This is a genomic window from Ruegeria sp. C8, assembly GCF_056537565.1.
The window spans coordinates 1-112,106 of sequence record NZ_JBQFRV010000001.1; the positions used below are offsets into that span (position 1 = coordinate 1).

Here is a 112,106-nt window from a genome sequence, read left to right on the forward strand (position 1 = left end):
GTCATGACAAAACGTGCCGTCCAAGACTGCGCATAAACACAAAAACAACAAACCCTAAAGCCCCGGGCAAAACCTCGGGGCTTTTGCTATGGTTTTCTAATCTTCGGTAGCTTTGCAGGTTGCCAATAGGCCCCGGTGTCTTCGCGTGTTTTCTCATAGGCTTCCACGCGGCGCAGGGCGTTTTCTCCGCCAACTGCGAATAGGTGGCTGAGCAGGCATTCCAGAACGGCCATCGCTCCGGAGAAGCTAGAGAAGTGGTGCATCGACCGCGTGCTGATCTGCAGGCTCAGGTCCGGGCGAATACCGGGTGCGATCATGTCGCTGTCCGAGATAAGGATGATCTTCAAACCTCGGTCCGCGGCGAAGCGCATGGTTCGGATCGTCTCGGACGAATAGGGTCGAACGGTTATGGCCAGCAGACAATCATTCGGCCCCGCATCCAGCAGATCGTCGGTTGCGGACCCCATGTGACGCGGGATCAGTTGTAAACCCGGATGGGCCATGCGGCCTGCATAGTGGAAGTAATGAGCGAGCGCATAACTTGCGCGCGTTGCTGTTATGAAGCAGCGGTTAGCGTTTAAGATAAGCTGGATCACGGCGCTTGTTTTCTCCGGATCCATCAAACGTAGGGATCTTGCCACGACGTTCATTTCATTGCGCGCAAACCCTGCCTGAGCGGTGTCGTACGAAGCATCTGTTCGATCCTCGCTCAACCAATCCTGATCCAAGCGGGTCTCGCCATCCGTGACCAGGGCTCGCCGAAAGGGGCTGCGAAAGCCGTTGTAGCTATCAAAGCCCATCCGCTGGGCGAGGCGGACAAGAACGTTTGAGCTGACACCGATCTTTGTCGCGGTCGTTCGGATCGGGTCGAGGCCAAAGTCGCCCGGATGGTCTATCACATATTTAGCTGCCGCCTGTAGTTGCGGAGGCATTTGGTCGATTGTTTGCCGGAGGGCAGAGATCAGAGGGCTGAGCGCATCGGTCATAAAACAGAAGAAAACATATGTTTTTAGAATTGCCAATTGAAAACGATCTGGATGAGCGTAGATCGAACCCACACAGAACGGAGAGTTTAATGACGTCCACCGCCCCAAAACCATATGTCCTTGTTGCTCCCAATGGGGCGCGGCGCGGGCATGCGGATCATCCTCTGCTACCGGTGAGCTTGCGGGAAACCCTTCAAACCGCGCATGACTGCCACGCAGCCGGAGCGGACGGGCTGCATCTGCATGTCCGGGATTCGGAGGGGCGGCACTCTTTGGATGCGGGGCTGTATCGTGAAGCCCTGGGTGAGTTGCGTCAGCAGTTGCCGGGTCTGGAGGTGCAGATCACGACCGAAGCGGCAGGGGTCTATGACGTAGAGGCTCAATTCGAGTGCTTGCGGCAAGTGCGCCCCACTTGGGCCTCGATCTCTGTGCGCGAAGTCGCGGAGATGGCGGATCGGGTCTACGGCCTGTGCCATGATCAGGGGACGCGCGTTCAACATATCCTCTATGATGCTGAGGACGCGGCTTTGTTGGCGCGACTACAGGCTGAAGGCGTTGTGAGGGCCGGGCAGGTGGATCGCCTGTTTGTTTTGGGCCGGTATGCGACAGGGCAGGAATCTGTGCCTGACGATCTGGATCAGTTTCCGCTAGAGGGTGGTCCGTGGATGCTCTGCGCGTTTGGGGCAAAGGAACATGCGTGTTTGCTGAAGGCCGCGCGGCAGGGCGGAGATGTGCGCGTCGGGTTTGAGAACAGCCTGACGGATTCCTCGGGTCAAACCTGGGCGAACAACGCAGCGTCAGTTGCAGCACTCGTGTCGTTGATCAAAGGAGAACAAGAATGAGCCATGTATTTCCGCGCCACACCAAGGCCGAGTTGCCCATCGCGGCAGGCGGTGACGGGTGTTACCTGATTGATGCCGACGGCAAACGCTATCTGGATTGTGGCGATGCGGCCGTGTCTTGTTTGGGGCATTCCAACCACGCGGTGATCGAGGCTGTTCAGCAGCAGGTTGAACAGATCGCCTTTGCCCATAGTGGCTTCATGACCTCGGAACCGGCGGAAGAGCTGGCCGATCTGTTGATCCAACATGCTCCGGGCGATCTGGACCGGGTGTATTTCGTGTCCGGCGGCTCCGAGGCGACCGAGGCGGCGATCAAACTGGCGCGCCAGTATTTCCTTGAGATCGGTCAACCTGAACGTCGCCATGTGATCGCGCGTCGCCAAAGCTATCACGGCAATACGCTCGGTGCCTTGTCTGCAGGAGGTAATGCTTGGCGGCGGGCGCAATTCGCGCCGATGTTGATCGAGATGACCCATATCGCGGCGTGTTATGAGTACGCAGAAAAGCCCGCGGATGAGAGCAGCTTTGACTACGGTCAACGCGTCGCGAATGAGTTGGAGCAGGAGATCCTGCGTCTTGGACCGGAAACGGTCATGGCTTTCATGGCGGAACCGGTTGTCGGGGCGACCCTTGGTGCTGTTCCGGCGGTCGAGGGGTATTTCAAGCGTATTCGCGAGATTTGTGACCAATACGGGGTTCTGCTGGTCCTCGATGAAGTGATGTGCGGGATGGGCCGAACCGGGCATCTGTTTGCTTGCGATCACGATGGTATCGCGCCGGATATTCTGTGCATCGCCAAAGGGTTGGGGGCCGGGTATCAACCGATTGGAGCGATGCTCTGCACGGATAAAATCTATCATGCGATCCAACAGGGCTCGGGCTTTTTCCAGCATGGCCATACCTATATTGGCCATCCGGTGGCGACGGCTGCGGCCTTGGCGGTGGTTCGTGAGTTGACCAGCCGAGACCTGCCCGCCCGGGCCGGTGTGATGGGGGGTAAACTTCAGTCAACGCTGGAAACAGCTTTTGGGCAGCACGCCCATGTGGGCGATATCCGAGGCCGGGGCCTGTTTCGCGGGATTGAGCTGGTCGCGGATCGCGAAAGCAAAACTCCGTTCGATCCGGCGCTGGGGGTGGCTGCAAAGATCAAAAAGGCCGCAATGGCCGAGGGGTTGATCTGCTATCCGATGTCGGGAACGCGCGACGGCAAGGCCGGAGATCACATCCTTCTGGCTCCGCCTTTCATCATTGAAGAGGAGCAGATTGACGAGCTTGTCGCCAAGCTTGGCCGGGCGATCGCCGCTGTGATCTGACAATCCCGTGACAGCCCTTTTTGCCCCAACCAAATTCAGTAGGTTTGACGCGAAATGAAAAGAGGGCGCGGCCATGGCGCAGGATATTTGGCATAGTTTCCGAGGGTTACCCCTTTGGGTGCAAATCTGGTTGGCCGTGATTTTGGTTCCGGTCAACCTGATGCCGCTGTTCTTTCTGGACCAGCCGCAGGGGGTTTTGATTGCCGCTCTTGCGATCACGGGGATGGCGTTGAACCTGCCGATCATGATCGCCGCGCGCGGGATGAGCGGGGCGATGGCCCTGCCACATATCCTGTGCTGGGTACCTCTGGTCATTGTGGTTTTGGGGATGCTGAGCGCAGCAGACTCGCTCAACCCCAACTATGTTCGGTTCCTGTGGCTGCTGCTGATTGTCGATGTCATCTCGTTGGTATTCGACTTGCGGGATGCAGCCCTTTGGATGCGCACCCGGAAGGCAGGATGAAAAAAGCCCCTTCGGAGATCGAAGGGGCTTGGGAATTTGCGGTGACGGAGCGAGTTATTTTTGCGGCAGCGGGCCGATCATCATAATCATCTGCCGACCTTCCATCTTGGGCATATTCTCAACCTTGCCCAGTTCCTTGATGTCTTCAGCAACGCGCTCCAGCAGTTCGCGACCCAGGTTTTGGTGCGCCATCTCACGGCCCCGGAAGCGAAGGGTGACTTTGACCTTGTCGCCTTTTTCCAGAAACTTATAGACGTTCTTCATCTTGACTTCATAGTCATGCGTGTCGGTGTTGGGCCGGAATTTGACCTCTTTCACCTCGATGATCTTTTGTTTCTTGCGGGCTTCGCTTTCGCGTTTCTGCTGTTCGTACTTGAACTTGCCAAAGTCCATGATCTTGCAGACCGGCGGGTTCGCATTGGGCGAGATCTCGACCAGGTCAAGGCCGGCATCGGCGGCAAGTTGCATGGCTTTGGCAGGATGAACCACCCCGACATTTTCACCTTCGGCACCAATCAGGCGGATTTCGGGGGCACGTATCTTTTCATTGACGCGCGGGCCAGTGTCTCTCTGCGGCGGCGCGTTGTGGGGTCTGCGAGCTATGGGTTCATTCCTTTGATGATTGCAGAATTTCGAGGTGGGAATTTAGACGGGTGCGCGCAGTGTTTCAAGCAGCATAAAGGCTTAAAGACTGGAAATTCCCACGATTGAACAAAGGAATCAGCTGGCCGGGACCCGATGGACTCGGCCAAACAGGCTGATCAGCCGACAAATGCTTTTTCGATCACGAACTCTTTGGGCTCCGAGTTTGCGCCTTCGCGCAGGCCGAATTCCTCGAGGATTTCCTTGATGTCCAGGTTGAATGCCAGTGAGCCGCAGACCATCGCTCGGTCGGTTTCCGGCTTGATACCGCCTTCGATCCCCAGATCGGCAAATACAGTGCCGTCTTTCAGGAGGGTGGTGATGCGGCCCATCTTCGGGCTCTCTTCCCGAGTCGTTGTGGGGTAGTAGCGAATCTTGTTGGCAAAGCCTTCGCCCATCAGCTCGGCCAGCATTTCATCCTGACGGATGTTCTCGATCAGTTGGCGGCCATATTCCAGCTCGGCCACTTCGCGGCAGGTGTGGGTGATGATCACCTCGTCATAGTCCTCATAGGTCTGAGGCTCGCGCAGCAGCGAGGCGAAGGGGGCAAAGCCGGTGCCGGTGGCGAAGAACCACAGGCGTTTGCCGGGAAGCAGGGCGTCATGCACCAGTGTGCCCACGGGCTTGGGCCGCAGGATGATCTGATCTCCAGGCTGAATGTGCTGAAGCTTCGAGGTCAGCGGGCCATCCTGTACCTTGATCGAGTAGAACTCCAGCTCTTCGTCCCAGGACGGAGACGCAATCGAATAGGCGCGCAGCAGCGGTTTCTGTCGACCGGTTTTGGGATCAGGATCGCCCATCAGGCCGATCATCACGAACTCACCCGATCGGAAGCGCAGCGTCGCAGGGCGCGACACCCGGAATGAGAACAGGCTGTCGGTCCAGTGTTTAACCTCGGTCACGGTCTGGGCGTCCGGCAGAACGGGGGCCTTTACGGCGGTTGCTTCACTCACGGGCTTCATCTCTGTCATCGTTTCGCTATCGGTCTGCTAAACCGACATCTCCGTTTAATCTTTGATCCAAGTCAGGAAAAGGGGCGAAATGCCCCTTAAGCGTCACAAGCTGGCGATGTGGGGTCAGCCCCGCAGGCGAGCCTGATAGTTGTTTTCTTCCCAGTTGGCGCGGGCCAACCACTGATCTTCGGGCTGGCGCGAGGCGAGGGCGTCGTCGATCTCGACCTCGTCAAAGCCGCTGCGGCGGGCCATGGCGTATTGATCGGCCAGAACGTGCCCTTTGGCGCGCAAACGGCCCGTATAGCCCTTCAAACGCAGCACGCGGGCAATGGTGAAACCGCGACCATCCGCCGAGGACGGGAAGTCCACCCGCACCATCTGTGCGTTGCCAAGGCGCTCGACCAGCTCATCGGGGTCGGTGTCCGAGGCCACATCAAGTGCCACAACATCATTGGCCGCGTCCTCAAGCGTGACAAAGCCGTCGGTCCAGTCATCGGGGGCGAACCCCTCATCCGATACAATTACGTTCATGTTTTCTCTCCGGGGCGGACCATCTTGCCATCGACGAAATGGATGCCGCATTCTTCTTTGTTCTGATCGCGCCAACGTCCGGCGCGGGGGTCTTCGCCTTCCTTGACCGGCGAGGTGCAGGGCGCACAGCCGATCGAGGGATAGCCTTTGGCCACCAGCGGATGGCGGGGCAGGTTGTTTTCGACCATATAGGCGCGCACATCCTCGGGCGCCCAATGGGCCAGCGGGTTGACCTTGATCCGGCCGGTGCCGTCTTCGACCTCGAAGAAGTCGAGCGCGGCGCGGGTGCCGGCCTGAAACCGCTTGCGACCGGTGATCCAGCCGCAATAGCCGGTCAGGGCCTGTTGCAGCGGGAAGGTCTTGCGCAGGTTGCAGCACGCGTCGGTGTCCCGTAGCCGCAGCGCGCCATAGGGGTCCTCGCGTTGAATATCTGCGTCCTCGGCGCGGATGATCTTGATGTTCTTCAGGCCGAGGCGCTCACTGACGTCTTGTTGATATTCAAGCGTCTCCGCAAACAACATCATGGTGTCAACAAACAGAACCGGCGTCATCTGGTCGACAACGGCAGCCATGTGCAGCAGAACAACCGACTCGGCCCCAAAGCTTGAGACCAGAGCCAGATCGTCAATTTCCTCAATCGCTCCGTGCATGACATCATGCGCCGAGTGATGGCGGAACCGGGCGTTCAGCGCATTGACCGTTTCGGTCAGTTCAGCGCGGTCCTTCCCCAGTTCCGTCTGGATCAGGTCAAGCGGCATTGGCCTGTGCCTCGGGGTAGAGTGCAGCCTTGAAGGGCGCCATACCGACGCGGCGGTAGGTTTCCAGGAAGGTTTCTTCAGCGCTCTCCCGCTGATTCAGATAGGTGTCGACGATGCGCTCGACGGCCGGAACGATCTCATCATAGGCAAAGCCCGGACCTGTACGGTCGCCAATGGCCGCGGTCTCGGTGCCGTCGCCGCCCAGAGTGATCTGGTAGTTTTCGACGCCCGCGCGATCCAGACCCAAGATGCCGATATGGCCCACATGGTGGTGACCACAGGCGTTGATGCAGCCCGAGATTTTGATCTTCAGGTGGCCGATATCATGCTCCAGCTTCAACTCGTCAAAGCGGGTCGCGATCTGTTCCGCAACCGGGATCGAGCGAGCCGTGGCCAGCGCGCAATAATCCATGCCGGGGCAGGCGATGATGTCGCTGATCAGGCCGATATTGGCGGTGGCCAGCTCGTGCTCTTTCAGCTTGGCGTGGATCGCAGGCAGGTCCGATTTGTGGACATGCGGCAGGATCACGTTCTGCTCATGGCTGATGCGCAGCTCGTCATAGGCGAACTCTTCCGCCAGATCGGCCATCACACGCATCTGCTCGGCAGTTGCATCGCCCGGCGTTTTACCGTGCTTCTTGATCGAGATCGTGACGATCGCGTGGTCCGCGTTCTTGTGCGGCGCGATGTTGGTGTCGACCCACGACCGGAAGACCGGATCGTTGGTATAGGCGCTTTCAAAGGACGCAACCGAAGCTTCGCGGAAGGCAGGAGCCGCAAAATGGTCCTTGATCTCTTCCAGCAGAGCCATGTCGGCGCCTTTGAACTGCGGGCGCACTTGCAGGAAGCGTTCGTTGACCTTGGCGCGGATGGCGTCGATGCCATGCTCGTGTACGGTGATCTTGATACGCGCTTTGTATTTGTTGTCGCGGCGACCGATCTGGTTCCAGACGGACACAGTGGCTTCCAGATAGGCCAGCAGGTCGTCAAAGGCGACGAAGTCCGACAGTTCTTTGCCGATCATGGGCGTCCGACCCAGACCACCGCCGACAATGACGCGGGCACCCAGAACGCCGTCACGCTCGACCAGTTGCAGGCCGATGTCATGCGCCTTGATCACGGCGCGGTCGTTTTCGCTGCCGGTGATCGCGATCTTGAACTTACGCGGCATGAACTGGAATTCCGGGTGGTCGGTCGACCACTGGCGCAGCAGTTCGGCATAGGGGCGCGGGTCGGCGACCTCATCTGCGGCGGCGCCAGCGAAATGGTCGGCGGTCACGTTCCTGATGGTATTGCCCGACGTCTGGATGGCGTGCATGCCAACCTCAGCCAGCGCGTCCAGCATATCCGGCACGTCGTTCAGTTTCGGCCAGTTGTACTGGATGTTCTGACGGGTGGTGAAATGGCCATAGCCCTTGTCCCACTTCTCGGCCAGCAGCGCCAACTGGCGCATCTGCGAGCTGTTCAGCGTGCCATAGGGAATAGCAACCCGCAGCATGTACGCGTGCAGCTGCAGGTACAGGCCATTCATCAGGCGCAGAGGCTTGAATTCGTCTTCGGTCAGCGAGCCGTCGATGCGGCGTTCGACCTGTGCGCGGAACTGACGGTTGCGCTCGGCCAGGAAGGCTGTGTCAAACTCGGAGTAGCGATACATATCTAGCTGTCCTTAACTGCAGCCCCGAAACCTTGGGGCCTTAATGGGGAGATAGGGGCCAGAGGTCAGGCCCGGGGCTGCGACTGTGTTTCCTGCTTGCCATGGGCATAGTTCGAAGGTCCGGTGCGGCGGAACTCCTCTCGGAAATGGGTGGGTTCGGGGCCGTTGTCACCAGCCACGGCATCGGCCAGATATGCGCCGACGATCTTGTTCGCCTGACGCGCCGCGTCCAGCAAACGGACCTGAGCATGTGCCTCATCGGTGATCAGCTCGGCCTCGGACAGTTCACGCGACCAGCGGTCATCTTCGGTCTGATAGATCACGTCGCCTTCGAGCAGATCGTTGGCAGTGACGACTTTGGGGGTAAAAGCGCGGGCCATCAGGCGTGCTCCTTCTTGAATTCGGTCAGGGCCAGGGCCGCTTGGCGCGGAGCGAGGCCATAAAACATGAGGGCTGGGCCGTCCATCTCGGCAGCAGCCAGATCCTTGGGCAAACGGTCCAGATTGGTTTCCAGAATACGTTGATCAGGGCGCGAGGCGTTCTCGATCAGCGTCACGGGCGTCTGGCGGTCGGCGCCGTGCATGATCAGGCGCCCCTGAATGAAGCGCGCTGATTTCTTGCCCATATAGACCGCCGCAACCGATCCCTCGCGCGCAAGGGCCGCCCAGTCATGATCCGCAAACCCTTTCATGTCGTGACCGGTCAGAAACCGAACCGAGGAGTTGCGACCGCGACGCGTAAGGCTTTGACCGATCCCAGCCACGGCGGCAGAGGCTGCAGTGATACCCGGAACGATCTGCCACGAGATACCTGCGGCCGCGACGGCCTCAGTCTCTTCGTCCAGACGCCCGAAGACGGTCGGGTCGCCCGATTTCAAACGTACAACACGCTGGCCTTTGAGCGCGTGCGAGACAAGCAGCGCGTTGATGTCTTCCTGTTTCCACGAAGGGCCGAAACCGGACTTGCCCACATCGACCAGAACGGCGGACTGACCAGCCAGTTTCAGAACCTCTGCGCTGATCAGGCGATCATGCAGCACGACATCCGCCCGCTCAAAGGCTTTGAGCGCCTTGAGCGTGAGCAAATCCGGATCACCGGGTCCTGCGCCGACAAAATCGACGTGGCCTAGGATATGTTTTGACTCCGACTGCGTCATCTTCTGTTCCAGTTGGTTTGACTTGTCCTGATATATAGGAAATATTCCCGGTATAGCGCCATATGTCGCGCCAAATAAGAACATGCGTTCTGTTGTATTTGAAATTTGGAACGCTGGTTTCGAAACGTAAGGAAAATTGGAATGTCGGTGCGAATAGACGACACAGATCGGAAAATTCTGGCTGAGCTGCAGCGCGATGCCAGCCAATCTCTGGACGAAATAGCGGCGCAGGTCGGCAGTTCCAAGACGCCTGTGTGGAATCGAATCCGCAAGTTGAAAGGGGCCGGTATCATCGGTCAACAGACCGTTTTGCTTGATGCCGAAGCGCTTGGTTTCGAGGCCACGTTCTTTGTCTTAATCCGAACGTCCGAGCATGAGGCCGAATGGCAGCGCAAGTTCCTGAAGGCCCTGCGTGATCAACCCGAAGTCCAAGAGGCCCATCGGCTGGCAGGGGACATCGACTACATCCTGAAAGTGAGAGTCAAGAATGCCCGTGCCTATGATCAGTTCTACCAACAACTGATCTCAGAAGTGCGCGTGCATAATGTGACTGCGCTTTTGTCGATGGAAGAGATCAAGTCGACCACGATGCTGCCTCTCAACGCTTTGGTCGATGGCTAACACGAGTTTGGGGCGCTGCCCTCGCCGCCCCTGAAGGGGCGACTCCCCCGAGATATTTTTAGCCAGATGAATAAAGGATCCCATGCTTCATCTGGCCCTAAATATCCCCGCCGGAGGCATCGCGCGCTAGCGCGGTTTTTCTAAGTCTTTCGGCCGCCCGGAGGCTGATTTATGTCGTCTTTGCCGCGTTATGCAGTCTGGCACGAAGCTTTTTGGAACTTGTGCAGACTTGCTATAAGGCGCCGCCAATGCGAAATCGTAGGACATGCAGCGCATTTGGGTTATCGCCGGATTTCTACTGATGGTCGGAGTTTTGTCTTCGGCCGTATGGTCTTATGGCTACCGGCAGGCTGTGTTTCAACTCAGCGAGAAGGCCGAGGCGGATCTGGATCTGGCGGCGGATCGCTTGACCACGCAATTGCAGGTCTATCAGGAACTGGCGGTGCTAATGGCCAACCACCCGGTGCTAGAAGATCTGAATACGCTATCCGGACGCGCCACCGCGCAGGCTTTGCTATTGGAGGTCGCGGATAAAACGGCGGCGGTCGATGTTCTTTATGCCGACCGGTCAGGGACGGTTCTGGCCTCTGCGCATGAAGGCGTCGCAGGCTCGGTCCAAGACAATCCGGCCTTCACACGCGCCATGCAAGGCGCATTGGGAAGCGCACATGGTATCCTGCCGGGGCCCGACAATCGGATATTCACCTATGCTGCACCCGATTTTGATCAGAGCGGTGCGGTGATCGGGGCTTTGATCGTGATTGCCGACGTTGAGGACATTGAGCAAACTTGGCGCGGCAGCACCGAAGCGGTGTTCTTTGTTGATCACTCCGGTCTGGTCTTCATTTCAAACCGATTGGAATTGTTGATGTGGCAACGTGTGGGCGCAGAGATTGGCTTGTCCCCACCTGATGGCCAGACGGTGTCTTTTCAGGCGCGGCGCTTGGGGCCTTACGAACTCTGGACGCTGGATTGGAGTCCATATCTGCCGCGCCGGGCTTTGCATCTTGTCAAGGAATTGCCAGTGATCGGCATGACCGGTGAGGTTTTGATGGATGTCGCTCCGGCCCGGCGATTGGCCGGCTTGCAGGCCGCGACAGTTGCAGCCCTCTGTTTGGCTTTCGGCGCATTGCTGTTTCTGGCGACCGAACGAAGGCGTACGCTGACAGAGGCAAACGCAGTGCTGGAAACCCGTGTGGCAAAACGCACCAAAGATCTGACGAAAGCAAACGCCGCACTGCGTCGCGAGATCTCAGAGCGGCAGGAAGCCGAAGCCGCCCTTAAACGCGCGCAGGCGGATCTTGTGCAGGCCGGAAAGCTGAGCGCTCTGGGGCAGATGTCCGCTGGGATCAGCCATGAATTGAACCAGCCTTTGATGGCGATCCAGCAGTATGCCGAAAACGGCTCCGCCTTCATGGAGAGAGGGAAATCTGAGAAAGCCGCGGAAAATCTAGGCCGCATTTCCCAAATGGCGGCGCGTATGGCGCGGATTATCAAGAACTTACGCGCATTTGCCCGCAATGAAAGCGAACCGATGGGGCGCGTGGATCTGGTGCAGGTTCTGAACGCTGCTGTCGAGTTGACCGAGGCTCGGCTGCGTTCCGAAAATGTCTCTCTGGATTGGACCGCGCCCGAACATCCTGTCCTTGCTTGGGGCGGCGAGGTCCGTTTGGTGCAGGTTTTTGTGAACCTAATCAACAACGCGGCCGACGCGATGAGCCAGCAGGAAGACCGCCGCATTCAGATCGAGGTTCATTGCGACGAAAGGCTTTCGGTCACAGTGCGGGATATCGGGCCGGGCATCGAGAACACGGAAAAGCTGTTCGAGCCGTTTTATTCGACCAAGGCCGTTGGCTCTTCCGAAGGGATGGGGCTTGGGCTCTCGATCTCCTACGGTCTGGTCCAGAGCTTCGGGGGCAATATCCGTGGGATCAACACGGAAGAAGGGGCAGAATTCACGGTCGAGTTGGAGCCTTGTGAGAAGGAAAAGGCGGCATGACTCGGGTCGTTTTGCTGGTGGACGACGACGCTGCTGTGCGTGAGGCATTGGCCCAGACCCTCGAACTGGCGGAGTATCAACCGATTGCGGCGGGATCTTTTGTGGCGGCCAAAGACCACATTCGATCTGATTTCCCGGGTGTAATCCTGTCAGATATCCGGATGCCCGGGCGGGATGGCTTTCATCTGCTTAGTTACGCACAAGAGATCGACCCGGAGTTGCCGGTGGTTTTGCTGACGGGTGAGGGTGACATTCCGATGGCGGTTCAGGCCATGGGGCAGGGGGCGTTCGACTTTTTGGAGAAACCCTGTGCTGCGGCGGACCTTCTGGCGGTGCTGGACCGGGCGTTTGATGCCCGAACGCATATCATCCAACAACGCGCGCTGAAATCAGAGCTGGAACGCGGAGACCCTGCGGCGCGGCTTTTGTTCGGCCTCTCCCCTCAGGCCGAGACCTTGCGTGAGCGGGTGCGCAGTGTTGCTCCGACGGGCGCCGAGGTGCTGGTCACCGGCCCGGCGGGCAGCGGGATTTCCAAAGTCGCCGAGGTCGTGCATCTGATGTCGCCCGTTGGGCAGGGACCTTTCGTCAAACGCGCGGCGGCTGGGTTGAGTGTTCAGGACTTCACCCAAGCATGCGAAGATGCAAAGGGCGGGTCCCTGTTTCTGGACGAGATATCGGCCATGCCGCAATCGACTCAGTATGAAGCGCTGGACGTGATTGAGCGCGGTGCAGGGGCGCGGATTATTGCGGGCACGACCTCGGACCTGTCTGCGATCTCTGCCGAGGGCCGATTCAACGCCGATCTCTACTACCGTTTGGATGTAATGCGGGTGCGCATACCGTCTCTGGCGGAGCGCCCCGAGGATATCCCGACCCTCTTTCGTCACTATGTTGCCCAGGCCGCCGAGCAGGCGGGGATCGCTGAGCCGGACGTGTCACCTGAGCATCTTGCAGCGTTGATGGCCAGCGATTGGCCGGGCAATGCGCGCTCTTTGATGTCGTCGGCCATGCGGTTTGTTTTAGGGATGCCCGAGGAGGTTACCGAGACGACGGATCTGGGCTTGAACGAGCAGATGGCACGGGTAGAGCGTTCGTTGCTGATCGCTGCGTTGGGGCGGCACAACGGCAAGGCCTCGGACGCGGCAAAGGTGTTGAAGCTGCCGCGCAAGACGTTCTACGACAAACTGGCGCGCTATCAGATTCGACCCGAAGACTACCGTCGATAAGTAGGCCTCCCACCAGCTTTGCCCTCATTTGCATGCGGTTAGAGCTGTCGGGCCAAGCAGTCCGCATTGGCGGACTGCGGGTGGTGTCGAAGCGATTCGGGGGTGATTCGAAAAAACTGTGCGGAATTCCGCACGGCGTCGTCGAGAGATGTGCGAGATTTCGCACATGTGCGATCATAGTCAAAATTCATGTTTTAAACTTAGGTTTTAATGCGCTGTTTTAAAGAGATAAATCCTGACATCCCAAAGTCTGTTACAAATTGTTGTTTCACCGTGAAGCAGTCTGTTCACTGCCGTCTATACGGTGCCGAGATGGGGCCGATGAGACAATTCGAGGAAGTCTGGGAGGAAAACAGATGAAATTCCTAACAACAGCAGCCACAGCGCTGGCTTTGACAGTAACGGCGACGGCGGGCATGGCTGCCTGTGACGACGGTGAGATCGTTGTGAAGTTCGCGCATGTGACGAACACCGACAAGCACCCGAAGGGCATCGCTGCGTCGCTGCTGGAACAGCGCGTCAATGACGAGATGCAGGGCGTTATGTGCGTTGAAGTTTATCCGAACTCGACGCTTTACAATGATGACAAGGTTCTTGAGGCGATGCTTCAGGGCGACGTTCAGCTGGCCGCACCCTCGCTGTCCAAATTCGAAAAGTTCACCAAGCAGTTCCGCCTGTTCGACCTGCCTTTCATGTTCAAGAACATTGACGCAGTGGATGCCTTCCAGGCCTCGGATGCCGGTCAGGCAATGAAGGACAGCATGCAGCGCCGCGGTCTGCAGGGGCTGGCATTCTGGCACAATGGCATGAAGCAGATGTCGGCGAACAAGCCGCTGGAAACACCGGCTGATGCAGATGGTCTGAAGTTCCGCGTGCAGTCCTCGGACGTGCTGGTTGCGCAAATGGAAGCTATCGGTGGAAGCCCGCAAAAGATGGCGTTCTCGGAAGTCTACGGCGCTCTGCAACAGGGCGTTGTCGATGGGCAGGAGAACACCTGGTCCAACATCTACGGCAAGAAGTTCTTCGAGGTGCAGGACGGTATCACCGAGACCAACCACGGTATCATCGACTATCTGGTCGTGACCTCGGTGGACTGGCTGGACAGCCTCGACCCCGAAGTGCGTGATCAATTCCTGAACATTCTGGCTGAGGTCACCGAGACCCGTAACAAAGAGGCCTTTGCCGTGAACGAAGCTGCCAAAGCCTCGATCACCGAAGCGGGTGGTATCATTCGTCAGCTGACGCCCGAACAGCGTCAGGCCTGGGTCGACACAATGAAGCCGGTTTGGGACCAGTTCGCGGATGACGTAGGTCAGGACAAGATCGACGCCGCTCAGGCCATTAACGCTGGGTTCTGATCCCGGTTCAGGCCGCGCGCTGGGGACTGGGGAGTAATCTGCGCGCAGGCCGGGCGGGCCAAACAAAGGCCCGCCCCAACACTCTCATCATCACAAAAAATGTGGGGACAGATAGATGTCTGGTGCGAAATCCGGCCCGGCTGGGCTGGTCGACCATATCGAAGAAACCCTGATCGCGGTGCTACTTGGCCTGATGACGGCCGTGACCTTTGCCAACGTGATCGCGCGGTTCTTCTTCAACTCGAATATCCTGTGGGCGCTTGAGCTGACGGTCTTCCTGTTTGGATGGCTGGTGCTTTTGGGGGCGTCCTACGCCGTCAAGAAACACGCCCATCTGGGTGTGGATGCGATCCTGAACATGCTGGCCCCTGCGCCGCGCCGGATTCTGGCGCTGATCTCGGTGGCCTGTTGCCTGGCGTTTTCGCTGCTGTTGCTGAAGGGGTCTTATGACTATTGGGCTGTCTTCGCTGATCTGCCGCCAACCTCGGGGCGCTGGTTTCCCACGGGTCTGAACTTCGACGCGCGCAGTCAGAGCTTTTACGAGGTTGACGATATCCCGATGATCGCGCCGTTCCGCTTTCTGGAGGACTTGATCAACTACGGCGAATACTACGAAAAGCTGCCCAAAGTTGTTCCTTATTTCATCCTGCCACTGTCGATGTTGCTGCTCGTGATCCGCTTTGCGCAGGTCGCTGTGCAGATCTGGCGGGGTGAGGCGGACCGTCTGGTCGCCAGCCACGAGGTTGAGGACGAGATCGAAGAGGTTCGTGCGCAGCAAGGAGAGCATGACTAATGGACGTTGTACTTCTATTTTCCATGGTCATCGGCCTGCTGCTGATCGGGGTTCCGATTGCGGTGGCACTTGGCCTCAGCTCGACCCTGTTCCTGCTGATCTATTCCGACAGCTCACTGGCTTCGGTTGCAGGCACGCTGTTTGAGGCGTTCGAGGGGCACTTTACACTCCTGGCGATCCCGTTCTTCATCCTCGCGTCGTCCTTCATGACGACCGGAGGTGTCGCGCGGCGGATCATTCGTTTCTCGATTGCCTGTGTGGGGCACCTTCCGGGCGGTCTGGCGATTGCGGGCGTGTTTGCCTGTATGTTGTTCGCAGCGCTTTCGGGGTCGTCCCCTGCGACTGTTGTGGCCATCGGCTCAATCGTCATCGCGGGAATGCGTCAGGTTGGCTATTCCAAGGAATTCGCCGCTGGTGTGATCTGTAATGCCGGTACGCTGGGTATCCTGATCCCGCCGTCGATTGTAATGGTTGTCTACGCGGCCGCCGTTGAGGTCTCGGTCGGGCGTATGTTCCTTGCGGGGGTCATCCCTGGCCTGATGGCGGGTTTGATGCTGATGATCACCATCTACGTCATGGCGAAGGTCAAGAACCTGCCCAAAGGCGATTGGAAAGGCTGGGGTGAGATCTTTGTTTCCGCCCGCGAGGCCGGTTGGGGCCTGTTCCTGATCGTCATCATCCTCGGCGGTATCTACGGGGGCATCTTTACCCCAACCGAGGCTGCTGCGGTGGCTGCTGTCTATGCCTTCTTCATCGCGAGTTTTGTCTACAAGGATATGGGCCCGCTTAGCACCGAAGAAGGTACGCAGAACCTGTCGCTGCTGAAAAAACCCTATGCGTTGCTCACGGCTTTTTTCCACCCTGATACCAAGCACACGCTGTTCGAGGCCGGCAAGCTGACCGTCACGCTGTTGTTCGTGATCGCCAACGCGCTGATCCTCAAGCATGTGCTGACGGATGAGCAAGTGCCGCAGCATATCGCCAGCGCCATGCTGTCGGCCGGGCTGGGTCCGGTGACCTTCCTGATCGTGGTGAACGTGATCCTGCTGATCGGCGGTCAGTTCATGGAGCCTTCGGGTCTGCTGGTGATCGTGGCGCCTTTGGTGTTCCCAATTGCGATCGAGCTGGGCATCGATCCGATCCATCTGGGCATTATCATGGTCGTCAACATGGAGATCGGGATGATCACACCTCCGGTCGGGCTGAACCTGTTCGTGACCTCGGGCGTTGCCGGTATGCCGATGATGGGCGTCGTGAAGGCCGCGCTTCCGTTCCTGGCTGTTCTGTTCGTCTTCCTGATTATGGTGACGTATATCCCGTGGATATCGACCTTCCTGCCCAACACCTTCATGGGACCGGAAATCATAACGAACTAGAAATGGCTATCGAGTGCGAACCGGGCGAGTTTTCTCGCCCGGTTTTTTCGCGCCTTGAAGAAGGGTGCAGAGTACCTAACTAGAGCGTCAGAGGACGACCTCCCCACAAAGGGTGATCATTCGGGACGACTCGAAATCCAAAAGGGGTCCTCGATGTCCTGGATTTTTCTTTTACTTGCCGGCCTGTTGGAAATTGTCTGGGCCGTTGCCATGAAGCAATCGGCCGGTTTCACACGGATTTGGCCCACGGCTGTGATGGGCGTTTCAATGATCGGGTCCTTCGCGTTACTGGCGCTCGCGATGCGAACCCTGCCTTTGGGGACGGCGTATGTGATCTGGACCGGCATTGGTGCGGTTGGCGCGTTTCTTGTTGGCATCATGTTTCTGGGTGAAGCCGTGACCGCCACGCGTATATGCGCAGCGGTTCTGATTGTCGCGGGCCTAATCACGATGAAACTGGCCTGAGGGTCCTCAGGCGGTTTCCAGTGCTTCAACGATGCCCGAGAAATCGGCTGCTTTCAGGCTTGCCCCACCGACCAACGCGCCATCCACATTGGACACGCCGAAAATCTCGGCCGCGTTGGAAGGTTTGACTGAACCACCATAGAGCAGACGCACCGAGCGCCCGACTCCCTCGCCAAAGCGACGCTCAAGCCGGGCGCGGATGAAGTCATGGACCTCGCCGATCTCGTCCAAAGTCGGTACCTTGCCGGTGCCGATGGCCCAGATCGGCTCATAGGCGACAATCAGGTTCTCACCGGTAGAGCGGTCCGGGATCGACCCCGACATCTGACCTCCGATGATATCCAGCGTATTGGCGGCCTCGCGCTGCTCAAGGCTTTCGCCGACGCAGATGATCGCCTCGAGGCCAGCCTCCATCACGGCGTTGGCCTTGGCGCGCACATCTTCGTTCTGCTCGCCATGGTCCTCGCGCCGTTCGGAATGGCCCAGGATCACGGCCGTAGCTCCGGCGTCTTTCAGCATCTCGGCGCTGGTATCGCCGGTATGCGCGCCCGAGGGTGCGGAGTGGCAATCCTGTCCACCGACGGCAACGCCCGTGCCTTGGGTGCGTTCCGCGGCCCGGTGCAACAGCGTGGCAGGCGGACAGATCAGCACATCGACGCTGGGCGAGGGGTGCTTCGCGGCGAGCGCGTCCAACTCGCTCAGCGCCGCGCTGGTTCCGTTCATTTTCCAGTTTCCAGCCGCCAGTTTGCGCCGCATCTCCGCGTCTCCCTTGTCGCTATCTTGAGGTTTTTCCATGCGATATCACCCTTGGTCCGGCCTTACAATTCCGGTTGCAGTTCCGGTGTTGGAAAGGCAGGGTCCGCGCAGCGAATCCGAGGGCGCCATGATCGACAAACTCAACCTTGAAAAATTGGACAATCAGGACATTGATGAGCTTGCCAGATTGCTGCGGGCCGTCGGGCAAGTGGGGTTTCTGACCGTCGGCAACACCGGGCTTGGCGCTGAGCGGGTTCAGGACGTCATCGAGGCCTACCGCGCCTTTTTCCATTTGCCTGTGCAGGCGAAGAAGTCGGTCGATATGGCGTCAACTGGCTCGAACCGGGGTTGGGGCGCGCCGAAATCCGAACAGGTCGATCCAAACGCAAATCCCGATTTCAAGGAAGTGTTCGATTGCGGCTTTGAGCTGCCGCCGGAAAACCCTTATCGCGCTGAGAATCTCAACGTCTATGCCCCTAACCTTTGGCCCACGAAGCCCGAGGGGTTCCGAGAAGCTATTCAGTTCTACTACACCGACGCCTGCGATGTCGCGATGCGTGTTCTGCGCGCAATTGCGGTTGCTCTGGGGCGCGGCTCGGACAGTTTTGACGACGCTTTTGACACGCCCATGGCTTTGCTGCGCGGCAACTACTACCCGCAGCGCCCAGATTGGGCCGGAGAGAAGGATTTCGGAATCGGCGCGCATACCGACTATGGCTGCGTGACCCTTTTGGCGACCGATGGCACGGCGGGGCTTGAGGTGCGGATGCCCGATGGCAGCTGGGTAAAAGTCGAAGCCGAACCGGGCGTGTTCATCATCAACTTTGGTGAAATGCTGGAATTCTGGACCGCTGGGCGCGTCAAAGCGACCGAGCATCGGGTGGTTGGCGGCACGAAGGAGAGGATCTCGGTCCCGCTGTTCTTTAACCCGTCCTACCACACGAATGTGGCCCCTCCGACGTCAGATCAGGTGATCACGGCAGGGGAGCACCTGACACGGCGCTACAACGAGACTTACGTTCACTTGAACGCAAGTTAGGATTGCTGGGCGAGGGTTTCGTCGAACTTGATGGATTCTCCGCAGCCGCAGGCGTCGACAACATTGGGGTTCTTGAACTTGAACCCGGATTCCAGCAGCGAAACCTCGTAATCGATTTCGGTGCCGAACAGGAACATCTGCGCCATTGGGGCAATCATCACGCGCGCACCGTCTTGTTCCACGACCTCGTCATGGGGATCGGCCTCATCAACGTAGTCCATGGTATATTCCATGCCCGCGCAGCCACCTTTCTTCACGCCGATGCGCAGACCGACATGACCGCCGGATTTCATCAGGCGGGTGATCTGTTCTGCCGCTTTGGGCGTCATGGTCACGGCTTGTTTGCCGGGGATGCCGAACATCTGAGTCTCCGTCGTCGCCAGATAGGTGTAATTTAGGGTCGTCTTTCGGCAGGCTCAAGTCAGAGCGCCCCTAGAAAATGAAATTTGATACTGAAAGCACAGCCGTGTCCGTGTTGCTTTCGTATTGAGGATAGGCTTAGCCTGTTTTTAGGTGATCACAGTCACGTGCTTGAGATCAGAGGTCTTTCTGCGGAGATTTAAATTAAATGAACAGGTTAAACCGTAAAGTGAAGGTGTGTTTGGGAGCGTTCTTGGCTAGCGCGGCTCTATTGGCTTTGTCAGTTCCCGCTTCTGCCGAGGAAACTTTGAAACGACATCCCATCAATTGCACAACAGCGGAGGGTGATCTGCGCGCGATTGCAGCCGAGAAGAAACATGCTGAGGACCAGCAATTAGAAAGCGTTGCAGCCATAACGCCGGCAGGTGCTTTGCTTGGGTTGGTGACGGGGACCGAGAACAAGAGATTGCAGATGCTTTCCGGTGACTACATCAAGCAACTCGATGCGCGATCGGATGAAATCAAGGCCAAGTGCGGGGTAAGTTAGGTCTTAAAAAAAAGACCGCCCTCGGGCAAGGGCGGTCCAATTTCGGGGCCGGTATCATGGGGGGCGGTGTCTTCCAGTCAGGCCCATTTGCGAGAGCGTTTGGGAATACAAACACTTGCGCCGCATGTGTCCCGCAGTACTGTGACAGTAGCTCTACACTTTGGTAACAGAAGGGTTAACCTTTTGTGACAAAGGCTTAGCTGGGAGCTTGTGCTACATGAAGCCCAGTTCAAGTCGCGCTTCGTCTGACATCATCTCCATGCCCCAGGGCGGTTCCCAGGTCAGTTCGACGTCGACTTCTTTCACGCCAGCAACGGGTTCGATGGCTTCCATGATCCAGCCTGGCATGTCTCCGGCGACGGGGCAGCCCGGGGCGGTCAGAGTCATGATCACCTTGACAGCGTTGTCGTCTTTGATGTCGATCGTATAGATCAGGCCCAGGTCGTAGATATTGACCGGAATTTCCGGGTCAAAGACCGTCCGGCACGCTTCGACCACCTGATCATACAGTGGGTGTTCTATGCTCGATGGCGCAATCAAGGGTGTGCCTTCTAACTGTTCACTCGGGTGAGTCATCTTTGCCTCGGGTCAGTTGCCTGAGTATTTATATAGGGAACAGGTCTTGCAGCGTCCAGTCGTGCAATGACTCTTGGGCACTGCCTGTGCTTAGTCGTTGATATCACGTTCAAACGTTTTCACTTGCCCATGCGGGTGCGCGAATGTCTTACGCAGGGCCAGCCATGCGACCAGCGACAGAACTGCGAAGATCAGCATCAGAACCGGCAGAGAGGGCGCAAGACCCGGGATCAGAAGCAGCAGGCCAGTGCCCGCTGCCCCGATAGCGAATCCGAGAAAGATGAACCCGGGCAGGACGATCTCGAGAATGCCGAGCGCCAGAGCGCCCGCCATCCAGATCCACCACGTCATCCAAAACGGGTCAGCCATCATTTAACCCCTTTAAGCATTTTGAACGCATCGCCAAACGCCTCAAGCGCATTGGCCGGCACAACAATCGTCTGCTTACCTGTACCATTGCCCAAAGCATTCAGCGATTCCACCTGTTTCAGAGCGACCTGGTACTGAGCGGCCTCGATGCCGTTGTCCTGAATTGCTTTGGCAACCACGCCAGTTGCGTAGGCTTCGGCTTCGGCCTCAATGCGGCGGGCCTTTGCGGTTTGCTCGGCCGCGTAGAGTTCGGCGTCCGCCTGCAGCTCGACCGCGCGTTTCTGACCTTCTGCCTCAGTGACCTGAGCGCGACGCGCGCGTTCAGCGTTCAACTGCTGCAGCATCGCATCGCGGGTGGCCTGATCCAGGTTCACGTCCAGAATCTCGGCCCGGGTCACTTCGATTCCCCAGTCGTCGACCGCGGTTTCGACGCTGGCCTGAATCTGCGCGATCAACTGGGCGCGGTTCGATTGGACCTCATCCAGGTCCATCTTGCCGATTTCAGCCCGCACGATACCCGCGACCGTGGTCGCAATCGCGCCGTCCACATCACGGATACGGTAGACAGTCTTTTCCGGCTCGAGAATGCGATAGAAGACCGAGGTATCGATCTGTACCAGCACGTTATCCTTGGTAATCGCGTCCTGCGTTGCGTTGGGCAGCTGGCGCTCAAGAATGGATATCTTGTGACGTGCAACATCCAGAAACGGAACGATAAAGTTGATCCCCGGCCCAAGGACTGAGTGCAGGCGCCCGAACCGCTCCACCACATACTTCTCAGATTGGGGAACGATTTTGATACCTTTGAAAATGACGACCACCACCAGAATGGCGGCCAACAGGTAAATGATATTCGACGAAAGCAATCCGATGATCTGCTCTTCTGTCATAACTGTCCTCTTTTATTGTGTACTATAGTATACATTTGGGGATTGAGTCGCCCGAATTCAACTCTGGTATGGCGGGAACCGGGGTGGTTGCAAATCCGGAATGCTTGAAACTGACTACCGAAACAAGCGACAGTGACCGCTTTGCATCTGTGAATGCTTGCGCTATCGGGTGAGGATGAAACTGATAATCGACACAGACCCCGGCATCGATGATGCAATGGCGATTGCCTACGCTGCGGCCGCACCCGAGATTGACCTGATCGGGCTGACCACCGTTTTCGGAAACACCCATGTCCATCAATCCAGTCGCAATGCGCGCTATCTGGTTGATAAGCTTGGACTAGCTATCCCTGTGGCGCAGGGCGCGCCCTTTGCCTATGGCGAGGACGACCATAGCCCATCCGAGCACGTACACGGACCCGAAGGCTTTGGTGATCTGACCGATATCCCCGAGATTGGGCAGAACCACGACCTGAACGCGGCCGCTTTTCTGGTCGACATGGCCCGTCAACATCTCGGAGAGCTTGTCGTGTGTGCGGTCGGCCCGTTGACCAATATCGCGGACGCAATGGCTCTGGATCCCGAATTCGCCTCGAACCTCAAACGTCTGGTGATCATGGGCGGCGCAGTCTATTGCCCCGGCAACATCACGGAACATGCCGAAGCGAATATCTACCACGATGCCAAAGCAGCCGACGCGGTGTTTTCGGCACCGCCTGAGACTGTTCTGGTCGGTTTGGACGTGACACTGAAAACGCTCTACAAGAGCGCGGATTTCGAGGATCTAGCCCTGAAATCGCCCGATACGGGAGCATTTCTGCGCGATATCTCTCGGTTCTATCTGAAGTTCTACAAGGAGATCGGTGGGTTGGAGGGCTGCGGCCTGCACGACTCGACCGCCGTCATCGCCTGTACCCATGATCATATGTTCGACTCCGTTCAGACCGGATTGAAGGTTGCAACCGAAGGCGAGGCAATCGGAGCCACCGTGCCGGATGAGGGGCGGCCCCCGGTTTGGGTTTGCCGGGACGTTGACGGGGCAGGAGTTGTTGATTTGTTTACGGCCCGCGTGGCCTCTCTGCCCTGACGGGTTGCAAAGAACTGGCGGATCGGGCAAATCCTGCCCGGTTCCGCGATCCGAGATGATGACATGACCCAGCAGTTTTCCTTTGACCTCAAAGCAACCGACGGCAAAGCCCGCACCGGCGTTATCAACACGCCACGCGGCGAGGTTCGCACGCCTGCCTTCATGCCAGTTGGCACCGCAGCGACGGTCAAGGCGATGATGCCTGAAAGTGTGCGCGCCACCGGGGCCGATATCCTGCTGGGCAACACCTACCACCTGATGTTGCGCCCTACGGCAGAGCGGATCGACCGTTTGGGCGGGCTGCACAAGTTCATGAATTGGGAACGTCCTATCCTGACCGACTCAGGCGGTTTTCAGGTCATGTCTCTGGCAGGGTTGCGCAAACTGACCGAAAAGGGTGTGACCTTCAAATCCCATATCGACGGCTCCAAGCATGAGCTGACGCCGGAACGGTCGATGGAAATTCAGCGTCTGTTGGGGTCGGACATCGTGATGTGTTTCGATGAATGCCCCTCGCTTCCTGCGGACCGCAAACGCATTGCCGAGTCGATGCAGCTGTCGATGCGATGGGCGCAGTGCTCGCGCGATGCGTTCGGGGATCGCCCCGGCCACGCGCTGTTCGGGATTATGCAAGGCGGGCTGGAGCAAGACCTGCGCGAAGAAAGCGCCGAGGCGTTGAAAGCGATCGGGTTCGAAGGCTACGCCATCGGTGGTCTGGCCGTGGGTGAGGGGCAGGAGGCGATGTTTGACTGCCTCGATTTTGCCCCAGATTTCCTGCCCACTGACAAGCCGCGCTACCTGATGGGCGTGGGAAAACCGGATGATATCGTAGGCGCCGTGTCGCGGGGAGTGGACATGATGGATTGTGTTTTGCCTTCCCGGTCCGGTCGCACCGGTCAGGTGTTCACGCGGCACGGTGTGGTGAACATCAAGAACGCGCGTCATGCTGATGATCCACGCCCGCTGGATGAAGAGTGCACATGCCCGGCCTGTTCGAACTACTCGCGCGCCTATCTGCACCACGTGTTCCGTTCGAACGAGATGATCTCGGGCATGCTGTTGACCTGGCACAACCTGCATTACTTCCAAGAGATCATGCAGGGTATGCGCGACGCAATTGCCGCTGGAACGTTTGAGGCCTGGCAGGCCAACTTCCATGCGCAACGCGCTCAGGGCGATATTGAGCCGATTTAGCAGGCACCGGCACAATTTCGGTGGATATCTTCCCGGCGCGCCTTGCGGTCCGCAGAACCTTTGGTCATGCTGCGCATTGAGACACGATGGTGAGGTTGAAATAGGGCGGTAACAGCCCCACCTTAAACCATCCAAGACAGGAGACGGCCAGCGGTTGCCTCAAGCAGGGACCAGAGCCGTCTTGCCAATGATAAGGATAGAGCATGCAAGAGCCTCTGAATTCCTCATACCCCGTCCTGCCGCTGCGCGATATTGTGGTGTTCCCACACATGATCGTGCCGCTCTTCGTGGGCCGAGACAAATCGGTCCGCGCGCTGGAAGAGGTGATGCAGGATGATAAGCAAATTCTGTTATCTAGCCAGATAGACCCGAGTGTCGATGATCCGGATGTGGATGGTATCTATCAGGCCGGCGTTCTGGCCAATGTCCTGCAACTGCTGAAATTGCCCGATGGCACAGTCAAGGTGCTGGTCGAAGGACAGGCGCGTGTGCAGATCACGGAATTCCTTGAAAACGATCAGTTTTTCGAAGCCCGCGCCGAGTATCTGACCGAAATCCCTGGCGATGTCACCACGACCGAAGCGCTGCTGCGAACCGTCGCGGACGAGTTTGAGCGCTACGCCAAGGTTCGTAAGAACATCCCCGAGGAAGCTTTGGCTGCCGTTGGAGAAACGACCGAGCCTGCCAAGCTGGCCGACCTCGTGTCGGGTCATCTGGGCATTGAAGTCGAGCAAAAGCAGGAACTGCTTGAGACGCTCTCGGTCAGCGAGCGGCTTGAGAAGGTCTATGGCCTGATGCAGGGCGAAATGTCGGTTCTGCAGGTCGAGAAAAAGATCAAGACCCGCGTCAAATCCCAGATGGAGAAGACGCAGCGCGAGTATTATCTGAATGAGCAGATGAAGGCCATTCAGAAGGAGCTTGGCGATGGCGAGGACGGCTCGAACGAAGTCGCCGAGCTGGAAGAAAAGGTCAACGAGACCAAGCTGTCGAAAGAGGCGCGCGAAAAGGCTGAAGGCGAGCTGAAGAAGCTGCGCAACATGAGCCCGATGTCGGCTGAGGCCACCGTCGTGCGCAACTATCTGGACTGGATCCTGTCGCTGCCGTGGGGCACCAAATCCCGCGTCAAAAAGGACCTGGGCCGCGCGCAGGACATTCTGGATGCCGATCACTATGGGCTTGAGAAGGTCAAAGAGCGGATCGTTGAGTATCTGGCGGTTCAGCAGCGCTCGAAAAAGCTGAAAGGCCCGATCCTGTGCCTTGTTGGTCCTCCGGGTGTGGGTAAGACCTCGCTGGGTAAGTCCGTTGCCAAAGCCACGGGGCGTGAGTTCATTCGCATCTCGCTGGGTGGTGTGCGCGACGAATCTGAAATTCGGGGTCACCGCCGGACTTACATTGGCTCAATGCCCGGTAAGATCATTCAGGCGCTGAAAAAGGCGAAAACCACGAACCCGCTGATCTTGTTGGATGAAATCGACAAGATGGGGCAGGATTTCCGTGGTGACCCGGCTTCGGCGATGCTTGAGGTGTTGGACCCAGAGCAGAACAGCACGTTCATGGATCACTACCTTGAGGTCGAATATGACCTGTCCAACGTGATGTTCCTGACCACGTCGAACAGCTACAACATGCCTGGGCCTCTGCTGGACCGGATGGAGATCATCCCGCTGGCCGGTTACACCGAAGAGGAAAAATCCGAGATCGCCAAACAGCACCTGATCAGCAAGCAGGTCAAGAACCATGGCTTAAAAGCCAAGGAATTTGAACTGACCGATGAGGCTCTGCAGTCGATCATCCGCACTTACACCCGCGAGGCGGGCGTGCGGAACCTCGAACGTGAAATCGCCAAAGTGGCGCGGAAGTCGCTGACCAAGATCATCAAGAAAGAGGCTGACTCGGTTACCGTGACGCCTGAGAATCTTGATGATTTCTTGGGAGTGCCGAAGTTCCGATATGGGCTAGCTGAGCAGGATGATCAGGTTGGTGTCGTGACTGGTCTGGCATGGACGTCGGTTGGTGGAGACCTTCTGCATATCGAGGCGCTGAAACTGCCTGGCAAGGGGCGGATGAAGACCACCGGTAAGCTGGGCGATGTGATGAAGGAATCTATCGACGCAGCCTCGTCCTATGTGCGGTCGATTTCGCCTCAGATCGGGGTGAAGCCGCCTCAGTTCGACAAAATCGATATCCACGTGCACGTGCCGGATGGCGCAACGCCTAAGGATGGCCCGTCGGCCGGTTTGGCGATGGTGACTTCGATTGTGTCCGTGCTGACTGGCATTCCAGTGCGCAAGGATATCGCCATGACGGGTGAGGTCTCACTGCGCGGGAATGCGATGCCGATCGGTGGTTTGAAGGAAAAACTGCTGGCGGCTCTGCGCGGTGGCATCAAGACGGTTCTGATCCCGGAAGAAAACGAAAAGGATCTGGCCGACATTCCGGACAACGTGAAGGAAGGGTTGGAGATCATCCCGGTCAAACACGTCTCGGAAGTGCTGAAACGGGCGTTGGTCGAGGAGCCCGAGCCCATCGAATGGGACGAAGCCGCAGAAGAGGCGGCGGCTGCGGCAGCAAAAGCGGCTGAAAGCTCTGGGCCGTCTGCAACGGCGCACTAAGACACAAAGAAAAAGGCGGGGCTGGTCCCCGCCTTTTTTCTATAGCCCGATAACTGGTTGTTTCGGGTCCAAAATTTCCTCTTCTTCGATGTATTTCTGAAACTTTTCGTCGGCCAAGGACGACCGGACAGCGATCATGAATATCCCCGTCGAGAACAGAATGCAGACCAGAATATCCCAGCCGAACGGGATGAATTTTAGAGCACCCTCTCCGAACTGGCCAAATATTGAGATTACACCGATGCCGACGAAATAGGGCATCAGCCAACGCGCTTCGGCCACGTCCATTTCATCCAGGCGATTGTGAAAGCGGATCAGCAACAAGATCATTCCGATGATCAACGCGACGCCCAAGCGCCAGACGGTGTCCCATCCGCTCCAATAAACGATCAGTGTCGCTATGGCGAAGGCTAGTGCGCCTACGAAACGGACAGCGGGGATTCGGATCGAGCGTGGGTGATCTGGCATCAGCTTTCTAAGGCATACGACAGCGATCGGCCCTACCGCGAAAGACAAGACAATTGCCGCCCCGTTCAATGCGATGACCGTGGTAAACGGGACCGAAAGCAGGAACAAAACTCCGATCCCGAAATTCAGCAAAAGCGCCCAGAGAGGTATTCCAAAAGAAGACAACTGCATTATTCGATGAGGAAGAAAACCGTTCTTTGATAGGGCCAAGGCGATCCGAGCATTTGATCCTGTTGCAACAAGCCCGTTGCCGAACGGCCCTATGACTGAGCCGACATTCAATACGCTTAGGAACCAGACAATACCGACAGACATTATCACCGCATCCAGCGGCCCTTCACCGCCGAAGCTGAGACTGGACCAGCCTTGTGCAAGCGAGGTTGGATCAAGGGCGCCGATGAATGCGATCTGTAGGGCTAGATAGATGGCCGCACACATCACGATCGAGAGGACCAGTGCGGCTGGGATTGCGAATTTCGGGTTGCGGACCTCACCCGCCATATCGACGATGTGACGAAATCCGATGAAGGAAAAGATCACGCCCCCAGTCGACACCGCAGCCATGATGCCTTGCAGTCCGTATGGGGCGAACCCGTCGGGTCGGCTGAAGTTCTGAACCTCAAACCTGCTCACGATCAAGAGTACTGAGAGAATGATCGGAATCGCTATTTTCGCCCAGGTTAGGGTGGCGTTGACACGCGTGAAGAATTTGACGCCCAAGGCGTTTACAACAACGAATAGCAGCATGAAGGACAGAGCAACCAGCACACCTGCGCTCGTCAGATCTCCGGTCTCGGCAGTGTGCAACCACGGCGCATAGGGGGCTAAGTATTTCAACATTGCCTCAACCTCGATGGGCGCAGTGGTGTTGTAGCCGATCCAGGCCGTCCAACCCATTGCCATCGCGACGATGTTGCCATGAGAGAATTGAGGAACCCGAGCAATCCCGCCGGGGATAGGCAGCATGGCCGAGATTTCGGCGAAGGTGATGGCCAGAACAAACATGGCCACCGCGCCAATGATCCAGGACAGAACCGCAGCTGGTCCTGCATGTTGCACAGCCAAGAGCGGGCCGAACAACCATCCAGAGCCTATAATGCCGCCAACGGAAATGAAGGTCAGACCCAATAGGCCAATGTCACGCTTCAATTTGGCCATCTGCGTCAACCCTTTACACTGCGTATATCAAGGATACGCATGCGGCTTCTGACCTGACAAGCGTTGTCTGGAGATGGGAAAAACTGGAGGTGGTGGGTGATAAGAGATTTGAACTCCTGACATCTTCGATGTGAACGAAGCGCTCTACCACTGAGCTAATCACCCATTGCTCGGCGTCTTATCGCAGCTCATTCCCGGCTGCAAGACTTATAGGGGCGGGACCCCGGCCAGTATGCAAGCCGGAGTCTGATGTTCTTTAGAGGCCGGGCAGTTTGTCCAGAACGCCACGGCGTCCGAAGGTTGTGCCGCGCTCGTTGCCCAGATTGATACGGACACCTGCGCCAAGGAAGGGTTCGGTGCTGCTGGCGCTGCCGATGGACAGGTGGGCTGCGCCGAATTCGCCGTAAACCTGTGCATTGGTGCCAACATTATAGGTCGCGCCAATCGAAAATGCGCTGACGTCCAAAGCACCTTCAATATCGTTTACGTAGTCGTATTTGCCGATCACAGTCCATTTCTCGGTGACGGCTCCTCCGGCCGAAAAGCCCAGGATCACACCATCTGCGTCAGAGAATTCTTTCAGATCTTGAAAGCCCAGATACCCTTCGATCTGTGCAGGGCCTGCGCCGAAACCGGCCTCAACGCCGTAGAATTGGAACGTCTCGTCTTCGATATGGTCCTGCCCGTAGAAAGCACCGAATGAGGCGTTTTGTGTATGCAGATTGGCGTGCAAGGTGACGCTTGTACCGTCAAAGTCCTCATCCTCGAACCGATAAGCGCCGGCATCCAGCTGCAGGCTGAACGCACGGGAAAACGCCAACTCGCCCGCGCCGTTGAGGTTGTAGACATCGCCAAGATCGCTGTCCGTGAAGGTAGAATAACCCAGGTCTACATATCCGCCGGTCACCTCGACGGCATATGCTGCGCCAGTCAGTAGAAGGCTGGTCAATGCACTGGTAACAATGACTTTTTTCATGTTGCTGTTCCGATTTGTGTTTTTGTTGGCGCGGGTCAAAATGAGACTAACGCGCATGAGTGTCTGGTTAGTTTTTATCGTTAAGGATGAGTAGGGGTTTGGCTCGATTTCAATATGCTGTTGCAGGTGGGGCACAAATGCGCGGTCCCACGCGCCGCGCCTCGAAGGATGGCCGAGGAGTGGCTGCAAACAAAAATCAGGCTTCTGGCAAAAAACTTTAAAACGCCGCTTGACGATGCCCGAGCGTAGCCATAATACACCCCAACGTTCAGCAACGAACGGGCAGCGGGCGGTTGTAGCTCAGTTGGTTAGAGTACCGGCCTGTCACGCCGGGGGTCGCGGGTTCGAGCCCCGTCAACCGCGCCATCGCTGCCAGACTTGGTCCAGTTTAAAGGCCACGAAAATAGATGCGCGGTTGTAGCTCAGTTGGTTAGAGTACCGGCCTGTCACGCCGGGGGTCGCGGGTTCGAGCCCCGTCAACCGCGCCATTTTCCCTCGAATGTTTCGAAAATCATAGGTATTTGACGCGAGGCTGGCGTTGTTTCGGGCTGATGTCAGTATGTGTAGGCAATAATCGGTGCGTTCACAGTTTGTTCTAACTTTTCTGTTGGAGACTCAGCGCCGCTCGCCTATCTCTGAGGGACGTGTTTGTTGGGGGCCAGAATGGCTGAGCTGAAGAATATCGAGGTGCGCGGCGCGCGCGAGCATAACCTCAAGAGCATTGACGTGGATATCCCGCGCGACCAGCTGGTGGTGATCACCGGGCTGTCTGGCTCGGGTAAATCCTCGTTGGCCTTTGACACGATCTATGCCGAAGGTCAGCGCCGTTATGTCGAAAGCCTCTCGGCCTATGCGCGGCAATTCCTCGATATGATGGAAAAGCCGGATGTGGATCACATCAGCGGTCTGTCTCCGGCGATTTCGATCGAACAGAAAACCACGTCAAAGAACCCGCGCTCGACCGTTGGAACGGTGACCGAGATCTATGACTACCTGCGGTTGCTGTTTGCACGTGCGGGGACACCTTACAGCCCTGCAACTGGTCTGCCGATCGAAGCACAGCAAGTGCAGGATATGGTCGACCGGATCATGACGATGGAGGAGGGTACGCGCGGCTACCTGCTAGCGCCCATCGTGCGCGACCGGAAGGGCGAATATAGGAAAGAGTTTCTTGAACTGCGCAAGCAGGGCTTCCAGCGCGTAAAGGTGGATGGTGAGTTCTATGAACTGGATGAACCGCCGACGCTGGACAAGAAATTCCGCCACGATATCGACGTGGTTGTGGATCGTCTCGTCGTTCGCGAGGGGATGGAGACGCGACTGGCAGACAGCCTGCGCACCGCTCTGGATTTGGCTGATGGCATCGCAATTCTGGAAACTGCGCCGCGCGAAGGGGATCCCGAACGGATTACTTTCAGTGAGAACTTTGCCTGCCCGGTCAGCGGCTTTACGATTCCCGAAATCGAACCACGCCTGTTTTCTTTCAACGCTCCGTTCGGGGCCTGCCCGGATTGCGACGGTCTGGGGGTTGAGCTGTTCTTTGACGAACGCCTTGTCGTGCCGGATCAGACACTGAAGCTGTATGACGGGGCCCTGGCACCGTGGCGAAAGGGCAAATCTCCGTATTTCCTGCAAACCATTGAAGCCATCGCGCGCCACTATGAGTTCGACAAGAACACGCCGTGGAAAGACCTGCCCAAGAAGGTGCAACAGGTGTTTCTGCGCGGCTCTGGGGATGAGGAAATCCAGTTCCGCTATGATGAGGGTGGGCGTGTTTATCAGGTGACACGCAATTTTGAAGGCGTCATCCCGAATATGGAGCGTCGATACCGTGAGACCGACAGTGCCTGGATTCGAGAAGAGTTTGAGCGCTACCAGAACAACCGTCCTTGCGGCACCTGCGAAGGCTACCGTCTGCGCGCGGAAGCCTTGGCCGTGAAGATCGCTGGCCTCCACGTTGGGCAGGTAGTCGAGATGTCGATCCGTGAGGCTCTGGCTTGGGTCGAGGACGCGCCGAACCATCTGAGCGTTCAGAAAAACGAGATCGCACGAGCGATTTTTAAGGAGATTCGTGAACGCCTCGGATTCCTGAATAACGTGGGTTTGGAATACCTTACGCTGTCGCGTTCAAGTGGCACGCTGTCCGGTGGTGAAAGCCAGCGTATACGTCTCGCCAGCCAGATCGGATCGGGTCTGACCGGGGTACTCTATGTTCTGGACGAGCCGTCAATCGGCCTACACCAACGGGACAATGATCGCCTGCTAGGCACTCTGAAAAACCTACGAGATCAGGGCAATACGGTGATCGTCGTCGAACACGATGAAGAGGCCATACGTGAGGCCGACTATGTGTTCGACATCGGCCCCGGAGCGGGCGTCCACGGTGGGCAGGTGGTCAGCAAGGGAACGCCGGCCGAAATAACAGCCGATGCGGCCTCGGTCACGGGGCAATATCTGGCTGGTACGCGAGAAATTGCGGTGCCTGCCGAACGGCGCAAGGGCAACAAGAAAAAGCTGACCGTGGTGAAAGCGACGGGCAACAACCTCAAGAACGTGACGGCCGAGTTCCCTCTGGGCAAATTCGTCTGTGTGACCGGCGTTTCGGGTGGGGGCAAGTCGACGCTTACGATTGAGACGCTGTTCAAAACGGCCTCGATGCGCTTGAACGGCGCGCGCCAGACGCCTGCGCCCTGCGAGACGATCAAAGGCTTGGAGCATCTGGACAAAGTCATCGACATCGATCAGCGTCCCATCGGGCGGACTCCGCGTTCGAATCCAGCGACTTACACCGGGGCGTTCACGCCGATCCGCGACTGGTTCGCGGGATTGCCCGAGGCCAAAGCGCGTGGCTACAAGCCCGGGCGGTTCAGTTTCAACGTCAAGGGCGGTCGATGTGAGGCGTGTCAGGGCGACGGTGTCATCAAGATCGAGATGCACTTCCTACCCGATGTCTATGTCACCTGCGAGACCTGCAAGGGCGCGCGGTACAATCGCGAGACGCTGGAGATCAAATTCAAAGGCAAATCCATCGCCGATGTGCTTGATATGACAGTCGAAGACGCGCAGGAGTTCTTTAAGGCCGTGCCATCGATCCGCGATAAGATGGATGCTCTGGCGCGTGTTGGGCTTGGCTATATCAAGGTCGGTCAGCAGGCGACTACGCTGTCCGGAGGTGAGGCGCAGCGGGTCAAACTGTCGAAGGAGTTGTCGAAACGTTCAACCGGGCGGACGCTGTATATTCTGGACGAGCCAACGACGGGTCTGCATTTTGAAGATGTACGTAAGTTGTTGGAAGTGCTCCATGAACTGGTCGATCAAGGGAACACGGTTGTCGTGATCGAACACAATTTGGACGTCGTGAAAACCGCGGACCACATCATTGATATCGGCCCGGAAGGTGGCGATGGCGGTGGTGAGATCGTGGCGACTGGGACACCGGAAGAGGTGGCCGAGGTCGAGCGGAGCCACACCGGGCGTTACCTCAAGCCAATGCTTTCAGGCACCCGTGTCGCGGCTGAATAGGCTGCGACACGGTTTTTTTTGCGAGGCTCTGCCTCGCGCTCCGGGATATTTTTAGCCAGATGAATGAAGGATCCTTGTGCCTTATTCTCGGCTGCGTTTTTCAAATCTGGGCAGCATGGCTGAGAAGTCCTGGCCCAAACCACCTTCGGTTTCAACGAACTGCTGATAGAGCGCAGTAGCGGCTTGGCCCATCGGGGTGTCGGCATCGGCGCTTTCGGCAGCTTGCTGGCTGAGGCGCAGGTCTTTCAACATCAATTCGGCGGCGAAGCCCGGCTGATAGTCATTGTCAGCAGGGCTGGTGGGGCCAACGCCGGGAGCGGGGCAATAGGCGTTCATGGTCCAGCTATAGCCGGAGGAGGTGCTGACCACGTCGAACATCTTTTGCCGGTCCAGACCCAGTTTGTCGGCCAGAGCGAAAGCCTCGCAGGTTGCGATCATGGTGACGCCGAGGATCATGTTGTTGCAGATTTTTGCTGCCTGTCCAGCACCGGCCTCACCGCAATGCACGGCTTTTTGACCCATGATTTCGAACAGGGGGGCGGCTTTGGCAAAGGCGTCGGATGATCCGCCAGCCATGAAGGTCAGGGTACCGGCCGAGGCTCCTCCGATTCCGCCGGAAACTGGCGCGTCCACGGACAGAAGATGCGCAGCGATGGCTTGCTCTGCCACGGCTCGGGCGCTGTCTACATCGACGGTCGAACAGTCTATCAACACCGCGCCCTGTTGCATGGCCGGGATGATCTGGTTGGCAACCGCGCGCAGGATGTCGCCGTTCGGCAGCATGGTGATGACGGCATCGGCACCCGAGACGGCCTGCGTTGCGGATTGCGCTTGCGTCACGCCATCAACGCTTACACCCGCCGTGTCGAAACCCGTCACCTGATGCCCGGCCTTCGCAAGGTTGGCCGCCATCGGTGCGCCCATATTGCCCAAGCCGATAAAACCGATTTGCATCTCTTAATCCTCCTGAAAAGTCAGTGCGTTTGCGCCAAGCGGTTGCAGCATTTTCGACACCGCAACAGCGGGTACTTTCATATCCGGGTACTGCCAGCTTGGGCTACGATCTTTGTCGATGATCAGCGCGCGGATACCTTCCATGAGATCTCCGTGTTCCAGGGCGCGATAGGTGAAGCGGTACTCCATATCCAATGCACGATGCATGGTCAGGGACGGGCCGCGCAGGCGGTGGATCATCTCAACCGTGCAGGCCATGGAGAGCGGGGAATGCTGACCCATCATGTCCAGCGCTTTCGACGGGAAATCAGTCTCTTCTGAGCGAAGGGTGATGAGGATATCCTCGAGCGTTTCGCCTGCAAAATGCTGGTCGATCTCGGGTTGCATCTGTTGCAGTTTCCCGTCGGGCGCGGGTTGGGCGTGATCGGCGACAAGCTCGGCATTGCCCGAAGCTTCGAGTAATTCGATCAGGTCCGGCCAGGTGGCCTGAGGGATAAAGTGATCTGCGAAACCGGCGTAAATGGCATCCGCCGGTCCCATCCGGAATGCGGTGAGGCCCAGGTATTCGCCAAGCCGCCCAGGCGCCAATGCCAACATCAACGAGCCGCCGACATCCGGAACCAGTCCGATCGCGCATTCCGGCATTGAAATTTTCGAGGTCTCTCCGACCACGCGATGGGTTCCGTGGCAGCCGATGCCGACACCGCCGCCCATTGTGAAACCCTGCAGAAAGCTGATGATGGGTTTGGGGTACGCGAAGATCAGCGCATTCAGGCGGTATTCATCGCGCCAGAAGGTTTGCCCGTGTGAGAAATCCCCTGCAAGTCCAGTTTCATATAGTTTGGCAATGTCGCCGCCTGCGCAAAAGGCTTTGTCGCCCTCGGCGTCGATGATGATCAGGTCGACCTCGTCGTCTTCGCGCCAGTTGCGCAGCGCGGTGTCGATGGCCATGCACATCTCATAGCTTAGGGCGTTCAAAGCCTTTGGGCGGGTCAGGGTGATGCGCCCGGCGCGACCGGTCGTGCGAATGTCGATGTCAGGCATGATCCCCTCAGGTTCCGGCCAGCAGGTGGCGCGCCACGATCACGCGCATGATTTCGTTTGTGCCTTCGAGTATCTGATGCACCCGCAGGTCGCGCACAAGCTTTTCGATGCCATAGTCGGCAAGATATCCGTAGCCGCCATGAAGTTGCAGGCATTGATCCACGACATTTGAGCCGGTCTCGGTCACGAATTTCTTCGCCATTGCGCAGAATTTCGACGCATCCGGCGCGCCTTGATCCAGTTTCCAGGCGGCCTGCCGCAGGAAGGTGCGCGCGGCCTGCAATTCGATCTCCATATCGGCCAGGCGGAATTGCAGAGCCTGGAACTGGTCGATGGATTGCCCGAATGCCTTCCGTTCCGACATATATTGCAGGGTCATGTCCAACCCGGCCTGCGCTGCGCCTAGGGAGCAGGAGGCGATGTTCAGACGTCCTCCATCAAGGCCCATCATGGCGTATTTGAAGCCGTCCCCTTCGGTTCCAACCAGATTGCCCGCTGGGATGTTGCAATCGTCGAACTGGACCTGCGCTGTGGGTTGGCTTTTCCAGCCCATTTTCTGTTCCAGCGCTCCAAAGCTGAGGCCAGGTGTGCCGTCTTCGACATAGACGGTCGAGATTCCTTTTGGACCTTCCGTGCCCGTGCGGACCATGCAGACATATGCATCCGAATACCCACCACCTGAGATAAAGGCCTTTGTGCCGTTCAGAGTGTAGCCCTCGTTCGTGCGCTCAGCCCGCGTCTTCAACGCGGCGGCGTCCGAGCCGGAGCCGGGTTCGGTCAGGCAATAGCTCAGCACTGTATTCAGGCTCAGCACATCGGGCATGACCTGTGATTTCAGCTCATCACTGGCGAAACTGTCCAGCATCTTGGCGCACATATTGTGGATCGACAGGAACGCCGCAACAGAAGGGCAGGCCATGGACAGCGCCTCGAACACGAGGGTGGCGTCCAAACGGCTGAGGTCGGCCCCGCCGCTGTCTTCCGAGACGTAGAGCGCGCCAAAGCCAAGCTCTCCGATGCGCGGCCAAAGCTCTTTGGGGATTGTGCCTTCGGCCTCCCACTGGCGGGCGAATGGGGCGATGTTGTCCTGCCCAAATCCATAGGCCATATCGAAAATGGCCGTTTGTTCCTCGGTCAGCCCGAAATCCATTGCGCACCCTCCCACAGGCAAAGAATTGAACGATTGTTTATTTCGCAATCGTTACAGAACTATTTCAGGATGAGCAATCCTGAGAGCTGTTTGAGTGTAAAGTTCGCTAGAGGTCCGCGTGAAACTCTTCGATCAGATGGCGGACAACGGCTTGGCCTGGGTCTTCGCCCTTCGCGACAGCTTCGGCATGGACGCGCCGTTGGCGGGTGGCCGAGGTGCCTGTCTCGGCAATCTGACGCAGGCGGGCGAGTTCGGTCATGGTCCCCAACGCCTCAGCATCTTCAGCCAACATTCCCATGAGTTCGCCGATCAGCTCGGCCATGGGTTTGATCGACCGATCCCCAAAATCAATCAGCCCTTCGCCGACCCCATAGCGTTGCGCACGCCAGCGGTTTTCACCGATCAGGAAGCGGTCATACTGTCGCCAGCGCAGATTGCGGGCCTTGAGGCGACACAGCATACGGGTCAGCGCCTGCACGAGGGCGGCCAGAGATAAGGTGTGCTCAAGCCGCGGCTGGACGTCCATAATCCGGGTTTCCAGCGTCGGGAACCGATGTGAGGGGCGCAGATCCCACCATATTTTCGAGGTGTCTTCGATCACGCCCAGTTCGACCAGGACGCCGGTTGTGCGTTCGTATTCGCTCCAACTGTTGTAGACCGGCGGCAATCCCGTACGCGGTAGATTGTCGAACACGGTCAGGCGATAGGAGGAAAGCCCCGTATCCTCGCCATTCCAGAACGGGGAGGACGCCGAAAGCGCCAGCAGATGGGGTAGGAAGTAACTGAGTTGCGGCATCAGGTCTGCGCGTAGGGCCGGGTCCTCGACCCCCACATGCACATGCATCCCGCAAATCAGCATCCGCCGTGCAACGCCGCCCAAAGCGTGTTGCAGCGCGTCGTAACGCTCTTTCCGTGTGTGGTGCTGTTTTTTCCAATCTGCAAACGGATGGCAGGACACGGCGATCGGGCTGAGGTTATACTCGGCGGCCCGCTTTGAAACACAAGAGCGCAGACGCCTGAGATCTTCGCGCGCGCTTTTGACGGTCGTGTGTGGACGGGTACCAACTTCGATCTGACACTGCAGGAATTCAGGGCTTACCTGCCCTTCGAAATCGGCCTGACAGGCTTCCATCAATGCGGCGGGGGCCTCGGCCAGGTGCAGGCTGTCGCGGTCGACCAGCAGGTATTCTTCTTCAATGCCGATCGTGAAATCTTGTTGCATGGGCCTACCTGCCGTTTTCCAATGCAATCAGTGAATACGTAAATCAACGTTTTGCCAAGGGTTTGCCGCTGCGCCGCTTGCGGAGCGACCGCAAGCGGCGCTAAGGAACGGTTAGCAATGCGATAACGGAGCAGGCCTCGTGAAACCCAGAAAATTCCCGCAGATCAACGCAGCCCTTGATGAGCTAGGGGTGAAGCTGGTCGACAAGGTGACCGAACAGGACGAACGCGCCCGGCTGAAGGCGTTCGAGCGGGCAGGCGGGCTGGAGCGCCCCGCTTACGCGCTTTCACCAGGGATGGAAGGCTTCGACATCGCAGAACTGGTCGCCGAATACGGCCAGTACAAGGAGGCGCTGGAGGCCCTGAAGGACCCAGCCCGGAACCAGACGGGATACCAGCTGGGCAATGGCTACTATGATAGCCCCGATGCTGACGCTCTGTATTTGATGATCCGCAGGTTCAAACCGAAACGCGTGATCGAGGTTGGTTGCGGCAACTCAACCCGCGTGACACGGCAAGCCATTCTTGACGGAGGGTTGGACACGCAGATCACAGCCATCGACCCGTACCCGCGCGCAGATATCGCGCATGCGGTCGATGCGTTCGAACAAAAAAGGCTTGAGGAGGTAGATCCGGCTCTGTTCGAAAAGCTTGAGGCGGGGGACGTTCTGTTCATCGATTCCAGCCATGTTGTTAGGATGAGCAATGACGTCGCGCATCTCTTCTGCCGCATCATTCCGACGCTAAAACCGGGCGTTGTCATTCACGTGCATGATGTTTTTTTACCTTACGAATATCCCAAGCGTTTTTTCTACGACTGTCCAGGTTGGGGTGAGCAGTACATGTTGCACGCCCTTCTGCAATCTGGAGCGTTTTCAATGCTTTGGCCGGGCTACTATCTGCAACAGGACCGCCCCGATGCGTGTGACGCGCTACCGTTTTTGAACGATGGCCGGGCGCAGAGTATCTGGGTGCAGATCAAAGAACAGTGATCCTAAAGTGATCCGGTGTGAAACATGCGCCGTAAACCTTTCCATAACAAGCTGGAGAGGAGAAGACAGCCATGTTTCGTCGCACATTGATGGGCGCTGCCGCCGCCGTTGCACTTGCCATGCCGATCAAGGCTCAGGCTGCTGACATCGTTGACACCGCCGTATCTGCGGGATCGTTCACCACACTGGTCGCAGCCGTTCAGGCCGCCGGTCTGGTCGACACTCTGAAGGGCAACGGCCCGTTCACCGTATTCGCTCCGACGGATGAGGCCTTTGCTGCACTGCCCGAAGGCACGGTGGAAAGCCTGCTGCTGCCGGAAAACAAGGACAAACTGGTTGAGATTCTGACCTACCACGTTGTGCCTGCCAAAGTGATGTCGGGTGATATCGCTGGCAAGCGCGCGAAGGTTCTGACCGTTCAGGGCGATCGCCTGAGCGTCAACGCTAAAAATGGCGTCCGCGTGAATGGCGCTGATGTGGTGCAGGCCGACATCGAAGCTAGCAATGGCGTTATCCATGTGGTCGATGAGGTTATTCTGCCTGAATAACTTTGGCACCCCGCCAAACAAAAAGCCCCGGTCCTGATGGCCGGGGCTTTGCTGTTCCTCGGTTTTGAACCTCAGACCAAACGTACCTGCGTACCGATTTGGACCAGCGGGTACAGCTCTTCCACATGTTGGTTGTAAAGGCCGATACAGCCGGAGGAACTCTGCCGTCCGATCTTGCGGGTGTCGTGGGTTCCATGGACCAGATAAGCTGGCCAGCCCAGATACATCGCGCGCGTGCCCAGCGGGTTGCCGGGGTCACCACCCTCTATCCGAACAGGCAATGACGGATCGCGTTCCCGCATTGAGGCGGTCGGTGTCCATGTCGGGTTTTCGGCTTTGCGGACAACCTTGGTGTAACCGCGTCTGGTCAGCTCTTCACTCATCGGAACCGAGCTGGGATACAGTTTATACGTCCCGTCCGGTCCCCAATAGTGAACCGCGCGGCTGGTGATGTCGGCCAGCAGGCAGCCCGCACCCAGCTGATCAAAATGGTCTTGCCAGTTCTGCTGCGAGAAGGACGAGACATTTCGGCGTACCGGCAGTTGCGTGCTGATCGCGTCTTCGCTTTGCGGGAACGCATCGGAACTTTGCGCGCGGACGATGGCAGGTGTGGCCAGAACGGATGCAGCCCCCAAAAGGGCCGAACGGCGAGTCATGTTGGATTTGGACAAGGCGACCTCCGGAGGTTCTATCTGCTCGAAAATATAGTTGCGCCGAAAATATTTGCCAGGCTCGCAAATAGCCAGCCTCTACAGTTTGAATTTATCGTGAGATTCCGGGTTTTGGAGGGTCTTGGCGGAACCCTGCCAATGAAAAACCCGGCCAGAGCGGCCGGGTTTGAACAGATTTGGTTTTGGATCAGTCCATCGCTTTGAAGTTGAACTCGCCACCTTCCTTGATGCCCGACGGCCAGCGGGCCGTGACAGTCTTGGTGCGAGTGTAGAACTTGAAGCTGTCTGGGCCGTGCTGGTTCAGGTCACCGAACATGGATTTCTTCCAGCCGCCAAAGGTGTGGTAGGCCAGCGGAACCGGGATCGGGACGTTGATGCCAACCATGCCGATGTTGATCCGGCTGGCGAAGTCACGTGCAGTGTCACCATCGCGCGTGAAGATCGCGGTGCCGTTGCCGTATTCGTGGTCCATCGCCAGACCGATTGCCTCTTCGTAGGAGCCTGCGCGAACGGTCGACAGGACCGGGCCGAAGATTTCCTGCTTGTAGATATCCATGTCAGGCATCACGTGGTCGAACAGGTGCGGGCCGACGAAGAAACCGTCTTCATAACCCTGCAGGCTGAAATCGCGGTTGTCGACGACCAGCTTCGCGCCTTGCTCAACACCCGAGTTGATTAGGCTGAGGATACGCTCTTTTGCAGCTCCGGTCACAACGGGTCCCATATCCACGTCGTCTCCGGCTGTGTAGGGGCCGACTTTCAGCTTTTCGACGCGCGGGATCAGCTTCTCGATCAGACGGTCTGCGGTTTCTTCGCCCACAGGAACGGCAACCGAGATTGCCATGCAGCGTTCGCCCGCCGCGCCGAAACCTGCGCCGACCAGCGCGTCTGCGGCTTGATCCAGATCCGCGTCGGGCATGACGATCATGTGGTTCTTGGCACCACCGAAGCACTGCGCGCGTTTGCCGTTTGCCGTTGCGCGGCTGTAGATGTATTGCGCGATCGGGGTCGAGCCCACAAAGCTGACGCCCTGAATGATTTCGCTGTCCAGGATGGTGTCCACGGCCTCTTTGTCGCCATTGACGACCTGGAAGACGCCCTTGGGCAGACCGGCCTCAATGAACAGCTCGGCAAGCATCAGCGGAACGGAGGGGTCACGCTCGGACGGCTTCAGAACCACGGCGTTGCCGCAGGCCAGCGCCGGACCAACGTGCCACAGAGGCATCATCGCCGGGAAGTTGAACGGCATGATCGAACCGACAACACCCAAAGGCTGGCGCATCGAGTACATGTCGATACCCGGACCTGCGCTGTCGGTGAACTCACCTTTCAGCATTTGCGGTGCGCCGATGCAGTATTCGATCACCTCCAGGCCACGCTGCAGGTCGCCCTTGGCGTCGGGGATGGTCTTGCCATGCTCACGGCTCAGCGCTTCGGCCAGTTTGTCCATGTCGCGGTTCATCAGGCCGACCATGGCCATCATGACGCGCGCGCGTTTCTGCGGGTTGGTCGCGCCCCACGCGGGTTGCGCGGCCGAGGCGGATTCGATCGCGGCGGTGGTTTCGGCCGCACTTGCCATTGGGCATTTGTACTGAACTTCACCTGTTGCCGGGTTGAAAACGTCATCAAAGCGACCCGAGGTTCCGGCCACGTTCTCGCCATTGATGAAATGAGTCAGATCTTGCATTGCAAACTCCTCCGATATGTTTGCGCGCAGAATAGGCTTGCAGAAATAACCTGAACAGAGGCAATGTCTCAAAAGAGCTTTGCAAAAATGCAAGGGGTGGGGCGGGATGACGCCAAATTGGGATGATATGCGCGTTTTTCTTGCCGTCGCGCGTGAGGAAAGCCTGTCGTCAGCGGGGCGGATTCTCAAGATTGACCCCGCTACCGTTGGCCGGAGGATCGCCCGGTTAGAAGGCAGTCTGGACGCGCAGCTGTTCACTAAGTCGCAACAAGGCTACATTTTAACAACCGCCGGAGAACGCCTGCTGGATCACGGTCTGCAAGCCGAAGAGGCGATGCGCGCTGCCGCTGGCGCAGTGGTTGGGTCGACCGAGTCGCTGAGTGGTCAGATTCGGATTGGTGCTCCGGATGGTTCGGCAAACTACCTTTTGCCTCAAGTCTGCGCGAAGATAAGCGACGCGAATCCGGATTTGGACATTCAAATTCTTGCTTTGCCAAGGATCATTAACCTGTCGCGTCGTGAGGCGGATATGGCTGTCACCGTTAGTGCTCCAACCGCAGGCAAGCTGCTGGTTCAAAAGGTCAGCGACTACAAACTGCATCTGGTTGCGGCGCAGGACTATCTGGACCGACACGGTCCGATCCAGACGGTCGAGGATCTGAAAGCCCACCGTTTGATTGGCTATATCCCGGATATGATCTTCGATCGCGAGTTGGACTACCTCAATGATTTGGGGATCGACCGGGTGGCGCTTGCGTCGAATTCGGTACCGGTTCAGCTGCGTCAGGCGGCGCTTGGGGCGGGGATCTGCGTTGCGCATGACTTCACGCTTCCGTTTCATCCGAACCTGCGCAGGTTGTTGACCGATCAAGTCAGTCTGACCCGCAGCTTTCATCTGGTTCGACATCAGGGCGATCAGCGAAACGAACGCCTCAACCGCTTTGCGCAGGCATTGACCCGTGGGATTCGCGACGAAGTTGCACGGCTTGAGGCGGAAGCCGGAACTTGACACACATGACCATTCCGGCAACGCTTTGGAAAACAGTACGTTATTGCCGGAGGTTTTTTTATGCTCGTTCAAGCCATTCTGACATCCAAAGCCACCGATGAGGTGGTGACCGTCGCTCCATCCGCGACTGTGTCCGAGGCGGCGAAGATACTGGCGGAAAGACGCATCGGTACAGTTGTTGTCTCAGAGGACGGAGGCAGCACGGCCATCGGTATCCTGTCCGAACGCGACATCGTCCGAGAACTGGCGGCCAGCGGCAGCGGGTGCCTGAACCAATCGGTCGATAGCTATATGACCAAGGACCTGATCACTGCGACACGACAGGAATCGGTCGAAGATATTCTGGCACGCATGACCGAAGGCCGGTTCCGCCACATGCCGATTGTCGAGGATGGCAGGCTTGTCGGCATCGTCACCCTCGGGGACGTGGTCAAGGCGCAATTGACCGAGCTTGCAATGGAAAAAGACGCCCTGCAGGGCATGATCATGGGGCATTGAGGGGGGCAGGGCATAACGCCCTCTTGCACCTGCAGCATGATTGTGTTTGCTGTCGCCGAGTTTTTTTGAACGCAGGAGAGCGTGATGCGGGTTGGCCTTTATCCCGGAACTTTTGACCCGATCACCTTGGGGCATATCGACATCATCCGTCGGGCCTCGGCGCTGGTAGACAAACTGGTGATCGGCGTTGCCATCAACCGCGACAAAGGGCCTTTGTTTTCGCTGGAAGAACGTGTTGCCATGATCGAGGCGGAATGCGCGCATCTGTCAGAACAGACCGGGACCCAGATCGTGGCGCATCCGTTCGAGAACCTGCTGATCGACTGCGCGCGAGATGTGGGCGCGCAGGTCATCGTGCGCGGGCTGCGGGCCGTTGCTGATTTTGAGTATGAATTCCAGATGGTTGGTATGAACCGCGCGCTGGACGATTCCATCGAGACCGTGTTCCTGATGGCCGAAGCGCGGCATCAGGCCATTGCATCAAAACTGGTGAAAGAGATCGCGCGATTAGGCGGGGACGTGTCGAAATTCGTCACGCCCCGTGTTAACGTGGCCCTAAAAGAGCGGTTAGGATAACGCGCCCATTGCGGCGGCTGTGTCCAGCATCCGGTTCGAGAAGCCCCATTCGTTGTCATACCACGCCAGCACGCGCACCAGCGTGCCATCCGTGACCTTGGTCTCCGCCAGCGACACGGTCGAGCTATGGGCATCATGGTTGAAATCAATCGAGATCAGCGGACGGTTTTCTGCGGCCAGAACGCCAGGGATTTTGGCAGCGGCCTCAACAAACAGGGCGTTAACCTCTTCCTCGGTCGTCGGGCGCGAAACCTCGGCCACCAGATCAACCACCGAGACATTCGGGGTCGGTACGCGGATCGCCTGACCGGTCAGTTTGCCCGCCAGTTGCGGCAGAACCAGACCAACAGCTGCGGCAGCGCCGGTGGTTGTCGGGATCATCGACAGAGCCGCCGCGCGTGACAGGTAGGGGTCTTTGCCCGCGGTGTCATGCACCGGCTGGCTTGCGGTATAGGCGTGAACGGTAGTCATGTTGCCGTGCACGATCCCCAATCCGGCATCCAGCGCCGCAGCAACAGGCGACAGGCAGTTGGTGGTGCATGAGGCATTCGACACGATCGTGTCCTCAGCGGTCAGTTCGGAGTCGTTCACCCCAAATACGATCGTCTTGACGCCGCCGTCTCCACGGGCCGGGGCCGAGATCAGAACCTTCTTGGAGCCGTTCTTCAGGTGACGTTCAGCCGCTTCCCGGGTCCGGAATACGCCAGTGCATTCCAGTCCAACATCGACATCCGACCAGTCCAACGCTTCGGGATCGCGTTCGCTGGTCAGACGGATCGGACCCGCGCCGACGTCGAGACCGGCCTCGGACAGCGTGACGGGCTTGGAGTAGCGGCCATGAACACTGTCAAACTCGAACAGATGGGCGTTCATTTCCGGCTTGGCCAGATCGTTGATCGCAACGATTTCAACGTCGGTCCGTCCCGACTCCATAACCGCGCGCAAAACGCCGCGCCCGATACGTCCAAATCCGTTAATGGCCAGTTTAAGTGTCATGTCCTGCTCCGTCAGAGTCTCTGCTCGAAATGAGTTAGCGCTAACAAAGCGAGATCGGCGAGAAAGTCAAGTAAAACCTTGCTCAGCGCCAGAAGGCGAGCCAGTCGAGAAAGTCGTAAAGTTTCTTGCCGAGGAACAGAAAATGCTCAGTTCCGAACAGGGCATAGTCAAGCATGATTGCGCCAAGGATCAGCAGCGCCAGCCAGATGGCGATTTGATTTGTCATGGGGGCCCCGAACAAAAACGCCCGCTCAGATAACCTGAGCGGGCGAAGCTGTTCAAGCGATCATGGGAAAATCAGTTAAGGCGTCCCATGGCGACGGCGACATCGGCCATACGAACCGAGAAGCCCCATTCATTGTCATACCACGCCAACACGCGGACCATGCGGTTGTCGACCACGCGGGTCTGATCCGGTGCGAAGATCGAGCTTTCCTCGGTATGGTTGAAATCTGTCGAGACCAGCGGCGCGGGCTCATAGCCCAGAACGCGTTGCATCGGGCCTTTGGCAGCTTCTTCAACGATTGCGTTGACCTCTTCAACGGTCACGTCGCGCGAGGCTCGGAAGCTCAGGTCTACGGCCGAAACATTCGGAGTAGGGACGCGGATCGCCGAGCCGTCCAGACGACCTTTCAAGTTGGGCAGAACCTCGCCCAAGGCAGCCGCCGCGCCGGTCGAGGTCGGGATCATCGACATCGCCGCCGCGCGGGCACGGTACAGGTCGCTATGACGACGGTCCAGTGTCGGCTGGTCGCCAGTATAGGCATGGATGGTGGTCATGATACCGTGTTCAATGCCAACACCTTCGTCCAGAACCTTGGCAAGCGGAGCAAGGCAGTTGGTGGTGCAGGAGCCGTTCGAGACCATGTTGTCATTCGCGGTCAGCGTGTTGTGGTTCACGCCGAACACGATGGTCTTGTCGACATTCTTGCCGGGGGCCGACAGAAGAACCTTTCGCGCGCCGCGATCGAGGTGGGTTTTTGCCTTGGTGCCGTCGTTGAACTTGCCGGTGCATTCCAGAACGACGTCGCAGCCTTCCCAATCCAGTTCGTTCATGTCGTAGGTCGAGAACATCTGCATCGGGCCTCGGCCCAGATCCATGGTGTCGCCTTCGATCGAAACTTCGCGCGGGAAACGGCCGTGAATGCTGTCATATTTCAGCAGATGCGCCGATGTTTCGAGCGGGCCGGTGGCGTTGACTTTGATCACTTCGATGTCGTTGCGGCCCGAGGCGGCAATGTGCGACAGGGTACAGCGGCCAATGCGGCCAAAACCATTGATACCGACCTTGATGGTCATGTGACGTCTCCAAATGCGCTTGCGTTTGAGGCCATATAGCCTTGAAACCGGAATCTCAAAAGGGCAAAAGCGGCATATTTTTAAGGTGTTAGCGCAAACCTGGGCAGATTGCGCTAACGCTTGCGCTAGCTGTTGGATCGGGTAGGGTCCGTTTGCGGCAGGTGACAGGAAAGGACACGCGATGAGCGGACTGTTGGCCCTTTTGGATGATGTGGCGGGGATCGCCAAAGTGGCTGCGGCCTCGGTGGATGATGTCGTGGCGGCTGCTGGCAAGGCAGGGGCCAAAACTGCTGGGGTGATTATCGACGACGCTGCGGTTACGCCGAAATACGTACAGGGCTTCGCGCCCGCGCGTGAGTTGCCGATCATTTGGCGTATTGCCCGTGGGTCGGTTTTCAACAAACTCATTCTGCTACTACCAGTCGCCTTGTTGCTTGCGAATTTCGCGCCTTGGCTGATTACACCTCTGCTGATGCTGGGCGGGTCATATCTGTGTTTCGAAGGGGCTGAGAAGATATTCCACGTTCTGTTCCCACATGGTAGCCACGCCATTGAAAAGGACATGGATGTACGCGATCCGGGCCACCTTGAAGAACAGAAGGTCAAAGGTGCGATCAAGACGGATTTCATCCTGTCGGCTGAGATCATGACCATTGCGCTGGCGGCGATTGAGGCTCCGAATGTGTGGATGCAGGCGGCGACTTTGGCTGTTGTTGGGCTGGGGGTGACGGTGGCCGTCTATGGCTCGGTCGCTTTGATCGTGAAGATGGACGATGTCGGGCTGTATCTGGCCAGAAACGCTCCGACGCCGGTGGGTCGAGGTCTGGGGCGCGGGTTGGTCAAGGCCATGCCCACGGTAATGAAAACCCTGTCGATCGTCGGAACGGCGGCCATGCTGTGGGTGGGCGGGTCCATCGTCATCCACGGGATGGAGGTTCTGGGCTTTGGCTGGCTTGGGCATCATATCCATGGCTGGGCTTATGCGGTTGGTCATTCGGTCTCGGCGCAATGGGAGGCCGCGGCGGAGTGGATCGCCAAGGCGACGATGGACGGCATCTTTGGTCTGGCCTGGGGGATGGTCTTGATCCCTCTGGCAACCAAAGTCATCGGGCCCGTGATGGGGGCGTTTTCAGGTTCATCAAAAGACCACTAGGCGGTGACGTTAGGTCCTGCTGGCCTCCCCCTGCGGTCAGATTATCCTCGACGTGCCAATAGCTAAGTGGAGCTCCCATGTCCGAGCCATCCCTGTTCGATGTCCTCAGCGCCGCTGAGGCGCAAGACGATTGCCTCAGCTACCAGGTGCCGCAGAACTGGAAGCAAGGCCGCACAACATTCGGTGGGTTTTCGTCGGCCCTAATGCTGTCAACGGTTTACATTCGGCACAAAGATTTACCGCCCCTCAGATCGGCTCTGGTCAATTTCACGGCGCCGATCAGTGATCCGCCGCAAGTCAGAACGGAAGTTATGCGCGAGGGGCGCAATGTGACGACCATCAACGCTCGTGCCGAAATCGGTGGCAGTGTTGCGGCGCAAGCGACATTTTCCTTTGGCCGCGCGCAAGACAGCCATGTCGCGTTCGACTGCCCTGCCAAACCCGCAGATGCGCCCGAGATGACGGAGTATTATTTCCCCCCAGATTTGCCGCGACCGCCGATACCTTTCCTTGCAAACTTTGAGGTCAGAAAGGTCGAGGGTGAATTGCCTTTCATGGGGGCAGAACGTGGGTATCTGCGCCTTTGGGCCCGACACAACGATCCTCGGATGTGGGACAGGACGGAGGGGTTGATTGCAATCGCTGACCTCCCACCGCCAGCTATCTACCCCACGCTAAAGAAACCCGGACCAAATTCGTCAATGAACTGGATTTTCAACGTGTTGTCCGAGGATATTCAAACACGCGACGGTTGGTTCTTACTGGAGCACCAACTGACCGCAGGCCGCGATGGCTATAGTTCGCAGGTCATGCGCGTTTGGAACACAGAAGGCGATTTGATCGTGGATGGAATGCAATCCGTGATCATCTTCGTGTAAGAAAAAAGCCCCGGCGTGGACCGGGGCTTTTCATTTTGTGGCAGGCTGGATTAGCCCAGAAGTTCTTTGACCTTGGCTACGGTCGCTTCGGCGGTAATGCCGAAATGCTTATATAGCTCACCAGCCGGAGCAGAGGCACCAAAGCTCGACATGCCGATGAAACCTGCCTTGGCTTCGCGACCACGCTCACCCAGCAACCAGCGGTCCCAGCCACCGGCGCGAACGGCAGCTTCGATACCGACGCGGACAGCACCGGCGGGCAGAACGCGTTTGCGGTAAGCTTCGTCTTGTTCGGCGAAAAGCTCCATACACGGCATGGAGACGACGCGGGTGCCGATGCCTTCGGCTTCAAGCATCGCTTTGGCTTCCATCGCCAGCGAAACCTCAGAGCCCGTAGCGATCAGGATTGCCTGACGCTTGCTCTCGGCTTCCGCCAGAACGTAACCACCCTGTGCGGTCAAGTTCTTGGCTTTGTGATCCTTGCGCACGGTCGGCACGCCCTGACGGGTCAGCGACAGGACCGAGGGGCTGTCCTTGAAGGTCAGCGCCAGTTCCCAGGCTTCAGCGGTCTCGACGGTGTCGGCGGGGCGGAACACATAGGTGTTCGGCGTCGCGCGGCTGATTGCCAGATGCTCGACGGGCTGGTGGGTCGGGCCGTCTTCACCCAGACCGATCGAGTCGTGGGTCATCACGAAGACCGACGGGATTTTCATCAGCGCAGCCAGACGCATGGACGGGCGCGCATAGTCGGTGAAGGCCATGAAGGTGCCGCCATAGGGGCGAATACCGCCATGCAGCGCCATACCGTTCATCGCAGCAGCCATGCCGTGCTCACGGATACCGTAGTGGATGTAGCGACCCTTGCGGTTTTCGGGCAGGAACACACCCATATCAGCCGATTTGGTGTTGTTCGAACCGGTCAGGTCAGCCGAGCCGCCGACGGTCTCGGTCATGATCGGGTTCACAACGTTCAGAACCTTTTCGGACGAGGCGCGGGTGGCCAGCTTGGGCTGATCTTCCGACATCTGTTTCTTGAACGAACGGATCGCACCGGCCAGTTTCTTGGGGGCCTCAAACGCATAGGCGCGGTTGAACTCGGCCTGTTTGCGTTCCGAGATTTGCGCGAAACGCTCTTCCCATTCTGCACGCTCGGCGGCACCACGGGCGCCGATGGCTTCCCAAGCCGATTTCACATTGGCAGGGATTTCGAACGCGTCATGCGGCCAGCCATAGCCTTCTTTGGCGGCCTTCAGCTGCTCCTGGTCTGTCAGCGCGCCATGACCTTTCGAGGTATCCTGTGCGGCGTGACCCAGAGCGATGTGGCTTTTGCAGGCAATCATCGAAGGTTTTTTCGACTTTTTCGCCTGCGTGATAGCCGCGTCGATCGCTTGGGGATCATGGCCGTCGATCTCGATAACATGCCAGCCCGAGGCCGCAAAACGGCGCACCTGATCGGTACGGTCGGCGATATCCACGGTGCCGTCGATGGTGATGTTGTTGTCATCCCAGAAGACGATCAGTTTGCCCAGCTCATGACGACCGGCGAGGGTGATCGCCTCTTGGCTGACGCCCTCCATCAGGCAGCCGTCGCCTGCGATCACGTAGGTGTAGTGATCAACGATCTTCTTGCCGTAATGCGCGCGCTGGATTTCCTCGGCCATGGCAAAGCCCACAGCGTTTGAGATACCCTGACCCAGTGGGCCAGTTGTGGTCTCGATCCCGTCGACCAGGAAGTTCTCCGGGTGACCCGCAGTTTTCGCGCCCAGCTGACGGAAGTTCTTGATCTCGTCCAGCGTCACATCCGCGTGGCCGGTGAGATAAAGCAGCGAATAGATCAGCATCGATCCGTGACCCGCCGACAGAATGAACCGGTCGCGGTCCGGCCAGTTCGGAGCCGAGGCGTCGAATTTCAGGTGCTTTTCGAACAGGACGGTCGCAACATCGGCCATGCCCATCGGCATACCGGAATGGCCGGAATTGGCGGCAGCGACGGCGTCAAGGGTCAGGGTGCGGATGGCCGCAGCTTTGTCCCAGTGTTCGGGGTTTGCATTGCGCAGCGCAGTCAGGTCCACGGGCGTTGTTCCTTTGGGTTTGAAGCAGATTGCGCGCTCAATAGCATTCAGCCCTCAAAGTGCAAGCAGAACCGGGCGAAACAAGGTCGCACCGCTTGAAGAGAGCTGTCCAAGCCTTTGAAACCAAACAGTGGGTATTTTCCCTCACATTCCGCTAGACTGGGCCCAAGCGGAACCGATTCTTGATTCGGACGGTTCGGCAACAGAATGAACCTTGGTTAAGAGGTGACAGGGGCATGAGCCAGATTGAAGAGTTACAGCAACGCATTCTTGCTGCGATGGAGCGAATTGGCACGGGCGTGACAGCCCTGCAAAGCGCACCCGCGGGCGATGCAGATCATGGCTTGCAAGCAGCGCTGGATGATGAGCGTGTTGCCAACGCGCAGCTGCAAGAGCGCCTGACCTCGTTGAAGGAACGCCACGAGCAGGAAGTTGACGGTATGCGCGCCGATATGGAGGCGCTGCGTGCTGCTCCAGAGCCTACGGCCGATGTGGACGCACTGCGGGCTGAGTTGGCCGAAGCCGCAACCAAGCTTTCTGCGGTCGAGGCTGCGCGAGCCGAACTGGCTGAGGCGAAGGCGGCACTGGAAAACACCGAGGAACTGGACGCTCTGAAAGCCGAGAACGCGCAATTGCGGGCCGATCTGGAAGGTAGCGAAGACCCGGCAACGCTGCGGGCCGAGATTGAAGAGATGAGGGCTGCTATTTTGCGGGCTGGAGACATTGAGGCCGAAAATAACCGTTTGCGGGCCGAATTGGCCGATAGCGAAAGGGTGGCCGAGCTGAACGCGGAGCTGGAGATGTTGAGGGCCGAGCGTGCAAGCCACGGGGCTGCCATGTCACGTCTTGATGACGACCTGCAGAGAATGCGGCAGGCGAACGAGCAACTCCGCAATTCTGTCGATGCCCTACGCGCTGCGGCGCAAGAGGGTGTTCAAGATGCAGAGCTGTTGAATCAGGCGACTGTAGCGGAGTTGGAAGCAACACGCGCTGCCCAAGCGACCGATGCGGCCGAGGCACGGGCTGTTCTGGCGCGCCTTGAGCCTCTGCTATCGCAGGCGAAACTGGCAGAAGGTGAGGTTGAGTAATGCCCGAAGTGACCATTCATATCGGCGGGCGCGGGTTTGACGTGTCTTGTCAGGACGGGGAAGAAAGTTTTCTGCAGGCCGCCGCGAAAATGCTGGATGACGAAGCGCAGGTGCTTTCGGATCAGATTGGGCGTATGCCCGAATCCCGCATGTTGTTGATGGCCGGTCTAATGTTGGCGGATAAAACAGCCGCGACTGATGACAAAGTCAAAGCGCTTGAGGCGAAGCTGGCCGAAACTGAGGCCGAGCTTCAAACGCTACGCAGCGCGCCTGCACCCGAACCCGAACGGATCGAGGTCGCTGTCGTGCCGCCTTCGGTTACGGATACACTGGCCGAATTGGCCGCACGGGCCGAAGCCCTGGCATCAGACATCGAGGAAAAAACAAAATGAAACGAGCATGCGGCTTGATTTGCGGGGCCGTGGCCCTTGTATGTGCGTCCAAGGCAATGGCCGAGATCGACATACTGACGGTGACGTTCAACTGCGAGAACGGTATTCCGCTACCAGTGACCTATTTCAACGCATCGGACGGTTCAGGCGCCGCGGCAACGATGGTCGACAATTCTCTGGTCGCGATGCGTCAGGTCGAGAGCGGTTCGGGCATTCGGTACGAATCCGTGGATACGAACGGAACCTATATCCTGCGATCAAAAGGGTGGAATGCCACGGTGAGCTTCCTGGCGACAAACGCCGCCAGTGAACAGGTCATTTTTCAGGATTGCTCCAGCCGTTAAGGCCGGATTAGGCATTGGCCTCACGGATTTTGTCGGCTGCGTCCTTGTTGTAGCCGACACCGTTTTCATCAAACAGAGTGTCCAATTCACCCGAAAGGGTCATTTCGGTGATGATATCGCAGCCACCGACAAACTCGCCTTTGACATAAAGCTGCGGCACGGTCGGCCAGTCCGAATAGTCCTTGATGCCTTGACGGACTGCTTCGTCGGCCAGAACATTCACATCGGCATAGTCCACGCCCATGTAGTTCAGCACACCTGCCACACGGGATGAGAAACCGCACTGAGGCATCTCTTTGGTGCCTTTCATATAGAGCACCACGTCATTGGCTTTGACGGTTTCGTCGATCTGGGTCTTCACGTCGGTCATTTCGCGTTTCCTTTGCTCTTCGGCATCATAGCTTTGGCGTAATCTTGCGTATCCTTGGGGATATGGGTCTCTGCCGAGCTAATTGTAGCGTCATGTGATTGATTGGAGGAATATAGGAGGTGTTATCCCTGTCCGGGCGGCGATCCACGCCTCGTCTTGCGCCCAGTCTTTGAGTTGTTCCGCGCCAACAGCGCGATGAGCAAAACAAAAACGGAAACCGCAATTGAGATTACAATCGCATGTTCCATTTTACTCCGGAACTTTGGTGGTTAGAGCAAGTGCGTGCAGGTCACCGTCCGGGCCGTCCATTTTGCCTTTCAAGGCCGCATAAACAGCGCGCTGTTGCTGGACGCGGTTCTTGCCGCGAAAGCTCTCGTCCACGACCATGGCGGACATGTGAACGCCATCGCTGCCGCCAACCTGAATTTCCGCGTTGGGAAAGCTCTCGCGCAGCAGGGTTTCAATCTCGTGGGCGCTCATCGGCATTTAGGCTTACTCCTGAAGGTCTTTCCCAAGATGTAGAGCGATGGGAAGGCGCGTGCAAGATGTGGAAGGTCTTTCACATATGCAAATCCCGCACCGATCAGGGTGCGGGGCTATTGGTTTGTAGAAAGAGTAGTGTGATCAGGCGACCGCGGTTGCAAAGCTTTGGCGGAAAACCTCAGTCAATTCGGCCAGAGGGGCTTCGGAACTGCCGATCTTTACAGTTTCGCCCGTAAAGCGACCGACTGAGGTCAGGGGAACGCCAGCCTGACCGGCTGCAATCATCAATGCCTCGGCCTGATCAAAGTTGCAGGCGACCAAATAGCGGGCTTGATCTTCGCCGAACAGTACCTCGGTCGAGGCATCGTCGAGGTGAACGCCAACGCCCGCTGCTTCGGCCAGTTCAAACGCGGCAAGCGCTAGGCCACCGTCGCTCAGGTCGGTGCAGGCCTTGATCATCTCGCGATTGGCGCGGATGAAGTCGCCGTTGCGTTTCTCGGCCTCAAGATCCACGTGGGGCGCATCGCCTTCTTCGCGGTTGAACACCTCGGCCAGAAGGGCGGATTGGCCCAGATGGCCTTTGGTTTCACCGATCACGAGGGCCACGTGACCTTCGCGCACCTCGTTTCCGATGATCTCATCGGTGTGGTTGAGCAGGCCAACGGCGCCAATGGTAGGGGTCGGCAGGATCGCCTGACCGTCGGTCTCGTTGTAAAGCGAGACGTTGCCAGACACGATGGGCACATCCAGCGCGCCAACGGCGGCTCCGATGCCTTGGATTGCACCTACGAACTGGCCCATGATCTCGGGTTTTTCCGGGTTGCCGAAGTTCAGGTTGTCGGTTGTGGCCAGTGGTTTGGCCCCGACAGCGGTCAAGTTGCGATAAGCCTCGGCTACCGCTTGCTTGCCGCCTTCGACCGGGTTGGCGCGGACATAGCGCGGCGTCACATCCGAGGTGAAAGCCAGTACCTTGTCGGTACCGTGAACACGCACCATACCGGCACCCAGACCCGGGGTGCGGGCGCTGTCGGCCATAACCATGGTGTCATACTGCTCATAGACCCACTGCTTGCCCGCATAGTTGGGCGAAGAGAGCAGGGCACGCAGACCATCAATCGGGTCGATCTGCGGGACGTCGGCCAATTCCTCAGCCTCGGGTGTCGCGACCCATGGGCGGTCATATTCCGGCGCGGTCGACGAGAGTTTCGACAGGACCAGATCAGCCTTCACCTCGCCATTGTGCATGATCAGGAAGCGGTCTTCGGCGATGGTTTCTCCGACGATGGCAAAGTCGAGGTCCCACTTTTCGAACACGGCCCGAGCTTCAGCCTCAAGCTCGGGTTTCAGAACCATCAACATGCGTTCCTGAGACTCGGACAGCATCATCTCATAGGCTGTCATGTTCTCTTCGCGCTGCGGTACGTTTTCGAGGTCCAGACGGACACCCAGACCACCTTTGTCGCCCATCTCAACGGCCGAGCAGGTCAGGCCTGCCGCGCCCATGTCCTGGATCGAAATCACGGCGCCGGTTTTCATCAGCTCCAGCGTCGCCTCCATGAGGCGCTTTTCAGTAAAGGGGTCGCCGACCTGAACGGTGGGACGTTTCTCTTCGATGGTATCGTCGAACTCGGCCGAGGCCATGGTCGCACCGCCAACACCGTCACGTCCAGTTTTGGCACCGAGGTACACGACTGGCATTCCGACGCCAGAGGCCGCCGAGTAGAAGATTTTATCGCTGTCTGCCAAACCTGCCGCGAAGGCGTTCACAAGACAGTTGCCGTTGTAGGCCGGGTGGAAGCGGACCTCGCCACCGACGCAGGGCACGCCGAAGCAGTTGCCGTAGCCGCCGATACCTTCGACCACGCCGTTGACCAGCTGGCGGGTCTTGTGGTGGCCGGGCTCACCAAAGGACAGGGCGTTCATCGAGGCGATCGGGCGCGCGCCCATGGTGAAGACGTCGCGCAGAATGCCGCCAACGCCGGTTGCCGCACCCTGATAGGGTTCGATGTAAGACGGGTGGTTGTGGCTTTCCATCTTGAAAACAACTGCTTGCCCGTCGCCGATATCGACCACGCCCGCATTCTCACCCGGGCCGCAGATCACCTGAGGGCCGGATGTAGGCAGGGTGCGCAGCCATTTCTTGGAGGATTTATAAGAGCAATGCTCGTTCCACATAGCCGAGAAAATGCCAAGCTCGGTGAATGTCGGCTCACGCCCGATGATCTCGAGGATCATGTCGTATTCCTCGGGCTTCAACCCGTGGGCGGCAATCAGATCAGGTGTGATGGCTGGCTCTTGCATCCTGTTTCGGTCCCCGAGATGGCAATGTTTGGCGCCTTTTAGGGGAAGGGACCGCCGGGGGGAAGAGAAAAGGCACTTTCCGCGCGCTGTCCTGTTGCAAACCGGACAAAGGTGCAAATTGTGCGGATCGTACAGAGCCTCAAATGAGGTACCGGCACGCGACAGAGACAGCCGCGTGCCGGGTGAGTTTACTTCTGTTGGTCTTGTTGCTGCGCTTGCTGCGCGACCGCTCCAGCGGCGGCGCCAACGGCTGCTTTCTGGTCTTCACTCAGGTGTTCAGCGTCATCCAGACCGGGGATGGCAACGCGCACTTCGCGGCGGGCGAAGTCAATTCCGTTCTCCTTGAAGGCGGCCTTGACGCGGTTGAAGATCTCTTTGCGCAACGTGAACTGCTTGCCGGGTTTGGCCATAAACTTGCCCCGGATAATCATGCCGACATCGTCAAAGTCGAACACGCCCTGAGACTTGAACGGCTGAAGGAAGCCATCCTTGTGGGTCTCGTCCTCCATCATCTCGGCGCCGATCTTCTTAAAGATCTTCTTCACCTTGTTGGGATCGGTGTCGAAAGGCACGGTGAACTTCAGCTTCATGATGACCCAGTCGCGGCTGTAGTTAGTCAGCTTCTGAATCTCACCATAGGGAATGGTGTGCACCGGCCCGCGATGGTGACGCAGCTGCATCGAGCGGATCGAGATCTTCTCGACCGTGCCGGTGGTGCCACCCACATCGACATACTCACCCACGCGGAAGGCATCGTCGATCAGGAAGAAAATGCCGCCAACGATGTCAGACACCAGTTTTTGCGCACCGAAACCGATGGCCAGACCCAGGATACCAGCACCAGCCAGAAGCGGTGTGATGTCGAGCCCAAGGGCACCTAAGGCCAGCAAAACGAAGATCACGGCAATCGCCACCTGAGCCGTTACCCGCAGCAGCGGCAAAACCGTTGCAAGACGCGAGCCACCAGCACCGCCGCCTTCGCCGGCTTCTTCGTCCGGGCTTTGCGCGGCGGTCATCTCTTTCGCCAGTCGGCGGTTGATCCAGAGCGAGACGACCTCGTTCAGGATGTAGCCCACGGCGATGATGATGAAGAACTGCACCAGTTTGCTGCCGGAATCCGCGTCTCCACCAGCGATTTCCTGCAGATCGAGATCCCAGGCATTGGCGATCATCAAGATGACAAGAATGCCCGCCAGAACCCGACCGATACGGATGTAGCTGCGCTTGGTTGACTTATAGGCGCGTTCAGCCACCGAACCTTCGCCCTGCATCGGCGGTTGCAGATGCCGGACAAGCCCTCGGATCAGTGTGTCGAGCGCCGGGGCGATCAACAGCCAGAACATGGTCGTGAAATGCGCGCCCTGAACCAGCAGAGCCAACGATGCCGGGTTGCGCTGAGCCACCAGGAACTCGACCAGCAGCCAAGTCGCTGCCGAGACCGCGATGGCGAAGTAGGGGTAATAGTGTGCCACTTCCTCGTCGAACTTGGTGTGGTCTGGGTCAGTTCCCAACATCATCTGCGACAGACCTTCACGCGCTTTCCATGCGATCAAGCCAATGTAGATGTGGATGCCTGCGTTCAGCCAGAAGCCGATACGCGTATCATCCCCTGTGATGCCGTTCAGGTTGTTGAAGTGCAGCAGGAACAGGGTGAAACCGATCAGGATCAGCAGCCCGATCAGATTGCGATGCAGATACTTCGCCCAGTGATCGTCGATATTGACCAGACGGAAATGAGGTTTGTTCGGCGCCAGCACAAAGCGCGAGACGGCGGCACCCAGCCGTGGTATCCAGATCAGGTAGAACACAAACGGCCCGGCATATGTGATTTGCTCGGGCGTCAGCAGGCCACGTCCAACCGCGCGGATGACCACGTAGAACACTACAAGCCCTGCGATTTCCCGACAGAAACGACCGAAAAGATAGCGGGCAGCGCCCCAGAGATCGCCTTCGGCTTCGGCCTCGGTCTGGACATGCCAGCGGCGGGTCAGAATCTCGAACAGTTTTTCGGCGATGAAGCCCACAACCAGAACACTAGCAACCAGCCCCATCAAAACCAACGCACCGAATGAGGTGAATGTGGTCGCAAAATTCTTGATGGCGGTGGCTTGCGCGCTGAAGATATTAGGGACGGTCGTTATGACATGCGTCCACGAGGCGACCATTTCGCTCCAGACTTCATTCAACTCGGTAATCGGATCCTCGCGATCCTCTGCAGCGGCTGCGTTTTTCTCTGCCACCGCGTCCAGACGCTCTAACAGGATAGAGCGGACCTGATCATCCGACATACGGGCGACCAGATCGTCCACTTGTTCGGGCGTGAGGTCCTCGGGGATATCGACGGTGGCAGGCGCACTGGAGGTCGACGTGCCCGCAACTTGTGCATGCAGCGGTCCGACCGTTAAAATTAGTGAAAAAATCGCCGCCAGAAGGCGGAGGGGGCTTATCATGGTTCTGTCCTCGAACACGAATTTTTAAACGTTTTTTCGGATCATAGGCAGGTGTCGGAGATTTTCCCAGAAATTTCATCGCTCTGGACGGTGAGATTGGGGAAAACTAAAAAATGAATTTGGGAGAAGCCAAAAAAAAGGCCGAGCACTAAGCTCGGCCATAGTCCAACAGGGAGGTATGAAGATGATGAGCGTTTCAGCATCACCGCCTTCGAGAGCTCATTTAGGGGTCGGTTTGTGAACGTTCAAGAAGTTTTAATCTGATCGTTCAGCATTGCTGCTATGCTGCGAGTGCATAGCTAGAGTTTACCCATCATTTTCAGCTGTTTGCGTTGCGCGATGATCTCGTCCTGAACGAAGTCGCGGAATGCTCCGACCCGCTTGGAATGGCGCAATTCTTCCGGGTAGGCGAGGTAAACGGGAACGTCCGCGTTTTCGATTTCTGATAAGATCGGAACGAGGTGCGGGAAGTCCTGCGTCACGTAGTCGGGCAGGACGCCAATTCCCAAATTGTGCAACACGCCCTGAAGAACGCCGAAATAGTTGTTCACGGTTAGCAAGGACCCCGGATTGAAGGTCATCAGATGGCGCACCATCGCCGCACTTGCGCCCACCTGCGGGGCCGAGGGTGTCTGGCTGATCAGACGGTGTTCCTTGATCTCTTCAAGCGATTTCAGCATTCCGCCATGGGATTCCAGATACTCCTGCGTGGCATAGAGCTTCATCTGAACGGTCATCAGGCGTTTACGGATCAGATCGGCCTGGCTGGGCTCCTTCATGCGGATGGCGACATCGGCCTCACGCATGGGCAGGTCCAGAACACGTTCCTCGAGCATCAGGTCGATGTTCAAATCGGGGTACTGTTCGTAGAGCTTAGGCAGGCGTGGGGCGAGCCACAGGGTGCCGAAGCCGAATGTGGTGGTCACGCGCAGGACGCCGAACACTTCCTCTTCGCTGTCGCGGATGCGCGCGGCGGCGGCGTCCAGACGTTTGGACATGGCCGAGGTTGCATCAAACAGCAACTCACCCTGTTCGGTTAGAATCAGACCGCGTGCGTGGCGGTGGAACAGGGTCGCATCGAGTGATTCTTCCAGCGCGCGGATCTGACGGCTCACGGCGGATTGAGATAAATTGAGCCTGTCCCCCGCATGGGTCAGGCTGCCGGCATCGGCCACCGCGTGAAATATTCTAAGCTTGTCCCAATCCATCGCCGCAACTTTCGTTATCCTCGTGAAGCCCTATATGAAATAGGTAACAAGTTCCACAATCAAACCATGAAATCCTTGGGATTCAGGGGATAATGGCTATACAGGTCAATAATTATGACCTAAAATGCGTGAATATAAAGCACACTGATCTGACGAGGGGAGACGTCTGATGAGTCAGCCACACATAACGCTGAACGACCGCTTCGATCTTGAGAAATCACCCGTTCTTTTGAACGGAACACAGGCGCTTGTGCGTCTGATGTTGATGCAGAAGGCCCGCGATCAACAGGCCGGGTTGAACACCGCCGGACTGGTGACAGGCTATCGTGGCTCACCTTTGGGTGCGGTGGATCAGCAGATGATGCGCGCCCAGCGCTATCTGGCTGAAAGCGATGTGACCTTTCAATACGGCTTGAACGAGGATCTGGCTGCCACCGCGCTTTGGGGCAGCCAGCAGGCGGGCCTGCGCGGCGATGGCCGGTATGACGGCGTCTTTGGTCTTTGGTACGGCAAGGGGCCGGGGGTTGACCGGTCGGGCGATGTGATGCGTCACGCCAATATGGCGGGCACCGCGCAACATGGCGGTGTGCTGATGGCAATGGGGGATGACCATACAGGCGAAAGCTCGACCGTGTTGCACCAGTCGGAGTGGTCTCTGGTCGATATGTATATGCCCGTGGTCAGCCCTGCAGGCGTGCAGGAGATTTTGGACTACGGCATTTACGGCTTTGCGCTCAGCCGGTTTGCCGGTGTCTGGGTTGGTCTGAAAACAATGAAGGACACGATTGAGGTGACCTCGGTCGTCGATGGCAGGCCCGACCGGATGGGCGTCGTGATCCCCGAATTCGACATGCCCGAAGGTGGCTTGAACATCCGTCTTGGCGATACGCCGCATCTGCAAGAGGCCCGCGTGATCGACTACAAGCGTTTCGCGGCCGAGACGTTCTCGCATGCCAACAAGCTGGACAAACGCGTCTGGGGCAAGCCGGGGGCCAAGATCGGGTTCGTTGCGGCGGGTAAAAACTGGCTGGACCTGACCCACGCGCTGTCTTTGCTGAACATTGATGAGGCCGAAGCAGAACGGCTGGGCATCACAACTTACAAGATCGGGCAGACGTTCCCGCTGGATATGGCCGGGTTCCATGATTGGGCCGAAGGACTGGACCTGATTGTGATCGTTGAGGAAAAGCGCAAGCTGATCGAGGTGCAGGTCAAAGAAGCGATCTTTGACGACCGCCGGGGTCGCCGCGTTTATGGCTGGTACAAGGGCGGCGCCGGAACGCTGCATCGTGAGGAGTTGTTCCCCACACGCGGCGCATTGGACCCTATCATGATTGCCGAAAAGCTGGGTGACATCCTGATTGAAGAGGGGCGCGAAACGGATGGCGTCCGCGCAGGCCTCGCCAAACTGTCAGAGGCGCGGCGTGCAGACAACGCGCAAGAAATCGCGACGCGGTTGCCCTATTTCTGCTCGGGCTGTCCGCACAACAGTTCAACCAAAGTGCCAGAGGGTAGCCGCGCCTATGCAGGCATCGGATGCCACTACATGGTGCAGTGGATGGATCGGGAGACGACCGGCTTCACTCAGATGGGCGGCGAGGGTGCGAACTGGATTGGTGAGGCTCCGTTTTCGACCACCAAACACGTGTTTCAGAACTTGGGTGACGGTACGTATAACCACTCCGGCGTGCAGGCGATACGCGCGGCGCTGTCGGCGGGCACCAACATCACCTTCAAAATCCTGTTCAACGATGCGGTTGCGATGACTGGCGGGCAGGGGAACGAAGGTGATTTGACCGCTGAACGGATCGTGGACGAGGTGAAGGCCATGGGCGTGCAGCATGTGGCTCTGGTCTATGATGAAAAGGAAGACGTTAACCTTGGGGCTCTGCCGTCGGGTGTAGAGAGCTTTGAACGCGCTGAGTTGATGAAAGTGCAGGATCGGTTCCGCGAAATCGAGGGCGTCTCGGTCATCGTCTATGTCCAGACCTGCGCGGCTGAAAAACGCCGTCGCCGCAAGCGCGGTGAGTTTCCGGACCCGGACAAGCGCGTCTTCATCAATACCGATATTTGTGAAGGTTGCGGTGATTGCGGGGTGCAGTCAAACTGCGTCTCAATCGTGCCCAAGGAGACCGAACTGGGCCGCAAACGCGCGATTGATCAATCCAGCTGCAACAAGGATTTCTCGTGCCTGAACGGGTTCTGTCCGTCCTTTGTCACTCTGGAAGGGGCAAAGATCCGGAAAGAGGCGACCAAACAGCTTGATCTGCCCGATCTGCCCATACCTGAACTGCCGCAAATCAAGGGTACGCATAATGTGGTTATCACCGGAATTGGTGGCACAGGTGTCGTGACCCTCGGAGCTATTCTGGCGCAAGCGGCGCAGATCGACGGCAAAGGCGCGGGTATGATGGAGATGGCCGGCCTCGCCCAAAAAGGCGGCGCGGTTCACATCCATTGCCGTCTGGCGAACAGGCCGGAGGATATCAGCGCCATTCGTGTCGCAACCGGCGAAGCGCATGCGCTGATCGGCGGTGACCTCGTGGTCTCGGCCGGGGCAAAAACCCTGGGTCTGACACGGTCCGGACAGACCGGCGCAGTGGTCAACAACCACAGCACGGTGACCGGTGATTTCACCCGCGATACCGAATTCCGCATTCCGGGCGACCAGTTGGAGCTTGCGCTGCAAGCGCGGCTGAAAGACGGGGTGAGCCTGTTCGATGCGACCGATCTGGCCAAGATCGTGATGGGCGATTCGATCTACTCCAACATGATGGTCTTCGGCGCTGCATGGCAGCGCGGGACTCTGCCCGTCAGTCATGAGGCGATCATGACTGCGATTGAGCTGAACGGAACCGCCGTAGAACGCAACAAACGGGCCTTTGACGTGGGTCGGTGGGCGGTTCTGCACCCGGAGGAAGCGCAGGCGATGCTGGCACCTTCCGTTTCGGAATTGCCGAAGACCCTGGACCAAATGATCGACTTCCGGGCGCAGCACCTGACCGACTACCAGTCGACCCGACTGGCGAAACGCTATCGCAAGCTGGTGGACGGTATTGCAGATGAAACGCTGCGCGAGGCCGTGGCAAAAGGTTATCACAAGCTGTTGTCTTACAAGGATGAATACGAAGTCGCGCGCCTGTTGCTCACCAGTCGGGACAAGGCTGTTGCCGAGTTCGACGGTGATTTCAACATGACCTTCCATCTGGCCCCACCCATTTTTGGTGGGGAGGGTAGCAATGGCAGGCCGCGCAAGCGTGCCTTTGGAGAATGGATGCTTGGGCCTCTTAAACTGTTGGCCAAGTTGAAGAGTTTGCGCGGCACGCCTTGGGATATCTTCGGCTACTCAGCCGAGCGGCGGATGGAACGCGCGCTAATCAAACAGTACGAACAGGACATGAAAGAGGTCCTGCCTCTGGCAACGGACGACACGCAGGAGGCGATTGTTGCACTGGCCCGTTTGCCACTGGATATCCGTGGTTTTGGCCCTGTTTTGATGCAAAACGAAGCCAATGCGGCCAAGCGGCGCGAGGAGCTGCTGGCAACGATCCGCAGCGGCGGGCCCGAGATGCGCGCTGCGGCGGAATGAGGCGTCACAAACCTGTCACCTTCGCTAGGCAAAATCTCCGCTTAACGTATAATGCAGGCAGTTAGTTCCGGAGTCTTCAGATGCCCTCGCGCCGTCATGTCGTTCGAGACATTTCTTATGCCCATTCCGCCGAAACCAAGGGCGGTCGGATGGTCATCAAGCTGATGGAAAACACGACAGGCCGCATGCGCCTGATCAAGCGTGCGGACGGGTATGAACATGACGTCGCCAAGGGGCGCGATTTCTGGGCCGTCATGGTCGAACGCTACGGGCTGACGCTGGATGTTGCAGGTGGGGCGCTGTCGAATATCCCGAAGGACGGCCCTCTGATCCTGATTGCCAATCACCCTTACGGCATTCTGGACGGATTGATGATGGGGCATATCCTGTCTGAAACGCGCGGCGATTTTCGGATTCTGGCCCATCGCGTGTTCCGCAAGGCAGAAGATCTGAACCGCATCATCCTGCCGATCTCTTTTGATGAGACGAAAGAGGCGATGAAGCTGAACCTTGAGACCCGCAAAACCGCCTTGAACTATCTTGGCGACGGTGGGGCGATCGGGATCTTCCCCGGCGGCACCGTCAGCACGGCCCTCACGCCGTTCGACCACCCTATGGACCCTGGTTGGCGGGGCTTTACCGCTCGGATGGTCGCCAAATCGAACGCGACAGTGGTGCCGGTTTTCTTTGACGGCCACACCTCTCGTCTGTTCCAGATCGCCAGCCATTTGCACAATACTCTGCGGATGGGTTTGCTGATCAAGGAGTTCAAGAAACGCGTCGATACCCCTGTGAAAGTCGTGATCGGCGAGCCGATTACCCGTGATGTTCTGGACCCACTCAGCAAGGATAAGCGCAAGATGATGGATTTCCTGCGCAAAGCCACGTATGAGCTGTCTCCGACACCGCTGAAGTCTTATGACTACGGCTATGAATTTGAGGAACGGCATCGCGCCTGAAGGGGCTAATGGCAGTAGGTATCTTTGATTCCGGTTTGGGCGGTCTGACTGTCCTGAACGCCGCGCAGCAACGGCTGCCTGACGTGGATTTCCTGTATTACGCGGACAGTGCGCATGCGCCTTACGGCGTGCGCGATGCCGAGGATATCTATCAGCTAACCCGCAAGGCGGTCTACGACTTGTGGGATCGCGGCTGCAATCTGGTGATTCTGGCCTGCAATACCGCCAGCGCGGCTGCCCTGCGTCGGATGCAGGAGGAGGGCGTGCCAGAAGGCAAGCGCGTTCTGGGGGTCTTTGTCCCTCTGATCGAGGCGCTGACCGAGCGGCAATGGGGCGATAACTCTCCGCCGCGCGAAGTGGCCGTCAAGCATGTGGCCTTGTTTGCAACGCCCGCCACTGTCTCCAGCCGCGCCTTCCAGCGGGAACTGGCGTTCCGTGCGATTGGTGTGGATGTCGAGGCACAGGCCTGCGGCGGCGTGGTCGATGCCATTGAAGACGGCGATTTGATTCTGGCCGAAGCCCTTGTGCGCAGCCATGTGGACGCGTTGAAGCGCAAGATGCCCGAACCTCAGGCGGCCATCCTGGGCTGCACGCACTACCCTTTGATGGCCGAGACGTTTCAGGCCGCTCTGGGTGCGGATGTTCAGGTGTTCAGCCAGGGCGATCTGGTGGCTGAAAGCTTGGCCGACTATCTGCAACGCCACCCGACCATGCTGGGTGAGGGAGAAGGCGGCTACCTAACCACCGGCAAGCCCGGTTTTGTCAGCGATCGGGCGACGCAGTTCCTCCGACGACAAATCTCGTTTGCGGCGGCCTGATTTAGGTCAAGGACGCCATCCTTTTGATTTTCTAAATCCAAGACCGTCACAGTGGCGGTCATGATATGTGACACATGCAAAGAAGAGGTCTGACATGACCCATAATATCGCAATTCTGGGCGCCTCAGGCTATACTGGCGCTGAACTGGTGCGGCTGATCGCCGAGCACCCGAACATGGATATCGTTGCGCTGGCGGCGGAACGTAAGGCGGGCCTATCGATGGCTCAGGTCTTCCCGCATCTGCGCCACATGAACCTGCCGGATCTGTGTAAGATTTCTGAAATCGACTTTTCCCAGATCGACCTGTGTTTCTGCGCTTTGCCGCATAAAACCAGTCAGGAAGTAATCCGGGACCTGCCGAAGAATCTGAAGATCATCGACCTTTCAGCCGATTTCCGGCTGCAGGACGCGGATGAGTACGAAAAATGGTACGGAAACCCGCATAGCGCGTTGGAGCAGCAGGAAGAGGCGGTCTATGGCCTGACCGAGTTCTATCGTGACGACATCCGGACCGCACGGCTTGTGGCCGGTACGGGCTGCAACGCGGCGACCGGACAGTATGTGTTGCGGCCGTTGATTTCAACCGGTGTGATTGATCTGGATGACATCATCCTCGATCTGAAATGCGCCGTGTCGGGCGCTGGCCGCTCGTTGAAAGAAAACCTGCTGCATGCCGAGCTGAGCGAAGGCGCGAATGCCTATGCCATAGGTGGTACGCACCGCCATTTGGGTGAGTTCGATCAGGAGTTCTCTAAACTGGCTGGGCGCACGGTGCATATCCAATTCACACCGCACTTGATCCCGGCGAACAGGGGTATTCTGGCAACCTCCTACGTGAAGGGCGACCCGCAGAGCGTTTACGAAACGCTGGCGAAAGCCTATGCTGACGAGCCTTTCATTGAGATTCTGCCGATGGGCGAAGCGCCCTCGACTCACCATGTGCGGGGATCGAATTTCTGCCATATCGGTGTTGTTGCGGATCGGATTGAACGGCGTGCTATTGTGATCGCCGCTTTGGATAACCTGACAAAAGGTAGCAGCGGACAGGCCTTGCAGAATGCCAACCTGATGTTAGGTGAGGATGAAACGCGAGGGCTGATGATGGCCCCCTTGTTCCCGTGAGGACGGTATGAAAACGCTCAAGAAACGTCGTCGAGTTCAGATCATTCTGGTGGCCGTAGCGGCCCTGGCGGTGTCGACGGCGTTGATTGGGTATGCGATGCGCGATGGCATCAACTTCTTCCGCTCGCCCAGCCAGGTGATCGCTGAGCCGCCTGCGCCGACCGAGGTGTTTCGCATTGGTGGTCTGGTCGAAGAGGGCTCGATCGTGCGGGGGCAGGGCGAAACGGTGCGCTTCGTGGTCACCGATGGCGGAGAGAGTGTTCCCGTGGCCTTTACCGGGGTTCTGCCGGATCTCTTCTCGGAAAATGAGGGTATGGTTGGGACGGGTCGCTATGTGAACGGTGTGTTTGAAGCGACTGAAATTCTTGCAAAACACGATGAGACCTATATGCCGAAAGAGGTCATGGATGCCTTGAAGGAACAGGGCGTTTACAAGGATCCCGGCGAAAGCTGAACGCAGCTGCGCTGCGTGCCTTCGGCGGATGTATTTTTGAACAGAAGCAGCAGGGCGTTGCGTGCAGATGGCAGGCGGCGCTCTGTTTCGTTTGGGGTTGTTAATGAGTTTGCAGGATCGTTCCCTCGACTGAAGCAGGTGGGGGTCGTGATGCAGACGGTTCGACAGATTGCCGAAGAGATTGTACGTCGGGAAGGCGGGTTTGTGGATGATCCGGATGATCCGGGAGGAGCCACAAATTTCGGCGTGACCATTCACACGATGCGGCGTTTGGGCTTGGATTTGACGCGGGACGGGGTGGTTGATGCCGCGGATGTACGGGCGCTCAGCCGCGCGCAGGCCATTGATATCTTTGTGCAGCATTATTTTGAGATACCGGGGATCGCTGCTTTGCCTGAGGCGCTGCAGGCCAGCGTGTTCGACATGTATGTGAATGCGGGCGCGCAGGCGGTGCGCATTTTGCAATCGCTGTTGGTGAAGATGGGTTTTGGCGTTGTGGTGGACGGGGTTATCGGCCCACAAACCATAGGCGCTAGTCAGGACGCGGCGCACCCGAACCCGGTTCAGTTGCGGGACGCTTATGGGGTGGCGCGGCGGAACTATTACTTTCGGCTCGCAGATCGGCGCCCCGCGTCGCGAAAGTATGCGCGTACCCGTGCGGGCGGGAAAGGCGGTTGGATCAGACGGGCGGAAGAGTTCCTGTCTGATCGCTATCACTTGAGCGATGAGGCGTTTGCAAGGAGGGTTGCGAGATGGGATTGATCTCGGGCGTTTTGGGTTTCTTATTCGGTGGTGGGCGTAACGTGGTGCGCGAGACTGCAGAGGTCTTTCAGGAAAACGCCGACGCGGGCGCTCAACGCAGGATGGTGGCGCAAACTCAGTCTATGACGCAGTTCGGGGCTGAGTTTCAAAGGCCGCCCAAAGGAATGTTCGACCGCTTCATGGATGGGTTGAACCGGCTTCCGCGCCCGGCCTTAGCGCTGGGAACACTGGGCTTGTTTGCTGCCGCTATGATCGATCCGATCTGGTTTTCGGCGCGAATGCAGGGGATTGCGCTCGTGCCCGAGCCTTTGTGGTGGTTGCTGGGCGTGATTGTCTCGTTCTATTTCGGGGCGCGGCATCAGGCGAAATCGCAGGATTTGCAACGCGAGATCTCGGCCGTGATGGCGCGGACACCGACAGTTCTGGCCAACCTTGATGCGCTTGGAAATATGCGCAGCGACCGACCCGGTGTGGCTGATACGGGGTCGGATGCGCGCTTGGCGCAAGAAAGCCTGCTGGCCGATGAGAACCCGGCGTTAGAGGATTGGCGACGCGAAAGGGGCTGAGTTGCGACACTATGTGCCCCGAAATCAAACGAAAGTGGTTGGCGATTACCGTGCCTCCGGCATATATCCTGCCCTATGGTTACAGAGCTAGGTCACTTCGCGCTAATCCTCGCCTTTTTCGTCGCTATCGTGCAAAGCGTGGTGCCCCTGATCGGGGCATCGAAACGCTGGGCTGGATGGATGGCGTTTGCGGAACCGGCGGCAATCTCACAATTCCTACTGACGGCATTTTCCTTTGGAGCGCTGGTTTGGGCGTTCACCACTTCGGATTTTTCGCTGAGGATCGTGGTTGAGAACAGCCATTCGGCGAAACCGATGATCTACAAGATCAGTGGGACTTGGGGGAACCACGAAGGCTCGATGCTGTTGTGGGTGCTGATCGTGACCCTGTTCGGCGCAATGGCCGCGTTTTTCGGCGCAGGCCTGCCACCCACGTTGAAAGCGCGCGTGTTGGCTGTGCAGTCGGCTGTGGCCGTAGCGTTCTTCGCTTTTATCCTGTTTACCTCGAACCCGTTTGATCGGCTGGCGATTGCTCCGTTCGATGGGCGCGATCTGAACCCGCTGCTGCAAGACCCGGGCTTGGCGTTCCACCCGCCGTTTCTGTATTTGGGCTATGTCGGTCTGAGCATGGCGTTTAGCTTTGCCGTGGCCGCATTGATCGAGGGTCGTATTGATGCCGCCTGGGGCCGCTGGGTGCGGCCGTGGACCCTGGCCGCCTGGGTGTTTCTGACCATTGGGATCGCACTGGGGTCATGGTGGGCCTATTATGAGCTTGGCTGGGGCGGTTTCTGGTTCTGGGATCCGGTCGAGAATGCCTCGTTCATGCCATGGCTGCTGGCGGCGGCGCTATTGCACTCGGCCATTGTCGTGGAAAAGCGCGAGGCGTTGAAGAGCTGGACAATCCTACTGGCGATCATTGCCTTCGGATTCTCGCTGATCGGGACCTTCATTGTGCGCTCGGGGCTTCTGACCTCGGTTCATGCCTTCGCAACAGATCCAGAGCGGGGCGTTTTCATTCTGTTGATCCTTGTGTTCTTTATCGGCGGTGCGCTGACGCTGTTTGCGGCGCGGGCGCAGGCGATGGAGGCGAAGGGCGTCTTTGGCATGGTCAGCCGGGAGAGCGCGCTGGTCGTGAACAACGTGCTGTTGGCCGTCAGCTGTTTCGTGGTGTTCGTAGGCACCATGTGGCCGATGGTGGCCGAGATGATGTTTGACCGGAAACTCTCGGTCGGACCTCCGTTCTTTAACGCGGCCTTCACGCCGTTCATGGTACTGTTGGGGCTGGTCCTGCCGGTTGGCGCAATGTTGCCGTGGAAGCGCGGCAAGCTTGGCAAGACAGCGTGGTTTCTGCGTTATGCGTTTGTGCTGGCCGTCGCCCTTGGCGTGCTGGTCTGGGCGATGCAAACGGGACGCAGTGCTTTGGGGCCCGTGGGTCTGTTTCTGGGCGCATGGATCACCTTCGGCGCCGTTCTCGATTTGTGGAGCCGGACAGGACGAAACGGCAGTCTGAAACGCCTGTTCCGCCTGCCGGGGGCCGATTGGGGCAAGGCGGTTGCCCATACGGGGCTGGGTGTGACCATCTTCGCCATCGCCGGTCTGACCGCATGGGAGGTTGAGGATATCCGCGTCGCCCAGCCGGGGCAGCCCTTCGAGGTTGGTCAATTCACCCTGACGCTTGAGGATGTCGATCGCGTGCAAGGGCCGAATTATTTCTCGACCATGGCGGATGTGAAGGTGGAGACCAACGGGCGCATGATCGGGACGCTGCATCCCGAAAAACGCGACTATCCGGTTGCGCGTATGCCCACCACCGAGGCGGCGATTGACTACCGGGTCATGCGAGATCTCTACGTTGTAATCGGGGACCAGCAGGCGGATGGGGGCTGGGTCTTGCGGACCTATATCAAACCCTTCGCCAACTGGATCTGGGCCGGATGTCTCATGATGGCATTGGGTGGCGTCCTCAGCCTCTGCGATCGTCGGTTCCGGGTTGCGGCTGGCGCGCGCAAAGCGCCTTCCGCCGGAGTACCCGCAGAATGAAACGTCTGATCCTGATCCTCATGCTGTTGGCGGCACCGGGCTTTGCAGTGCAACCGGACGAGGTGCTTGACGATCCGGTGCTGGAGCAACGCGCCCGCGACCTCAGCACCGGGTTGCGCTGTCTGGTGTGCCGAAATGAGAGCATCGACGAAAGCAACGCAGATCTGGCGCGCGACCTGCGCTTGCTGGTACGCGAAAGGCTCGTGGCCGGGGATACGGATGAAGAGGCGATCGCCTTCATCGTCGACCGCTATGGTGAATATGTGCTGTTGAAGCCCACGGTTACGGGCTCGAACCTGATGCTGTGGTTGGCCGGGCCGATCATGTTGCTGATTGCCGCCGGTGTCGGCTTGGTCTTTCTGCGCAACCGAGCCAAGGCGCAAGCGCTGGGTGAAAGCGACGGGCTGAGCGACGCCGAAAAAGAGCGCCTGAGCCAAATTCTGAAAGACTGACGCGTGGTTCCGCTTTTCCTCGGCCTGTGAATGCGGCAGTGTCCGCTCACGCACAGGCGCGAGGGAGAGCTTTAATGGACTACGAAACGATCCTGCTGGACATCACGGACGGGCTGGCGGTGCTGACGCTGAACCGCCCCGACAAGATGAACGCGCTGACCACGCAGATGCGGGCCGAGATCACCCATGCGATGAAACACGCGGCCCGAAATGCACGGTGCATCGTATTGACCGGGGCCGGACCGGCCTTTTGTTCCGGGCAGGATCTGGGCGATGCGTCCTCGACCGGAAAGATCGATCTGGAACGCTCGCTGCGTGATGAATATGAGCCGATGCTCGAGACCATCCATGACAGCCCGGTGCCCACGATTGCCGCCGTCAACGGACCTGCAGCCGGGGCGGGGGCCAACCTTGCGCTCTGTGCCGATGTGGTGATCGCGACCGAGAGCGCCTATTTCCTGCAGGCCTTTTCCCGCATCGGCTTGCTTCCGGACGCTGGCGGTACATGGTTCATGCCGCGCCAGATGGGGCTGGCCAAGGCCATGGGGGCCGCGTTGTTTGCTGACAAGATCACCGCGCGTCAGGCCGATGATTGGGGGCTGGTCTGGGAAGCGGTCGCCGATGATGCGTTTGATGCCCATTGGCGCAGCCGGGCCGCACATTTGGCCCAAGGTCCGACGGCGGCCTATGGCGCGATCAAACAGGCGCTCCGCGGTACCTACGAAAAGACCTTGCCACAGCAATTGGCGACCGAGGCGCATTTGCAAGGTGAATGTGGACGCTCGCGCGATTTTGCCGAAGGCGTGGTGGCCTTCATGGAAAAACGCCCCCCGAAATTCGAGGGACGCTAACTCAGGCGCGGCGGCGGCGGCGGGTGCGCCGCTCGGGCGCGGCATCGTCGCCGGTCCCATCCGAGGCGGATGAGAACGGTCCAAGCGCATCCGTGATCTGATCAAGCGTCGGGCGCGCGCCACGTTCTGTGCTGTCCAGAGCTGCACGCATTTTCTCAAGATGCGCGGGCATAGTGCCACAGCAGCCACCGATGATCTTTGCACCTGCGTCGCGGGCCATCACAGCATAGTCGGCCATCAGATCAGGCGTGCCGTCATAGTGAATGTGACCGTCGACATATTTCGGGATCCCCGCATTGCCTTTCGAGATCAAGGGCCGCTCGGTCCCTTGCGCGGTGAACCCAAGTACAGTGCGCAGGATGTCCGACGCTCCGGTGCCGCAATTCGCGCCAAACGCAATCGGAGGGTTGGGCAGTGTTTCGACCAGAAGGGCCAGATCAGCCGAGGTGACGCCCATCATGGTGCGCCCGGCAGTGTCAAAGCTCATGGTGCCGCACCAGGGCATATCCGCCAATGCGAAGGCCTCGGCTGCGGCGCGGAACTCCTCGGGGGCGCTGATTGTTTCGACCCACAGAACATCGACGCCGCCGTCTTTGAGGGCCTCAGCCTGTTCGTGGAACATCTCGACCGCTTCGGAATGCGACAGGCTTCCGACTGGCTCCATGATCTCACCGGTTGGCCCAACCGAGCCGGCAACCACGATGGTGCGTCCGGATTTGTCTGCTACCTCACGCCCGAGTTCAGCGCCAATGCGGTTCAGCTCACCCACGCGGTTCTGCGCATCATGCAGCTTGAGCCGGGCCGAGGTGCCACCGAAGGTGTTGGTCAGAAACAGATCGCTGCCCGCATCGACCGAGCCCTGATAAAGCGCGCGGATCTTGTCCGGCGCATCCACGTTCCACAGCTCGGGTGCGTCGCCCGATTGCAGACCCATGTTGAACAGATTTGTTCCGGTCGCACCATCGGCCAGAATGGCCTCTTTGGTCTCGAGAAGCTGGGTCAACGCATTTGTCATGGGCTTGGTCCGACGTGTTTGGCGCTAAGCGCCCGTATGAATATGAGACGCCCCGTGTCTCATGACCGGGGCGTCAAATCAAATTCATATTACTCATGAAGATCATGAGGTGGCCGGAGGCTTAGTCCGTCTCGCTCATGACCTGAGCTTTGGCTTCGGGCAGAAGCTCGGCCATTTTGGCGCGGATTTCGTCATCTGAGGATAGACCGCCCAGATCGGCAGAGACCTTGCGGACGACATCTTCGTGGCCTGCCTCTTCCATATCGGCGATCACGACAGTTTTTGCGTAGTCGTCCGCGTCAGAGCCGGTTTTCCCAAGCTTTGCCGCCGCCCAAAGGCCTAGCAGTTTGTTGCAGCGGGCCTGGGCCTTGAACTGCATCTCTTCGTCATGGGCAAACTTGGCTTCAAAGGCGTTTTCGCGTTCGTCGAACGTGGTCATTTTATTGGGACCTCATAGCGTGGACATTCCTCATCTAGATAAGAAACGAATTTCGGAATGTATAGCGAAAATGGGCTTTGCGCGACCAAATGCGCTGTGTTGCTGCACGCAGGCTGTTTGGACAGGTTCTGAGGGGGCGCAATACAGTGTGGGGAGCTATTCAACAGCGCAGGCTCTAATGGAAAGCAACCAGACAACTTGCGGGTTGAGGCGGGCTGCTCTATGAGGGCCGCAGCCGCGCGATCTGCGCGTGTTGCCGATATGGAAGGGGCCCCGATGGCGCGTCGCAAGAAAATCTACGAAGGCAAAGCCAAGATTCTGTATGAAGGCCCCGAACCGGGCACAATCGTGCAGTACTTCAAGGATGACGCAACCGCTTTCAACGCGGAAAAGAAAGACGTGATCGACGGCAAAGGCGTTCTGAACAACCGCCTGTCCGAGTTCTTCATGAACGGCCTGACCCAGATCGGTGTTCCAAACCACTTCATCCGCCGCCTGAACATGCGCGAGCAGCTGGTGCGGAATTGCGAGATCGTCCCTCTGGAAGTGATCGTGCGCAACTATGCAGCGGGTACGATGTCCAAACGTCTGGGCATTGCAGAGGGCACGCAGCTGCCGCGTCCGATTGTCGAATACTGCTACAAGGACGACTCTCTGGGTGATCCTCTGGTCACCGAGGAACATATTGCGGCCTTTGGCTGGGCCAGTCAGCAGGACATGGACGATATCCTCAGCCTCGCACTGCGCGTGAATGACTTCATGAGCGGTGTTATGCTGGCCGTGGGCATTCGACTGGTCGATTTCAAAATCGAGATCGGCCGCGTATTCGACGGTGATTACCAGCGTCTGATCGTGGCTGATGAGATCAGCCCCGACAGCTGCCGCCTGTGGGATATCGAAACCGGCCAGAAGCTGGATAAGGATGTTTTCCGCCGCGATCTGGGCAACCTGACCGACGCCTATTCCGAGGTCGCGCGCCGCTTGGGTGTTCTGCCGCAAAGCAACGTGACCAAACCGACGCTGATCAACTGATCTCGGCGTCTGCCTGACAAAATTGGAAAGCGCCGCCTCCGATTGGGCGGCGCTTTTCTTTTGAGGGCAGGGTATTCCTTTCGACCCGAAACACCCGCGCGGCCCGATTTGAGGCACACCCTCTGGTAGCTTTTCAATCTTCGCTTCAAACAGGGTTGTCCCAAAGGCACAACCGCGCTATCCCCCGCGCAACGAAATGGGCCTGCGATCGTGGCCCTCAGGTGGAGTTGCGAAGATGAAGGCACGGGTGCATGTGATGCTCAAGAATGGGGTGCTGGACCCTCAGGGTGAGGCAGTCCGCCACGCATTGGGCGCCATGGGCTTTGATCAGGTAGAAGGTGTGCGCCAGGGCAAGGTCATTGATCTGGAACTCGCCGAAGGCGCGACCGAGGCGGACGTGACCGAGATGTGCGAAAAGCTGTTGGCCAACACCGTCATCGAACGCTACGAGATCGAACTGGTCTGATTGGATGCGGGCAGCGCGTCTGATCACTTATCGCCAGCCGCTGGAGCTGACCACCATTCCCGACCCTGAACCGGCCGAGGATGGCGTTGTCGTCCGAGTGTTGGCCTGCGGCGTCTGCCGGTCGGATTGGCATGCGTGGTCGGGGTCGGACCCGGATGTGATCCTCCCGATGACACCCGGCCATGAATATTGCGGCGAGGTTGTTGCGGTGGGCAGCCGCGTCCGCCGTTGGAAAGTCGGTGATCGGGTGATTGCGCCTTTCATTCTAGCCTGTGGTCATTGCCAGGACTGTGCCCAAGGCAATCAAACCACCTGCGCCGACCAGGTCGTGCCGGGGTTTACCTGTGACGGTGCGTTCGCCGAGTATATTGCGGTTGCGCATGCGGATGCCAATCTGACGGAACTGCCCGAGACACTCGCGCCCGAGATCGCGGCGGCGCTGGGATGTCGGGTTACGACCGCGTGGCAGGCGCTGGTTGGTCGCGCTCAGCTGCAGGGCGGCGAATGGCTGGTCGTGTTCGGCGGCGGCGGAGTAGGCGTCTCGACCCTGTTGTTGGGCAAGGCGCTTGGCGCACGGGTGGTTGTCGTCGATATTTCAGACGACAAGCTGAACTATGCCAAATCTCTGGGCGCGGATGCGGTTGTAAACGCGGCAACATGCGATGCGCCCGATGCGGTGAAAGAGATCACTGGCGGTGGTGCCCATGTGGCGATTGAGGCGCTGGGGATTGAAGCCACGACCGTGGCGTCGATGCGGTCCCTGCGCAAACTGGGCCGCATGGTTCAAATCGGCATGCCTGCGGGCGATCATGCTGCTATGACGCTGCCGATGGATGTGCTCTATTCCGGTCAGCTGTCTGTATATGGAACACGAGGGATGCCTAGTTGGCGCTATCCATCGCTTCTGTCGTTGATCACGGGGTCGGATCTTGATCTCAGCCCGCTCGTGACACGACACGTATCTCTGAACCAGGTGAGTGAAGAGCTTGCCGCTTTCGACGCTCCTGCGCCTCCGGGTGTGGCGGTTGTCACTGATTTTACTTGCTAGGAGGGTTCGCCATGCGCGCAGCCGTCATCGTATTCCCCGGATCAAACTGCGACCGGGACCTTGCCGTAGCCTTTGAACAGGCCGGCTTCGCCGTTGACATGGTCTGGCACAAGGATGCCGCGCTGCCCGAGGGGGTCGACATCGTCGGCGTTCCCGGTGGCTTCTCTTATGGCGACTACCTGCGCTGTGGGGCCATCGCGGCGCAATCGCCGATCTGCAAGGCTGTGGTCGATCATACCGAGCGGGGCGGCTATGCCGTTGGCATCTGTAACGGGTTCCAGATCCTGACGGAAACCGGAATTCTGCCCGGCGCGCTGCTGCGCAATGCCGGTCTGAAATACATCTGCAAAACGGTCGGCCTGAAGGTTGAAACCAGCGACAGCGCCTTTACGCAGGGCTACAATGCAGGCGACGTGATCGGCATTCCGATTGCCCACCATGACGGCAACTATTTTGCCGATGATGCCACCTTGTCCGCGCTGAAGGATCAGGACCGGATCGCGTTCACCTATACCGAGAATCCAAACGGCTCGGTTGGGGATATCGCGGGCATCCTCTCGGAAAACCGCCGCGTTCTTGGCATGATGCCACACCCCGAACGTGCAGCGGATGAGGGGCATGGCGGCACCGACGGGACGGCATTGTTCCGCGCATTGTCCGGCGTTCTGACCCCGGCGTGACTTGAGGTCGCCGCTCTGCCCGCGTAACTTTCGGGAATGAGTTCAAGCCTTCACTCAATCAAGGACAAGATGATCCGTCCATTTCGCGGCGCCCCGTTGGGGTGGCGGCTGCGTGTGGCTGTTATTCTGGTCCTTCTGACCGCCGTTGCGACGATCTGGGTGACGAACCGGTTGCTGACCGACCGGTTCACCGAGTCGACGCGCAACCGTGCTGAACTGCGCCTTGCCCTGTATTCCGGCAACCTCCTCAGCGAATTGCGACGCAACGCGATTGTGCCGCAGCTTCTGTCGCGGGACCCGACGCTAATCTCGGCACTGCAATCCAGTGACTACCTCTTGTCCAGCCAGCGTCTGATCTCTTTCGTTGAAGAGATCGGGGCCGCGTCATTGATGCTGATGGACGGGGATGGGGTGACGGTGGCAGCCACTGACCGAAACCGCTTGCTCGAAGGGCATCGCAATGCGCCCTATTTTGTGGACGCAATCCGCTCGAACGCGACGATTTTCACGGTCAGCCCGCGCGAAACCGGCGACTACAGCTTTATTTACTCCCGCAGGATTGAGGCGAATTCCGAAATCCTCGGCGTGATCGTGGTTGAGGTCGACCTACAGAAATTCGAACGCGCCTGGGCCGGGATTTCTGATGCCGTGCTGGTGCGAGACAGCACCGGCAACATTATCCTGTCGACCGAGCCGCAATGGCGTGGGCTGGACGAAAGCTCGGCCATGCTGCGGCAGACGCCGGAAAGTGCGATCCAGCGCGCGCTGCGGGCGACGGCCGATTGGTCTGCGTTGCCGCCGGATGGCTATCTGGAAGGTGAGGCCGTCATACGGCTTGAGACTCGCATTCCGTTCCGCGGTTGGCAGATGGCCTCATTCACCACTTACGACTCGATCCGTGAAAAGGTGAACAGCGTGCTGGCGCTGGAAATCATGGGCTTTGCGATTCTCCTGGCGGCAGCGTTCTATCTGCTCAGCCGTCGCGCCGCGTCGCGCGTGGTTTTGTTTCAACGCGAGTCGGCAGAGCTTCGCGCATTGAACGCGAGGCTGCAGCGGGAAATCGCTGAGCGCGAACGGGTTGAAAAGACGTTGGATTTGGCGGAACAGACGCTTGCGCAAAGCTCGAAACTGGCCGCCTTGGGTGAGATGTCGGCGGCGGTAAGCCATGAGCTTAATCAACCTCTGGCTGCAATGAAAACCTACCTTGCCGGGGCGCGTCTGCTGCTACGCAGAAACCGACCGGAAGAGGCCCTCGCCAGCTTTGGTCGCATTGATGGTCTTATCGAGCGGATGGGCGCGATTACCCGGCAGCTGAAGTCTTACGCGCGGAAGGGGGCAGATGCGTTTTCGCCTGTAAACCTTGGCGAAGCGCTGGCCTCGTCACTGTCGATGATGGAACCTCAACTGCGGCAGCGCCATGTGAAGATTACTCAGATCCTGCCCGAAGACCCTGTCATTGTTATGGGCGACCGGATGCGGATCGAGCAGGTGATGGTCAACCTCTTGCGCAACGCGCTGGACGCCACCAAATCTGTAGCAGAGCCTGATGTCGAGATCATCCTGGCAGCGGGTGACATGGCGGTGCTTACCGTGCGCGACAACGGGTATGGTATCAAGGATATCGAGAGCCTGTTTGAGCCCTTCTACACCACCAAGCAGCCCGGTGACGGGGTCGGGCTAGGGCTTGCTATCTCGTCGGGGATCGTGAACGACCATGGCGGACGGCTGACCGCACGTAACGGCCAGAAGGGTGGCGCTGTTTTCGAGATGCAACTGCCACTGGGAAGCGACGGCCTCCAGGCCGCTGAATAACACGAGGGAATACTATGGCACAGGCCATGAAAATCGCCATTGTCGATGACGAACAGGACATGCGCCAGTCGATCAGCCAATGGCTGGCGCTGTCGGGATATGACACCGAAACCTTTGCCAGCGCCGAAGATGCGCTCAAGGTTCTGGGGCCGGACTATCCGGGGATCGTGATCTCGGACATCAAGATGCCGGGTATGGACGGCATTCAATTGCTGAAAAAGCTGATGGGGGCCGATAGCACGCTGCCCGTTATCATGATAACCGGTCACGGTGATGTGCCAATGGCGGTTGAGGCGATGCGCGTTGGCGCGTTTGATTTCCTTGAAAAGCCCTTCAACCCAGACCGCATGTCGGAACTGGCAAAACGCGCCAGCAACGCGCGGCGTCTGACGCTGGACAATCGCGCCCTGCGGCGCGAGCTATCGGGTGGTACGCAGATCATGAACAAACTGATCGGCGCCAGCCCGGTGATGGAGCGTCTGCGCGAAGATATCCTCGATCTGGGGCAGGCGGACGGCCATGTACTGATCGACGGAGAGACAGGTACTGGCAAGACGCTGGTGGCGCACGCTCTGCACGCGGTAGGCAGCCGCGCGGGCAAGAAGTTCGTTCTGGTCTCCTGCGCGGCGCTGGAAGAAGAAGTGCTGTCCAAACGCCTGTTCGGCCCGATGATGCCCGAGGATGCGCAGCTTCCCGCGATTGAAGAGGCGCGCGGTGGCACGCTGGTGCTGGAAGACGTTGAAGCGTTGAGCGACACATTGCAGGCCCGCTTGCTGAGCGTGATGAACGAGCAGGGCACCCCTGCGGAAACGCGGATCGTCGCAATCTCGAACCTGCAAGAGGCCGGCAAGACCTCCGAAGACGTTCTGCGTCCGGACCTGTTCTACCGTCTGGCCGCTCTACGCATAACCATGCCGCCTCTGCGACAGCGAGGTGAGGATATCCTGACGCTGTTCACACGCCTTAGTGAGCAGTTCGCAGAGGAATATGGCTGCGACGCCCCTCAGGTCAGTGCGCAGGAAGCGGCGCAACTGTTGCAAGCCCCTTGGCCGGGCAACGTGCGGCAGTTGATCAACATCGCTGAACGCGCGGTGCTGCAATCGCGGCGTGGTTCCGGGACGATTGCGTCCTTGCTGATGTCCGATCACGAGGAAATGCAGCCGGTCATGACCACCGAAGGCAAACCCCTGAAGGAATACGTGGAAGCGTTCGAGCGGATGCTGATCGACAACACCATGCGCCGCCACAAGGGTTCGATCGCGTCGGTGATGGATGAGCTTTGCCTGCCGCGCCGGACGTTGAACGAGAAGATGGCCAAATACGGTCTGCAGCGGTCCGACTATCTTTAAGAACAATGCAGGCGCTTATTCAACGCTCCGATCACTCAGGTGGTCGGGGCGTTTTTTATGGTGAAAAGGCTCGCGCTGGGTTTTTGAACGTATCTTAAAGAGATTTTAACCCGTTATAGGGGAAATCTGTTATACTGCATTCACTTATCGTTGATGCAGATTTGAATCTAGCAGTGGCGTTCCTAGGTTAAACACTCAAATACGCGGGTGTTTGGTCCGCAAAAAAACCGGCGATGCGCCTAATTTGGAGACGTGTATGAAGCCCCTCTCGGCCCTTATTGTCGCTGCGACGATAGCGATGACTGGTCCGGCCTCGGCCGAGGACTGGACGGGGGCCTATGCGGGGTTCAGCTTTGGCTATGCGGATGCGGACGGGTCCGGCGGCGCAGGTGGCAACGATACCGTTTTCGGACCCCATGTCGGGTATGACCGCGATTTCGGCGCCTTCGTTCTGGGCGGTGAGCTGGAGTATAACCGCCTGTCCCTCAACCTTGGTCAGGATCAAGGCAGTGTAGATAGTATCACCCGGCTGAAGTTGCGGGGTGGGTATGATTTTGGCGCGGCAATGGGTTATGTCGTGGTCGGTGCGGCGCGTGTTGAAACCTCGGAAGAGAATGACACAGCGGCGGTTTATGGCATCGGCATTGCCTATCCCATCGGAGACAACTTCGTGATCAGTGGCGAAGCGTTGCGGCAGGATTTTGACGATGTCACCCGCTCGGGCGGTGGGTTGGACACGAATATCTTCAACCTGCGTACAACGTTCCGGTTCTAAGCGCCTTCACTCAGCGGCTTGCTGACCTGCCATTTCGGACGCGAAAGCACAGATCGTCTTCAGAGCCGTTTCGAAGCGGTCATCATCGATGGTCATGGCAACCCGCACGTGTCCTGCAGCGGCTGTACCGAAGCTCTCTCCGGGCATGACGGCAATCGCGTGTTTATCGAGAAGGGCATTTGCAAACCCCTCACCGGTCAGACCGGTCGCACGGATATCCAACATCAGGTACATGGCGCCATCTGCAGGGACGAGGCCGATGGTATTCTGTTCGGCCAGCACCTGTAGCGCGCGGGTCCGGCGACGACGGAAGGGGGCTGCTATTTCATCTTCGAGTGTTGTGCCCGCGTTCAGGGCAAAGCGCGCGGCATCCTGAATGAAGCCTGGGACGCCATAGGTGGTGTGGGTGGCGAGATTGATGAGGTGGCTGATGACCTCTTCCGGGCCAATAACCCAGCCGCAACGTGATCCCGTCATGGCATGGGATTTCGACATGGACCCGACGACCAGCGTGCGGTCGGCCATACCGGGCAGGGCACGCGGAGACAGATGCGCGCCCTTCCATACCTGCGTGTCGTAAACCTCATCCGAGATCAGCCATAGGTCGCGCCTCTGGCACAGCTCAGCGATGTCCTTCAGTGTCTCGGGTGAATAAACCACTCCGGTCGGGTTGTTCGGCGTGTTGATCAGCAACGAGACCGCACCATCGGCCATGGCCTCGGTCTGTTCGGCACGCGGTTGAAAGGCATCTTCAGCCGTGGTCTGAACCGCCCGCGCCACAGTGCCGGTTCGGCGAATGGTGCCGGGATAGGTGGCGTAGTAGGGGTCAAGGAACAGCCCGACATCGCCGGGGTTGCACACAGCCATATGAGCCGCAAACAACCCCGCCTGTCCGCCCGGAGTGATCAGGACATTGTTTCGGGTGGTTGATACTCCGGTCCGGGTCTGAACCCGTGCGGCAACCGTGTCGCGCAGCAGATCGGTGCCGGGTACCATGGCATAACCGGTATGGCCGTCGCGGGCCAATCGGTTCATCGCATCCAGGATCGAGGCATCGGTGCCGATGTCATGTTCGCCGATTGTCAGCTGCGTCACGGCGTGGCCTTCGGCGACCATGCGGCGCGCGCGATAGAACACATCCCACCCGTCGCTGCCGCCTCCGGTGATCTGCGTGATGCGATCTGACAGTTTCATGATCTTGCCTCGGTTTGTATTTGTGGCGACAGGGGCAGAGCGATCCGAAATTGTCAATCAGCTTCGCGCAGGAAGGGTGGCCTGAACCTTTTTCGTGAGCGATGCACGCACCAGATCGTAAGAGGCGGCAAGGCGGTAGCGCATTTCGTCCTCATTCGCGTCAAAGGGCAGGCGAACCCAGCTGCGGTGGAAATACGGGGCTTTCACACCGACACCCGCATCGATCAGCATCTGCGCGGTTTCGAAATCGGGTGTTTTGACCGACACGCCATCATTGGCGGTCCCGATACAGGCGAACATCTTATCGCCGACCTTCCACGCATCATGCCCGCCGCCCCAGGGGTCCGACCATTCGGCCCCCGGCAGGTCGCGACAAATAGAGTTGACGAAATCCCGGCTCATGCGCGCAGAGTGCTGGAGAAGACGCGCGAACTCAAGCCTTGGCTTGGCGCGTGACGCATGTTATGCCCAGCGGATGGACCGGATGATCTGCACCATTATCTGCTGCATTACCTGCTGAATTCTCAAGCGGGCCGGTTTCTTTCGTTTTCATCCCTGAGACAAGTTGCTAAGCCCGCGCCAACGCGCAAGCTTTAGGAGCCCGAGTGATGACGACAATCAAGCTGCACAACACGCGGACGCGGACGAAGGAGGATTTCGTTCCGATCAAGGCCGACGACGTGCGGATGTATGTCTGTGGACCCACCGTTTATGATCGGGCCCATCTGGGCAATGCGCGACCGGTGGTTGTGTTCGACACGCTCTATCGGTTGCTGCGCCATGTCTACGGTGCGGATCAGGTCACTTATGTTCGTAACTTCACCGACGTGGATGACAAGATCAATGCCACAGCTTTGGCCCGCAAACAGGCCGGGGCCGAGGGATCATTGGAGCAGTTGGTGCAGGAACGATCCGATGAAACCATCGGATGGTATCTGCATGACATGGGCGCGCTTGGGGCGTTGGAGCCAAACGCTATGCCGCGCGCGACCGAGTATATCGCGCAGATGATTGAGATGATCGAAGGGCTGATCGCGAAGGGTCATGCCTATGCCGCTGAAGGTCATGTGCTGTTTGCTGTCGATAGCTGGAAATCGGGGTACGGAAAGCTTTCCGGTCGCTCGGTCGATGACATGATTGCCGGCGCGCGGGTTGAGGTTGCACCTTACAAAAAGAACCCTATGGATTTTGTGCTGTGGAAGCCTTCGACCGATGAGCTACCGGGGTGGAACTCGCCTTGGGGTCGGGGCCGTCCGGGGTGGCATATAGAATGCTCGGCCATGAGTTATGAGTTGCTGGGGGCGAGTTTTGACATTCACGGCGGCGGCAATGATCTGATGTTCCCGCATCATGAGAATGAGATCGCCCAAAGCTGCTGCGCCCATCCGGAGGGCGAGTTTGCGCGCGTCTGGTTGCATAACGAGATGCTGCAGGTCGAAGGCAAGAAGATGTCCAAGTCGCTGGGCAATTTCTTCACAGTGCATGACTTGCTGGAACAGGGCGTGCCGGGTGAGGTGATCCGCTTTGTTTTCCTGCAAACCCACTATCGCAAACCGATGGACTGGACCGAGAAGAAGGCACGTGAAGCCGAGGCCACCTTGCGCAAGTGGCGGGCGCTGACAGCGGGCATCGAGCCCGCCGCCAGCGCGGCCCCCTCGGTCATTGAGGCGCTGGCGGATGACCTGAACACGGCGGGGGCCATCGCCGAACTGCACCGTTTGGCTGCGGAAGGAGATGCGGCTGGTCTGCTGGCCAGCGCGCAGGTTCTCGGGCTTTTGGGCGACGATATGGGCGCTTGGGCCGAAGTGGTTGATCTGACCACCTTCGCTGCCCGGTTGGCTGAAGCACGTGCCGCGGCGATGCAAAGCAAGGACTTCTCGGAAGTGGATCGTTTGAAATCCGCTTTTGTCGCTGCAGGTCTGGAAGTGCGCATGAGCAAAGAAGGCGTTGAACTGGTTCCGGCTGCGGGATTTGATGCGTCGAAACTGGAAGATGTTTGAAGGAAATCCGCGCGCCACGTGGAAAGATCGACTACTCTGGGCCAGCGGGAGCAAGCCATGACCAAGGAACGCCTCTATCTCTATGACACGACCCTGCGCGACGGGCAGCAGACGCAGGGTGTGCAGTTCTCGACGGCTGAGAAAGTGCAGATCGCGCAGGCTTTGGACGCGCTTGGGGTGGACTATATCGAAGGCGGTTGGCCCGGTGCGAACCCCACGGACAGCGCGTTTTTCGAGGTCGCTCCGAAGACCACCGCACGGTTGACGGCCTTCGGGATGACCAAGCGCTCTGGACGGTCGGCCGAGAATGACGATGTGCTGGCGGCCGTTATGAACGCCGGGACGCAGGCTGTCTGTTTAGTGGGTAAATCCCATGACTACCACGTGACCCATGCGCTTGGCATTTCGCTGGAGGAGAATCTCGAGAACGTCCGCGCCTCTGTCGCGCATCTTGTGGCGCAGGGGCGTGAGGCGCTGTTCGATGCCGAGCATTTCTTTGACGGCTACAAGGACAACCCGGCCTATGCGACCGAGGTCTGCCGGGCCGCTTTGGACGCGGGAGCGCGTTGGGTAGTGTTGTGTGATACGAATGGTGGTGCTTTGCCATCCGAGGTCGGGCGCATTGTGTCCGAGTTGGTCGCCGCAGGCCTGCCAGGGGATCGACTGGGTATTCACACTCACAACGACACAGAAAACGCGGTGGCGTGTTCACTGGCGGCTGTCGATGCGGGCGCGCGCCAGATTCAGGGCACTCTGAACGGTTTGGGAGAGCGATGTGGCAATGCCAACCTGACCGCTCTGATCCCGACATTGCTGTTGAAGGAACCCTATGCCTCGGGGTTCGAGATCGGTGTGAACCCGAACGCGCTGGCCGGTTTGACGCGGGTGAGCAGGATGTTGGACGATATCCTGAACCGAGTGCCGAGCAAGCAAGCGGCTTACGTAGGGGCCTCGGCTTTTGCGCACAAGGCGGGGCTTCATGCGAGTGCGATTCTCAAGGACCCATCGACCTACGAACATATCGACCCGGCGACGGTAGGGAACACGCGGATCATCCCGATGTCGAACCAGGCCGGGCAATCGAACCTGCTCAAACGGCTGACCGACGCAGGCCTGATGGTTGAAAAGGGCGATCCCGCCCTTGGCCGTATCCTCGACCGGATCAAACAGCGCGAGGCTGAGGGGTATTCCTACGACACCGCTCAGGCGAGTTTTGAGATGCTGGCGCGTGATGAGCTGGGGCAGATGCCCGAGTTCTTTGAGGTCAAGCGCTACAAGGTCACCGTTGAACGTCGCAAGAACAAATACAACAAAATGGTCAGCCTGTCCGAGGCCGTGGTTGTGGTGAAAGTGGACGGTGAAAAGAAGCTCTCGGTCAGTGAATCGGTGGATGATCAAGGCAGCGACCGAGGGCCGGTGAACGCGCTCTCCAAGGCGCTGGCAAAGGACCTGGGGCAGTATTCGCAGGTGCTGTCGGATATGCGTCTGGTCGATTTCAAGGTGCGGATCACCCAAGGCGGGACCGAGGCTGTAACGCGCGTCATCATCGACAGTGAAGACGGGCAGGGGCGGCATTGGTCGACCGTGGGTGTCAGTGCCAACATAGTTGACGCCTCGTTCGAGGCACTGCTGGAGGCGATCCAGTGGAAACTGATCCGCGATGGCGGGCATAGGAAAGCGGCGGCCGAGTGACCGCCGTCTTTGAAGAAGACGTAAAGGCTTGTGCGGCCCTTGTGCAAAAGGCCGATCCGGACCGATTTCTTGCCACCATGGCCTCGCCCGTCGAAGCGCGGGCCGTATTGTTTCCGATCTATGCGCTGAATGCCGAAATCGCGCGCGCGCCGTGGGTCACGCAAGAGACGATGATTGCCGAAATGCGCTTGCAATGGTGGCGCGACGCTTTGCAAGAGATTGCCGAAGGGCAACAGGTGCGGCGGCATGAGGTGGTGACCCCTCTGTCCAGGGTGTTGTCGCCACATCTGGCCGGTTTGCTGGATGAATACGTGGCTGTCAGGCGGTGGGATATCTACCGCGATCCGTTCGAAGATACCGAGCATTTCGAGAATTACATCGATCAAAGCGCTGGCACATTGATGGTAGTAGCTGCGCAATCTCTCGGGGCAGCGGATGAGGGCGTTTTGCGCGATTTCGGCTACGCAGTCGGTGTGACAAACTGGTTTCGGGCCATTCCGGAGCTGGAGGCCCGAGGGCGGATTCCTTTGCTCGATGGCACTGAAGACGGAGTACGCGCGTTGGCAAACACTGCGTTGAGGCGGTTGAAGTCCGCGCGCAGCAGGCGATCTGAGGTTTCCCGCGCCGCTCGCCCGGCGCTCTATGCCGGATGGCAGGCCGAGTGGGTTTTGCGGAAGGTTCTGGCCAATCCCGCACGGGTCGCGCGCGGGGATCTGGCGCAGGGGGAACTCGGGCGCAGGTTATCTCTGATGTGGACTGCCAGCACGGGCCGCTGGTGATCAGGCAGTGTCCGGCTCGGCCGGACGCAGGACTAGCCACAACAGTGCGCCACCGGCCAGCGTGAGCAGGGGTACCATAGCGAGGTTCACAGCCGTCCACCCTTCGACCGGGGACCCACCCGAGCAGTTCATCAACCCGCCCGAGGCCAGCGAGGCAAAGGTCACGCCGCCAAACACCAGAAGGTCGTTCATGCCCTGCATCCGGCCACGCTCACTCACGTCATGAGAATCGGCCAGCATTGAGGTCGCGCCAATGAAGCCGAAGTTCCAGCCGATCCCCAGCAGGATCAGCGCGACGAAGAAGTTGCCAAGCTCCACCCCTTGAAGGGCGACAACGCCTGCGGCGCCGAGAATGGCAAGGCCGAGCGCTACGATCTTTTCAACGCCGAAACGGGCGATCAGGTGGCCGGTGAAGAAGCTGGGAATATACATGGCAAGCACGTGGCCAGTCACTACATCTGCGGCGTCATTGGCCGTGTATCCGCACCCGACCACAGCCAGAGGGGTCGAGGTCATTACCAGGTTCATCAGAGCGTAGGACACCATGGCGCAAATAATGGCGACGGCGATCCGAGGGGTCTTTAACATCTCGATCCGCGACCGGCCTTTGGGGCTGTCTTCGCTCGCGCGTGGCGGCGTGGGGATGTCGAGAAAGAAGAACAGCGCCGAGCCGATGACGTTGATGCCGATCACCGCCAGATAGGTGCCCAGGAACGGAATGACATAGGCCGTTGAGGTCAGCTTGACGATCTGCGGGCCAATTATGGCAGCCGCTAGTCCACCCGCCATCACATAGGAAATAGCTTTGGGCCGAAACGCGTCGGATGCGGTGTCCGCCGCCGCAAAACGGTAGAACCCGTGTGCGCTCATGTAGATGCCGGTCAGCAGGCTGCCGATCAGGAAGATCGGGAAAGAGCCCAGATACAGACCATATGCTCCGATCAAACCGCCAAGCGAACCGGCGGTTGTACCGACCAGAAACCCGGCGCGGCGGCCCCAGCGTTGCATGATCGCAGAGATGGGCGTGGCCGCCAGCATCGATCCCAGAACGATCAGCGATATGGGCAGCGTCGCAAGGCAGGCGTTTGTGGCCAGCGATTGCCCGGCCAGCCCTCCGACAATGAACATCATCGGCATTTGCGCGCCCAGAACAGCTTGCGCTGCCACAAGTACGGCCACGTTACGCTTGGCCTGAAAGTCGTTCGGAGTCTCTGAGATCACAGTCATGACGCCATGCGTATCGGCGATCTGCAGCTTGCACAAGCGGGTTGCATACGCGGCAAAGCGCCCTAACGTGCAAGTGACCCAAAACACCGGAGCGCACATGTCCGTCGGACGCATCATCGAAACCAACGCCTGTGTGTCCGAAGGGGCCGAGTGGCTGGCCCAATCCTGTCCGCGTATGGCCTATGCGATGGATCAGACGGGGCCGCTGCCTCTGCGCCGCAAACCGGATGGTTTTGCGCAATTGTTGAGCGCAATCGTCAGTCAGCAGGTCAGCGTGGCCTCGGCCAATGCGATCTGGAAACGGATGCAGGAGGCGAAACTGACCGGCCCGCGCAAGATCATGTGGGCGACTGATGAGGATTTGCGGGCCGTCGGGCTAAGCCGACAGAAGATCCGCTATGCCCGTGCTCTGGCCGAAGCACGTATTGATTACAAAGCGTTACGCGACGCGCCTGATGCAGAAGTCATCTCGACCCTGACCGAAGTATCCGGCATCGGTGTCTGGACCGCCGAGATCTACGCCATGTTTTCGCTGGGCCGCGCCGACGTGATGGCGCCGGGCGATCTGGCGCTGCAAGAGGCTGCCCGGGTTCTTTACGACTTACCCAAACGTCCAACGGACAAAGAGTTGCGACAGATGGCCGAGGTATGGTCGCCCTGGCGGTCGGTTGCGGCGCGGGTTTTGTGGGCCTATTACCGGGTGGCCAAGCAAAGAGAAGGGATCAGATGACACGGGTTTTGAACGCGCTCAGGAAAGAGCCGGTTTCGGGCGACACACGCTCGGTCGTGGTGTTCGTACACGGCTATGGGGCGAACGGGGCCGATCTGTTGGGCCTTGCCGACCCATTGGGCGAGCATTTGCCCGACACGTTGTTCGTAGCCCCCGATGCGCCGGAACAAATCCCCGGAATGCCAAATGGGTTTCAGTGGTTCCCAATCCCGTGGATCGACGGCTCATCCGAGGAGGAATCCCGACGCGGCATGGAGATGGCGAGCGACGACTTCAACGCCTTCCTCGACGCGCTGATGGTGGACGAAGACGTGCTTCCCGAGCAGGTTGTATTGTTCGGATTCAGCCAGGGCACGATGATGAGCCTGCACGTCGCCCCGCGCCGTGAGGACCCAGTGGCTGGCATCGTCGCCTTTTCAGGCCGTTTGCTGGAACCTGATTTGTTGCCTGACGAAACCGTCAGCCGGATGCCGATCCTGTTGGTCCATGGGGATGCGGATGACGTGGTGCCTCCGCAATCGCTGCCCGAGGCCGCCGAGGCCCTGCAAGCGGCAGATTTCAAAGAGGTCTACGCCCATGTCATGAAAGGCACCGGCCACGGCATCGCGCCTGATGGCCTGAGCGTTGCGCTGGCCTTCATGCGCGACAAGCTGAGCCTGTAGCTGTGATTGCGGTTCGCCCCATGATGCCCGAGGATGTGGCCGACGCCTGCCGCATCCTCAACGATATCATCGCCGCAGGTGGGACAACCGCACATGAAATTCCGTTTTCGGAGGCATTGTTTGCAGAAAGCTATCTGACCGGGGTCGATAAGATCTGCTGCCACGTCGCTCTGGACGACCAAGGCGCGGTAGCCGGTTTTCAGTGGTTGGGTACTCATGATGCACTGCCCGAAGATTGCGCGGATATTGCGACCTTCACACGGCGCGATCCTCCGTTGCGCGGCGCAGGGCGTGCGTTGTTTCAAGAAACCTCGAAAACAGCGGCGACCTTGGGGTTCAAGGCGATCAACGCCACCATACGCGCGGACAATTCGCCGGGCCTTGGCTACTACGGAAAAATGGGGTTCGTTGACTATTCTGTGGACTATGGCCGCCCACTGCGGGATGGCACACCGGTCAATCGAATTTCGAAACGCTTTGATCTTGGAAAGGGCAACGCATGTTGATTGTCACCGGAACCGTCGAAGTCTCGGCCGATCATGTGGACAAGGCAGCAGAGGCTGCAAGGGCGATGGTCGCTGAAACGGTGAAAGAACCGGGCTGCCTGATCTATGAATTCAGCCAGGTTCTGGGCCATGCGAACCTCTTCCGGGTTTATGAAGAATGGCAGGATCAGGCCGCGTTAGAGGCGCATTTCGCCGCCGCGCATATGGCTACCTTCCAAGCCGTATTGGCTGAGGTTGGGGTGATCTCAAGCGAGATCTATCGCGTAGTGGGCGGAGAAAAGCAGCCCTTGCGCTGACGGTTTCAGGCCCAAAGGTGCCCTTCGGCAAATTCGACTGAGTTGCCAGAAGGATCGCGCACGTAAAGGGACCGCGCGCCGTTTGGCCAATCGAACTCGGCATCCAGGGGGATGTTCCAATCTAGCAGATGCTTTCGCATTGCAGCCATCTCATCCCGCGTCAGGACGAGGCACACATGCCCCGGCCCAAGCGCGCCGTGCGGAGGGACAGGCAGGTCTGGGTTCAGAGGTGGCTGCTGGGTCTTTTCAGGATTGAATATCAGCAGAACAGAGGCTCCGACCCGATAAAACACGTGGCGGTCCTCAATGCGTTGTATCTTTTCCAGCCCCAGAACCTCACCGTAGAACCGTTCGGCGGCGTCCAGATCATCGACATAAAGCGCCGCTTCCAAGATGGCAGAGGGGGCCGGTATCTCGGGTGTCACCTTCATGCGGTTCAGTTTAGCCCGGCGCGTGTGGTCTGTCACCGTCGGGGGCGTCGATCCCGTTTGCGCTGAGCCGTAGCCTGTATCTGCGGCATCGGCAGGCTGTCCCACTGGCCCGTCTTGAGCCCTTCAAGCGTCCAGTCTCCGATGCGACAGCGGATCAGGCGCAGGGTCGGCAGGCCAACGGCCGCTGTCATCCGGCGCACCTGCCTGTTCTTGCCTTCGCGAATCGTCAGCTCGATCCAGCTGTCCGGCACGGTCTTGCGTTCGCGGATCGGAGGGGTGCGAGGCCATAGGTCTTCGGGCTCTTCAATTTCCCGCACCTTGGCGGGCCGGGTTAGGCCATCCTTCAACTCGACCCCATCGCGCAGGGCCTTGAGGGCCGCCATATCTGGCTCGCCCTCGACTTGCACCCAATAGGTTTTGACCATCTTGTGCTTGGGGTCTGATATCTGCGCCTGCAGCTTGCCATTGTCGGTCAACAGCATCAGCCCTTCGCTGTCACGGTCCAACCGACCAGCGGGATAGACGCCGGGCAGGTCGATGAAATCCGACAGGGTGCTGCGCGGCGACTCGGCGTTTGCGCGGTCGGTGAACTGCGGCAGCACGTCAAAGGGTTTGTTGAATCGAATGAACCAGCTCATACCTCCGCCATAGCCTGCAAAACACGCTGTGTGCAACCTGTGGATAACTGTCATCTGGCTGTTACGGATTCGGCTTACCCAGTCTGCGACATATTGTGGAAACTCAGGGCTTGTCAGAGTTTTAACACGATATATAGTTATCTTAAGGCCGGAGCGGGTGCTCTCCGCTCTGGTGTCACAAACGGGCAGCTGAGAGCGAGGAGCGATTCTGTGATGGACGGAGACTTCAGGACCGATTTTGTAAGAGAGCCGGGTATGCTCAAACAGCATCCGGCCTTGGTTTTGAATGCCGACTACCGCCCTTTATCCTACTACCCCTTGTCTCTGTGGCCGTGGCAGGAGGCGGTCAAGGCGGCCTGGTTGGACAGGGTCGACATCGTGGCTGAATATGACGAAGTGGTCCGCAGCCCGAGTACCGAGATCCGAATACCGTCGGTGGTTGTCCTCAAAGACTATGTAAAACCCAGAAAGCGCGTGGCCTTCACGCGCTTTAATTTATTTCTTAGGGATGAATTCCGCTGCCAGTATTGCGGAAGCCGAGACAACCTGACCTTTGACCACGTTGTGCCGCGTGCCGCCGGAGGGGTGACGAGCTGGCAGAACGTGGTTGCCGCGTGCAGCCCATGTAACTTGCGCAAAGGTTCCAAGTCGCTGCGTCAGGCAGGCATGAGCCTGCGCAAACCACCGCGTCAGCCCGATGCGGAGGCCTTGCGCAATATTGGGCGGAAATTCCCGCCGAACCACCTGCATGACAGCTGGATCGACTTCCTCTATTGGGACGCGGAACTGGACGAGGCTTAAGCCTTCGCCCACCACGCGGCCAGCCAGAGCAGAACAAGAACCGCAGAAAGGGCTGCGTTCCAGCCGGCCATGGACAGGCCGAACATTTCCCACGGAATCTCATCGCAGCGCACCAGCGGGGCGGCCATGATCTGGTTCATCAGTTCTTCTGCCGACAACCCTCCGATATCACCCGAGGTGCAGGTTGAGGGACCTTCCCACCATCCTTGCTCGACGCCCGCGTGGAAAAAGCCAATTCCGGCCGTGATCATCGCGGCCAAGGCTCCGATCAGCGGTAGCGGGTTGAGTTTTGGCAGCACCAAGGCCAGAGCGCCGATCACGACTGCAGCAACATGGGGGTAGCGTTGCCAGATGCACATTTTGCACGGGGCGAGACCGCCAATATGCTGAAATCCCCATGCGCCCAACAACAGGGCCGCCGACCCTCCGGCTGCCAGGATCACGTAAGTCGATCGTTTTGTCATAGATATTTAACCGCCAGAAACCCGCCAAACAGCAGGATGATGAACAGGGTGAACATAAGCCCGAGGCGCTTTTCGATGAAGTCCCGGATCGGCTCTCCGAACTTCCACAACAGGCCTGCCACAAGGAAGAATCGCAACGCACGCGCCAGAATCGAGGTTGCAATAAAGGTGCCCAGCGGCATGCCGGTCCATCCTGACATGATGGTGATCACCTTGTAGGGGAAGGGGGTCACACCGGCGGCCAGCACGGCCCAGAAGCCGAAATCGTTGAAGCGGGTGTTGAACTCTTCCATCGCGTCGGCCTTGCCCATGGATTCGAGAATGGGTTGTCCGATGCTCTCATAGGCAAAGGCACCAATCGCATAGCCCAGCATGCCGCCCAGAACCGAGGCCACCAGGGCCACGCCTGCAATCAGCCACGCCTTCGAGGGGCGCGCCAGAATCATCGGGATCATCAGGACATCGGGTGGAATCGGAAAGAACGAGCTTTCGATAAAGGACACGACGGCAAGCGCCCATAGGGCATGAGGGTGCTCGGCCAGCCGAATGGTCCAGTCATACAGGGATCGCAGCATCACACTCTCACAGTCGCGTCTCAGGTCGTGACAGGCAAACCACGGGCGTGCGGAAGGGTCAACTGCCGTGCGGCCAACAATCGACGGGGCAGTGTGTTTTTGCCTCTGGACCTTCCCAGTCAGGGACGCTAATCCAATGTCCGTGGCCCAAGTGGCGGAATGGTAGACGCAGGGGATTCAAAATCCCCCGGTAGTGATACCGTGCCGGTTCGAGTCCGGCCTTGGGTACCAAAGTAAAAACAGAGAGTTAGGGGAACCTGCTCTCTGTTTTTTCTTTTTCTGGTGATGTCTTGCTACGCATGTGCACCCTTGTTGGGCATCAAACCCGCGATCCTATGAACAAAATGCGTTTTGCCGCGATGCGGGGCCAAGGGCTCAGAAACCGCCGCGCGATGGGGAAAGATTTGAAAACAACCTCATATCTGATGCGTGGGGCGTTCTGTTGAAGGGCTGGCCTTGACTTTCAGCGTATCTGAATGAAACCTCGGACCTATTGGGAGATATCGGAAAATCTATACAGCTGGCCCTGTTGCAATGCGGATTGATCTGACCTATCGGCACAATCCCCAATGCGGGTCCCGGAAGGGAGGCGTCAGCCTTTTCCCGCCCAAGTCATAATAATGGGAGTTCTTAAATGAAAAACAGCAGCAAGCTTAGCCTCGGCGCGTTTGTGACCGCTGCAATGATGGCACCTGCCGCCTATGCGGAAGAGTTCATCACCATCGGCACAGGTGGCGTAACCGGCGTGTACTATCCCACCGGTGGTGCGATCTGCCGTCTGGTCAACAAAGGCCGCAAGGAACACGGCGTACGTTGCTCGGTCGAATCGACCGGCGGCTCGGTCTACAACATCAACACCATCCGCGAGGGTGAGCTGGAGTTTGGTGTGGCCCAGTCCGACTGGCAGTACCACGCATATAACGGCACATCGAAATTCGAAGAGGCTGGCCCCTTCGAAAACCTGCGCGCCGTATTCTCGGTACACCCTGAGCCCTTCACCGTCGTGGCCCGTGCCGATTCCGGCATCGCCAGCTTTGAAGATCTCAAAGGCAAGCGCGTAAACATCGGCAACCCCGGTTCCGGTCAGCGCGGCACCATGGATGTTGTTCTGGAAGCCATGGGCTGGACTCTGGACGACTTCGAACTGGCATCCGAGTTGAAAGCGGCCGAGCAGTCGGCAGCTCTGTGCGACAACCAGATCGACGCGATGATCTACACTGTTGGTCACCCGTCGGGTTCGATCCAGGAAGCGACCACCGCATGTGATTCCGTTCTGGTGAACGTCACTGGCGACGCGATTGACGGCCTGATCGACGGCAACTCGTACTACCGTACCGCGACCATTCCGGGTGGCATGTACCGTGGCTCGGACGGTGACACCACTACCTTTGGTGTTGGCGCGACGTTCGTTACCTCGGCAGATGTGTCGGAAGATGCTGTGTATGCAGTTGTCAGCTCGGTTTTCGAGAACTTCGACGACTTCAAAAAGCTGCACCCTGCATTTGCAAACCTGAAGCCGGAAGAGATGATCGCGGACGGCTTGTCGGCTCCGCTGCATCCGGGTGCTGAAAAGTACTACAAAGAAAAAGGCTGGGTTCAGTAAACCAGACCTGAAGCAGGGTGCCCAAGGGCGCCCTGCAACCCAAGCCCGGATCGAACGGGCAAAAATAAGGCCAAAAAGGCCATATGACGGGGAGACATTTATATGAGTTCCGACACGCAATCCAACCGACCGCTATCCGAAGAAGAGCTGCAGGAGCTTGTAGCCTCCTCCGACGCGGGCGGTCGTAACCCGGTCGGTAGTGTCGGGATCTTTCTGGCAATCGTCGCCGCGCTTTGGTCGGTGTTTCAGGTCGTTTTGGCCTCGCCAGTATCAAACGTCGTTTTGCCCGGCAGCGTGGTCAACAACTCGCGCCAGATCCATCTGGCCTTTGCGATGTTCTTGGCTTTTGCGGCCTATCCGGCGCTGAAATCCAGCCCTCGGAACTATATACCCGTGCAGGACTGGATCATGGGCCTGCTGGGCGCGTTTGTGGCGCTCTACGGCTACTTTTTCTACGATAAGATCGTGAATGCAGGCGGTCTGGCGGACGACACCGATAAATGGGTCGCGCTGGGTGGGTTGCTGTTGCTGTTCGAGGCCGCGCGTCGTGCGCTTGGCCCGGCCATGGCGATCATCGCGACGATCTTCCTAGCTTATGTGTTTTTCGGCTCGTCCGAATGGGTGCCTGAGGTGATCCGTTGGAAGGGCGCGAGTCTGAAAAAAGCGATGAGCCATATGTGGATCACGTCTGAGGGCGTGTTCGGCATCGCGCTTGGAGTCTCGACGAAATTCGTCTTCCTGTTCGTGCTATTCGGGGCGTTGCTCGATAAAGCCGGGGCAGGGAATTACTTTATCAAGATGGCCTTCGGTGCCCTTGGCCACCTGCGCGGTGGTCCGGCCAAGGCGGCTGTTGTGGGGTCGGCGGCGACCGGTCTGATCTCTGGCTCGTCGATTGCAAACGTTGTGACAACCGGTACTTTCACCATTCCACTGATGAAGCGCGTCGGCTTCTCCAGTGAACAGGCGGGCTCGGTCGAGGTTGCCTCGTCCGTGAACGGCCAGATCATGCCACCCGTCATGGGGGCCGCGGCCTTCCTGATGGTGGAATATGTGGGTATTTCCTATGTTGAGGTCATCACCCATGCCTTCCTGCCGGCGGCGATCTCTTACATTGCGCTGGTCTATATCGTGCATCTGGAAGCCGTGAAGCGGAACATGCCAACATTGGGCAACCGTGAGGTTCACCTCGCGCGGACCGTGGTCGGGATGCTGTCCTTCTTCATCGTCTTTGCTGGCCTATGCTATGGCTCGCAATACCCGGTCGAAGCGGTCACCAGCATGGTGCCGACCGCCGCTGGCATGTTGCTGAGCCTGATCGTCTGCGCAGTCTATGTGGCGCTGCTTTATCTTGCTGCGCAGGTCCCCGACCTTGAGCCGGATGATCCAAACGCCAAAGAGGTTGAACTGCCGGTCATCGCGGACATCTACAAGGCCGGTCTGCACTATCTGCTACCGATCATCGTGCTGGTCTACTTCCTGATGATCGAACAGAAATCACCCGGTCTGTCCGCCTTCTGGGCAACGGCGCTACTGTTCGTGATCCTGCTGACGCAGAAGCCGCTCAAAGCGATGTTCCGGGACGAGAGCGAGGTCTACAACCGCTTCATCGACGGAGTTGCAGATCTGTGGCAAGGCCTGATCGACGGCGCTCGCAACATGATCGGGATCGCGTTGGCCACGGCCACGGCGGGCGTGATCGTTGGCACCGTGACGCTGACCGGTGTGGGCCAGGTGATGGCCGATCTGGTCGAGTTCTTGTCGGGCGGCAACCTGATCCTGATGCTGGTGATGGTTGGTATCCTCAGCCTGATTCTTGGCATGGGCCTGCCGACCACGGCGAACTACATTGTGGTGAGCTCGCTGATGGCCGGAGTGGTTGTTGAACTTGGTGCGCAGAGCGGGCTGATCGTGCCGCTGATCGCCGTACATCTGTTCGTGTTCTACTTCGGGATCATGGCGGATGTGACGCCTCCGGTCGGGTTGGCGAGCTTTGCGGCTGCGGCTGTGTCCGGTGGTGATGCGATCCGTACCGGCTTCACGGCCTTCTTCTATAGCCTGCGGACCGTTGCGCTGCCGTTTGTGTTTATCTTCAACACAGACCTGCTGCTGATCGACGTGACCTGGGCCGAAGGGATCACCGTTGCCATATTTGCTACGATTGCGATTTTGGTCTTCACGGCGGGTACCATGGGTTATTTCCTGACCCATAACCGCATCTATGAAAGCGTTGCTCTGATCGCGGTGGCCTTTGCGCTGTTCCGGCCAGACTTCTTCATGGACCGGATCTCGCCACCCTTTAGCTCGGTCGAGCCAGCCGCCTTCGTGGAAACCATCGGAGAAACGCTTCCGGGCACCGAGGTCCGCGTTGTTGTCAGTGGACCGGACTTCGACACGCTCGAGATGACGGACACTACCGTTGTCGTGACTGTCGGCGATGAAGAGGGCGGTGCCGCGCGCGTTGACGCCATGGGTCTGCTGCTGTTGGAGGAGGACGGATTGGTCAAACTCGAAGAGCCGCTTTTCGGTTCGCCCGTCGCGGATGAGTTGGGCATTTTCGACTATTACGGCGATGACGCGGTGCGTTTGAGCTCGGTCAGCCTGCCGTCCGGTCAGCCTCCGAAACAGCTGATCTATATCCCGGCGATGCTCTTGTTGGGCTTGATCGCCTTCCTGCAACGCGGCCGGGCCGCCAGACAAGAAGAGGTGGCGGCATGACACAATCGGTTCTCTGCGCCGTAGACATCAGCAACGGTGATCTGGACAGCCCTGTGCTGAAGAAAGCGGTCGCACTGGCAGATATGGACGGCGCGCAACTGGATGTGGTGACCGTCCTGCCAGACTATGGTGAAAGCTGGGTCTCGGGGTTCTTCGAGACCGACCACCACGAAAAGGCGTTGGAACAGGCACAGGTTGAGTTGACCGAGCTATGCGTGGCGACCTTGGGCGCTGAGCGTAATGCCTCCGTCCGGCATGTAGTCGCCACCGGGACCGCCTATCAGGAGATCCTGAAAACCGCAGAAAGTGCGGGGTCGGACCTGATCGTTATCGGTGCGCACAAGCCGGATTTGAAAGACTATCTTCTGGGGCCGAACGCCGCCCGCGTGGTGCGGCACGCAAACGTCTCAGTCTACGTCGTGCGATAGATCAGTATCCGGTCATCTCCAGATAGCCGTGCCCGGCGTGGCTGCCTGAGACGGTGACCGGGCCTTCCCAGTACTCAAATCGCGTTCCCATCCAAGCATCGGGGATCAAGGCTGCGACCTCAACATCCAAGTCATAATCCGGCAGTGCGACGTTCCAGCGTATCGGTACGTCGCGCCCGGCGACCGGCGCGGTTTCAAGCGGCGTGAAGGAGGCGGACCCGTCGGGCAACGCCCGCGTGCTGCCATCCGCATTGATCCAAGTGGCCGCCGTATAGTCCTGTCGATCGCCGCGCAGGCGAAATGCCATTAGCTTCTCGCCGGTGTCAAAGCTGAGCGAGAACCAATCCCATCCGCTTTGATCCTCGGCCAGCGGCTGCGAGGACCACTCGCGATCCAACCATGCCTGGCCGGTGACCGTGACGTCCCGGTCCGGCAGGTGCAACGTGCCTTCCACAGCGTAGAACGGTTGTGAATAGTAGTAGCTTGCCTGACCGTCCGCGGATTTTACCGAATAGCCAGCGTCCCCGTGAAAGACCAACGGCCCTTGGGCGTTCAGCGCAAGGTCATAGCCAAAATCCGCGCCATGGGCCGTCAGGGACAGAATTTCAAAGTCAGGTCCACTCATCCGCCATTCGTCAATCCACGCCGCGAATGGTTCGGCGATGACACCGGCCTGACCCACACCGCCGCGCGACAGGCGCTCCGCAAAGAAGTGGCGTTCTGGTGTTGTGACGGCCGCATGGCCCATCCAGATCTGAGGGCTCTGCCAGCCTTCGGTTTCAAAGGGTTTGAGGGCTGATCGGAACAGGGTCCATTGAATGCCATAGTCCTTCCTGTCGTCGCCCTTCAGATTAGCCGTCAGGTACCACCATTCGATCCGATACTCGGGATGAGGGCCGTGATCTAAGGGGAATTCGAACGTGTAGCCGCGCTGAGGGACTTTGAAGCCTTCGGCGGAACCTCCAAGCCCCGCATACCCCTGAGCCAATGCGCCAAAGGGGAATAGAAGCAGCAGGGTTATTAATAAGGTCTTAGCGTTCATTGGCAAATACTCTCAGCAAGTCGGCGGGTGGTAGACGCAGCAGACGAAGGGCGGGCAGGGCGGCTGCGGCCAGCGCGGCAATCAGCGTCAGTAGGAAGAGAACCAGCCAGTCCCACGGGAAGACATACATGGGCAGCCGCCAGCCGAAGGCTTCGACATTGATCACAGCGAGCAGCACCCATGCGAGGATCAGCCCAAGTGGCAGTGCAAGGCAAGCCGTCATCGCGGCCAAAATGGCGCTGCGCGAAAGCTCCAGCCGCGCCAATTGCGCGCGGTCTAGTCCAAGCGCCCAAACAGGAGCAATCTGGGGCAGTCGCTGCGTCCAGAGCGTCAGGAGGCTGGTGAGGATGGCAAACCCGGCAACCCCAAGTGTCAGGACATTCAGGGCGGAGGTCACCACAAATGTCTTCTCGAAAACCGCGCGGGATTGGGCCTTCATCGCGGCCTGCTGAACAACGGCTTGAGGCGCAAGACCGAACCGCTCGCGCAGGGTCTGCGCCAACTCGGTTGCGCGGTTTGGGTCAAGCCGAATGCCGAACCGGCGCGCCTCTTGCCCCGGTGCGATCAGGTCCAGTTGCGCCATCGAAACGATCGCCTGTCCGGTCGGGTTGCCATAGTCCGAGTAAACCCCTGCGACTGGCAGTTGGTGGTTCGGACCAAGCCGCAGCTCGTCACCGGGCCAGAGGTCGGCGCGTCGCGCAAGCTGTTCGTTGATCAACACTGCATCCCCCGACATGACCTGATCCCAACTGTCATCTGCGCGCGCGATCAGTGGCCAATACTGGCGGTAGGTCGGGTCGTCGACCACGCCGTAGAGGAACAACGGCCCGGTTTCATGCGCCAGTTCCACGTTGCGGATGGGGAGGATGGCGGTGACTTGTGGCTCTAGCCACTGGGCGATCTCACGCCCCTGTTGGTCGCTTTCGGCCGTCAGGTAAAGCTCGGATGTCAGTCGTTGATCCAACCAACCGACAAAGGTGAGTCGGAAGCTGGAGACCATGGTTCCCACGCCGATATTCGCCGCCAAGGCCAGCAGCAGCGCCATCAGAGCGAGCGACAGACCGGGCAGTTGTGCGCGCATGTCGGCCCAGACCCATTGCGCAACCGGGCCGTGGGCGCGACGGGCACAGAGGTTTAACGTGACGGACAGGCTGAGCGGCAACAGCAATGCCGCGCCCGTCAACAGGCCCGCCAATAGTGCGAAACCTCCGAGGAGGTCTCCGACCGTGGTGTAAGCGAAGCCCCCGAAGACAAGCAGCGCCAAGCCGAAGTAGGCCGCTAGCCGTTGGCCTTGTCCGCTTCCGCGCCAGGCCTGCACGCCCGGGCCAGCCAACAACGGCATGCGGGACAGGCGCCAAAGGGCTTGTGCGCTTGCGATCAGGGTGCCTCCAAGCGCCATTCCTAATCCGGCCAATGCCCATGCGGGTTGGAGGGTCAATTGCCCGGTCACAGGTGCGCCATAGAGACCGCGCAATGTGGCGGCAACATCTGGCAAAAGTGCTCCGGCGAGGAAGAAGCCCAGGATCAGGCCGATGATGCCTCCAATCAGGGCGAGCAGGGTCAGTTCAGCCAGGATCAACCAGACCAGCCGCCGCATCGAGACACCAAGCGCCCGCAACGTTCGGATCATGCCGCGACGCTGCGCAAAAGCCAAACCGACTGTGCCGTTGACGATGAACAGCCCCACGGCAAAGGACAGCATTCCAAACGCGGTCAAGTTCAGGTGGAAACTATCGGTCAGCTGCGCGGTATCGACTTGTGAGGCGGGGCTGACCCGCTCCAATTCGGGCACGATTTCGGACAATGGAGGGACCGAGCGAGGTTGATTCGGTAGAACGACAAGGCGAGAAATCTGGCCGGGCGCCTCGAGCAAGGTTTCGGCAACTCCAATGTCGGTCAGAATGACATCGGGTGAAAGCTCGGTTGTTATCAGGACCGGCGGCAGATCGTCTTGCGACTGCAATAGGGTGGCCAACTCAGCGGAGGCCAGCAAGCGGCCCGGTGCCGTCAGGATATCAGCGGGATCCGTTTCTGCTTCAGCCTCGGTGATCGCAGGCAGGGCCGGATAGGCGACCATGTCGACGCCTAACACGCGCAGCGTTCGGCCTTGGATGCGATAGGGCCCCTCAAGCACCGCTGCGACCTGCCAGCCGGCGCGGCGAAGGTCTGCATAGCGGTCCAGCGGGATCGCGCCCGAAGGATCGCGCAGCTCGTCAAATTGGCCCAAGGCAAGCTGCGCATTGGCACGGGCGTAGCTGGCGCGGGCCTCAGCATTGATCGCCTGAACCGCCGACCAAAGCCCGGTTGCCAAGGCGATCCCGATGAGCAGTGTAGCAAGCTGCAACCAATGGCTTCGCCAATGAGACAAAAGCGCTTGTACAACAGCTGCAGTCATTGAATACGCCCGCCCGCCAAGTGAACTCTGCGATCCAGTTGGCCTGCGATATCTTGCGAATGGGTTACCAACAGCAGAGCGGCACCTGTTTCGGTCACGAGGGACAGCATCAGATCGAGAACGACTGCACTGGCGGTTTCGTCCAGATTGCCCGTCGGCTCATCCGCGAGCAGCAGCTTGGGCCTCACGGCCATCGCGCGCGCGATGGCGACGCGTTGCTGCTGACCGCCGGACAGTCGCTCAGGAAAGCGGGACAGAAGATCGCTCAGGCCAAGGCGATCAGCTAGATGTGCCTCCCAGTCTGGATCATGACACCCGGCCAGCCGCGCGTGGAAGGAGAGGTTCTGGGCAACCGTCAGCGATGGGATCAGGTTAAACTGCTGAAACACCAGCGAAACGTGTTTCCGCCGCAGCCCGGCGCGCCCGGCATCATCCAGACCCGACAGAGCAATACCGTCCAGCGTGATCTCTCCGGCGTCGAAATGATCCAGCGCGGCAGATAGATTCAGCAAGGTGGATTTGCCGCTGCCGCTTTCACCGGTCAGCGCCAGGGTCTGGCCGTGGTCCAGCGACAGCGAGACATCCTGCAGCACAGGCCGTCCACCGGGATAGGTCTTGTGAACATGTTCAATCGACAACAGCATGATCCGCCTCGCTTTTTGTCCTAGATGTGCAACTGTTTGATCCGCTGTCCAGTGCCGACTGGGTCTTGATACGTGACATCGGCCTGTGCCCTTGTGCTTGCGGGCTGCAAAGGTCATGCTGAGACGACCTTACCGCAGCTTGATTCAGGACGTAAAAACATGACCTTGCTACATCAGATTGTCTGGGGAAGCACGTTTCTGGGCCTTTGTTTTCTGGTCGAAATCCTGCTTTTGACGTGGTGTACTGTGGTGATCATGAAGATGGAAACCAATCTGGAAAAGAGAGGCGTGTTTATGGGCACGGCGATGCCGATTGCGGTGGCTCTCGTTTTCATTGTCGCGATCCACACCATTCAGGTTTGGATTTGGGCGATCGTCTGGGTGTTGCTCGACGTTCTGCCGGATTGGAACACCGCGATTTACTTTTCCTTGGTGACCTTCACGACCCTGGGCTACGGCGACATTGTTCTGGGTGAGGCACTTCGGATTTTCGGATCTTTCGCTTCTGTGGCAGGGCTGTTGGCCTTTGGCCTGTCGACCGCTTACATGGTTGCCATGATGACGCGCGTATTTCAGGACCGAATTTTCTCTTAAAGAATAGGGGCAAAGAGCCGCGCCAGAGGGGCGCCAAAGCGGATATGGGCTGGTTGCTGGGACATTGATCGCGTTAGCTCGTAACAGTTCTCGAAATCGGCTGACAGCATCTCACTGACGGCTTCCGCCGCGCGCGGGTCGAAGAACAGCGCCATCGCCTCAAAATTCAGCCGGAATGAGCGGTTGTCCAGATTTGTCGTTCCAACCGCAGCCAGAGCATCGTCCACCACGAACGCTTTTTGATGCATGAACCCGTCAGTGTAGCGGAACACGCGCACGCCACAGTCTCGAATCTCGTCGAAATAGGCGAAGGCAGCCAGCCAGGGCAGGCGGTGGTCGATCACGTCTGGTAACAAAATACGGACATCGACGCCGCGCATGGCCGCGTGCTGCAAGGCGGTCATGATGTCGATATCCGGCACGAAATAGGGCGAGGCGATCCATAGCCTTTCCTTGGCCTCTGCGATCGCAGCAAAGAACAGCATGGCACCGGTTTCGGTGTCATCTCCCGGCCCGGTTGCCACCAATAGGGCGTTCATGTCCTGCTCGGCCTCGCTTCCTGCCCAATCAAGGTGGTCAATCAGATCCTCGTCGCGCGCCCAGTGCCAGTCTTCGCAGAAAATCAGCTGTAGCTGCCGCACGATATGGCCGGTCATCTTCAGGTGTGTGTCACGCCAATGGCCAAATTTGTCGCTTTGGCCCAGATATTCGACCCCTACATTGTGGCCGCCAATGAATCCGGTTTCGCCATCAATGATCACCGTTTTGCGGTGATTGCGATAGTTCAACTGAAACCGGAAGTTCGGGCCGCGTTGTTCTTTGGGGTCGGCCACATCTATCCCAGCATCGCGCATCGTTTCGAGATACGTTGGTGGAAGGCCGTAGCTGCCGACGGCATCCGTCATGAACCGAACGTGTACCCCGCGCTTGGCCGCGGCGATCAGCTTTTTCTGCAGCTCTTGCCCAAGCGTATCATCCCGGACGATGTAGAACTGAATCAGGATGTAGTTTTTAGCGGCGTCGATGGCCTTGAAAATCGCATCAAACGTGGCCTGCCCATCGACCAGCAACTCAGCCCCGTTCCCACGCGAGACGGGCAGGTGGGCCAGAACCTCGAAAGGACGCGGGTTGAGTGTCATGGTAGAGGGGTCGGGTTTCGAATAGTCGGCAAAGGTCTTGATGCCTCCGACAACGCGCTCGCTTTCCTGCCGCGCGATGCGGTAGCCGCGAAAGCGATGGTGGCCCAAAAACAGATACATCGGCACCGCAAAGAAGGGGGCCGAAATCAGGAAGACCACCCAGCCCACGGCCCCCTGAGGGGTACGCGCGGTTTGTGCCGCGCGCAGCGAGAACACGCCTGCCGTCACGTAGAGACAAAAAACGAGGGCAGAAACAAGCAATGTCCACATAGGGTTGAGGGCCTCCGGCGCAGGTCAGTTAGCGCCAGTGTAGATGCGAGACCAGTCCTGCGCCATATCCACAATAACCCAGCCCATGTCGGGGCCTTTATCCAACCCGTCAACCAAGCGGCCAATTGGGCTTTCGCGGTCATAGGCCCATTCCCGTTCCGCATCCGTGTGGTGGACAAGGACTCCAAGACGCGGACCATCACCCGCCGTGGTCCACTCCATCATGGCGAAATCGCCGTCCGAGTTCCCTCCGGCCAGAATGGGGCGTTTGCCGAGCGTGCGTTCGATGTTGATTGGCTTGCCCTCCTTGTCGTCGATAAAGGCGATGCCCGGTTCCTTGACGATAGTCGGAACCCCGTCGACCTGAGCATAGCTGGTGGTGCCATACGTGCCGAGGATCTGTTCAGGCGGGATACCATAGGCCTGTTCGGCAAAGACTCGCATGAAATGAAGACCGCCGCCTGAGACGATGTACGTCGTAAACCCCTCATCGCGCAGATAACGTAGCAGCTCGACCATTGGTTGGTAGGTCATCTGATCAAAGGGTAAACCGGTATCAGGGTGCTGCGTATTGTCGAGCCAATCGGCTACCGCCGCCTGAAACGCCTCGACGCTGACGCCGGAATGCGAGGTATTGACGACCTCGATCAACGCGTCGTGACCACCCTCTAGGATTGTAGCAAGATCACCCTCTGCAGCAGCTTTCAAGGTCGGAGTGGTCAGGATGCTTGGATCTTGCTTAGCCATCTCGGCTAGTCGATCCATAGCAAAGATGAACTGGAAATAGACCGGCTGTTCCGCCCAAAGCGTGCCGTCATTGTCAAAGACCGCGACCCGGTCCGCAGGGGTGACATAATCCGGGCCGTCAGGGTCGGTCACGGCCTCCACAAACTCTACAATCGCCGCCTTCGATTCACTTTGCGTCCAACTGGGCAGAGGGTCCGCCAACAGTGAAAAAGGGGCGACGGACAAAAGGGCGCTTAGAACAGCGTGTTTCATGAAATTCTCGGTGGTTTTTGAACGGAAAAGGGCCGCCCCAACACGGGCGGCCCGGTTTATTTGGACGCCGATCTTAGTTGTTGGTCGGCGTTGTCAGCTTCTCCATCACCTGATCAAGGTTGAAGCTTGCCGCTTTCTGACGCGGTGGGAATTCCTCAAACGTACTCAGGAACGTACCGACATATTGCTGGGCGGGAACGAGGAAATAGGCCCGATCCAATAGCCAGTCATAGTAGGTGTTCGAGGTCCGGTATGCGCGCTCATACGGGTCGCGGCGCAGGTTGATGATCAACGGGATGCGCAGCTCGGTCCAGGGTTCGATCCAGGCGCGCAGGGTTGCCCATGCTTTCTGCTCCAGGAAGATCAGCTTCCAGTCCTCAAAACGAAGCGCCGTCAGGTCGCCATCATCCGAGAAGTAGAAGATCTCTTTCCGGGGGCTTTCGGTAGACTCACCGGTCAGCAGGGGCAGGATATTGTAGCCATCCAGATGCACCTTGTAGTCACGGCCCATACCAGACGAGCTATAGCCCGCTTTCAGCTTTTCCTTGATATCCGGATCGCCGGCAACCGCAAGGTAGGTGGGCAGCCAGTCCATATGGTGGACGATCTCGTTGGTGACAGAACCGGCCTCAATCTGGCCCGGCCAGCGCACCATCGAGGGCACACGCCATCCGCCTTCCCAGTTGGTGTTCTTCTCACCCCAGAATGGCGTTGCGGCGGCATCCGGCCACGTGTTCATGTGTGGGCCGTTGTCGGTGGAGTAGTGAACGATCGTGTTGTCGGCGATGCCAAGCTCGTCCAGCAAATCGAGCAGTTGCCCGACATGCATGTCATGTTCAATCATGCCTGCGGTGTACTCATCGGCCACACGACCCGAGATTTCGTTGGCCTTGGTGCGCATCTCGTCCTTGACATGCGTCCGGAAATGCATACGGGTCCCGTTCCACCAGACGTAGAAGGGCTGACCCTGCTCGTGCGCGCGGGTGATGAAGTCGATTGCGGCCGCCACGGTCTCATCATCTACGGTTTCCATGCGCTTGCGGGTCAGAGGGCCGGTGTCCTCGATCGTGCCATCGGATTTGGATTTGATCACACCACGCGGGCCGTACGCCTCGCGGAAGGTGCGGCCATCTGCCAACACGCGATCACCGGGATAGTCTTCGTTTTCCGGTTCTTCCTCGGCATTAAGGTGATAAAGATTCCCGAAAAACTCATCAAATCCGTGGTTTGTCGGTAGGTGCTCATCCTTGTCACCCAGGTGGTTCTTTCCGAACTGACCCGTCACATAGCCATGGTCTTTGAGTAGGCCGGGAATGGTCGGATCCTCGACCTGCATTCCCAGATCAGCACCGGGCAGGCCGACCTTGGACAGACCGGTACGGAACACGGACTGACCCATGATGTAGGAGGACCGGCCCGCGGTACAGGACTGCTCACCGTAATAGTCGGTGAAGATCATGCCTTCTTTGGCAACGCGGTCGATATTGGGTGTCTGATATCCCATCAGACCCATCGTGTAGGCCGAAATATTGGACTGACCAATGTCGTCGCCCCATATCACAAGAATATTGGGCTTTTGATCCTGCGCCCAAGCCGGCAGGGCAAGGGCAACGGCAACCGTCGCAACAGCGACCCTGCGCACTGCACTGCGCCAATTGTTAGCAATCATTCGTGGAGGTGACATGTAGTACTCCTCAGTAAACGGGAATTAATGGCCCGGTAATTTTATCGTTAATGGCAGCGGCCGACTTAAGGAAAAGACCGCGAGCAAGGTGTTGATTGTCGGACAAAAAACTATCTATTGGTCCGAGAATCGAACAGAACTAGATTAGGCTATGAAACGTATCGAAAACTTATCATATGATCGCTTTGAAAGATACTAATGTTTGATGTTGATGAGGATATCCGAACGCTGACCCAGTCGGATTGGTTTGGCGCGCGCGGCCACAAATTTCAGAGCGATCTTATGACTTGCGCCGTGCGAAAAACCTTTGATGCAGGGGAAACGCTTTATCTCTACGGCGATGAGGCAAATGGAATTCACGCGGTTCTCAGCGGCGCTGTTCAGATCACCGCCCCGGCCGATGACGGGCAGGAATTTGTCGTTCATCGCGATGGGCGTGGGTTTTGGGTTGGTGATTTGGCACTGTTCGCCGAAGCGCGGCGCCTGATCAGTGTGATGGCGACCCAAAAAACCCGGGCCTTGTTCTTTCCCACCTCACGGGTCGAGAGGCTGGTTCAGGACAACCCGGAATACATACGCGATTTCTACGCATTGACGCGCGAGAACATGAAAACATCCCTGCGCATCATGGCCAATCTGGCCGTCACGGGCACCGAGAAACGCCTTGTTTTGCGTCTGTTGCATCTGGACGAGGGGGCCGCGAAAGCCGACGGATGGATCATTGTATCGCAAGAGGAGCTGGCCGCGATGGTTGCGGTTTCTCAACCGACCTTGCATCGCAACCTGCATCGCCTTGTGGATCTGGGTCTGGTTGAACTCGGCTATGGGCGCCTGCGCCTGATCGACCGCAGCAAACTGATTGCCAATTGCCAGAGCTGATCTAGGGGTTAAGCGGAGGCAAAGCATCCTTGTCGCGCGGGACCGCATCTTTCATTGAGGTTAGGCTTTGCAGGGCAGTACTCCAGTCTTCGGATTGATCGCGACCGGAGTACCGGGCAGAACCGATACGGGTCAGGCAGTCCTCCAGCTTCTCCGCATTCTTAGAGTTGCCGTCACGCGATCTCCAAAGCTCCAACGCGGTATAAGTCGCATTTAAATCATGCGCTTGAACGGCGGTCTTCAAGGCGTCCACCGCATATCTCGGCGACGCCAGATAGCGATCACGGCGTGCCTCTCTCAGATCGCGGATGCGTGGGGAAAGCAAACGCCACAATGCCACGATCGCGAAAAGGGCAATTGCGGAAAAGGTAGCGATCTTCAGAACTTCGTCCAGACTGGGCGGCTGCCATTTCGGTGGCGCAAGCGTCAGGTCCGTGGCGGGAACTGAGGCGGTTTCGACCTGGTTGGTCTGCAGGTTGAACCAGTCGATGGAAACTTCGGGCAACTGCGCGTCACCTTCTTGCTGCGCGATATACACGACCTCTTCCTGACGTTGACCGGACAACACTCCACGTTCCTCGGATTCTGAAATCCGGGGTTCTTTGGGATAGGCGCGCAGCAGCGGGCTTTGCTGTTGCGGTGTCAGAACCGGGATCAACAGCGGCGTTGTGCCAGAGATGCGCGCAGTCAATTCGCGCGTGATGGCGTCACCAGCCTGCATCTCGGTTGGACCTTCAAGTTTCTGTTCAAGGGTAAACCCGGTTGCGATGATCAACGGGTCGAGACCCTCCGCGCCATCGGGTATTTCGGCTGTGATCTTGACCGGAGGCAGGTCGACCGTGGCTTGAACCGGGGCGTTTGTGGCGGGATCGGCATAGGTCACGGCAACCGTCTGTGCGTCGAAGGTGATGTCGCCGGCAATCAGAGGATACACCCGATAGCTGCGCTGAACACCCGACCATGTCTCGCCGCTCACGGTCTCACTGACCGGCCCCGAGGCCCGTTCGGGCAGGCGCACCAAGAGGTTCTGCTGCTCCAGAGAGGGAAATTCCGGCGGTTGTGGCATGAAGGTCGGCACCAGAACCTTAATCCGAACAATCGCTGGCTGGCCGACGAGGACGGATTCTTCCGGCACCTCCACAATGATCTGCGGGGCGGTTGTTTCGTTGCCTTGCGCGACCACGGATACAGGGAAGAGAAGAATGAAGAGGAGCGCGTATCTCATTCCGTTCGCTCCTGATTTTCCAGCAGAAAGCGGTTGCGCAGGAAATCCTGCATGTCGGTATCAATGGTGCTGATCCATTGCTCCGCATTCAGCGTTTGCGGCCCGTCCTTAGGCGCTTGAACCGTGGTTTCACTTCCCCGCGCGTCGTCATTGTCGAACACCGTATCGTCCGCGCCGATGCCAGCTTCCTCGCCCGTGTCAGACTGTTCCCGGGTCGTTTCGACATAATCCAAGATGGCCTTGGAAACCTCAAGGTTATGTTGCGCCTCTGGCCAATCCGGTTGTCGTTCCAGAGCGGTTTCGAACGCCGCGATTGCCGGGCGGTATTCGCGATTTCGGATACGGGCCATACCTTCGGCAAAAGCGGCCTCGGCCGTGTTCAAAGCGGTGAAAATCTCAGAGGCCAGTTCATATTGACCGTCTTTTAGATACGCATAGCCCTTGTGATATGGGTCCTCAAACAATTCGGCCGCGTCTCCAAACCGCTTCTGGTTCATCGCAATTTGCCCCTGCTGATCCGGCGTCAGGAACCAATCCCGCCATCCTTCCGCGCGCGCGCCCGCGGGCGGAAGGACGAACAACGCCAAAAGAGCCCAGCGGATCACCCAACCTTTGCGGAACCACAACAGCGACAGCAGCGCAGCGGGCCAGGCCAGAATCCAACCCTTGTCTTGCCAGTCCAGCCGATCATCATCGTCCAAGGCAGCGGTATAGGCCGACTGAATTTGGCGTTGCAGCCGAGAGATATCCCGGTCGTCATCCGTGAACGCAACAGTCGAAGCAGCTTGGACATTTCCCAGCTGCACAATCCTGTCGTGATCGGGCAGCATGGTCAGGAAGAAAAGATCATGGGTTGAGTTGCTTAGAGCAGGAACCTGAGACGGATCGAGATCGTCCAGAACAAACAAAACTGCGCCAGGGCTCTCGCTTTCGTCCAGAATGGACTGTGCTAGCGCTAGGGCATCAGCGGCGGAATCACCTTGTTTGGGCATCACGGCTGGCGTCAGCCCCTCAAGCAGCGGACGCAGAATGTTGGCATCTTCGGTCAGAGGCGCAACACGGTGAGGGGTACCGGCATAAGCGATCAGGGCGGTGCGCGCTCCGCCACGTTCGGTGATCAGGTCGGCGATTTTAAACTTGGCCCGGTCCAAGCGCGAAGGCGCAAGATCGGTGGTCTCCATACTTTCGGTGACTTTGAGGGCGATCACCAACGGCGCGGTATCCGCGATCAACGGGTTGGGCGCGCGCGACCACGTTGGCCCCGCCGCCGCGAGAGTGACAAGCGTGGCGATGATCATGGCGACATCGATGGGGTGAATTCGACGGTTCTCTTCCGCGCCCAATTGCAGGGCGGAAGCAAGATGTGGTGCGATCCCGACCGCCTGAGCAGATTGACGGGTGGGCTTGGGTCTGATCCGCCACCACAGGAACGCCATCGGGATGAGGAGCAACAGGTAATACACTCGTATAAAATGGAAATCCGTGAGGTCCATTGTCAGCTCACTCCCTTTTTCCGGTGGGAGAAATGGAACCCGGCTGTGCTGACTAGAATGGCCATCAGCGCCAGCAGCAGAGGAATATGGGACAAGCTATGACGGGGCCGATAGCTTTGGGTTTGAACGGTTCGTGGGTTCAACTCATCAATGCGCGCGTAGGTTTGCGCCAAGGCCGCTGTGTCGTCGGCAAAGAAATACTCTCCGCCCGTGCGGTCGGCTATGTCCTGCAAGGCCTGCAGGTCGACGCGATCTTCACCCGAGGCGTTCGGATCTCCGACCCCGATCGTGTAGATGATGACGTTCTTCTCCGCAGCAATCGCCGAGGCGTTTACTGGTGTCATGCGGCTTGAAGTATCCGCTCCATCGCTGAGAACGATCATCAGGCGCTGGTCGACTTCGCTAGACTCGAACGTGCGTATTCCAAGGCCAATCGCATCGCCGAGCGCCGTGTTTGGACCGGCCATGCCGACTTGAGTTTGATCCAGGAACCCATTCAAACTATTGAGGTCTTCGGTGAAGGGGGCCTGAATGAACGCGCGAGTGCCAAAGATGATCAACGCCATCCGGTCGCCATCGCGTTCGGCAATGAACTGTTTCAAGACGCCTTTGACAGCGTCGAGCCTCTGCATCGGCGCGCCAGATTCAGTCTGAAAGTCGCGCTGATCCATCGAGCCTGAGATATCCAAGGCAAGAACAACATCCCGCGCGGATTTCTCGATCACAATTGGCTCGCCCAAACGTTCCGGTCTGGCGAGGGCCAAAACCAGAAGCACCCAGATAGTGATGATACTGGCTGTTTGCAGTCTGGCGCGCTTTCGGATCACGGAGCCGGATTTTGGTTCAACACCAGCGGCTTGCGCGACTCGGCGAAAAAAGGGAATGCGGACTGAGGCCGTTTTCTCACGTTGAGGTGGTGCGAGGAAATACACGGCTGCGGGTAACGGCAGCAAGAGAAAGACCCACGGCGCGGCGAAGGAAAACATCATGCGCTCCGATACGGTTTGTGAGACTTGACCCAATGCCGGGCCATTTGCCTCAGGTCTTCGTTCGAGGGTGTTGCCTTGTATGGCGCTTCGGTCAACGCATGACTTAACTCTTGATTTAATGTCTGTATATCAGAGGATTGGTTTAGAAATTTAATCCAATCCCCACCATATAGACCTGCGACTTGATCCCTCGGGTATGCGGCCAAAGCCGTCCGCCGGAGCACCTCGGCGATCTTTGCTGACGGGATATCCGGCACCGACAGCTCTGCCAGAGCAGCTCGGCGATAGGCGTTGGCGCGTCTGTGTTTGTGAACTACCGAGACTGCGGCGAATAAGGCGATCAGGAGCAGGATTGCCAAAGCAGCCCATCCCCATGTCTGAGGCGTCATTGAAATGGGCGAAGGCTCGGGCGCGGGTTCGAGCATGTTCAGTAAGTCGACAAGAGATTTCCCGGTGGTGTCGATGCTCATCGCCGTGCTCCGCCATGTCCGAACAAGCGCAGCAACTGGTCCAGCGCCGGTTCCGAGGTCGTCAAGGGAACCACAGGGAACCCGTATCGGCGCGACCATTTGTGGAGCTGCTCAAGGCGGTCCTCCATGGAGGCGCGGATTTTCGCGGAAAGCTCCGGATCGGAGCTGTCGATTTCGATCTGCGTGTCCCCGTCAGAGACGGTCAATTTAAGGTCCGGCGCCAAGCTGCGCGATGTCGGATCGGCGACGTTGAACACAATCAGATCGTTCGACGACGCAAGACGGCGGAGCAGGGCTTCCGACCGGTCATCCAGCCCGTCGCAGTCCGAGAATAAACAGATCAAGCCGCTAGTTTGGCAGACGCGCGCGGCTTCGGTCAGCATATCGTTCAATGATACTGTCGGTTCCGGCGTCAGGCCCGCATGTAGGGCGGAGTTGGCTGCCGCTATGGAAGACAATAATCGCGTCAGGGCAGTCGCGCGGCGCTGAGGGCGATGTTCGGCCACGCTGGTGTCTCTAAAGACGAGGCCGCCTACGCGGTCTCCCTGACCCAATACGCGATGCGCTGCAATCGCTGCGGCCTCGGCGGCGATGACGGATTTCATGTAGGCGACGGTTCCAAAGAACATCGAAACACGCTGATCGACCAGCAACAGAGCCGGGCGGTCACGCTCTTCCGTATAGACCCGAACATGGGGGTTTCCGGTGCGGGCGGTGACTTTCCAGTCAATCGTGCGAATGTCGTCACCGGGCAGATAGCCGCGCAGTTCTTCAAAGTTCAGGCCACGTCCGCGCAGTCGCGAGGCATGCCGGCCATTCAGGATCGACCGCGCAGGTTGACGAGGCAACAGGCTGAGCGCTCGGGTGCGTGGGCCGAGACGCACAAGCTGTTCGGCATCCACATGGATGCGCGGGTCTTTGGAATATGGCGCAGTCTGACTCATGCGGCCGGTATCCTTAAGGGTCAGGGCAAAGCAACCAAACGCAACAGCTCGGCGATCACGTCATCTGCGGATTTGCCGGAACCTTGCGCCTCGAAACTGAGAGTCACGCGATGGCGCAGCACGTCATGGGCAATGGCGCGGATATCGGCGGGGTCGACATAGTCGCGTTCGTTCATCCACGCATGCGTGCGCCCGCATTTGTCCAAGGCAAGCGAAGCACGGGGGCTGGCGCCGATCTCGATCCAACTGGCCAATTCGGGGCTGAGTGCCTCGGGCGTGCGGGTGGCCTGCACGATATCAGCCATATAGCGATCCATCGCATCCGAGACATGGATCTGTCCAATCTCGAATCGCGCGTCAAAGATGGCGTCTTGCGGGATCGCTGGCGGATGCTCTTTGGGGGCATCTTTGCCTGCGGCAATGTCCTCGCCACGTACGAGGCGGATGACCTCAACCTCATCCTCGACCGGAGGGTAGGTGATCTGCACATGCATCAGAAACCGGTCCATCTGCGCCTCGGGCAGAGGGTAGGTGCCCTCTTGCTCGATCGGGTTTTGGGTGGCCATGACGATGAATAGCGGCTCCATCTTGTGGGTTGTGCCGGAAACTGTGACCTGGCGTTCTTCCATCGCCTCAAGCAGAGCGGCTTGCACTTTGGCGGGTGCACGGTTGATTTCGTCGGCGAGGACGATGTTGGCGAAGATGGGGCCGGGTTCGAATTTGAATTCGCTATCTTTGTCCGTCTGCTGATAAATCTCGGTCCCAGTCACGTCTGAGGGCAGCAGATCCGGCGTGAATTGAATGCGGCTGAACTGAGCATCCATGTTCTTGGCCATGGCCTTGACCGCGCGCGTTTTTGCCAGACCCGGAAGTCCTTCGATCAGTAGATTGCCGTTGGCCAAAAGACCGATCAAAAGGCGATCAATCACCTCGGTCTGTCCAATGATCGACTGCGCCATGCGGGATCTGAGATCCATGATCTGATTGAGTGCGCTCATAAAAATATCCCGTTCCGGCCCGAAAGGCAGGCCGTGCAGCGGAGTGCCTGCAGGGACCCGGATTCGGGATTTTCAAGTAATGAGAACATGTTATCAGCGCAACACCACGCAGACCAACAGGAATTCCGACTTCCTTATATTTGATTGTTTTGGAACCGCGGCAGAATTAGCCGGAAACCGCGCCGTTGCCGTCATCCCCAAGCCTGCCATCCAGAGACATCAGGATCGCGACGGGCCTCAGCGCGGGGATATGGCTGAAGACGATCAGGATACAGACGGTAAGGGGGACGCTAAGGAAGGCTCCGATCAGGCCCCATACGGTGGTCCAGAACATCAGGGCGAGGATGACCAGAAAAGTCGACATGTTCAGTGACCGGCCCAGTAACGCGGGATCGAGGAAATTGCCGATCAGGAACTGGATGGTGCCGCAGCCTAGGACCACCACCAGAAATGGCGCGATGCTTTCGAATTGAACCAAGGCGATCATCGCGGGGAAGATGACGGCAATAATCGACCCGATCGACGGGATGAAGTTCAGCGCAAAGGTCAGCACCGCCCATGTCTCGGCATATTCAAGGCCCAGCAAGCGAAAAATGCTATAACTGATGCCCGCCGTGATCAGGCTGATCAGGGTTTTGACCCCGACATAGCGTTGCAGACTGATCGAGATCGCATCCAGCATGGCTGCGAACTCTCGACCAGTTTGAGGGTTGCCGGCCGCCATCTGGATTTTCTTTCGAAACGCTAAACGCTCGGCCATCAGAAACGCAACATAGAGGCTGATCAGGAAGAACTGGTTCAGCAGCGAGGTCGCGCTGCCCAGAAGGATGCGGGCGACATAGGACATGTCGATGCTGACCAGATTGTCCCGGATAAAACGCGTCACGTCGCTGCCGACTAATCCGGCGACGCGATTCACGGCATTGTCGAATTGCTCCTCATAGGTGCCGACGGTGCGGGCGAACTGGGTGGCCTGACTTCCGAGGATATACATGATCATGAACAAGCCAGCCAGAACCACGGTGACGCCCGCGATGTTGGCGAGCCAGACGGGGACACGCGTCAGGGCGGCGATCCGGTCGCTCAGCGCGATGATCAGCACGTTGACCAGCAGGGCCATGGTGAGCGGGATCAGGAAGGCAGCCCCTGCGTAGAGTCCCAAAACCAAAAGGGTCGCGACAATACATGTATCACGCACCACGGGCAGTGTGGCGCGGGGTACATCCTTGGTGGTGTTCGGGTCCAGAGGCATGTGCAAACCTGACTGAGGCAAGGTACTTGTTGCGATCCTGCACA

At 58.5% G+C, this 112,106-nt stretch carries 108 protein-coding genes and 4 tRNA genes; 59 read left to right on the plus strand and 53 right to left on the minus strand.

Annotation, left to right across the window (positions count from 1 at the left end; translation table 11 throughout):
• Positions 1–86: 86 nt before the first annotated feature.
• On the minus strand, positions 87–899 hold the full coding sequence (locus ACR0KL_RS00005) for a MurR/RpiR family transcriptional regulator (RefSeq protein ID WP_480554345.1): 813 nt from the start codon (positions 897–899) through the stop codon (positions 87–89).
• Positions 900–1,075: 176 nt separating this feature from the next.
• On the opposite strand from ACR0KL_RS00005, the gene ACR0KL_RS00010 reads away from it, so the two are divergent.
• The 3 genes from ACR0KL_RS00010 to ACR0KL_RS00020 all read left to right on the plus strand — a co-directional run bounded on the left by ACR0KL_RS00010 (position 1,076) and on the right by ACR0KL_RS00020 (position 3,604).
• Entirely contained in the window at positions 1,076–1,828 is a 753-nt protein-coding gene (locus ACR0KL_RS00010; protein WP_170675955.1) for a beta-keto acid cleavage family enzyme, read from the plus strand.
• On the plus strand, positions 1,825–3,141 hold the full coding sequence (locus tag ACR0KL_RS00015; protein ID WP_480776511.1) for an aspartate aminotransferase family protein: 1,317 nt from the start codon (positions 1,825–1,827) through the stop codon (positions 3,139–3,141). Before ACR0KL_RS00010 ends, ACR0KL_RS00015 begins: the two co-directional genes overlap by 4 nt.
• A gap of 73 nt (positions 3,142–3,214) precedes the next feature.
• Positions 3,215–3,604, plus strand: a complete 390-nt coding sequence (locus ACR0KL_RS00020; RefSeq protein WP_170675957.1) for a hypothetical protein — start codon at positions 3,215–3,217, stop codon at positions 3,602–3,604.
• Between the two features lie 54 nt (positions 3,605–3,658).
• Here the strand turns inward: ACR0KL_RS00020 and infC are convergent, their stop codons facing one another.
• The 7 genes from infC to cobA all read right to left on the minus strand — a co-directional run bounded on the left by infC (position 3,659) and on the right by cobA (position 9,298).
• Positions 3,659–4,249: a translation initiation factor IF-3 gene (gene infC / locus ACR0KL_RS00025; protein ID WP_480554529.1), complete on the minus strand. Its 591-nt coding sequence runs from the start codon at positions 4,247–4,249 to the stop codon at positions 3,659–3,661.
• A gap of 116 nt (positions 4,250–4,365) precedes the next feature.
• The gene (locus ACR0KL_RS00030) at positions 4,366–5,217 is read right to left on the minus strand and encodes a ferredoxin--NADP reductase (protein ID WP_170675958.1); all 852 of its coding nucleotides are present in this window, start codon (positions 5,215–5,217) and stop codon (positions 4,366–4,368) included.
• Positions 5,218–5,322: 105 nt separating this feature from the next.
• On the minus strand, positions 5,323–5,730 hold the full coding sequence (locus ACR0KL_RS00035) for a DUF934 domain-containing protein (RefSeq protein ID WP_480776512.1): 408 nt from the start codon (positions 5,728–5,730) through the stop codon (positions 5,323–5,325).
• On the minus strand, positions 5,727–6,488 hold the full coding sequence (locus tag ACR0KL_RS00040; RefSeq protein ID WP_480776513.1) for a phosphoadenylyl-sulfate reductase: 762 nt from the start codon (positions 6,486–6,488) through the stop codon (positions 5,727–5,729). Before ACR0KL_RS00040 ends, ACR0KL_RS00035 begins: the two co-directional genes overlap by 4 nt.
• Positions 6,478–8,142, minus strand: coding sequence for a nitrite/sulfite reductase (locus tag ACR0KL_RS00045; protein ID WP_480776514.1), 1,665 nt, complete (start codon positions 8,140–8,142; stop codon positions 6,478–6,480). The genes ACR0KL_RS00040 and ACR0KL_RS00045 overlap by 11 nt, the downstream gene beginning before the upstream one ends.
• A 65-nt stretch (positions 8,143–8,207) precedes the next feature.
• On the minus strand, positions 8,208–8,522 hold the full coding sequence (locus ACR0KL_RS00050) for a DUF2849 domain-containing protein (protein WP_480776515.1): 315 nt from the start codon (positions 8,520–8,522) through the stop codon (positions 8,208–8,210).
• Positions 8,522–9,298 (minus strand): uroporphyrinogen-III C-methyltransferase, encoded by a 777-nt coding sequence (gene cobA / locus ACR0KL_RS00055; RefSeq protein ID WP_480776516.1) that lies wholly within the window; start codon positions 9,296–9,298, stop codon positions 8,522–8,524. Before cobA ends, ACR0KL_RS00050 begins: the two co-directional genes overlap by 1 nt.
• A 141-nt stretch (positions 9,299–9,439) precedes the next feature.
• On the opposite strand from cobA, the gene ACR0KL_RS00060 reads away from it, so the two are divergent.
• The 7 genes from ACR0KL_RS00060 to ACR0KL_RS00090 all read left to right on the plus strand — a co-directional run bounded on the left by ACR0KL_RS00060 (position 9,440) and on the right by ACR0KL_RS00090 (position 17,136).
• Entirely contained in the window at positions 9,440–9,919 is a 480-nt protein-coding gene (locus ACR0KL_RS00060; protein WP_170638810.1) for an Lrp/AsnC family transcriptional regulator, read from the plus strand.
• A 265-nt stretch (positions 9,920–10,184) separates the two neighbouring features.
• On the plus strand, positions 10,185–11,918 hold the full coding sequence (locus ACR0KL_RS00065) for an ATP-binding protein (RefSeq protein ID WP_170675960.1): 1,734 nt from the start codon (positions 10,185–10,187) through the stop codon (positions 11,916–11,918).
• A complete protein-coding gene (locus tag ACR0KL_RS00070; protein WP_480776517.1) occupies positions 11,915–13,144 on the plus strand; it encodes a sigma-54-dependent transcriptional regulator in 1,230 nt (409 codons plus the stop codon). The genes ACR0KL_RS00065 and ACR0KL_RS00070 overlap by 4 nt, the downstream gene beginning before the upstream one ends.
• Before the next feature lie 356 nt (positions 13,145–13,500).
• Complete coding sequence (locus tag ACR0KL_RS00075) at positions 13,501–14,502, plus strand: DctP family TRAP transporter solute-binding subunit (RefSeq protein WP_170675962.1); 1,002 nt, start codon at positions 13,501–13,503, stop codon at positions 14,500–14,502.
• A gap of 115 nt (positions 14,503–14,617) precedes the next feature.
• Positions 14,618–15,295 (plus strand): TRAP transporter small permease, encoded by a 678-nt coding sequence (locus tag ACR0KL_RS00080; protein WP_170373581.1) that lies wholly within the window; start codon positions 14,618–14,620, stop codon positions 15,293–15,295.
• The gene (locus ACR0KL_RS00085) at positions 15,295–16,671 is read left to right on the plus strand and encodes a TRAP transporter large permease (RefSeq protein WP_170549035.1); all 1,377 of its coding nucleotides are present in this window, start codon (positions 15,295–15,297) and stop codon (positions 16,669–16,671) included. Before ACR0KL_RS00080 ends, ACR0KL_RS00085 begins: the two co-directional genes overlap by 1 nt.
• Positions 16,672–16,824: 153 nt before the next feature.
• Positions 16,825–17,136: a DMT family transporter gene (locus tag ACR0KL_RS00090; protein WP_480776518.1), complete on the plus strand. Its 312-nt coding sequence runs from the start codon at positions 16,825–16,827 to the stop codon at positions 17,134–17,136.
• A gap of 6 nt (positions 17,137–17,142) precedes the next feature.
• Here ACR0KL_RS00090 and tpiA read toward each other — a convergent pair whose 3' ends face one another.
• Positions 17,143–17,892: a triose-phosphate isomerase gene (gene tpiA / locus ACR0KL_RS00095; RefSeq protein ID WP_480776638.1), complete on the minus strand. Its 750-nt coding sequence runs from the start codon at positions 17,890–17,892 to the stop codon at positions 17,143–17,145.
• A 127-nt stretch (positions 17,893–18,019) separates the two neighbouring features.
• Here tpiA and ACR0KL_RS00100 point away from each other — a divergent pair, with 127 nt between their 5' ends.
• A complete protein-coding gene (locus tag ACR0KL_RS00100) occupies positions 18,020–18,931 on the plus strand; it encodes an isopenicillin N synthase family dioxygenase (protein ID WP_480776639.1) in 912 nt (303 codons plus the stop codon).
• Here ACR0KL_RS00100 and ACR0KL_RS00105 read toward each other — a convergent pair.
• On the minus strand, positions 18,928–19,293 hold the full coding sequence (locus ACR0KL_RS00105) for a HesB/IscA family protein (protein WP_170373584.1): 366 nt from the start codon (positions 19,291–19,293) through the stop codon (positions 18,928–18,930). The two genes, ACR0KL_RS00100 and ACR0KL_RS00105, sit on opposite strands and share 4 nt — an antisense overlap.
• Positions 19,294–19,499: 206 nt before the next feature.
• Here ACR0KL_RS00105 and ACR0KL_RS00110 point away from each other — a divergent pair, with 206 nt between their 5' ends.
• Positions 19,500–19,838 (plus strand): hypothetical protein, encoded by a 339-nt coding sequence (locus ACR0KL_RS00110; RefSeq protein WP_480776519.1) that lies wholly within the window; start codon positions 19,500–19,502, stop codon positions 19,836–19,838.
• Positions 19,839–20,051: 213 nt separating this feature from the next.
• Here the strand turns inward: ACR0KL_RS00110 and ACR0KL_RS00115 are convergent, their stop codons facing one another.
• The 3 genes from ACR0KL_RS00115 to ACR0KL_RS00125 form a co-directional block, all read right to left on the minus strand.
• Positions 20,052–20,414 carry an SUF system Fe-S cluster assembly protein gene (locus ACR0KL_RS00115; RefSeq protein ID WP_170458085.1) on the minus strand — a complete coding sequence of 121 codons (363 nt, stop codon included), beginning with the start codon at positions 20,412–20,414 and terminating at the stop codon, positions 20,052–20,054.
• Between the two features lie 90 nt (positions 20,415–20,504).
• The gene (locus ACR0KL_RS00120; protein WP_170638804.1) at positions 20,505–20,783 is read right to left on the minus strand and encodes an NfeD family protein; all 279 of its coding nucleotides are present in this window, start codon (positions 20,781–20,783) and stop codon (positions 20,505–20,507) included.
• Positions 20,783–21,673 carry an SPFH domain-containing protein gene (locus tag ACR0KL_RS00125; RefSeq protein ID WP_170373587.1) on the minus strand — a complete coding sequence of 297 codons (891 nt, stop codon included), beginning with the start codon at positions 21,671–21,673 and terminating at the stop codon, positions 20,783–20,785. Before ACR0KL_RS00125 ends, ACR0KL_RS00120 begins: the two co-directional genes overlap by 1 nt.
• A gap of 175 nt (positions 21,674–21,848) precedes the next feature.
• Here ACR0KL_RS00125 and ACR0KL_RS00130 point away from each other — a divergent pair, with 175 nt between their 5' ends.
• The 3 genes from ACR0KL_RS00130 to lon all read left to right on the plus strand — a co-directional run bounded on the left by ACR0KL_RS00130 (position 21,849) and on the right by lon (position 26,566).
• Positions 21,849–22,760, plus strand: coding sequence for a nucleoside hydrolase (locus ACR0KL_RS00130; RefSeq protein ID WP_480776520.1), 912 nt, complete (start codon positions 21,849–21,851; stop codon positions 22,758–22,760).
• A gap of 63 nt (positions 22,761–22,823) precedes the next feature.
• Positions 22,824–23,954, plus strand: coding sequence for a tRNA guanosine(34) transglycosylase Tgt (tgt, locus tag ACR0KL_RS00135; RefSeq protein WP_170675967.1), 1,131 nt, complete (start codon positions 22,824–22,826; stop codon positions 23,952–23,954).
• Between the two features lie 203 nt (positions 23,955–24,157).
• Positions 24,158–26,566 (plus strand): endopeptidase La, encoded by a 2,409-nt coding sequence (gene lon / locus ACR0KL_RS00140; RefSeq protein WP_170675968.1) that lies wholly within the window; start codon positions 24,158–24,160, stop codon positions 26,564–26,566.
• Positions 26,567–26,605: 39 nt separating this feature from the next.
• Here lon and ACR0KL_RS00145 read toward each other — a convergent pair whose 3' ends face one another.
• The 3 genes from ACR0KL_RS00145 to ACR0KL_RS00155 all read right to left on the minus strand — a co-directional run bounded on the left by ACR0KL_RS00145 (position 26,606) and on the right by ACR0KL_RS00155 (position 29,168).
• Positions 26,606–28,192, minus strand: coding sequence for an APC family permease (locus ACR0KL_RS00145; RefSeq protein ID WP_480776521.1), 1,587 nt, complete (start codon positions 28,190–28,192; stop codon positions 26,606–26,608).
• Positions 28,193–28,282: 90 nt separating this feature from the next.
• Positions 28,283–28,357: transfer RNA gene (locus ACR0KL_RS00150), tRNA-Val, on the minus strand.
• Between the two features lie 91 nt (positions 28,358–28,448).
• Positions 28,449–29,168: a porin gene (locus tag ACR0KL_RS00155; protein WP_480776522.1), complete on the minus strand. Its 720-nt coding sequence runs from the start codon at positions 29,166–29,168 to the stop codon at positions 28,449–28,451.
• A gap of 289 nt (positions 29,169–29,457) precedes the next feature.
• Here ACR0KL_RS00155 and ACR0KL_RS00160 point away from each other — a divergent pair.
• From ACR0KL_RS00160 to uvrA, 3 genes are all read left to right on the plus strand, one after another.
• Positions 29,458–29,534 (plus strand) — tRNA-Asp (locus ACR0KL_RS00160).
• A 45-nt stretch (positions 29,535–29,579) separates the two neighbouring features.
• A tRNA-Asp gene (locus tag ACR0KL_RS00165) sits at positions 29,580–29,656 on the plus strand.
• 175 nt (positions 29,657–29,831) lie between these two features.
• The gene (gene uvrA / locus ACR0KL_RS00170) at positions 29,832–32,690 is read left to right on the plus strand and encodes an excinuclease ABC subunit UvrA (protein ID WP_170675971.1); all 2,859 of its coding nucleotides are present in this window, start codon (positions 29,832–29,834) and stop codon (positions 32,688–32,690) included.
• A gap of 81 nt (positions 32,691–32,771) precedes the next feature.
• Here uvrA and mmsB read toward each other — a convergent pair whose 3' ends face one another.
• The 4 genes from mmsB to ACR0KL_RS00190 form a co-directional block, all read right to left on the minus strand.
• Positions 32,772–33,644: a 3-hydroxyisobutyrate dehydrogenase gene (gene mmsB, locus ACR0KL_RS00175; RefSeq protein WP_480554354.1), complete on the minus strand. Its 873-nt coding sequence runs from the start codon at positions 33,642–33,644 to the stop codon at positions 32,772–32,774.
• A 3-nt stretch (positions 33,645–33,647) separates the two neighbouring features.
• A complete protein-coding gene (locus ACR0KL_RS00180) occupies positions 33,648–34,688 on the minus strand; it encodes an enoyl-CoA hydratase/isomerase family protein (RefSeq protein WP_480776523.1) in 1,041 nt (346 codons plus the stop codon).
• 7 nt (positions 34,689–34,695) lie between these two features.
• A complete protein-coding gene (locus tag ACR0KL_RS00185; RefSeq protein ID WP_170675972.1) occupies positions 34,696–35,838 on the minus strand; it encodes an acyl-CoA dehydrogenase family protein in 1,143 nt (380 codons plus the stop codon).
• Between the two features lie 106 nt (positions 35,839–35,944).
• Positions 35,945–37,060: a carboxylate-amine ligase gene (locus ACR0KL_RS00190; RefSeq protein ID WP_170675973.1), complete on the minus strand. Its 1,116-nt coding sequence runs from the start codon at positions 37,058–37,060 to the stop codon at positions 35,945–35,947.
• Positions 37,061–37,199: 139 nt separating this feature from the next.
• On the opposite strand from ACR0KL_RS00190, the gene ACR0KL_RS00195 reads away from it, so the two are divergent.
• The gene (locus ACR0KL_RS00195) at positions 37,200–38,051 is read left to right on the plus strand and encodes a class I SAM-dependent methyltransferase (RefSeq protein WP_170675974.1); all 852 of its coding nucleotides are present in this window, start codon (positions 37,200–37,202) and stop codon (positions 38,049–38,051) included.
• Positions 38,052–38,122: 71 nt separating this feature from the next.
• A complete protein-coding gene (locus tag ACR0KL_RS00200; RefSeq protein ID WP_170373597.1) occupies positions 38,123–38,599 on the plus strand; it encodes a fasciclin domain-containing protein in 477 nt (158 codons plus the stop codon).
• 71 nt (positions 38,600–38,670) lie between these two features.
• Here ACR0KL_RS00200 and ACR0KL_RS00205 read toward each other — a convergent pair whose 3' ends face one another.
• Entirely contained in the window at positions 38,671–39,255 is a 585-nt protein-coding gene (locus ACR0KL_RS00205) for a L,D-transpeptidase (RefSeq protein ID WP_480776640.1), read from the minus strand.
• Positions 39,256–39,457: 202 nt separating this feature from the next.
• Positions 39,458–40,957: a CoA-acylating methylmalonate-semialdehyde dehydrogenase gene (locus ACR0KL_RS00210; RefSeq protein WP_170675975.1), complete on the minus strand. Its 1,500-nt coding sequence runs from the start codon at positions 40,955–40,957 to the stop codon at positions 39,458–39,460.
• A gap of 106 nt (positions 40,958–41,063) precedes the next feature.
• Here ACR0KL_RS00210 and ACR0KL_RS00215 point away from each other — a divergent pair, with 106 nt between their 5' ends.
• The 3 genes from ACR0KL_RS00215 to coaD all read left to right on the plus strand — a co-directional run bounded on the left by ACR0KL_RS00215 (position 41,064) and on the right by coaD (position 43,040).
• A complete protein-coding gene (locus ACR0KL_RS00215) occupies positions 41,064–41,966 on the plus strand; it encodes a LysR family transcriptional regulator (protein ID WP_170638789.1) in 903 nt (300 codons plus the stop codon).
• Between the two features lie 60 nt (positions 41,967–42,026).
• Positions 42,027–42,464 (plus strand): CBS domain-containing protein, encoded by a 438-nt coding sequence (locus ACR0KL_RS00220; protein WP_170548990.1) that lies wholly within the window; start codon positions 42,027–42,029, stop codon positions 42,462–42,464.
• An 84-nt stretch (positions 42,465–42,548) separates the two neighbouring features.
• Complete coding sequence (coaD, locus tag ACR0KL_RS00225) at positions 42,549–43,040, plus strand: pantetheine-phosphate adenylyltransferase (RefSeq protein ID WP_170548987.1); 492 nt, start codon at positions 42,549–42,551, stop codon at positions 43,038–43,040.
• Here coaD and gap (ACR0KL_RS00230) read toward each other — a convergent pair.
• The 3 genes from gap (ACR0KL_RS00230) to gap (ACR0KL_RS00240) all read right to left on the minus strand — a co-directional run bounded on the left by gap (ACR0KL_RS00230) (position 43,032) and on the right by gap (ACR0KL_RS00240) (position 45,335).
• Positions 43,032–44,036: a type I glyceraldehyde-3-phosphate dehydrogenase gene (gap, locus tag ACR0KL_RS00230; protein WP_480776524.1), complete on the minus strand. Its 1,005-nt coding sequence runs from the start codon at positions 44,034–44,036 to the stop codon at positions 43,032–43,034. The two genes, coaD and gap (ACR0KL_RS00230), sit on opposite strands and share 9 nt — an antisense overlap.
• 82 nt (positions 44,037–44,118) lie before the next feature.
• Positions 44,119–44,262: a hypothetical protein gene (locus tag ACR0KL_RS00235; RefSeq protein WP_170458101.1), complete on the minus strand. Its 144-nt coding sequence runs from the start codon at positions 44,260–44,262 to the stop codon at positions 44,119–44,121.
• A 71-nt stretch (positions 44,263–44,333) separates the two neighbouring features.
• A complete protein-coding gene (gene gap / locus ACR0KL_RS00240; protein ID WP_170467120.1) occupies positions 44,334–45,335 on the minus strand; it encodes a type I glyceraldehyde-3-phosphate dehydrogenase in 1,002 nt (333 codons plus the stop codon).
• A 181-nt stretch (positions 45,336–45,516) separates the two neighbouring features.
• Between gap (ACR0KL_RS00240) and ACR0KL_RS00245 the strand changes: the two genes are divergently transcribed.
• Entirely contained in the window at positions 45,517–46,488 is a 972-nt protein-coding gene (locus ACR0KL_RS00245) for a DUF808 domain-containing protein (RefSeq protein WP_170675978.1), read from the plus strand.
• Between the two features lie 77 nt (positions 46,489–46,565).
• The gene (locus ACR0KL_RS00250; RefSeq protein WP_170675979.1) at positions 46,566–47,366 is read left to right on the plus strand and encodes a thioesterase family protein; all 801 of its coding nucleotides are present in this window, start codon (positions 46,566–46,568) and stop codon (positions 47,364–47,366) included.
• 50 nt (positions 47,367–47,416) lie between these two features.
• On the opposite strand, the gene tkt is transcribed toward ACR0KL_RS00250, so the two are convergent.
• Complete coding sequence (gene tkt / locus ACR0KL_RS00255) at positions 47,417–49,438, minus strand: transketolase (protein ID WP_170373607.1); 2,022 nt, start codon at positions 49,436–49,438, stop codon at positions 47,417–47,419.
• Between the two features lie 236 nt (positions 49,439–49,674).
• On the opposite strand from tkt, the gene ACR0KL_RS00260 reads away from it, so the two are divergent.
• The 3 genes from ACR0KL_RS00260 to ACR0KL_RS00270 are packed head-to-tail and all read left to right on the plus strand — an operon-like array spanning position 49,675 to position 51,262.
• The gene (locus ACR0KL_RS00260; RefSeq protein ID WP_170675980.1) at positions 49,675–50,526 is read left to right on the plus strand and encodes a hypothetical protein; all 852 of its coding nucleotides are present in this window, start codon (positions 49,675–49,677) and stop codon (positions 50,524–50,526) included.
• A complete protein-coding gene (locus ACR0KL_RS00265; protein ID WP_170638781.1) occupies positions 50,526–50,918 on the plus strand; it encodes a cell division protein ZapA in 393 nt (130 codons plus the stop codon). The genes ACR0KL_RS00260 and ACR0KL_RS00265 overlap by 1 nt, the downstream gene beginning before the upstream one ends.
• On the plus strand, positions 50,915–51,262 hold the full coding sequence (locus ACR0KL_RS00270) for an MliC family protein (RefSeq protein WP_170373610.1): 348 nt from the start codon (positions 50,915–50,917) through the stop codon (positions 51,260–51,262). Before ACR0KL_RS00265 ends, ACR0KL_RS00270 begins: the two co-directional genes overlap by 4 nt.
• 7 nt (positions 51,263–51,269) lie before the next feature.
• Here ACR0KL_RS00270 and grxD read toward each other — a convergent pair whose 3' ends face one another.
• From grxD to ACR0KL_RS00295, 5 genes are all read right to left on the minus strand, one after another.
• The gene (gene grxD / locus ACR0KL_RS00275) at positions 51,270–51,632 is read right to left on the minus strand and encodes a Grx4 family monothiol glutaredoxin (protein ID WP_170458109.1); all 363 of its coding nucleotides are present in this window, start codon (positions 51,630–51,632) and stop codon (positions 51,270–51,272) included.
• 249 nt (positions 51,633–51,881) lie between these two features.
• The gene (locus ACR0KL_RS00280) at positions 51,882–52,118 is read right to left on the minus strand and encodes a BolA/IbaG family iron-sulfur metabolism protein (protein WP_170373612.1); all 237 of its coding nucleotides are present in this window, start codon (positions 52,116–52,118) and stop codon (positions 51,882–51,884) included.
• A 138-nt stretch (positions 52,119–52,256) separates the two neighbouring features.
• Positions 52,257–54,416, minus strand: coding sequence for a phosphoribosylformylglycinamidine synthase subunit PurL (purL, locus tag ACR0KL_RS00285; protein WP_170675982.1), 2,160 nt, complete (start codon positions 54,414–54,416; stop codon positions 52,257–52,259).
• A gap of 188 nt (positions 54,417–54,604) precedes the next feature.
• Positions 54,605–56,866: a mechanosensitive ion channel family protein gene (locus ACR0KL_RS00290; protein ID WP_170675983.1), complete on the minus strand. Its 2,262-nt coding sequence runs from the start codon at positions 56,864–56,866 to the stop codon at positions 54,605–54,607.
• Positions 56,867–57,165: 299 nt separating this feature from the next.
• Positions 57,166–58,074 (minus strand): LysR family transcriptional regulator, encoded by a 909-nt coding sequence (locus tag ACR0KL_RS00295; protein ID WP_170373615.1) that lies wholly within the window; start codon positions 58,072–58,074, stop codon positions 57,166–57,168.
• 169 nt (positions 58,075–58,243) lie between these two features.
• Here ACR0KL_RS00295 and ACR0KL_RS00300 point away from each other — a divergent pair, with 169 nt between their 5' ends.
• The 10 genes from ACR0KL_RS00300 (at position 58,244) to ACR0KL_RS00345 (ending at position 69,688) form a co-directional block, all read left to right on the plus strand.
• Entirely contained in the window at positions 58,244–61,663 is a 3,420-nt protein-coding gene (locus ACR0KL_RS00300) for an indolepyruvate ferredoxin oxidoreductase family protein (protein ID WP_480776525.1), read from the plus strand.
• A gap of 80 nt (positions 61,664–61,743) precedes the next feature.
• Positions 61,744–62,622 carry a lysophospholipid acyltransferase family protein gene (locus tag ACR0KL_RS00305; RefSeq protein ID WP_170675985.1) on the plus strand — a complete coding sequence of 293 codons (879 nt, stop codon included), beginning with the start codon at positions 61,744–61,746 and terminating at the stop codon, positions 62,620–62,622.
• A gap of 8 nt (positions 62,623–62,630) precedes the next feature.
• Positions 62,631–63,440 (plus strand): aspartate/glutamate racemase family protein, encoded by an 810-nt coding sequence (locus ACR0KL_RS00310; protein WP_170641465.1) that lies wholly within the window; start codon positions 62,631–62,633, stop codon positions 63,438–63,440.
• A gap of 94 nt (positions 63,441–63,534) precedes the next feature.
• Positions 63,535–64,563, plus strand: a complete 1,029-nt coding sequence (gene argC / locus ACR0KL_RS00315) for an N-acetyl-gamma-glutamyl-phosphate reductase (RefSeq protein ID WP_480776526.1) — start codon at positions 63,535–63,537, stop codon at positions 64,561–64,563.
• A 7-nt stretch (positions 64,564–64,570) separates the two neighbouring features.
• On the plus strand, positions 64,571–65,017 hold the full coding sequence (ccmE, locus tag ACR0KL_RS00320; RefSeq protein ID WP_170467093.1) for a cytochrome c maturation protein CcmE: 447 nt from the start codon (positions 64,571–64,573) through the stop codon (positions 65,015–65,017).
• 150 nt (positions 65,018–65,167) lie between these two features.
• On the plus strand, positions 65,168–65,779 hold the full coding sequence (locus tag ACR0KL_RS00325; protein ID WP_170675987.1) for a holin-associated N-acetylmuramidase: 612 nt from the start codon (positions 65,168–65,170) through the stop codon (positions 65,777–65,779).
• Complete coding sequence (locus ACR0KL_RS00330) at positions 65,770–66,345, plus strand: holin family protein (protein WP_170675988.1); 576 nt, start codon at positions 65,770–65,772, stop codon at positions 66,343–66,345. Before ACR0KL_RS00325 ends, ACR0KL_RS00330 begins: the two co-directional genes overlap by 10 nt.
• A 75-nt stretch (positions 66,346–66,420) precedes the next feature.
• On the plus strand, positions 66,421–68,385 hold the full coding sequence (locus ACR0KL_RS00335) for a heme lyase CcmF/NrfE family subunit (protein ID WP_170675989.1): 1,965 nt from the start codon (positions 66,421–66,423) through the stop codon (positions 68,383–68,385).
• Positions 68,382–68,837: a cytochrome c-type biogenesis protein gene (locus ACR0KL_RS00340; RefSeq protein WP_170641474.1), complete on the plus strand. Its 456-nt coding sequence runs from the start codon at positions 68,382–68,384 to the stop codon at positions 68,835–68,837. Before ACR0KL_RS00335 ends, ACR0KL_RS00340 begins: the two co-directional genes overlap by 4 nt.
• Positions 68,838–68,911: 74 nt before the next feature.
• Positions 68,912–69,688 (plus strand): enoyl-CoA hydratase-related protein, encoded by a 777-nt coding sequence (locus tag ACR0KL_RS00345; RefSeq protein ID WP_480776527.1) that lies wholly within the window; start codon positions 68,912–68,914, stop codon positions 69,686–69,688.
• Position 69,689: 1 nt separating this feature from the next.
• Here ACR0KL_RS00345 and bmt read toward each other — a convergent pair whose 3' ends face one another.
• A complete protein-coding gene (gene bmt / locus ACR0KL_RS00350) occupies positions 69,690–70,703 on the minus strand; it encodes a betaine--homocysteine S-methyltransferase (RefSeq protein ID WP_170641478.1) in 1,014 nt (337 codons plus the stop codon).
• 121 nt (positions 70,704–70,824) lie between these two features.
• Positions 70,825–71,142, minus strand: coding sequence for a DUF1476 domain-containing protein (locus tag ACR0KL_RS00355; RefSeq protein WP_170373627.1), 318 nt, complete (start codon positions 71,140–71,142; stop codon positions 70,825–70,827).
• 276 nt (positions 71,143–71,418) lie between these two features.
• Between ACR0KL_RS00355 and purC the strand changes: the two genes are divergently transcribed.
• The 7 genes from purC to ACR0KL_RS00390 all read left to right on the plus strand — a co-directional run bounded on the left by purC (position 71,419) and on the right by ACR0KL_RS00390 (position 78,304).
• Complete coding sequence (gene purC / locus ACR0KL_RS00360; RefSeq protein WP_170467720.1) at positions 71,419–72,174, plus strand: phosphoribosylaminoimidazolesuccinocarboxamide synthase; 756 nt, start codon at positions 71,419–71,421, stop codon at positions 72,172–72,174.
• A gap of 235 nt (positions 72,175–72,409) precedes the next feature.
• Positions 72,410–72,640, plus strand: a complete 231-nt coding sequence (purS, locus tag ACR0KL_RS00365) for a phosphoribosylformylglycinamidine synthase subunit PurS (protein ID WP_170374301.1) — start codon at positions 72,410–72,412, stop codon at positions 72,638–72,640.
• A 4-nt stretch (positions 72,641–72,644) separates the two neighbouring features.
• On the plus strand, positions 72,645–73,688 hold the full coding sequence (locus ACR0KL_RS00370; RefSeq protein ID WP_480538629.1) for a zinc-dependent alcohol dehydrogenase family protein: 1,044 nt from the start codon (positions 72,645–72,647) through the stop codon (positions 73,686–73,688).
• 11 nt (positions 73,689–73,699) lie between these two features.
• Positions 73,700–74,368 (plus strand): phosphoribosylformylglycinamidine synthase subunit PurQ, encoded by a 669-nt coding sequence (gene purQ / locus ACR0KL_RS00375; protein ID WP_480538627.1) that lies wholly within the window; start codon positions 73,700–73,702, stop codon positions 74,366–74,368.
• Positions 74,369–74,437: 69 nt separating this feature from the next.
• Positions 74,438–76,180, plus strand: a complete 1,743-nt coding sequence (locus ACR0KL_RS00380; RefSeq protein ID WP_170675992.1) for an ATP-binding protein — start codon at positions 74,438–74,440, stop codon at positions 76,178–76,180.
• 14 nt (positions 76,181–76,194) lie between these two features.
• Complete coding sequence (locus ACR0KL_RS00385) at positions 76,195–77,529, plus strand: sigma-54-dependent transcriptional regulator (protein WP_170373631.1); 1,335 nt, start codon at positions 76,195–76,197, stop codon at positions 77,527–77,529.
• Positions 77,530–77,785: 256 nt separating this feature from the next.
• A complete protein-coding gene (locus tag ACR0KL_RS00390) occupies positions 77,786–78,304 on the plus strand; it encodes an outer membrane beta-barrel protein (protein WP_170675993.1) in 519 nt (172 codons plus the stop codon).
• Positions 78,305–78,310: 6 nt separating this feature from the next.
• On the opposite strand, the gene ACR0KL_RS00395 is transcribed toward ACR0KL_RS00390, so the two are convergent.
• Together ACR0KL_RS00395 and ACR0KL_RS00400 are read right to left on the minus strand one after the other, a co-directional pair.
• Positions 78,311–79,498 carry a pyridoxal phosphate-dependent aminotransferase gene (locus ACR0KL_RS00395; protein ID WP_480776528.1) on the minus strand — a complete coding sequence of 396 codons (1,188 nt, stop codon included), beginning with the start codon at positions 79,496–79,498 and terminating at the stop codon, positions 78,311–78,313.
• A gap of 57 nt (positions 79,499–79,555) precedes the next feature.
• The gene (locus ACR0KL_RS00400; protein ID WP_170675995.1) at positions 79,556–79,900 is read right to left on the minus strand and encodes an MmcQ/YjbR family DNA-binding protein; all 345 of its coding nucleotides are present in this window, start codon (positions 79,898–79,900) and stop codon (positions 79,556–79,558) included.
• A gap of 206 nt (positions 79,901–80,106) precedes the next feature.
• Between ACR0KL_RS00400 and cysS the strand changes: the two genes are divergently transcribed.
• The 3 genes from cysS to ACR0KL_RS00415 are packed head-to-tail and all read left to right on the plus strand — an operon-like array spanning position 80,107 to position 83,969.
• Positions 80,107–81,498 carry a cysteine--tRNA ligase gene (cysS, locus tag ACR0KL_RS00405; RefSeq protein WP_170675996.1) on the plus strand — a complete coding sequence of 464 codons (1,392 nt, stop codon included), beginning with the start codon at positions 80,107–80,109 and terminating at the stop codon, positions 81,496–81,498.
• Positions 81,499–81,555: 57 nt separating this feature from the next.
• Positions 81,556–83,190 carry a citramalate synthase gene (cimA, locus tag ACR0KL_RS00410; protein ID WP_480776529.1) on the plus strand — a complete coding sequence of 545 codons (1,635 nt, stop codon included), beginning with the start codon at positions 81,556–81,558 and terminating at the stop codon, positions 83,188–83,190.
• A complete protein-coding gene (locus ACR0KL_RS00415) occupies positions 83,187–83,969 on the plus strand; it encodes a phytoene/squalene synthase family protein (protein WP_480776530.1) in 783 nt (260 codons plus the stop codon). Before cimA ends, ACR0KL_RS00415 begins: the two co-directional genes overlap by 4 nt.
• Here ACR0KL_RS00415 and ACR0KL_RS00420 read toward each other — a convergent pair whose 3' ends face one another.
• Positions 83,970–85,196 carry an MFS transporter gene (locus ACR0KL_RS00420; protein ID WP_170676143.1) on the minus strand — a complete coding sequence of 409 codons (1,227 nt, stop codon included), beginning with the start codon at positions 85,194–85,196 and terminating at the stop codon, positions 83,970–83,972.
• 97 nt (positions 85,197–85,293) lie between these two features.
• Here ACR0KL_RS00420 and ACR0KL_RS00425 point away from each other — a divergent pair, with 97 nt between their 5' ends.
• Genes ACR0KL_RS00425 through ACR0KL_RS00440 form a run of 4 tightly spaced genes read left to right on the plus strand, consistent with a single transcriptional unit; the run spans position 85,294 to position 87,390 of the window.
• Positions 85,294–85,926 (plus strand): DNA-3-methyladenine glycosylase 2 family protein, encoded by a 633-nt coding sequence (locus ACR0KL_RS00425; protein WP_170675999.1) that lies wholly within the window; start codon positions 85,294–85,296, stop codon positions 85,924–85,926.
• On the plus strand, positions 85,923–86,588 hold the full coding sequence (locus ACR0KL_RS00430; RefSeq protein WP_170479682.1) for an alpha/beta hydrolase: 666 nt from the start codon (positions 85,923–85,925) through the stop codon (positions 86,586–86,588). The genes ACR0KL_RS00425 and ACR0KL_RS00430 overlap by 4 nt, the downstream gene beginning before the upstream one ends.
• A gap of 2 nt (positions 86,589–86,590) precedes the next feature.
• Complete coding sequence (locus ACR0KL_RS00435) at positions 86,591–87,094, plus strand: N-acetyltransferase family protein (protein ID WP_480554367.1); 504 nt, start codon at positions 86,591–86,593, stop codon at positions 87,092–87,094.
• Entirely contained in the window at positions 87,088–87,390 is a 303-nt protein-coding gene (locus tag ACR0KL_RS00440) for an antibiotic biosynthesis monooxygenase (RefSeq protein ID WP_170676000.1), read from the plus strand. The genes ACR0KL_RS00435 and ACR0KL_RS00440 overlap by 7 nt, the downstream gene beginning before the upstream one ends.
• Before the next feature lie 5 nt (positions 87,391–87,395).
• Here the strand turns inward: ACR0KL_RS00440 and ACR0KL_RS00445 are convergent, their stop codons facing one another.
• Positions 87,396–87,821, minus strand: a complete 426-nt coding sequence (locus ACR0KL_RS00445) for a VOC family protein (RefSeq protein ID WP_170676145.1) — start codon at positions 87,819–87,821, stop codon at positions 87,396–87,398.
• A gap of 32 nt (positions 87,822–87,853) precedes the next feature.
• On the minus strand, positions 87,854–88,459 hold the full coding sequence (locus ACR0KL_RS00450; protein WP_170676001.1) for an rRNA large subunit pseudouridine synthase E: 606 nt from the start codon (positions 88,457–88,459) through the stop codon (positions 87,854–87,856).
• Between the two features lie 213 nt (positions 88,460–88,672).
• Here ACR0KL_RS00450 and ACR0KL_RS00455 point away from each other — a divergent pair, with 213 nt between their 5' ends.
• Positions 88,673–89,260 carry an HNH endonuclease gene (locus ACR0KL_RS00455; RefSeq protein ID WP_170373643.1) on the plus strand — a complete coding sequence of 196 codons (588 nt, stop codon included), beginning with the start codon at positions 88,673–88,675 and terminating at the stop codon, positions 89,258–89,260.
• Here ACR0KL_RS00455 and ACR0KL_RS00460 read toward each other — a convergent pair.
• Positions 89,257–89,724, minus strand: coding sequence for a disulfide bond formation protein B (locus ACR0KL_RS00460; RefSeq protein ID WP_480776531.1), 468 nt, complete (start codon positions 89,722–89,724; stop codon positions 89,257–89,259). The genes ACR0KL_RS00455 and ACR0KL_RS00460 overlap by 4 nt on opposite strands.
• Positions 89,721–90,299, minus strand: a complete 579-nt coding sequence (locus ACR0KL_RS00465) for a YqaA family protein (protein WP_170638758.1) — start codon at positions 90,297–90,299, stop codon at positions 89,721–89,723. Before ACR0KL_RS00465 ends, ACR0KL_RS00460 begins: the two co-directional genes overlap by 4 nt.
• A 145-nt stretch (positions 90,300–90,444) precedes the next feature.
• Here ACR0KL_RS00465 and ACR0KL_RS00470 point away from each other — a divergent pair.
• The 4 genes from ACR0KL_RS00470 to ACR0KL_RS00485 all read left to right on the plus strand — a co-directional run bounded on the left by ACR0KL_RS00470 (position 90,445) and on the right by ACR0KL_RS00485 (position 95,045).
• Positions 90,445–90,530: transfer RNA gene (locus ACR0KL_RS00470), tRNA-Leu, on the plus strand.
• Between the two features lie 403 nt (positions 90,531–90,933).
• Positions 90,934–91,902, plus strand: coding sequence for a TAXI family TRAP transporter solute-binding subunit (locus ACR0KL_RS00475; protein ID WP_170373646.1), 969 nt, complete (start codon positions 90,934–90,936; stop codon positions 91,900–91,902).
• A gap of 102 nt (positions 91,903–92,004) precedes the next feature.
• A complete protein-coding gene (locus ACR0KL_RS00480; protein WP_170676003.1) occupies positions 92,005–94,617 on the plus strand; it encodes a TRAP transporter permease in 2,613 nt (870 codons plus the stop codon).
• On the plus strand, positions 94,614–95,045 hold the full coding sequence (locus tag ACR0KL_RS00485) for a universal stress protein (RefSeq protein WP_170676004.1): 432 nt from the start codon (positions 94,614–94,616) through the stop codon (positions 95,043–95,045). The genes ACR0KL_RS00480 and ACR0KL_RS00485 overlap by 4 nt, the downstream gene beginning before the upstream one ends.
• Position 95,046: 1 nt before the next feature.
• Here the strand turns inward: ACR0KL_RS00485 and ACR0KL_RS00490 are convergent, their stop codons facing one another.
• Genes ACR0KL_RS00490 through ACR0KL_RS00500 form a run of 3 tightly spaced genes read right to left on the minus strand, consistent with a single transcriptional unit; the run spans position 95,047 to position 99,126 of the window.
• Positions 95,047–96,087 (minus strand): lipocalin-like domain-containing protein, encoded by a 1,041-nt coding sequence (locus tag ACR0KL_RS00490; protein ID WP_170676005.1) that lies wholly within the window; start codon positions 96,085–96,087, stop codon positions 95,047–95,049.
• Positions 96,077–98,482, minus strand: a complete 2,406-nt coding sequence (locus ACR0KL_RS00495; protein ID WP_480776532.1) for an FtsX-like permease family protein — start codon at positions 98,480–98,482, stop codon at positions 96,077–96,079. Before ACR0KL_RS00495 ends, ACR0KL_RS00490 begins: the two co-directional genes overlap by 11 nt.
• Complete coding sequence (locus tag ACR0KL_RS00500; protein WP_170676007.1) at positions 98,479–99,126, minus strand: ABC transporter ATP-binding protein; 648 nt, start codon at positions 99,124–99,126, stop codon at positions 98,479–98,481. Before ACR0KL_RS00500 ends, ACR0KL_RS00495 begins: the two co-directional genes overlap by 4 nt.
• Positions 99,127–99,285: 159 nt before the next feature.
• Here ACR0KL_RS00500 and ACR0KL_RS00505 point away from each other — a divergent pair, with 159 nt between their 5' ends.
• A complete protein-coding gene (locus ACR0KL_RS00505; RefSeq protein WP_170373652.1) occupies positions 99,286–99,720 on the plus strand; it encodes a potassium channel family protein in 435 nt (144 codons plus the stop codon).
• On the opposite strand, the gene cls is transcribed toward ACR0KL_RS00505, so the two are convergent.
• From cls to ACR0KL_RS00520, 3 genes are all read right to left on the minus strand, one after another.
• Positions 99,717–101,129, minus strand: a complete 1,413-nt coding sequence (cls, locus tag ACR0KL_RS00510; protein WP_480776533.1) for a cardiolipin synthase — start codon at positions 101,127–101,129, stop codon at positions 99,717–99,719. The genes ACR0KL_RS00505 and cls overlap by 4 nt on opposite strands.
• 24 nt (positions 101,130–101,153) lie before the next feature.
• A complete protein-coding gene (locus ACR0KL_RS00515) occupies positions 101,154–102,128 on the minus strand; it encodes an HAD family hydrolase (protein WP_170676009.1) in 975 nt (324 codons plus the stop codon).
• A 73-nt stretch (positions 102,129–102,201) separates the two neighbouring features.
• A complete protein-coding gene (locus tag ACR0KL_RS00520) occupies positions 102,202–103,812 on the minus strand; it encodes an arylsulfatase (protein WP_247748279.1) in 1,611 nt (536 codons plus the stop codon).
• 198 nt (positions 103,813–104,010) lie between these two features.
• On the opposite strand from ACR0KL_RS00520, the gene ACR0KL_RS00525 reads away from it, so the two are divergent.
• A complete protein-coding gene (locus tag ACR0KL_RS00525) occupies positions 104,011–104,691 on the plus strand; it encodes a Crp/Fnr family transcriptional regulator (RefSeq protein ID WP_170373655.1) in 681 nt (226 codons plus the stop codon).
• A 1-nt stretch (position 104,692) separates the two neighbouring features.
• Here ACR0KL_RS00525 and ACR0KL_RS00530 read toward each other — a convergent pair whose 3' ends face one another.
• The 7 genes from ACR0KL_RS00530 to ACR0KL_RS00560 form a co-directional block, all read right to left on the minus strand.
• Positions 104,693–105,916: a hypothetical protein gene (locus ACR0KL_RS00530; protein ID WP_480776534.1), complete on the minus strand. Its 1,224-nt coding sequence runs from the start codon at positions 105,914–105,916 to the stop codon at positions 104,693–104,695.
• A complete protein-coding gene (locus ACR0KL_RS00535) occupies positions 105,913–107,409 on the minus strand; it encodes a VWA domain-containing protein (RefSeq protein WP_170676011.1) in 1,497 nt (498 codons plus the stop codon). Before ACR0KL_RS00535 ends, ACR0KL_RS00530 begins: the two co-directional genes overlap by 4 nt.
• Positions 107,410–107,411: 2 nt before the next feature.
• On the minus strand, positions 107,412–108,395 hold the full coding sequence (locus ACR0KL_RS00540; protein WP_480776535.1) for a vWA domain-containing protein: 984 nt from the start codon (positions 108,393–108,395) through the stop codon (positions 107,412–107,414).
• Positions 108,395–108,868, minus strand: coding sequence for a DUF4381 domain-containing protein (locus tag ACR0KL_RS00545; RefSeq protein ID WP_170676013.1), 474 nt, complete (start codon positions 108,866–108,868; stop codon positions 108,395–108,397). The genes ACR0KL_RS00540 and ACR0KL_RS00545 overlap by 1 nt, the downstream gene beginning before the upstream one ends.
• On the minus strand, positions 108,865–109,812 hold the full coding sequence (locus ACR0KL_RS00550) for a DUF58 domain-containing protein (protein ID WP_480776536.1): 948 nt from the start codon (positions 109,810–109,812) through the stop codon (positions 108,865–108,867). The genes ACR0KL_RS00545 and ACR0KL_RS00550 overlap by 4 nt, the downstream gene beginning before the upstream one ends.
• A 20-nt stretch (positions 109,813–109,832) precedes the next feature.
• The gene (locus ACR0KL_RS00555; protein ID WP_170676015.1) at positions 109,833–110,810 is read right to left on the minus strand and encodes an AAA family ATPase; all 978 of its coding nucleotides are present in this window, start codon (positions 110,808–110,810) and stop codon (positions 109,833–109,835) included.
• A 166-nt stretch (positions 110,811–110,976) separates the two neighbouring features.
• Positions 110,977–112,062 (minus strand): AI-2E family transporter, encoded by a 1,086-nt coding sequence (locus ACR0KL_RS00560; protein WP_170676016.1) that lies wholly within the window; start codon positions 112,060–112,062, stop codon positions 110,977–110,979.
• Positions 112,063–112,106 lie beyond the last annotated feature (44 nt).

Bases quoted from the DNA above. Each gene is read 5' to 3' on its own strand.
- ACR0KL_RS00010 (WP_170675955.1), top strand. From the start codon at position 1,076: ATGACGTCCACCGCCCCAAAACCATATGTCCTTGTTGCTCCCAATGGG.
- ACR0KL_RS00015 (WP_480776511.1), top strand. From the start codon at position 1,825: ATGAGCCATGTATTTCCGCGCCACACCAAGGCCGAGTTGCCCATCGCG.
- ACR0KL_RS00020 (WP_170675957.1), top strand. From the start codon at position 3,215: ATGGCGCAGGATATTTGGCATAGTTTCCGAGGGTTACCCCTTTGGGTG.
- ACR0KL_RS00030 (WP_170675958.1), bottom strand. From the start codon at position 5,217: ATGACAGAGATGAAGCCCGTGAGTGAAGCAACCGCCGTAAAGGCCCCC.
- ACR0KL_RS00035 (WP_480776512.1), bottom strand. From the start codon at position 5,730: ATGAACGTAATTGTATCGGATGAGGGGTTCGCCCCCGATGACTGGACC.
- ACR0KL_RS00040 (WP_480776513.1), bottom strand. From the start codon at position 6,488: ATGCCGCTTGACCTGATCCAGACGGAACTGGGGAAGGACCGCGCTGAA.
- ACR0KL_RS00045 (WP_480776514.1), bottom strand. From the start codon at position 8,142: ATGTATCGCTACTCCGAGTTTGACACAGCCTTCCTGGCCGAGCGCAAC.
- ACR0KL_RS00050 (WP_480776515.1), bottom strand. From the start codon at position 8,522: ATGGCCCGCGCTTTTACCCCCAAAGTCGTCACTGCCAACGATCTGCTC.
- cobA (WP_480776516.1), bottom strand. From the start codon at position 9,298: ATGACGCAGTCGGAGTCAAAACATATCCTAGGCCACGTCGATTTTGTC.
- ACR0KL_RS00060 (WP_170638810.1), top strand. From the start codon at position 9,440: ATGTCGGTGCGAATAGACGACACAGATCGGAAAATTCTGGCTGAGCTG.
- ACR0KL_RS00065 (WP_170675960.1), top strand. From the start codon at position 10,185: ATGCAGCGCATTTGGGTTATCGCCGGATTTCTACTGATGGTCGGAGTT.
- ACR0KL_RS00070 (WP_480776517.1), top strand. From the start codon at position 11,915: ATGACTCGGGTCGTTTTGCTGGTGGACGACGACGCTGCTGTGCGTGAG.
- ACR0KL_RS00075 (WP_170675962.1), top strand. From the start codon at position 13,501: ATGAAATTCCTAACAACAGCAGCCACAGCGCTGGCTTTGACAGTAACG.
- ACR0KL_RS00080 (WP_170373581.1), top strand. From the start codon at position 14,618: ATGTCTGGTGCGAAATCCGGCCCGGCTGGGCTGGTCGACCATATCGAA.
- ACR0KL_RS00085 (WP_170549035.1), top strand. From the start codon at position 15,295: ATGGACGTTGTACTTCTATTTTCCATGGTCATCGGCCTGCTGCTGATC.
- ACR0KL_RS00090 (WP_480776518.1), top strand. From the start codon at position 16,825: ATGTCCTGGATTTTTCTTTTACTTGCCGGCCTGTTGGAAATTGTCTGG.
- tpiA (WP_480776638.1), bottom strand. From the start codon at position 17,892: ATGCGGCGCAAACTGGCGGCTGGAAACTGGAAAATGAACGGAACCAGC.
- ACR0KL_RS00100 (WP_480776639.1), top strand. From the start codon at position 18,020: ATGATCGACAAACTCAACCTTGAAAAATTGGACAATCAGGACATTGAT.
- ACR0KL_RS00105 (WP_170373584.1), bottom strand. From the start codon at position 19,293: ATGTTCGGCATCCCCGGCAAACAAGCCGTGACCATGACGCCCAAAGCG.
- ACR0KL_RS00110 (WP_480776519.1), top strand. From the start codon at position 19,500: ATGAACAGGTTAAACCGTAAAGTGAAGGTGTGTTTGGGAGCGTTCTTG.
- ACR0KL_RS00115 (WP_170458085.1), bottom strand. From the start codon at position 20,414: ATGACTCACCCGAGTGAACAGTTAGAAGGCACACCCTTGATTGCGCCA.
- ACR0KL_RS00120 (WP_170638804.1), bottom strand. From the start codon at position 20,783: ATGGCTGACCCGTTTTGGATGACGTGGTGGATCTGGATGGCGGGCGCT.
- ACR0KL_RS00125 (WP_170373587.1), bottom strand. From the start codon at position 21,673: ATGACAGAAGAGCAGATCATCGGATTGCTTTCGTCGAATATCATTTAC.
- ACR0KL_RS00130 (WP_480776520.1), top strand. From the start codon at position 21,849: ATGAAACTGATAATCGACACAGACCCCGGCATCGATGATGCAATGGCG.
- tgt (WP_170675967.1), top strand. From the start codon at position 22,824: ATGACCCAGCAGTTTTCCTTTGACCTCAAAGCAACCGACGGCAAAGCC.
- lon (WP_170675968.1), top strand. From the start codon at position 24,158: ATGCAAGAGCCTCTGAATTCCTCATACCCCGTCCTGCCGCTGCGCGAT.
- ACR0KL_RS00145 (WP_480776521.1), bottom strand. From the start codon at position 28,192: ATGGCCAAATTGAAGCGTGACATTGGCCTATTGGGTCTGACCTTCATT.
- ACR0KL_RS00155 (WP_480776522.1), bottom strand. From the start codon at position 29,168: ATGAAAAAAGTCATTGTTACCAGTGCATTGACCAGCCTTCTACTGACT.
- uvrA (WP_170675971.1), top strand. From the start codon at position 29,832: ATGGCTGAGCTGAAGAATATCGAGGTGCGCGGCGCGCGCGAGCATAAC.
- mmsB (WP_480554354.1), bottom strand. From the start codon at position 33,644: ATGCAAATCGGTTTTATCGGCTTGGGCAATATGGGCGCACCGATGGCG.
- ACR0KL_RS00180 (WP_480776523.1), bottom strand. From the start codon at position 34,688: ATGCCTGACATCGACATTCGCACGACCGGTCGCGCCGGGCGCATCACC.
- ACR0KL_RS00185 (WP_170675972.1), bottom strand. From the start codon at position 35,838: ATGGATTTCGGGCTGACCGAGGAACAAACGGCCATTTTCGATATGGCC.
- ACR0KL_RS00190 (WP_170675973.1), bottom strand. From the start codon at position 37,060: ATGCAACAAGATTTCACGATCGGCATTGAAGAAGAATACCTGCTGGTC.
- ACR0KL_RS00200 (WP_170373597.1), top strand. From the start codon at position 38,123: ATGTTTCGTCGCACATTGATGGGCGCTGCCGCCGCCGTTGCACTTGCC.
- ACR0KL_RS00205 (WP_480776640.1), bottom strand. From the start codon at position 39,255: ATGACTCGCCGTTCGGCCCTTTTGGGGGCTGCATCCGTTCTGGCCACA.
- ACR0KL_RS00210 (WP_170675975.1), bottom strand. From the start codon at position 40,957: ATGCAAGATCTGACTCATTTCATCAATGGCGAGAACGTGGCCGGAACC.
- ACR0KL_RS00215 (WP_170638789.1), top strand. From the start codon at position 41,064: ATGACGCCAAATTGGGATGATATGCGCGTTTTTCTTGCCGTCGCGCGT.
- ACR0KL_RS00220 (WP_170548990.1), top strand. From the start codon at position 42,027: ATGCTCGTTCAAGCCATTCTGACATCCAAAGCCACCGATGAGGTGGTG.
- coaD (WP_170548987.1), top strand. From the start codon at position 42,549: ATGCGGGTTGGCCTTTATCCCGGAACTTTTGACCCGATCACCTTGGGG.
- gap (WP_480776524.1), bottom strand. From the start codon at position 44,036: ATGACACTTAAACTGGCCATTAACGGATTTGGACGTATCGGGCGCGGC.
- ACR0KL_RS00235 (WP_170458101.1), bottom strand. From the start codon at position 44,262: ATGACAAATCAAATCGCCATCTGGCTGGCGCTGCTGATCCTTGGCGCA.
- gap (WP_170467120.1), bottom strand. From the start codon at position 45,335: ATGACCATCAAGGTCGGTATCAATGGTTTTGGCCGCATTGGCCGCTGT.
- ACR0KL_RS00245 (WP_170675978.1), top strand. From the start codon at position 45,517: ATGAGCGGACTGTTGGCCCTTTTGGATGATGTGGCGGGGATCGCCAAA.
- ACR0KL_RS00250 (WP_170675979.1), top strand. From the start codon at position 46,566: ATGTCCGAGCCATCCCTGTTCGATGTCCTCAGCGCCGCTGAGGCGCAA.
- ACR0KL_RS00260 (WP_170675980.1), top strand. From the start codon at position 49,675: ATGAGCCAGATTGAAGAGTTACAGCAACGCATTCTTGCTGCGATGGAG.
- ACR0KL_RS00265 (WP_170638781.1), top strand. From the start codon at position 50,526: ATGCCCGAAGTGACCATTCATATCGGCGGGCGCGGGTTTGACGTGTCT.
- ACR0KL_RS00270 (WP_170373610.1), top strand. From the start codon at position 50,915: ATGAAACGAGCATGCGGCTTGATTTGCGGGGCCGTGGCCCTTGTATGT.
- grxD (WP_170458109.1), bottom strand. From the start codon at position 51,632: ATGACCGACGTGAAGACCCAGATCGACGAAACCGTCAAAGCCAATGAC.
- ACR0KL_RS00280 (WP_170373612.1), bottom strand. From the start codon at position 52,118: ATGCCGATGAGCGCCCACGAGATTGAAACCCTGCTGCGCGAGAGCTTT.
- purL (WP_170675982.1), bottom strand. From the start codon at position 54,416: ATGCAAGAGCCAGCCATCACACCTGATCTGATTGCCGCCCACGGGTTG.
- ACR0KL_RS00290 (WP_170675983.1), bottom strand. From the start codon at position 56,866: ATGATAAGCCCCCTCCGCCTTCTGGCGGCGATTTTTTCACTAATTTTA.
- ACR0KL_RS00295 (WP_170373615.1), bottom strand. From the start codon at position 58,074: ATGGATTGGGACAAGCTTAGAATATTTCACGCGGTGGCCGATGCCGGC.
- ACR0KL_RS00300 (WP_480776525.1), top strand. From the start codon at position 58,244: ATGAGTCAGCCACACATAACGCTGAACGACCGCTTCGATCTTGAGAAA.
- ACR0KL_RS00305 (WP_170675985.1), top strand. From the start codon at position 61,744: ATGCCCTCGCGCCGTCATGTCGTTCGAGACATTTCTTATGCCCATTCC.
- ACR0KL_RS00310 (WP_170641465.1), top strand. From the start codon at position 62,631: ATGGCAGTAGGTATCTTTGATTCCGGTTTGGGCGGTCTGACTGTCCTG.
- argC (WP_480776526.1), top strand. From the start codon at position 63,535: ATGACCCATAATATCGCAATTCTGGGCGCCTCAGGCTATACTGGCGCT.
- ccmE (WP_170467093.1), top strand. From the start codon at position 64,571: ATGAAAACGCTCAAGAAACGTCGTCGAGTTCAGATCATTCTGGTGGCC.
- ACR0KL_RS00325 (WP_170675987.1), top strand. From the start codon at position 65,168: ATGCAGACGGTTCGACAGATTGCCGAAGAGATTGTACGTCGGGAAGGC.
- ACR0KL_RS00330 (WP_170675988.1), top strand. From the start codon at position 65,770: ATGGGATTGATCTCGGGCGTTTTGGGTTTCTTATTCGGTGGTGGGCGT.
- ACR0KL_RS00335 (WP_170675989.1), top strand. From the start codon at position 66,421: ATGGTTACAGAGCTAGGTCACTTCGCGCTAATCCTCGCCTTTTTCGTC.
- ACR0KL_RS00340 (WP_170641474.1), top strand. From the start codon at position 68,382: ATGAAACGTCTGATCCTGATCCTCATGCTGTTGGCGGCACCGGGCTTT.
- ACR0KL_RS00345 (WP_480776527.1), top strand. From the start codon at position 68,912: ATGGACTACGAAACGATCCTGCTGGACATCACGGACGGGCTGGCGGTG.
- bmt (WP_170641478.1), bottom strand. From the start codon at position 70,703: ATGACAAATGCGTTGACCCAGCTTCTCGAGACCAAAGAGGCCATTCTG.
- ACR0KL_RS00355 (WP_170373627.1), bottom strand. From the start codon at position 71,142: ATGACCACGTTCGACGAACGCGAAAACGCCTTTGAAGCCAAGTTTGCC.
- purC (WP_170467720.1), top strand. From the start codon at position 71,419: ATGGCGCGTCGCAAGAAAATCTACGAAGGCAAAGCCAAGATTCTGTAT.
- purS (WP_170374301.1), top strand. From the start codon at position 72,410: ATGAAGGCACGGGTGCATGTGATGCTCAAGAATGGGGTGCTGGACCCT.
- ACR0KL_RS00370 (WP_480538629.1), top strand. From the start codon at position 72,645: ATGCGGGCAGCGCGTCTGATCACTTATCGCCAGCCGCTGGAGCTGACC.
- purQ (WP_480538627.1), top strand. From the start codon at position 73,700: ATGCGCGCAGCCGTCATCGTATTCCCCGGATCAAACTGCGACCGGGAC.
- ACR0KL_RS00380 (WP_170675992.1), top strand. From the start codon at position 74,438: ATGATCCGTCCATTTCGCGGCGCCCCGTTGGGGTGGCGGCTGCGTGTG.
- ACR0KL_RS00385 (WP_170373631.1), top strand. From the start codon at position 76,195: ATGGCACAGGCCATGAAAATCGCCATTGTCGATGACGAACAGGACATG.
- ACR0KL_RS00390 (WP_170675993.1), top strand. From the start codon at position 77,786: ATGAAGCCCCTCTCGGCCCTTATTGTCGCTGCGACGATAGCGATGACT.
- ACR0KL_RS00395 (WP_480776528.1), bottom strand. From the start codon at position 79,498: ATGAAACTGTCAGATCGCATCACGCAGATCACCGGAGGCGGCAGCGAC.
- ACR0KL_RS00400 (WP_170675995.1), bottom strand. From the start codon at position 79,900: ATGAGCCGGGATTTCGTCAACTCTATTTGTCGCGACCTGCCGGGGGCC.
- cysS (WP_170675996.1), top strand. From the start codon at position 80,107: ATGACGACAATCAAGCTGCACAACACGCGGACGCGGACGAAGGAGGAT.
- cimA (WP_480776529.1), top strand. From the start codon at position 81,556: ATGACCAAGGAACGCCTCTATCTCTATGACACGACCCTGCGCGACGGG.
- ACR0KL_RS00420 (WP_170676143.1), bottom strand. From the start codon at position 85,196: ATGACTGTGATCTCAGAGACTCCGAACGACTTTCAGGCCAAGCGTAAC.
- ACR0KL_RS00425 (WP_170675999.1), top strand. From the start codon at position 85,294: ATGTCCGTCGGACGCATCATCGAAACCAACGCCTGTGTGTCCGAAGGG.
- ACR0KL_RS00430 (WP_170479682.1), top strand. From the start codon at position 85,923: ATGACACGGGTTTTGAACGCGCTCAGGAAAGAGCCGGTTTCGGGCGAC.
- ACR0KL_RS00440 (WP_170676000.1), top strand. From the start codon at position 87,088: ATGTTGATTGTCACCGGAACCGTCGAAGTCTCGGCCGATCATGTGGAC.
- ACR0KL_RS00445 (WP_170676145.1), bottom strand. From the start codon at position 87,821: ATGAAGGTGACACCCGAGATACCGGCCCCCTCTGCCATCTTGGAAGCG.
- ACR0KL_RS00450 (WP_170676001.1), bottom strand. From the start codon at position 88,459: ATGAGCTGGTTCATTCGATTCAACAAACCCTTTGACGTGCTGCCGCAG.
- ACR0KL_RS00455 (WP_170373643.1), top strand. From the start codon at position 88,673: ATGGACGGAGACTTCAGGACCGATTTTGTAAGAGAGCCGGGTATGCTC.
- ACR0KL_RS00460 (WP_480776531.1), bottom strand. From the start codon at position 89,724: ATGACAAAACGATCGACTTACGTGATCCTGGCAGCCGGAGGGTCGGCG.
- ACR0KL_RS00465 (WP_170638758.1), bottom strand. From the start codon at position 90,299: ATGCTGCGATCCCTGTATGACTGGACCATTCGGCTGGCCGAGCACCCT.
- ACR0KL_RS00475 (WP_170373646.1), top strand. From the start codon at position 90,934: ATGAAAAACAGCAGCAAGCTTAGCCTCGGCGCGTTTGTGACCGCTGCA.
- ACR0KL_RS00480 (WP_170676003.1), top strand. From the start codon at position 92,005: ATGAGTTCCGACACGCAATCCAACCGACCGCTATCCGAAGAAGAGCTG.
- ACR0KL_RS00485 (WP_170676004.1), top strand. From the start codon at position 94,614: ATGACACAATCGGTTCTCTGCGCCGTAGACATCAGCAACGGTGATCTG.
- ACR0KL_RS00490 (WP_170676005.1), bottom strand. From the start codon at position 96,087: ATGAACGCTAAGACCTTATTAATAACCCTGCTGCTTCTATTCCCCTTT.
- ACR0KL_RS00495 (WP_480776532.1), bottom strand. From the start codon at position 98,482: ATGACTGCAGCTGTTGTACAAGCGCTTTTGTCTCATTGGCGAAGCCAT.
- ACR0KL_RS00500 (WP_170676007.1), bottom strand. From the start codon at position 99,126: ATGCTGTTGTCGATTGAACATGTTCACAAGACCTATCCCGGTGGACGG.
- ACR0KL_RS00505 (WP_170373652.1), top strand. From the start codon at position 99,286: ATGACCTTGCTACATCAGATTGTCTGGGGAAGCACGTTTCTGGGCCTT.
- cls (WP_480776533.1), bottom strand. From the start codon at position 101,129: ATGTGGACATTGCTTGTTTCTGCCCTCGTTTTTTGTCTCTACGTGACG.
- ACR0KL_RS00515 (WP_170676009.1), bottom strand. From the start codon at position 102,128: ATGAAACACGCTGTTCTAAGCGCCCTTTTGTCCGTCGCCCCTTTTTCA.
- ACR0KL_RS00520 (WP_247748279.1), bottom strand. From the start codon at position 103,812: ATGTCACCTCCACGAATGATTGCTAACAATTGGCGCAGTGCAGTGCGC.
- ACR0KL_RS00525 (WP_170373655.1), top strand. From the start codon at position 104,011: ATGTTTGATGTTGATGAGGATATCCGAACGCTGACCCAGTCGGATTGG.
- ACR0KL_RS00530 (WP_480776534.1), bottom strand. From the start codon at position 105,916: ATGAGATACGCGCTCCTCTTCATTCTTCTCTTCCCTGTATCCGTGGTC.
- ACR0KL_RS00535 (WP_170676011.1), bottom strand. From the start codon at position 107,409: ATGGACCTCACGGATTTCCATTTTATACGAGTGTATTACCTGTTGCTC.
- ACR0KL_RS00540 (WP_480776535.1), bottom strand. From the start codon at position 108,395: ATGTTTTCCTTCGCCGCGCCGTGGGTCTTTCTCTTGCTGCCGTTACCC.
- ACR0KL_RS00545 (WP_170676013.1), bottom strand. From the start codon at position 108,868: ATGAGCATCGACACCACCGGGAAATCTCTTGTCGACTTACTGAACATG.
- ACR0KL_RS00550 (WP_480776536.1), bottom strand. From the start codon at position 109,812: ATGAGTCAGACTGCGCCATATTCCAAAGACCCGCGCATCCATGTGGAT.
- ACR0KL_RS00555 (WP_170676015.1), bottom strand. From the start codon at position 110,810: ATGAGCGCACTCAATCAGATCATGGATCTCAGATCCCGCATGGCGCAG.
- ACR0KL_RS00560 (WP_170676016.1), bottom strand. From the start codon at position 112,062: ATGCCTCTGGACCCGAACACCACCAAGGATGTACCCCGCGCCACACTG.